Origin of the sequence: Maricaulis alexandrii (genome assembly GCF_005871165.1) — a bacterium.
Lineage (GTDB): Bacteria > Pseudomonadota > Alphaproteobacteria > Caulobacterales > Maricaulaceae > Maricaulis > Maricaulis alexandrii.
The window spans coordinates 280,208-392,812 of record NZ_SWKP01000003.1 but is presented as its reverse complement, the minus strand read 5'-3'; the positions used below and the strand labels follow the sequence as shown (position 1 = coordinate 392,812).

Annotated in this window: 107 protein-coding genes, 3 tRNA genes and 1 pseudogene (2 of these 111 only partly in view); 71 read left to right on the top strand and 40 right to left on the bottom strand. The window is 62.8% G+C overall.

Features of this window, described 5'->3' with window-relative positions:
- From dnaE to lpxB, 16 genes are all read left to right on the top strand, one after another.
- Window positions 1–1,228 carry the 3' end of a DNA polymerase III subunit alpha gene (gene dnaE, locus FCS99_RS02020; RefSeq protein ID WP_138510030.1) on the top strand. The gene continues 2,219 nt to the left of window position 1, outside the view, so only the last 1,228 of its 3,447 coding nucleotides appear in the window; its start codon lies beyond the left edge, outside the window; it ends in the stop codon at window positions 1,226–1,228.
- Window positions 1,229–1,453: 225 nt separating this feature from the next.
- On the top strand, window positions 1,454–2,287 hold the full coding sequence (rpsB, locus tag FCS99_RS02015; RefSeq protein ID WP_138510028.1) for a 30S ribosomal protein S2: 834 nt from the start codon (window positions 1,454–1,456) through the stop codon (window positions 2,285–2,287).
- A 35-nt stretch (window positions 2,288–2,322) separates the two neighbouring features.
- Window positions 2,323–3,258 (top strand): translation elongation factor Ts, encoded by a 936-nt coding sequence (gene tsf, locus FCS99_RS02010; protein WP_138510026.1) that lies wholly within the window; start codon window positions 2,323–2,325, stop codon window positions 3,256–3,258.
- Between the two features lie 57 nt (window positions 3,259–3,315).
- Window positions 3,316–4,098, top strand: coding sequence for a UMP kinase (gene pyrH / locus FCS99_RS02005; protein ID WP_138510024.1), 783 nt, complete (start codon window positions 3,316–3,318; stop codon window positions 4,096–4,098).
- Window positions 4,099–4,113: 15 nt separating this feature from the next.
- Window positions 4,114–4,680 (top strand): ribosome recycling factor, encoded by a 567-nt coding sequence (frr, locus tag FCS99_RS02000; protein WP_138510022.1) that lies wholly within the window; start codon window positions 4,114–4,116, stop codon window positions 4,678–4,680.
- 23 nt (window positions 4,681–4,703) lie between these two features.
- On the top strand, window positions 4,704–5,441 hold the full coding sequence (gene uppS / locus FCS99_RS01995) for a polyprenyl diphosphate synthase (protein WP_138510020.1): 738 nt from the start codon (window positions 4,704–4,706) through the stop codon (window positions 5,439–5,441).
- The gene (locus FCS99_RS01990) at window positions 5,425–6,231 is read left to right on the top strand and encodes a phosphatidate cytidylyltransferase (protein WP_138510018.1); all 807 of its coding nucleotides are present in this window, start codon (window positions 5,425–5,427) and stop codon (window positions 6,229–6,231) included. Before uppS ends, FCS99_RS01990 begins: the two co-directional genes overlap by 17 nt.
- Window positions 6,228–7,439 (top strand): 1-deoxy-D-xylulose-5-phosphate reductoisomerase, encoded by a 1,212-nt coding sequence (locus FCS99_RS01985; protein WP_138510016.1) that lies wholly within the window; start codon window positions 6,228–6,230, stop codon window positions 7,437–7,439. The genes FCS99_RS01990 and FCS99_RS01985 overlap by 4 nt, the downstream gene beginning before the upstream one ends.
- The gene (locus tag FCS99_RS01980; RefSeq protein ID WP_138510014.1) at window positions 7,436–8,614 is read left to right on the top strand and encodes a M50 family metallopeptidase; all 1,179 of its coding nucleotides are present in this window, start codon (window positions 7,436–7,438) and stop codon (window positions 8,612–8,614) included. The genes FCS99_RS01985 and FCS99_RS01980 overlap by 4 nt, the downstream gene beginning before the upstream one ends.
- Before the next feature lie 26 nt (window positions 8,615–8,640).
- Window positions 8,641–11,019 (top strand): outer membrane protein assembly factor BamA, encoded by a 2,379-nt coding sequence (bamA, locus tag FCS99_RS01975; protein WP_138510012.1) that lies wholly within the window; start codon window positions 8,641–8,643, stop codon window positions 11,017–11,019.
- A gap of 4 nt (window positions 11,020–11,023) precedes the next feature.
- Window positions 11,024–11,623, top strand: coding sequence for an OmpH family outer membrane protein (locus tag FCS99_RS01970; RefSeq protein ID WP_138510010.1), 600 nt, complete (start codon window positions 11,024–11,026; stop codon window positions 11,621–11,623).
- 9 nt (window positions 11,624–11,632) lie between these two features.
- On the top strand, window positions 11,633–12,664 hold the full coding sequence (gene lpxD / locus FCS99_RS01965; RefSeq protein ID WP_138510008.1) for a UDP-3-O-(3-hydroxymyristoyl)glucosamine N-acyltransferase: 1,032 nt from the start codon (window positions 11,633–11,635) through the stop codon (window positions 12,662–12,664).
- Window positions 12,661–13,116, top strand: coding sequence for a 3-hydroxyacyl-ACP dehydratase FabZ (gene fabZ, locus FCS99_RS01960; RefSeq protein ID WP_407658267.1), 456 nt, complete (start codon window positions 12,661–12,663; stop codon window positions 13,114–13,116). Before lpxD ends, fabZ begins: the two co-directional genes overlap by 4 nt.
- The gene (lpxA, locus tag FCS99_RS01955; protein WP_138510003.1) at window positions 13,113–13,907 is read left to right on the top strand and encodes an acyl-ACP--UDP-N-acetylglucosamine O-acyltransferase; all 795 of its coding nucleotides are present in this window, start codon (window positions 13,113–13,115) and stop codon (window positions 13,905–13,907) included. The genes fabZ and lpxA overlap by 4 nt, the downstream gene beginning before the upstream one ends.
- Window positions 13,900–14,772, top strand: a complete 873-nt coding sequence (locus FCS99_RS01950) for an LpxI family protein (protein ID WP_138510001.1) — start codon at window positions 13,900–13,902, stop codon at window positions 14,770–14,772. Before lpxA ends, FCS99_RS01950 begins: the two co-directional genes overlap by 8 nt.
- Window positions 14,765–15,919: a lipid-A-disaccharide synthase gene (lpxB, locus tag FCS99_RS01945; RefSeq protein ID WP_138509999.1), complete on the top strand. Its 1,155-nt coding sequence runs from the start codon at window positions 14,765–14,767 to the stop codon at window positions 15,917–15,919. Before FCS99_RS01950 ends, lpxB begins: the two co-directional genes overlap by 8 nt.
- Window positions 15,920–15,999: 80 nt before the next feature.
- Here lpxB and gltA read toward each other — a convergent pair whose 3' ends face one another.
- Window positions 16,000–17,304: a citrate synthase gene (gene gltA / locus FCS99_RS01940; protein WP_138509997.1), complete on the bottom strand. Its 1,305-nt coding sequence runs from the start codon at window positions 17,302–17,304 to the stop codon at window positions 16,000–16,002.
- A gap of 29 nt (window positions 17,305–17,333) precedes the next feature.
- Entirely contained in the window at window positions 17,334–18,764 is a 1,431-nt protein-coding gene (gltX, locus tag FCS99_RS01935; RefSeq protein WP_138509995.1) for a glutamate--tRNA ligase, read from the bottom strand.
- Between the two features lie 178 nt (window positions 18,765–18,942).
- On the opposite strand from gltX, the gene FCS99_RS01930 reads away from it, so the two are divergent.
- Window positions 18,943–20,973, top strand: a complete 2,031-nt coding sequence (locus FCS99_RS01930; protein WP_171036205.1) for a ComEC/Rec2 family competence protein — start codon at window positions 18,943–18,945, stop codon at window positions 20,971–20,973.
- A 114-nt stretch (window positions 20,974–21,087) separates the two neighbouring features.
- On the opposite strand, the gene lexA is transcribed toward FCS99_RS01930, so the two are convergent.
- The 4 genes from lexA to FCS99_RS01910 form a co-directional block, all read right to left on the bottom strand.
- Window positions 21,088–21,783 (bottom strand): transcriptional repressor LexA, encoded by a 696-nt coding sequence (gene lexA / locus FCS99_RS01925; RefSeq protein WP_138509991.1) that lies wholly within the window; start codon window positions 21,781–21,783, stop codon window positions 21,088–21,090.
- A 116-nt stretch (window positions 21,784–21,899) separates the two neighbouring features.
- Window positions 21,900–22,712, bottom strand: coding sequence for an indole-3-glycerol phosphate synthase TrpC (gene trpC, locus FCS99_RS01920; protein WP_138509989.1), 813 nt, complete (start codon window positions 22,710–22,712; stop codon window positions 21,900–21,902).
- 1 nt (window position 22,713) lies between these two features.
- A complete protein-coding gene (gene trpD / locus FCS99_RS01915; protein ID WP_138510547.1) occupies window positions 22,714–23,733 on the bottom strand; it encodes an anthranilate phosphoribosyltransferase in 1,020 nt (339 codons plus the stop codon).
- Between the two features lie 259 nt (window positions 23,734–23,992).
- On the bottom strand, window positions 23,993–24,583 hold the full coding sequence (locus tag FCS99_RS01910) for an anthranilate synthase component II (protein ID WP_138509987.1): 591 nt from the start codon (window positions 24,581–24,583) through the stop codon (window positions 23,993–23,995).
- Between the two features lie 357 nt (window positions 24,584–24,940).
- On the opposite strand from FCS99_RS01910, the gene FCS99_RS01905 reads away from it, so the two are divergent.
- Window positions 24,941–25,711 carry a divergent polysaccharide deacetylase family protein gene (locus FCS99_RS01905; RefSeq protein ID WP_171036204.1) on the top strand — a complete coding sequence of 257 codons (771 nt, stop codon included), beginning with the start codon at window positions 24,941–24,943 and terminating at the stop codon, window positions 25,709–25,711.
- A gap of 10 nt (window positions 25,712–25,721) precedes the next feature.
- Here FCS99_RS01905 and trpE read toward each other — a convergent pair whose 3' ends face one another.
- Both trpE and FCS99_RS01895 read right to left on the bottom strand, forming a co-directional pair.
- Entirely contained in the window at window positions 25,722–27,221 is a 1,500-nt protein-coding gene (gene trpE / locus FCS99_RS01900) for an anthranilate synthase component I (protein WP_138509983.1), read from the bottom strand.
- Window positions 27,221–29,161 (bottom strand): peptidylprolyl isomerase, encoded by a 1,941-nt coding sequence (locus tag FCS99_RS01895; RefSeq protein ID WP_138509981.1) that lies wholly within the window; start codon window positions 29,159–29,161, stop codon window positions 27,221–27,223. Before FCS99_RS01895 ends, trpE begins: the two co-directional genes overlap by 1 nt.
- Before the next feature lie 175 nt (window positions 29,162–29,336).
- Between FCS99_RS01895 and tpiA the strand changes: the two genes are divergently transcribed.
- From tpiA to FCS99_RS01865, 6 genes and pseudogenes are all read left to right on the top strand, one after another.
- Window positions 29,337–30,068: a triose-phosphate isomerase gene (tpiA, locus tag FCS99_RS01890; RefSeq protein ID WP_138509979.1), complete on the top strand. Its 732-nt coding sequence runs from the start codon at window positions 29,337–29,339 to the stop codon at window positions 30,066–30,068.
- An 88-nt stretch (window positions 30,069–30,156) separates the two neighbouring features.
- A complete protein-coding gene (locus FCS99_RS01885; RefSeq protein WP_138509977.1) occupies window positions 30,157–31,212 on the top strand; it encodes a response regulator in 1,056 nt (351 codons plus the stop codon).
- Window positions 31,213–31,288: 76 nt separating this feature from the next.
- On the top strand, window positions 31,289–31,615 hold the full coding sequence (gene secG, locus FCS99_RS01880) for a preprotein translocase subunit SecG (protein WP_138509975.1): 327 nt from the start codon (window positions 31,289–31,291) through the stop codon (window positions 31,613–31,615).
- A gap of 75 nt (window positions 31,616–31,690) precedes the next feature.
- Entirely contained in the window at window positions 31,691–33,322 is a 1,632-nt protein-coding gene (locus FCS99_RS01875; protein WP_138509973.1) for a CTP synthase, read from the top strand.
- Window positions 33,323–33,975: 653 nt separating this feature from the next.
- Window positions 33,976–34,104: pseudogene (locus tag FCS99_RS16370) on the top strand (glutamine amidotransferase-related protein); the annotation flags it as partial.
- Between the two features lie 54 nt (window positions 34,105–34,158).
- Window positions 34,159–34,803 (top strand): glutathione S-transferase family protein, encoded by a 645-nt coding sequence (locus FCS99_RS01865; RefSeq protein ID WP_138509971.1) that lies wholly within the window; start codon window positions 34,159–34,161, stop codon window positions 34,801–34,803.
- Here the strand turns inward: FCS99_RS01865 and FCS99_RS01860 are convergent.
- Both FCS99_RS01860 and FCS99_RS01855 read right to left on the bottom strand, forming a co-directional pair.
- Window positions 34,785–36,182: a pyridoxal phosphate-dependent decarboxylase family protein gene (locus tag FCS99_RS01860; protein WP_138509969.1), complete on the bottom strand. Its 1,398-nt coding sequence runs from the start codon at window positions 36,180–36,182 to the stop codon at window positions 34,785–34,787. The genes FCS99_RS01865 and FCS99_RS01860 overlap by 19 nt on opposite strands.
- Before the next feature lie 105 nt (window positions 36,183–36,287).
- Complete coding sequence (locus FCS99_RS01855) at window positions 36,288–38,153, bottom strand: cadherin repeat domain-containing protein (protein ID WP_138509967.1); 1,866 nt, start codon at window positions 38,151–38,153, stop codon at window positions 36,288–36,290.
- A 188-nt stretch (window positions 38,154–38,341) separates the two neighbouring features.
- Between FCS99_RS01855 and FCS99_RS01850 the strand changes: the two genes are divergently transcribed.
- Window positions 38,342–38,983: a head GIN domain-containing protein gene (locus tag FCS99_RS01850; protein ID WP_171036203.1), complete on the top strand. Its 642-nt coding sequence runs from the start codon at window positions 38,342–38,344 to the stop codon at window positions 38,981–38,983.
- A 133-nt stretch (window positions 38,984–39,116) separates the two neighbouring features.
- Window positions 39,117–39,299, top strand: coding sequence for a 50S ribosomal protein L32 (rpmF, locus tag FCS99_RS01845; protein ID WP_138509963.1), 183 nt, complete (start codon window positions 39,117–39,119; stop codon window positions 39,297–39,299).
- Between the two features lie 84 nt (window positions 39,300–39,383).
- Here the strand turns inward: rpmF and FCS99_RS01840 are convergent, their stop codons facing one another.
- Window positions 39,384–39,842 carry a hypothetical protein gene (locus FCS99_RS01840; RefSeq protein WP_138509961.1) on the bottom strand — a complete coding sequence of 153 codons (459 nt, stop codon included), beginning with the start codon at window positions 39,840–39,842 and terminating at the stop codon, window positions 39,384–39,386.
- A gap of 259 nt (window positions 39,843–40,101) precedes the next feature.
- On the opposite strand from FCS99_RS01840, the gene eno reads away from it, so the two are divergent.
- The 8 genes from eno to FCS99_RS01800 all read left to right on the top strand — a co-directional run bounded on the left by eno (window position 40,102) and on the right by FCS99_RS01800 (window position 47,523).
- Complete coding sequence (gene eno / locus FCS99_RS01835) at window positions 40,102–41,373, top strand: phosphopyruvate hydratase (protein WP_138509959.1); 1,272 nt, start codon at window positions 40,102–40,104, stop codon at window positions 41,371–41,373.
- Window positions 41,374–41,914: 541 nt separating this feature from the next.
- A complete protein-coding gene (locus tag FCS99_RS01830) occupies window positions 41,915–42,220 on the top strand; it encodes an FtsB family cell division protein (protein ID WP_171036202.1) in 306 nt (101 codons plus the stop codon).
- A gap of 138 nt (window positions 42,221–42,358) precedes the next feature.
- Entirely contained in the window at window positions 42,359–43,375 is a 1,017-nt protein-coding gene (pdhA, locus tag FCS99_RS01825) for a pyruvate dehydrogenase (acetyl-transferring) E1 component subunit alpha (protein WP_138509955.1), read from the top strand.
- Between the two features lie 95 nt (window positions 43,376–43,470).
- Window positions 43,471–43,881: a nuclear transport factor 2 family protein gene (locus FCS99_RS01820; RefSeq protein WP_138509953.1), complete on the top strand. Its 411-nt coding sequence runs from the start codon at window positions 43,471–43,473 to the stop codon at window positions 43,879–43,881.
- A 33-nt stretch (window positions 43,882–43,914) separates the two neighbouring features.
- Window positions 43,915–45,345 (top strand): pyruvate dehydrogenase complex E1 component subunit beta, encoded by a 1,431-nt coding sequence (locus tag FCS99_RS01815; protein ID WP_138509951.1) that lies wholly within the window; start codon window positions 43,915–43,917, stop codon window positions 45,343–45,345.
- Between the two features lie 3 nt (window positions 45,346–45,348).
- Window positions 45,349–45,756 (top strand): hypothetical protein, encoded by a 408-nt coding sequence (locus tag FCS99_RS01810; protein WP_138509949.1) that lies wholly within the window; start codon window positions 45,349–45,351, stop codon window positions 45,754–45,756.
- Complete coding sequence (locus tag FCS99_RS01805) at window positions 45,753–46,157, top strand: GFA family protein (RefSeq protein ID WP_138509947.1); 405 nt, start codon at window positions 45,753–45,755, stop codon at window positions 46,155–46,157. The genes FCS99_RS01810 and FCS99_RS01805 overlap by 4 nt, the downstream gene beginning before the upstream one ends.
- A gap of 22 nt (window positions 46,158–46,179) precedes the next feature.
- The gene (locus tag FCS99_RS01800) at window positions 46,180–47,523 is read left to right on the top strand and encodes a pyruvate dehydrogenase complex dihydrolipoamide acetyltransferase (protein WP_138509945.1); all 1,344 of its coding nucleotides are present in this window, start codon (window positions 46,180–46,182) and stop codon (window positions 47,521–47,523) included.
- Between the two features lie 172 nt (window positions 47,524–47,695).
- Here FCS99_RS01800 and FCS99_RS01795 read toward each other — a convergent pair whose 3' ends face one another.
- The gene (locus tag FCS99_RS01795; RefSeq protein WP_233352618.1) at window positions 47,696–48,376 is read right to left on the bottom strand and encodes a 2OG-Fe(II) oxygenase; all 681 of its coding nucleotides are present in this window, start codon (window positions 48,374–48,376) and stop codon (window positions 47,696–47,698) included.
- 36 nt (window positions 48,377–48,412) lie between these two features.
- A complete protein-coding gene (locus tag FCS99_RS01790; protein ID WP_138509943.1) occupies window positions 48,413–48,847 on the bottom strand; it encodes an ACT domain-containing protein in 435 nt (144 codons plus the stop codon).
- Window positions 48,848–48,912: 65 nt separating this feature from the next.
- Here FCS99_RS01790 and FCS99_RS01785 point away from each other — a divergent pair, with 65 nt between their 5' ends.
- Window positions 48,913–49,284 carry a cupin domain-containing protein gene (locus tag FCS99_RS01785; RefSeq protein ID WP_138509941.1) on the top strand — a complete coding sequence of 124 codons (372 nt, stop codon included), beginning with the start codon at window positions 48,913–48,915 and terminating at the stop codon, window positions 49,282–49,284.
- A gap of 56 nt (window positions 49,285–49,340) precedes the next feature.
- Entirely contained in the window at window positions 49,341–49,940 is a 600-nt protein-coding gene (locus FCS99_RS01780) for an HD domain-containing protein (protein ID WP_138509939.1), read from the top strand.
- Between the two features lie 29 nt (window positions 49,941–49,969).
- Here FCS99_RS01780 and FCS99_RS01775 read toward each other — a convergent pair whose 3' ends face one another.
- From FCS99_RS01775 to FCS99_RS01765, 3 genes are read right to left on the bottom strand one after another with little or no spacing between them, the layout of a single operon-like run.
- Window positions 49,970–50,569: a phage tail protein gene (locus FCS99_RS01775; protein ID WP_233352617.1), complete on the bottom strand. Its 600-nt coding sequence runs from the start codon at window positions 50,567–50,569 to the stop codon at window positions 49,970–49,972.
- Between the two features lie 14 nt (window positions 50,570–50,583).
- Window positions 50,584–51,189, bottom strand: a complete 606-nt coding sequence (locus tag FCS99_RS01770; protein ID WP_138509937.1) for a phage tail protein — start codon at window positions 51,187–51,189, stop codon at window positions 50,584–50,586.
- Window positions 51,190–51,223: 34 nt separating this feature from the next.
- Window positions 51,224–51,826: a phage tail protein gene (locus tag FCS99_RS01765; RefSeq protein WP_138509935.1), complete on the bottom strand. Its 603-nt coding sequence runs from the start codon at window positions 51,824–51,826 to the stop codon at window positions 51,224–51,226.
- Between the two features lie 221 nt (window positions 51,827–52,047).
- On the opposite strand from FCS99_RS01765, the gene lpdA reads away from it, so the two are divergent.
- Together lpdA and FCS99_RS01755 are read left to right on the top strand one after the other, a co-directional pair.
- Window positions 52,048–53,448, top strand: coding sequence for a dihydrolipoyl dehydrogenase (gene lpdA, locus FCS99_RS01760; RefSeq protein ID WP_138509933.1), 1,401 nt, complete (start codon window positions 52,048–52,050; stop codon window positions 53,446–53,448).
- Window positions 53,449–53,532: 84 nt separating this feature from the next.
- Window positions 53,533–54,192, top strand: a complete 660-nt coding sequence (locus tag FCS99_RS01755; RefSeq protein ID WP_138509931.1) for a hypothetical protein — start codon at window positions 53,533–53,535, stop codon at window positions 54,190–54,192.
- 130 nt (window positions 54,193–54,322) lie between these two features.
- Here FCS99_RS01755 and FCS99_RS01750 read toward each other — a convergent pair whose 3' ends face one another.
- Window positions 54,323–55,975, bottom strand: a complete 1,653-nt coding sequence (locus FCS99_RS01750) for an AMP-binding protein (protein WP_138509929.1) — start codon at window positions 55,973–55,975, stop codon at window positions 54,323–54,325.
- A gap of 267 nt (window positions 55,976–56,242) precedes the next feature.
- Here FCS99_RS01750 and FCS99_RS01745 point away from each other — a divergent pair, with 267 nt between their 5' ends.
- The 4 genes from FCS99_RS01745 (at window position 56,243) to FCS99_RS01730 (ending at window position 61,441) form a co-directional block, all read left to right on the top strand.
- On the top strand, window positions 56,243–57,016 hold the full coding sequence (locus FCS99_RS01745; RefSeq protein WP_138509927.1) for a DUF4097 family beta strand repeat-containing protein: 774 nt from the start codon (window positions 56,243–56,245) through the stop codon (window positions 57,014–57,016).
- Window positions 57,017–57,076: 60 nt separating this feature from the next.
- Window positions 57,077–58,399: a polymer-forming cytoskeletal protein gene (locus tag FCS99_RS01740; RefSeq protein ID WP_138509925.1), complete on the top strand. Its 1,323-nt coding sequence runs from the start codon at window positions 57,077–57,079 to the stop codon at window positions 58,397–58,399.
- 68 nt (window positions 58,400–58,467) lie between these two features.
- Entirely contained in the window at window positions 58,468–60,903 is a 2,436-nt protein-coding gene (locus tag FCS99_RS01735) for a M1 family metallopeptidase (protein WP_138509923.1), read from the top strand.
- 22 nt (window positions 60,904–60,925) lie between these two features.
- Complete coding sequence (locus tag FCS99_RS01730) at window positions 60,926–61,441, top strand: DUF6702 family protein (protein ID WP_138509921.1); 516 nt, start codon at window positions 60,926–60,928, stop codon at window positions 61,439–61,441.
- 34 nt (window positions 61,442–61,475) lie between these two features.
- On the opposite strand, the gene FCS99_RS01725 is transcribed toward FCS99_RS01730, so the two are convergent.
- Both FCS99_RS01725 and phaC read right to left on the bottom strand, forming a co-directional pair.
- Window positions 61,476–62,189: an SET domain-containing protein-lysine N-methyltransferase gene (locus FCS99_RS01725; protein WP_171036201.1), complete on the bottom strand. Its 714-nt coding sequence runs from the start codon at window positions 62,187–62,189 to the stop codon at window positions 61,476–61,478.
- A gap of 103 nt (window positions 62,190–62,292) precedes the next feature.
- Window positions 62,293–64,227: a class I poly(R)-hydroxyalkanoic acid synthase gene (gene phaC / locus FCS99_RS01720; protein WP_138509917.1), complete on the bottom strand. Its 1,935-nt coding sequence runs from the start codon at window positions 64,225–64,227 to the stop codon at window positions 62,293–62,295.
- 83 nt (window positions 64,228–64,310) lie between these two features.
- Between phaC and FCS99_RS01715 the strand changes: the two genes are divergently transcribed.
- The 4 genes from FCS99_RS01715 to FCS99_RS01700 all read left to right on the top strand — a co-directional run bounded on the left by FCS99_RS01715 (window position 64,311) and on the right by FCS99_RS01700 (window position 67,652).
- The gene (locus FCS99_RS01715) at window positions 64,311–64,649 is read left to right on the top strand and encodes a hypothetical protein (RefSeq protein WP_138509915.1); all 339 of its coding nucleotides are present in this window, start codon (window positions 64,311–64,313) and stop codon (window positions 64,647–64,649) included.
- Window positions 64,650–64,692: 43 nt separating this feature from the next.
- Complete coding sequence (gene glpX / locus FCS99_RS01710) at window positions 64,693–65,646, top strand: class II fructose-bisphosphatase (RefSeq protein WP_138509913.1); 954 nt, start codon at window positions 64,693–64,695, stop codon at window positions 65,644–65,646.
- A gap of 17 nt (window positions 65,647–65,663) precedes the next feature.
- The gene (gene recJ / locus FCS99_RS01705) at window positions 65,664–67,511 is read left to right on the top strand and encodes a single-stranded-DNA-specific exonuclease RecJ (protein WP_138509911.1); all 1,848 of its coding nucleotides are present in this window, start codon (window positions 65,664–65,666) and stop codon (window positions 67,509–67,511) included.
- Between the two features lie 66 nt (window positions 67,512–67,577).
- A tRNA-Glu gene (locus FCS99_RS01700) sits at window positions 67,578–67,652 on the top strand.
- 85 nt (window positions 67,653–67,737) lie between these two features.
- Here the strand turns inward: FCS99_RS01700 and FCS99_RS01695 are convergent.
- Window positions 67,738–69,552 carry a PI-PLC domain-containing protein gene (locus tag FCS99_RS01695; protein ID WP_138509909.1) on the bottom strand — a complete coding sequence of 605 codons (1,815 nt, stop codon included), beginning with the start codon at window positions 69,550–69,552 and terminating at the stop codon, window positions 67,738–67,740.
- A 193-nt stretch (window positions 69,553–69,745) separates the two neighbouring features.
- Here FCS99_RS01695 and FCS99_RS01690 point away from each other — a divergent pair, with 193 nt between their 5' ends.
- The 6 genes from FCS99_RS01690 (at window position 69,746) to FCS99_RS01665 (ending at window position 72,485) form a co-directional block, all read left to right on the top strand.
- Entirely contained in the window at window positions 69,746–70,249 is a 504-nt protein-coding gene (locus FCS99_RS01690; RefSeq protein WP_138509907.1) for a 6-pyruvoyl trahydropterin synthase family protein, read from the top strand.
- A gap of 371 nt (window positions 70,250–70,620) precedes the next feature.
- On the top strand, window positions 70,621–71,109 hold the full coding sequence (locus FCS99_RS01685) for a cold-shock protein (protein ID WP_171036200.1): 489 nt from the start codon (window positions 70,621–70,623) through the stop codon (window positions 71,107–71,109).
- A gap of 239 nt (window positions 71,110–71,348) precedes the next feature.
- Entirely contained in the window at window positions 71,349–71,903 is a 555-nt protein-coding gene (locus FCS99_RS01680; protein ID WP_138509903.1) for a DUF192 domain-containing protein, read from the top strand.
- Between the two features lie 39 nt (window positions 71,904–71,942).
- Window positions 71,943–72,019 (top strand) — tRNA-Pro (locus FCS99_RS01675).
- A 54-nt stretch (window positions 72,020–72,073) separates the two neighbouring features.
- A complete protein-coding gene (locus FCS99_RS01670; protein WP_138509901.1) occupies window positions 72,074–72,379 on the top strand; it encodes an ETC complex I subunit in 306 nt (101 codons plus the stop codon).
- Window positions 72,380–72,408: 29 nt separating this feature from the next.
- A tRNA-Arg gene (locus FCS99_RS01665) sits at window positions 72,409–72,485 on the top strand.
- A gap of 138 nt (window positions 72,486–72,623) precedes the next feature.
- Here the strand turns inward: FCS99_RS01665 and metC are convergent.
- From metC to FCS99_RS01650, 3 genes are read right to left on the bottom strand one after another with little or no spacing between them, the layout of a single operon-like run.
- Window positions 72,624–73,775, bottom strand: coding sequence for a cystathionine beta-lyase (gene metC, locus FCS99_RS01660; RefSeq protein WP_138509899.1), 1,152 nt, complete (start codon window positions 73,773–73,775; stop codon window positions 72,624–72,626).
- A 2-nt stretch (window positions 73,776–73,777) separates the two neighbouring features.
- Window positions 73,778–74,602, bottom strand: coding sequence for a sulfurtransferase (locus tag FCS99_RS01655; RefSeq protein WP_138509897.1), 825 nt, complete (start codon window positions 74,600–74,602; stop codon window positions 73,778–73,780).
- The gene (locus FCS99_RS01650) at window positions 74,599–75,603 is read right to left on the bottom strand and encodes a cysteine synthase A (protein WP_138509895.1); all 1,005 of its coding nucleotides are present in this window, start codon (window positions 75,601–75,603) and stop codon (window positions 74,599–74,601) included. Before FCS99_RS01650 ends, FCS99_RS01655 begins: the two co-directional genes overlap by 4 nt.
- Window positions 75,604–75,708: 105 nt before the next feature.
- On the opposite strand from FCS99_RS01650, the gene FCS99_RS01645 reads away from it, so the two are divergent.
- A complete protein-coding gene (locus FCS99_RS01645; RefSeq protein ID WP_138509893.1) occupies window positions 75,709–76,305 on the top strand; it encodes a DUF6134 family protein in 597 nt (198 codons plus the stop codon).
- On the opposite strand, the gene FCS99_RS01640 is transcribed toward FCS99_RS01645, so the two are convergent.
- Window positions 76,302–77,762 carry a cryptochrome/photolyase family protein gene (locus FCS99_RS01640; protein WP_138509891.1) on the bottom strand — a complete coding sequence of 487 codons (1,461 nt, stop codon included), beginning with the start codon at window positions 77,760–77,762 and terminating at the stop codon, window positions 76,302–76,304. The genes FCS99_RS01645 and FCS99_RS01640 overlap by 4 nt on opposite strands.
- 135 nt (window positions 77,763–77,897) lie before the next feature.
- Between FCS99_RS01640 and kdsA the strand changes: the two genes are divergently transcribed.
- Complete coding sequence (kdsA, locus tag FCS99_RS01635; RefSeq protein WP_138509889.1) at window positions 77,898–78,746, top strand: 3-deoxy-8-phosphooctulonate synthase; 849 nt, start codon at window positions 77,898–77,900, stop codon at window positions 78,744–78,746.
- A gap of 6 nt (window positions 78,747–78,752) precedes the next feature.
- On the opposite strand, the gene FCS99_RS01630 is transcribed toward kdsA, so the two are convergent.
- Window positions 78,753–79,955, bottom strand: coding sequence for a DUF3089 domain-containing protein (locus FCS99_RS01630; RefSeq protein WP_138509887.1), 1,203 nt, complete (start codon window positions 79,953–79,955; stop codon window positions 78,753–78,755).
- 140 nt (window positions 79,956–80,095) lie between these two features.
- Here FCS99_RS01630 and FCS99_RS01625 point away from each other — a divergent pair, with 140 nt between their 5' ends.
- Window positions 80,096–80,773 (top strand): DUF502 domain-containing protein, encoded by a 678-nt coding sequence (locus FCS99_RS01625; protein ID WP_138509885.1) that lies wholly within the window; start codon window positions 80,096–80,098, stop codon window positions 80,771–80,773.
- On the opposite strand, the gene recG is transcribed toward FCS99_RS01625, so the two are convergent.
- Window positions 80,765–82,849 (bottom strand): ATP-dependent DNA helicase RecG, encoded by a 2,085-nt coding sequence (recG, locus tag FCS99_RS01620; protein WP_138509883.1) that lies wholly within the window; start codon window positions 82,847–82,849, stop codon window positions 80,765–80,767. The genes FCS99_RS01625 and recG overlap by 9 nt on opposite strands.
- A 78-nt stretch (window positions 82,850–82,927) precedes the next feature.
- On the opposite strand from recG, the gene FCS99_RS01615 reads away from it, so the two are divergent.
- The 3 genes from FCS99_RS01615 (at window position 82,928) to FCS99_RS01605 (ending at window position 87,112) form a co-directional block, all read left to right on the top strand.
- A complete protein-coding gene (locus FCS99_RS01615) occupies window positions 82,928–83,221 on the top strand; it encodes an FAD assembly factor SdhE (protein WP_138509881.1) in 294 nt (97 codons plus the stop codon).
- Between the two features lie 19 nt (window positions 83,222–83,240).
- The gene (mfd, locus tag FCS99_RS01610) at window positions 83,241–86,741 is read left to right on the top strand and encodes a transcription-repair coupling factor (RefSeq protein WP_138509879.1); all 3,501 of its coding nucleotides are present in this window, start codon (window positions 83,241–83,243) and stop codon (window positions 86,739–86,741) included.
- A gap of 77 nt (window positions 86,742–86,818) precedes the next feature.
- Complete coding sequence (locus FCS99_RS01605; RefSeq protein WP_138509877.1) at window positions 86,819–87,112, top strand: hypothetical protein; 294 nt, start codon at window positions 86,819–86,821, stop codon at window positions 87,110–87,112.
- On the opposite strand, the gene FCS99_RS01600 is transcribed toward FCS99_RS01605, so the two are convergent.
- Window positions 87,113–88,429: a diguanylate cyclase domain-containing protein gene (locus FCS99_RS01600; protein ID WP_138509875.1), complete on the bottom strand. Its 1,317-nt coding sequence runs from the start codon at window positions 88,427–88,429 to the stop codon at window positions 87,113–87,115.
- Between the two features lie 93 nt (window positions 88,430–88,522).
- On the opposite strand from FCS99_RS01600, the gene FCS99_RS01595 reads away from it, so the two are divergent.
- Entirely contained in the window at window positions 88,523–89,611 is a 1,089-nt protein-coding gene (locus FCS99_RS01595; RefSeq protein ID WP_138509873.1) for a CaiB/BaiF CoA transferase family protein, read from the top strand.
- Here FCS99_RS01595 and FCS99_RS01590 read toward each other — a convergent pair.
- On the bottom strand, window positions 89,608–90,819 hold the full coding sequence (locus FCS99_RS01590; RefSeq protein ID WP_138509871.1) for a pentapeptide repeat-containing protein: 1,212 nt from the start codon (window positions 90,817–90,819) through the stop codon (window positions 89,608–89,610). The two genes, FCS99_RS01595 and FCS99_RS01590, sit on opposite strands and share 4 nt — an antisense overlap.
- A gap of 333 nt (window positions 90,820–91,152) precedes the next feature.
- On the opposite strand from FCS99_RS01590, the gene FCS99_RS01585 reads away from it, so the two are divergent.
- The 3 genes from FCS99_RS01585 (at window position 91,153) to FCS99_RS01575 (ending at window position 92,806) form a co-directional block, all read left to right on the top strand.
- A complete protein-coding gene (locus FCS99_RS01585; protein WP_138509869.1) occupies window positions 91,153–91,404 on the top strand; it encodes a hypothetical protein in 252 nt (83 codons plus the stop codon).
- 77 nt (window positions 91,405–91,481) lie between these two features.
- Complete coding sequence (locus tag FCS99_RS01580) at window positions 91,482–91,949, top strand: carboxymuconolactone decarboxylase family protein (RefSeq protein WP_138509867.1); 468 nt, start codon at window positions 91,482–91,484, stop codon at window positions 91,947–91,949.
- Window positions 91,949–92,806 (top strand): sigma-70 family RNA polymerase sigma factor, encoded by an 858-nt coding sequence (locus FCS99_RS01575; RefSeq protein WP_138509865.1) that lies wholly within the window; start codon window positions 91,949–91,951, stop codon window positions 92,804–92,806. The genes FCS99_RS01580 and FCS99_RS01575 overlap by 1 nt, the downstream gene beginning before the upstream one ends.
- A 13-nt stretch (window positions 92,807–92,819) precedes the next feature.
- Here the strand turns inward: FCS99_RS01575 and FCS99_RS01570 are convergent, their stop codons facing one another.
- Window positions 92,820–93,812 carry a helix-turn-helix transcriptional regulator gene (locus tag FCS99_RS01570; RefSeq protein WP_138509863.1) on the bottom strand — a complete coding sequence of 331 codons (993 nt, stop codon included), beginning with the start codon at window positions 93,810–93,812 and terminating at the stop codon, window positions 92,820–92,822.
- A gap of 116 nt (window positions 93,813–93,928) precedes the next feature.
- Between FCS99_RS01570 and FCS99_RS01565 the strand changes: the two genes are divergently transcribed.
- The 3 genes from FCS99_RS01565 to FCS99_RS01555 all read left to right on the top strand — a co-directional run bounded on the left by FCS99_RS01565 (window position 93,929) and on the right by FCS99_RS01555 (window position 96,268).
- Complete coding sequence (locus FCS99_RS01565; protein ID WP_138509861.1) at window positions 93,929–94,843, top strand: YihY/virulence factor BrkB family protein; 915 nt, start codon at window positions 93,929–93,931, stop codon at window positions 94,841–94,843.
- Between the two features lie 61 nt (window positions 94,844–94,904).
- The gene (locus FCS99_RS01560) at window positions 94,905–95,609 is read left to right on the top strand and encodes a CoA transferase subunit A (protein ID WP_138509859.1); all 705 of its coding nucleotides are present in this window, start codon (window positions 94,905–94,907) and stop codon (window positions 95,607–95,609) included.
- Window positions 95,609–96,268 carry a CoA transferase subunit B gene (locus FCS99_RS01555; protein ID WP_138509857.1) on the top strand — a complete coding sequence of 220 codons (660 nt, stop codon included), beginning with the start codon at window positions 95,609–95,611 and terminating at the stop codon, window positions 96,266–96,268. The genes FCS99_RS01560 and FCS99_RS01555 overlap by 1 nt, the downstream gene beginning before the upstream one ends.
- Before the next feature lie 104 nt (window positions 96,269–96,372).
- On the opposite strand, the gene FCS99_RS01550 is transcribed toward FCS99_RS01555, so the two are convergent.
- From FCS99_RS01550 to FCS99_RS01540, 3 genes are all read right to left on the bottom strand, one after another.
- Window positions 96,373–96,900, bottom strand: coding sequence for a hypothetical protein (locus tag FCS99_RS01550; protein WP_138509855.1), 528 nt, complete (start codon window positions 96,898–96,900; stop codon window positions 96,373–96,375).
- A gap of 125 nt (window positions 96,901–97,025) precedes the next feature.
- The gene (locus FCS99_RS01545) at window positions 97,026–98,411 is read right to left on the bottom strand and encodes an L-serine ammonia-lyase (RefSeq protein WP_138509853.1); all 1,386 of its coding nucleotides are present in this window, start codon (window positions 98,409–98,411) and stop codon (window positions 97,026–97,028) included.
- 101 nt (window positions 98,412–98,512) lie between these two features.
- Window positions 98,513–99,157: a TetR/AcrR family transcriptional regulator gene (locus FCS99_RS01540; protein WP_138509850.1), complete on the bottom strand. Its 645-nt coding sequence runs from the start codon at window positions 99,155–99,157 to the stop codon at window positions 98,513–98,515.
- 165 nt (window positions 99,158–99,322) lie between these two features.
- Between FCS99_RS01540 and FCS99_RS01535 the strand changes: the two genes are divergently transcribed.
- Window positions 99,323–100,315 (top strand): DUF2855 family protein, encoded by a 993-nt coding sequence (locus tag FCS99_RS01535; RefSeq protein ID WP_233352615.1) that lies wholly within the window; start codon window positions 99,323–99,325, stop codon window positions 100,313–100,315.
- An 18-nt stretch (window positions 100,316–100,333) separates the two neighbouring features.
- On the opposite strand, the gene kynU is transcribed toward FCS99_RS01535, so the two are convergent.
- Both kynU and kynA read right to left on the bottom strand, forming a co-directional pair.
- Entirely contained in the window at window positions 100,334–101,569 is a 1,236-nt protein-coding gene (gene kynU / locus FCS99_RS01530) for a kynureninase (protein ID WP_138509846.1), read from the bottom strand.
- Window positions 101,570–101,585: 16 nt separating this feature from the next.
- On the bottom strand, window positions 101,586–102,434 hold the full coding sequence (gene kynA, locus FCS99_RS01525; RefSeq protein WP_138509844.1) for a tryptophan 2,3-dioxygenase: 849 nt from the start codon (window positions 102,432–102,434) through the stop codon (window positions 101,586–101,588).
- Between the two features lie 151 nt (window positions 102,435–102,585).
- Between kynA and FCS99_RS01520 the strand changes: the two genes are divergently transcribed.
- Window positions 102,586–103,170: a HupE/UreJ family protein gene (locus FCS99_RS01520; protein ID WP_138509842.1), complete on the top strand. Its 585-nt coding sequence runs from the start codon at window positions 102,586–102,588 to the stop codon at window positions 103,168–103,170.
- Here the strand turns inward: FCS99_RS01520 and FCS99_RS01515 are convergent.
- Window positions 103,167–103,616, bottom strand: a complete 450-nt coding sequence (locus FCS99_RS01515) for a hypothetical protein (protein ID WP_138509840.1) — start codon at window positions 103,614–103,616, stop codon at window positions 103,167–103,169. The genes FCS99_RS01520 and FCS99_RS01515 overlap by 4 nt on opposite strands.
- Before the next feature lie 69 nt (window positions 103,617–103,685).
- The gene (locus FCS99_RS01510; protein WP_138509838.1) at window positions 103,686–105,551 is read right to left on the bottom strand and encodes a M2 family metallopeptidase; all 1,866 of its coding nucleotides are present in this window, start codon (window positions 105,549–105,551) and stop codon (window positions 103,686–103,688) included.
- A gap of 180 nt (window positions 105,552–105,731) precedes the next feature.
- Between FCS99_RS01510 and FCS99_RS01505 the strand changes: the two genes are divergently transcribed.
- On the top strand, window positions 105,732–106,457 hold the full coding sequence (locus FCS99_RS01505; protein ID WP_138509836.1) for a hypothetical protein: 726 nt from the start codon (window positions 105,732–105,734) through the stop codon (window positions 106,455–106,457).
- On the opposite strand, the gene FCS99_RS01500 is transcribed toward FCS99_RS01505, so the two are convergent.
- Both FCS99_RS01500 and FCS99_RS01495 read right to left on the bottom strand, forming a co-directional pair.
- The gene (locus FCS99_RS01500; RefSeq protein WP_138509834.1) at window positions 106,454–106,906 is read right to left on the bottom strand and encodes a YaiI/YqxD family protein; all 453 of its coding nucleotides are present in this window, start codon (window positions 106,904–106,906) and stop codon (window positions 106,454–106,456) included. The genes FCS99_RS01505 and FCS99_RS01500 overlap by 4 nt on opposite strands.
- Window positions 106,903–108,030, bottom strand: coding sequence for a M14 family metallopeptidase (locus FCS99_RS01495; protein WP_138510541.1), 1,128 nt, complete (start codon window positions 108,028–108,030; stop codon window positions 106,903–106,905). The genes FCS99_RS01500 and FCS99_RS01495 overlap by 4 nt, the downstream gene beginning before the upstream one ends.
- Window positions 108,031–108,148: 118 nt before the next feature.
- Between FCS99_RS01495 and FCS99_RS01490 the strand changes: the two genes are divergently transcribed.
- On the top strand, window positions 108,149–108,631 hold the full coding sequence (locus tag FCS99_RS01490) for a hypothetical protein (RefSeq protein ID WP_138509832.1): 483 nt from the start codon (window positions 108,149–108,151) through the stop codon (window positions 108,629–108,631).
- Here FCS99_RS01490 and FCS99_RS01485 read toward each other — a convergent pair.
- Both FCS99_RS01485 and msrP read right to left on the bottom strand, forming a co-directional pair.
- On the bottom strand, window positions 108,574–109,248 hold the full coding sequence (locus tag FCS99_RS01485) for a protein-methionine-sulfoxide reductase heme-binding subunit MsrQ (RefSeq protein ID WP_138509830.1): 675 nt from the start codon (window positions 109,246–109,248) through the stop codon (window positions 108,574–108,576). The two genes, FCS99_RS01490 and FCS99_RS01485, sit on opposite strands and share 58 nt — an antisense overlap.
- Before the next feature lie 2 nt (window positions 109,249–109,250).
- The gene (gene msrP, locus FCS99_RS01480) at window positions 109,251–110,261 is read right to left on the bottom strand and encodes a protein-methionine-sulfoxide reductase catalytic subunit MsrP (RefSeq protein WP_138509828.1); all 1,011 of its coding nucleotides are present in this window, start codon (window positions 110,259–110,261) and stop codon (window positions 109,251–109,253) included.
- A 228-nt stretch (window positions 110,262–110,489) separates the two neighbouring features.
- Here msrP and FCS99_RS01475 point away from each other — a divergent pair, with 228 nt between their 5' ends.
- Together FCS99_RS01475 and FCS99_RS01470 are read left to right on the top strand one after the other, a co-directional pair.
- A complete protein-coding gene (locus FCS99_RS01475; RefSeq protein ID WP_138509826.1) occupies window positions 110,490–111,965 on the top strand; it encodes a methyl-accepting chemotaxis protein in 1,476 nt (491 codons plus the stop codon).
- A gap of 101 nt (window positions 111,966–112,066) precedes the next feature.
- Window positions 112,067–112,605 carry the 5' portion of a bifunctional GNAT family N-acetyltransferase/carbon-nitrogen hydrolase family protein gene (locus FCS99_RS01470; protein ID WP_138509824.1) on the top strand. It continues 1,006 nt past the right edge of the window, so the window shows 539 of its 1,545 coding nt (coding positions 1–539); the start codon lies at window positions 112,067–112,069; its stop codon lies off the right edge, out of view.

The window sequence follows — 112,605 nt, the reverse complement described above, 5'->3', positions numbered from 1 at the left end:
GGCCGAATTTGCCGGCTACGGCTTCAACAAGTCCCACGCCGCCGCCTATGCCGCGATCGCCTATCGCACCGCCTATCTCAAGGCCAATTACCCGGTCGAGCTGATGGCGGCCCTGATGTCGCTCGATGCGGCGAATACGGACAAGCTGGCCGCTTTCCATCAGGAAATCCGGCGCATGGGCATCGAGGTGCGTCCGCCGGATGTCAACGCGTCCCAGGCGGATTTCTCGGTCGAGGAGGGGACGGTCCGCTTCGCCCTCGGCGCGATCCGCAATGTCGGTTTCTCCGCCATGGAACACATTGTCGCCGAACGCAATTCAAACGGTCCTTACAAGGACTTGTATGACTTTGCTGAACGTGTGGATCCAAAGCATATCAACAAGCGGACCTTCGAGAACCTGGCCCGCGCCGGTGCTTTCGACACGCTCGATCCGGACCGGGCCCGCGTGCTGGCCTCGGCGGAAACGCTGATATCCATGGCGCAACACGCCGCACAACAGCGTGACAGTGCCCAGGCCAGCCTGTTCGGCGGGGGCGGGGGTGAAGAGATCGCCCTGGCGCGGCCGCGCCTGCCCGAGCCCGATCCCTGGACCGCCACGGAACGGCTCGACAATGAGCTGTCGGCGATTGGCTTCTATCTGTCGGGCCACCCGCTGGACGACATGACCGAGCACCTCGCCGGCCGCGGCGTGGTGTTCCATGCCGAAGCGCCGGCCCGGGTCGCCGATGGCGCCACGGCGCTGCGCCTGTCCGGCATGGTCCGGCGCCGTCAGGAGCGCGTCTCCAACAAGTCCGGCGAGCGGTTTGCCTGGGTGACCCTGTCCGATCCGACCGGGGAGTTCGAGGTCTTCATCGCGCCGGAACTGCTCCGCACATCACGCGATTTGCTCGAAAGCGGGCAGGCCATCCTGGTCAATTGCCGGGTCGATGAGCGGGACGAGCAGATCTCCTTCTTTGCCGACCGGCTCGAACCGCTCGACATGAAGGTCTCTGCGGACCGGTTGCGGGTCCGGCTTGATGATGCCACGGCGCTGGAACGCATCCAGGCGCGCATGGAGCGGGCCGACCGGCGGGCCGATGCCTCGCTCAGTGCCATTGTCGACCTGCTCCTGCCCCTGTCCGATGGCGGTGAGGTCGAGCTGCGCCTGCCCGGACGCCACAGTGCCGACAGCGCCCTGCAGGCCGCCCTGAAAGGCGTGGATGGCGTCGCCTCGGTCGAGACGGTCTAGGCGCGGGCGGACGCTGCGGACACTGTCCCGAGGATAGCCGCCCGCATTCGCATGCCAGCACTGCATTCGGGCCGCTTCCCACGACTTGCCAAACCCGCTCTCCTGAGCCTATAAGCCGCCCCATCACGCACACGGGGCTACGTCCGGTTATCCACCAGACGCTCCGGTGTCGCCTGAAGGTCAGGCGGCTCCGCTCCGTGGAGGCCAACCGGAAAAGGAAAATCGATGGCTCTCCCTGAATTTAGCATGCGCCAGCTGCTCGAAGCCGGCTGCCATTTCGGCCACCAGACTCACCGCTGGAACCCGAAGATGAAGGATTTCATCTTTGGTGAGCGCTCCAATATCCACATTATCGACCTGTCCCAGACGGTCCCGCTGCTGCACCAGGCCCTGGTGAAAGTCCGCGAAACCGCTGCCAAGGGCGGCCGCGTCCTCTTCGTCGGCACCAAGCGCCAGGCCCAGGACCCGCTGTCCACCGCCGCATCGCGCTGCGCCCAATACTACATGAACCAGCGCTGGCTGGGTGGTACGCTGACCAACTGGCGCACCATCTCCAACTCCATCGCCCGTCTGCGCGAGCTGGAAACCATGTTCGAAGGTGAGAACGGCCTGGCCGGTCTGACCAAGAAAGAACAGCTCATGCTGACCCGCGAGCGCGAAAAGCTCGACCGTTCGCTGGGCGGTATCAAGGACATGGGCGGCACGCCGGACCTGATGTTCGTGATCGACACGAACAAGGAAGGCATCGCCATCCAGGAAGCCAAGAAGCTGGGCATTCCGGTCATCGCCGTGGTCGACACGAATTGCGATCCGGACCCGATCGACTTCCCGATCCCGGGCAATGACGACGCCTCCCGCGCGATCGCCCTGTACTGCGACCTGATCGCCGACGCCGTCCTGGACGGCATGGCGGACAGCCAGCTGGCCATGGGCGTGGACCTGGGCGAAAGCGAAGCTCCGGTGGAAACCCTGGTCGAGGAAACGGCTGCGGAAGAAACCGAAGCGGCCGCCGAGACTGCCACGGAAACGTCGTCCGAATCTGACAAGACCGAAGCGTAAGCTTCGATTTCGAACCGAGAATCCAGGAGATACCGATGGCTGCGATTACGGCTGCTCTCGTGAAGGAACTGCGCGAAAAGACCGGCGTAGGCATGATGGACTGCAAGAAGGCCCTGGCCGAAACGGATGGCGATTTTGAAGCCGCCGTTGACTGGCTGCGCAAGAAGGGTCTGTCCAAGGCTGCCAAGAAGGCCGACCGCGTTGCGGCTGAAGGCCTGGTCGCCGTGTCGACCGATGGCGGCAAGGGTGCCGTTGTCGAGGTCAACTCTGAAACCGACTTCGTGGCCCGCAACGAGAAGTTCCAGGCTGCAGTGACGGAAATCGCTGCCCTGGCTGTGGGCACGGACGGCAATGTTGACGGTCTCAAGGCCGCCAAGCTCGCCTCCGGTGAAAGCGTTGATGACAAGCTGACCAACCTGATCGCCACGATCGGCGAGAACATGGCCCTGCGCCGTGCTGCCGTTGTCGTGGCCGAGCCGGGCGTCGTGGCCAGCTATGTGCACAACCCGGCGGCTGACAATATGGGCGCCATCGGCGTTCTGGTCGGCCTGAAGTCGGAAGCCGATGCCGGCAAGCTGGCCGAGCTGGGCCGCAAGCTGGCCATGCACGTCGCCGCCGGTTCCCCGGCTGTGGCCGTGTCCGTGGACGTGGACGGTGTCGACAGCGCGATTGCCGACAAGGAACGCGAAGTCTTTGCGGACCAGGCCCGTCAGTCCGGCAAGCCGGAACAGATCATCGAGAAGATGGTCGAAGGCCGTATGCGCAAGTTCTTTGAGGAAGTCGTGCTGCTGAAGCAGGCTTTCGTGATGGACCCGGACCGCACGATCGAGCAGGTCCTGGCTGACGCGTCGAAGGAATTCGGCACGCCGGTCGAGATCTCCGGCTTTGTCCGCATGGCGCTGGGCGAAGGCGTGGAAAAGAAGGAAGAGGATTTTGCTGCCGAAGTCGCTGCTGCGACCGGCCAATCCTGATCTTGAACATTGCGGCGGCGCTTTAATGCGCCGCCGCTTTGTATATGCTGCAGCGCTGTGACCGATTCATCTTCATCCGGGCCTGAAAACGGCCAGTCGAACCCGCCGCAATTCCGGCGGGTTCTGCTCAAGGTCTCTGGTGAGGCCCTGATGGGCAATCAGAGCTATGGCATCGACCTCGAGACGGCGAACCGTATCGCCGGCGAGGTGGCCCAGGCCGTCCAGGCCGGCACGGAAATGTGCCTTGTGATCGGGGGCGGGAATATCTTCCGGGGCCTGTCCGGCGCTGCCAAGGGCATGGACCGGGCCGCCGCCGACTATATGGGCATGCTGGCCACGGTCATGAATGCTCTGGCCATGCAGACCGCTCTGGAACGCATCGGCGTCCAGACGCGCGTCCAGTCCGCCATCCCCATGACCACGGTGTGCGAGCCCTATATCCGCCGGCGTGCCACGCGGCACATGGAAAAGGGCCGGGTGGTGATCTTCGCCGCCGGTACCGGCAATCCCTTCTTCACGACCGATACGGCGGCCGCCCTGCGCGCTGCCGAGATGGGCTGCGATGCCTTGCTGAAGGGCACCCAGGTGGACGGTGTCTATTCCGATGACCCGCGGACCCATCCGGACGCCGAGCGCTATGAGCAGCTCGACTATCTGGATGTTCTCACACGTGATTTGCGGGTGATGGATGCCTCGGCGGTGACGCTGATGCGCGAAAATGCGATACCCATCGTGGTGTTCAATATTCATGACAAGGGCGGTCTGGCCCGGGTGCTCGCCGGGGAGGGTGTTTGCACCATGATCGGGAAGCCGAAAGACCGCGCGTCCACTGGCGAATAACAGGAAAGACAAGCCATGAGTGACGAGATTGATTACGACGAAGCCGACCTCAAGCGCCGCATGGACGGGGCTATCGAGGCGCTGCGCAAGGAATTCGGCGGTCTGCGGACCGGCCGTGCGTCGGCCAGCCTGCTCGATCCGATCAAGATTGATGCCTATGGCTCGCTGACCCCGATTAACCAGGTCGGCACGGTGTCGGTGCCGGAACCGCGCATGATCTCGGTGCAGATCTGGGACAAGACCATGGTTCCCGCCGCCGACAAGGCCATCCGCAATTCCGGCCTCGGCCTGAATCCGGTTGTCGAAGGCCAGTTGCTGCGCATTCCGATCCCGCCGCTCAATGAGGAGCGTCGTGCGGAAATCGCGAAACTGGCTGGCAATTATGCCGAACATGCCCGTGTGGCCGTGCGCAATGTGCGCCGTGACGGCATGGATGCGCTGAAGAAGATGGAAAAGGCCGGCGACCTCTCCGAGGACGAACTGAAGGCCTTCTCCGACGACGTCCAGAAGCTGACGGACGATGCCATCAAGCGCATTGATGAAAGCCTGAAGGCCAAGCAAGAAGAGATCATGCAGGTCTGATCACCCTCCAGCGGAGCGAAACCATGAGTGATGACGTCTCCGCTGACCGGCCGGCCCCGGCCCATATTGCCATCATCATGGATGGCAATGGGCGCTGGGCGCGTCGGCGTGGCCAGCCGCGGGCTTTCGGCCACCGCAAGGGTGTGGAGACGGTTCGCAGGATCGTCGAAGGCACCGGCGATCTGGGCGTCAAACACCTGACGCTGTTCTCTTTTTCGACAGAGAACTGGCGCCGTCCGGCGGATGAGATCGGCGCGCTGTTCGAACTCATGAAGCACTATATCGCGGCCGACCTGGACGGTCTGGCCCGTCGCGGTGTGAAAATCCGCATTCTGGGCAGCCGGGAGGGTTTGCGCGAGGATGTGTCCGACATGATCCGGCGCGCCGAGGCGCGGACGGCGGACAATACGGCGTTTCACCTCAATATCGCCTTCAATTACGGTGGCCGGGACGAGATCGTCCGGGCCAGCCGGGCGATCGCGGAAGCAGCACAGAAGGGCGAGCTGGATCCGGCCCGCTTGGACGAGGGCGCGTTTGGCACTTGGCTCGATACAGCTGAATCCCCGGATGTGGACCTGATGATCCGGACCAGTGGCGAACAGCGCATTTCCAATTTCCTGCTCTGGCAGGCGGCCTATGCCGAGCTGATGTTCGTGGACACGCTATGGCCGGACTTCACGATTGATCAGCTCGCTGACGCGATTGACGCCTACAAGACGCGGAGCCGCCGTTATGGGGGGCTGGATGCCGGGGCGGCGTGATCCTGCTTTCCAGCGGCGATTGATCTCGGCCGTCATCCTGGGACCGCTGGCTGTTCTGCTCCTCTGGCTCGGGGACATTTTTTTCACGGCCTGGGTGGCGGCCTTTGCGGCCGCGATGGCGTGGGAGTGGATCCAGATGTCGGATTCCAAGGCGCCGCCCGTGGCCTATGCCATTGCCTGCGCCACGGCGTCCGGTGCCGTCCTTCTGGCCGGCCAGACCAGTTTGCAGGATGCGGTGTTCTGGGGCGCGGCCGGCACGCTCGCCATCGGCGTGGAGCGCATTCGGCGGGGCTGGTCGATCGAAGTCATCGGCGTGCTCTATATCGCGTTGTCTTCGGGCTTGCTGGCGGCCATGCGGGCCGGTGCGGATCATGGCCTGGCCTCGGTGGTCCTGTTGTTCGCCATCGTCTGGGCGGCTGACAGTCTGGCCTATCTGGTCGGAACCTGGCTGGGCGGTCCGAAACTCATTCCCCAGGCCAGCCCCAACAAGACCTGGTCCGGTTTTCTCGCCGGCCTTCTGGCCGGAGTGGGCGCTGGTACGGGGATCGGTGTGGTGTTCGAGCTCGACCTGCCGAGGGTCGCCGTCTTCGCTTCGGTCGTGGCGATCGCCTCGGTCCTGGGTGATCTGGCCATGTCACTGTTCAAGCGCAGTTTCAAAGTGAAGGACACGGGCACGCTGATACCGGGGCATGGCGGTGTTCTGGACCGGGTGGACGCGCTCATGCTCGCCGTCATTGCGGCCGCGCTGTTCCAGAATATCCTGCCCCTGGGCTGGGGAGAGGCGGCATGACACCGCGACGCGTATCAATTCTGGGCGCCACCGGATCGGTCGGGCTGGCCACGCTGGACCTGATCGGCCGTGCCGAGCCAGGCACCTATGAAGTGGTGGCACTGACCGCGCGGTCGAATGCGGAGGAATTGGCGCGCCAGGCGGTGCGCCACAAGGCAGCGCACGTCGCTATTGCCGATCCGCAAGCGGGGATCGCGCTGAAGCAGGCCCTGAGCGATCATCCGGAAATCACGATCGGGATCGGTGAGCCGGCTGTCGTCGAGGCGGCGGCCATGCCCGCGGACTGGACCATGGCGGCCATTGTCGGGGCCGCAGGGCTGCGCCCCACGCTGGCGGCGCTTCAGCAGGGGCGGGCGCTCGCCTTCGCCAACAAGGAATGCCTGGTCTGTGCCGGCAGTCTGTTCATGACCGAGGCGGCCCGCTGCGGGGCCACGCTCCTGCCGGTCGACAGTGAGCACAATGCGGTCTTTCAGGTTTTTGATGGCGCTCAGCGTTCGGCGATCCGATCGATCACCCTGACCGCTTCGGGTGGTCCGTTCCGGACCTGGTCACGCGAACGGATGATGCAGGCGAGCCGGGCCGATGCCCTGGCGCATCCAACCTGGGACATGGGCGCCAAGATTACGATCGACAGCGCGTCGATGATGAATAAAGGCCTCGAGATCATTGAAGCCTGCTGGTTGTTCGATCTGCCCCCGGAACAGGTGGACGTGGTCGTCCATCCCCAATCCATCGTGCACGGCATGGTGGAGTATGCGGACGGGAGTCTCCTGGCCCAGTTGGGTTCCCCGGACATGCGGACGCCGATCGCCTCGGCGCTGGCCTGGCCGGAGCGCATGGCGGCGCCGGTGGAGCGCCTGCGTCTCGCCGAGATCGCCCGGCTGGATTTCGAGGCCCCGGATCTCGAACGTTTCCCGGCGATCCGGCTGGCGCGGGAGGCGATCAAGGCGGGCGGGATCGCGCCGGCCGTGCTCAATGCAGCCAATGAAATCGCCGTCGAGAGCTTCCTCGCAGACCGCATCCGCTTCCTTGACATCGCCGCATGCGTTGAGGAGGTTCTTTCCCGCAGTCACGGGGATGCAGACATGCCCCGTTCATTGTCGGCCTTTGATGATGTGTATGCGATCGATGCGCGGGCCCGTCAGCTGGCACGCGACTTGATAGCTGACCGCATCAGCGACCCACAATCACGGACCACCTCCTCATGAGCCTGATCGGCACCGGATTTCTCACCATTTTCTCCTTCGTGTTCCTGATCTCGATCGTCGTGGTCATTCACGAGCTGGGGCATTACTGGGCCGGTCGCCTGTGCGGCGTTCACGCTGAAGCCTTCTCGATGGGATTCGGGCCGACGATTGCCTCATGGCGGGACAAGCGCGGGACGGTGTGGCGCATCGCGGCCTTTCCCTTGGGTGGCTATGTGAAATTCCTCGGCGATGCCGGCGCGGCCAGTGAGCCGGATGCCGAGAAGCTCGAGGAAATGCGCCGGCGCATGGGGCCCGATGCGGAGCGCTGCTATCATTTCAAGCCGATCTGGCAGCGCGCTTTCGTGACCGCGGCAGGCCCGATCGCGAACTTCATCCTCGCCATCGCCATTTTTGCCGGCATTGCCCTGACCTTGGGCGGCCAGCCCTACCAGCCGCCGATCATCGGCGCGGTGGCAGAAGGCAGCCCGGCCGCCGAAGCCGGTTTCCAGGAAGGCGACCGGGTCCTTGCCATCAACAACAACCGGATTGATGCCTTCCAGGACATCATCACGGAAGTCGTGTGGCGTCCGGGTGAGATGCTGACCTTCACGGTGCAGCGTGGCGAGCGCGAAATGACGCTGCGGGCCGCGCCGGCGCCGACGGAGGTCGAAGACCAGTTTGGCGGGACCCGCACGCTCGGGCGTATCGGGCTGGGCTCGCTCTCCACGCCGCCGCTGCGCGACAGCTACAACCCGATCACGGCGATCGGCCACGGTATTGACCGGACCTGGTCGGCGGTGTCGATGACATCGCGCTATGTCATCCGGGTGATCACGGGGCGTGTCTCGCCGGAATTGCTCAACGGTCCGGTGGGAATCGCAACGGCTGCCGGTCAAACAGCTGTTTCCAGTGTGGAAGCTGGCAACAATGCCGGTGAAAGCACGCTATTGTTGCTGATAAACCTGATTAACCTCGCCGGTTTCCTGTCTGTCGGACTGGGTTTGGTGAATCTTCTACCGATACCCATCCTCGACGGCGGGCATCTGGTGTATTACGCCTATGAAGCGGTGGCTCGGCGTCCGCTGAGCATGAAGGCGCAAGCTCTCGGTTTCCGGGTAGGGCTTGCACTTGTGCTCGGTATGATGCTTGTAGCCACCTGGAATGACCTGAATTATTTGCTCGGGCAGATTTTCTGACCGGGCCCAGCAAGCGGCGATCTTCCATGGCAAGTGTTCTGCGTGTGCTCTTCGCAGCCCTGATGACTGTGAGTCTGTCGACCTTAGCGTCGGCCCAGCAAACGGGTGCTCCGAATGCAGCCGCCCAGACCCAGGTGGAAGGACCGCAGGTCATTCGCCAGATCCTGGTGGAAGGCAATCAGCGGGTCGAAGCCGATACGGTTCTGTCCTATCTGCTGATCCAGCCAGGCCAGGTTTACGATACCCGCCTGGTTAACCTGTCGATCCAGACCCTGATCGCGACCGGGCTGTTCTCAGACGTTCAATTCGAGGATCGTGGCCAGATCGTGGTGGTCCGGGTGCAGGAAAACCCGATCATCAACCGGGTGATTCTCGAGGGCAATAACGCCATCGATGATGAAAAGATCACCGACGAGATCGAAGCCCAGCCGCGCGCCATCTTCACGCGTCACCGGGTTCAGTCCGATGTACAGCGTATTATCGAGGTCTATCGCCGGTCCGGCCGTTTCGCCGCGACCGTGACGCCGCAGATTGTCGAACAGCCGCAAAACCGTGTCGATCTCATCTTCGAGATTTCCGAAGGTCCGGTGACCGGCGTTCGCCGGATCAACTTCATCGGCAATGACAGTTTCTCCGACCGTCGCCTGCGCCGAGAGCTGGTGACGCGTGAGTCGCGCTGGTGGCGCTTCTTCTCGTCGAACGACAATTACGACCCGGACCGTCTGGAATATGACCAGGAATTGCTGCGCCAGTTCTACATGAACCAGGGCTATGCCAACTTCCGGGTTCTGTCCGCCGTGGCCGAGCTAACGCCCGACCAGGAAAGCTTCTACATCACGTTGACCGTGGATGAGGGCGAGGTCTTCAATTTCGGCGATGTGTCGGTGTCCACCGAGATTCCGGACCTGAATGAAGAGTATCTCGCGCGGATCCTGCCGATGCAGGAGGGCGATCTCTATCAGGGCCAGATGATCGAGGACGGGATCGATACGCTGACCTTTGCGGCGGGCGCCTCCGGCTATGCCTTCGTCAATATCAGCCCGCGTACCACGCGGAACCGGGAAGACCGGACCGTGGACATCGAATTCGTCATCGATGAAGGCCCGCGCGTCTATATCGAGCGCATCGACATTGCCGGCAATACGCGGACGCTGGACCGGGTCATCCGTCGTGAGCTGGACATTGTGGAAGGCGACGCCTTCAACCAGGTCCTGATCGACCGCTCGCGCAACAATATCCGCCGCCTCGGCTTCTTCGAGGAAGTCGAGATTGCCGAAACGCCAGGCTCCGCGCCGGACCGGGCCCGTGTCAATGTGCAGGTGACCGAGCAGCCGACCGGCGAGCTGGCCTTCGGTGCCGGTTTCTCGTCCACGGATGCCTTCCTGGTCGACCTGTCGATCTCCGAACGCAATCTGCGCGGCCGGGGCCAGTTCCTGCGCTTCCGGATCTCGGCCAGTTCCAACCGGGAATCGATCGATATCCGTTTCACCGAACCGCGCTTCATGGACCGCAATCTGGCGGCCGGCTTCGACCTCTTCCGGGTGAATTCGGACTTCCTGTCGGAAGCCTCCTTCCAGACCGAGTCGACCGGTGCTTCGCTGCGCCTGGGCTTCCCGGTGACGGCGTCCACCAATCTCCAGCTGGGCTACACCTACCGGACCGACAATGTCCTGGTGTACTCCTCCGCCTCCTCGGCACTGCTGAACCAGGCGGGCAACCGGAATACCTCGGTCATCACCTATACGCTCAACTGGTCGCGTCTGAATGACCCGATCGAGCCGAGCAATGGCTATCGCCTGCAATTCTCGCAGGGCTTTGCCGGTATCGGGGGTGATGTCCGCTATATGCGCTCGGAAATCGAGGGCAGCATCTACCGGCCTGTCTTGCCGAGCATTTTCGGCAATGACGTTGTGGCCAGCTTCTCCATGAATAGTGGTTTCACGATGCCTTGGGGCGGCGACACCGTCCGCATCAATGACCGCTTCTTCAAGGGGGGGAACTCTTTCCGGGGCTTTGAGGTGGCTGGTATCGGTCCCCGCATTGTTTCCCGGGATGCGACGACAGGCGAACTGGTCCGGGGTGATGCCCTGGGTGGCCGCCTGTACGCGATCGGGGCGTTCGAAGTGTCCTTCCCGCTCGGCCTGCCGGAGCAATACGGCGTACGGGCCAGTCTGTTCACGGAGTTCGGCACCCTCGGGCTGCTCGACTCCTCTGACCAGATCGCAGAGGGCGCTGCCGGAACGGCGTTCACGGTTGACGACATGGCGCTTCGCGCGTCTGCCGGCCTGAGCGTGTTCTGGGATTCACCGTTCGGACCGGTGCGGTTCGACTTTGCGGAAGCTTTCATCCGCGAAGACTATGACCGTGCCGAGTTCTTCCGGTTCAGTACAAGAACAGGGTTCTAAAGTTATGAAATTTCTCAAATCCATCCTTCTTCTCCCGGTGATGATTGCCGGTCTGGCCGCGCCGGCCATGGCCCAGCAGCCCTCCATCGCCGTGTTCAACGAAGAACGCGTCCTGCGGGAAAGCGCTGTCGGTCAGCACATCGCCTCGCGGATCCAGGAAATCGCCACGGAAATCGACGCCGAGCTCAACGCGCTCGGTCAGCCGATCCAGCAGGAAACCGAGCGCCTGGGTGCGGAAACCGCCTCCATGACGCCGCAAGCCATCCAGGGCCGTCCGGACCTGATGCAGCGCATCGAAGCGCTCAACCAGAACGCCCAGCAGTTTGAACTGGCCCGTCGTGCGCGCCAGCAAGAGCTGGTGCAGACCGAACGTCAGGCCATGCAGCCGGTCTATCAGGCCCTGCAGCCGATCCTGCAGGCGGTCGTGGAAGAGCGTGGCATCGATATCCTGATCGATCGTGGCAATCTGGTCTTCGCGTCTCCGGACGTGGACATCACTCCGATCGTGATCGAGCGTCTGAACACGGCCCTGCCGACGGTGCAGGTCGCCCGTGTCCGCGTCTCCCAGGAAGCTGCTGCTGCCGCTGCGGCTCAACAGCAATAGGGACAGACCGTGGCCGATCCGCGTTTCTTCAACCGGCTGGGCCCACTGACTCTTACTGAGATCGCCGCGCTTTCGGGTGCGGCGATTTCTGATTCCGGAGCCGGTGACGCCACCATCGACATGCTGGCCCCGCTGGCGTCCGCTGAGCCGGGCGTTCTGGCCTATGCCGACAATCCCGCTGCCATTCGCGGCCTGCCCGACGACAAGCGGCTCGACGGCGTGTTTGTCCTGGCACCCGAACCCTTGATCCCGGACCTGGAAGGCCGCGGTGCGATCGTGCTGACGCACACGCACCCGCGTGGCGGTTTTGCCCGGGCGGCGGCGGCCTTGTTCGTGGTGAGGCCCATGCCTGTGGGTGAGGCCGTGTCAGCGACGGCGAAATTGGGCGCAGACGTGCGCATGTCGCCCGGTGTCGTGATCGGCGAGGATGCCGTGATCGGTGACGGCGTGGCCCTCGGGCCGGGAGCGGTCATCGGCGCCGGTTGCCATATCGGCGCGGGCAGCCGGATCGGTGCCCATGCTGTCATCCAGTGCTCGGATATCGGTCAGGACTGCAACATTTTTGCGGGAGCCGTGATTGGCGAGGCGGGCTTTGGCGTCGCAGTATCCGACCAAGGGCTGGCCGATGTTCCGCATCTGGGATCGGTGGAGATCGGGGATCGCGTCACGATTGGCGCAAATTCCTGTATCGACCGCGGTGTGTTCGGCCCGACGCGAATCGGAGAGGGGACCAAGATCGATAATCTCTGCCATATCGGGCACAACTGCCAGGTGGGGAAAAATGTCGTGATGGCCGCCTATGCCGGCGTTTCGGGCAGCTGCACGATCGGGGATGGCGTGATGTTCGGCGGACGTGTCGGTACGCATGACCATATCGAGATCGGGGCCGGGGCCCGGGTTGGCGGAAACTCGGCCGTTGGCCGCAATATACCGCCCGGACAAACCTGGCTCGGATCGCCGGCTCAACCCATCGAAGCGGAAATGAAGCAGATTGCCGCCCTGCGCCGTCTCTACCGGACGACCAAGAAGAAAAAGGACTGACGTCAGTGTCCGACCGGATTGAACACCAGGAGATCCTCACCCTCCTGCCACACCGCTATCCCTTCCTGCTGATCGACGCGGCGGAAGACTACAAGGCGGGCGAATCCATCGTCGGCCTCAAGGCTGTGACCGCCAATGAGCCGTTTTTCCCGGGGCATTTCCCGGGCAATCCGGTGATGCCGGGCGTCTTGATGATCGAGGCCATGGCCCAAGCGGGCGCGGTGCTGATGTACAAGACACTGGATGTGCGGCCGGATGCTGCCACCGTGTTCTTCATGGGCACGGACAAGGTCCGTTTCCGCTCGCCCGTACGCCCGGGCATGATGCTGCGCATGCCGGTGAGCGTGACGGCGGCTCGCCATGGCGTGTTCAAGTTCAAGGGTGAGGTCTTTGCCGACGGCGTCCGGGCCGTGCAGGCTGAATTCTCTGCCAAGGCGGTCGAAAACCTATGAGCCAGGCTGATATCCATCCCACCGCGATTATCGCAGACGGGGCCGAACTGGGCGACGGCGTCGAGATCGGGCCCTTCTGCATGGTCGGCCCTAATGTGAAACTGGGCGACCGGGTTCGCATGATTTCCCATGCGACAATCGCTGGCCACACCCAGTTGGGCGAGGATTGCGTCCTCTATCCGGGCGTCCATTTGGGTCATCCGCCCCAGGACTTCAAATACCAGGGCGAGGACACCAAGCTCATCATCGGTCAGCGCAATATCATGCGCGAAAATGTCACCATGCACCCGGGCACGACCTTCGCCCGGGGCCAGACCGTGGTCGGCGATGACGGGTATTTCATGGTCGGCGCCCATGTCGCCCATGATTGTATCGTGGGCAATCGGGTCGTGTTCGCGAACTGTGCGGCCATTGGCGGCGAAACCATCATCGCGGATCATGCCATCTTGGGCGGCTATGCGGGCATCCACCAGAAGAGCCGGATCGGCCGTCATGCCTTTGTCGGCGCCATGGCCATGGTAACCGCGGATGTCATCCCCTACGGGTCGGTGATCGGCAATCACGCCCACCTGGCCGGGCTCAACGTGGTCGGTCTGAAGCGTCGCGGCATGCCGCGCGAAACGCTGCGGGATTTGCGGGCCGCCTACCGGCTCCTGTTCGCCGAAGAGGGTACGTTCGACGAGCGCGTGGATGATGTGGCGCATCTCTACAAGGAGAATGCGCCGGTAATGGAAATCATCGCCTTCATCCGGGAAGACGCCAAACGATCGGTCTGCATGCCCCATGACTGACACGAAGGCGCAGACGGCGGATTGGTCGCGTCTGGGCATTCTGGCCGGTGGCGGGGATCTGCCGCTGGAACTGGCGCAGGCCCGAAAGGATGAGAACCCTTTCCTCGTCTTGCTGAAAGGCTTTGTCGACCGGGATTTTTCCGGGTTCGAAACCTGCACGCATGCGGTCGGGCAGATCGGCGCCATCATCAAATCATTGAAAGCGGCCGGATGCGACACGCTGTGTTTCGCCGGCTATGTGACGCGCCCGGATTTCTCTGCCTTGAAAATGGATGCCAAGGGCTTGGCGCTTCTGCCCAAAGCCCTGGCGGCCGGTCGAAAGGGTGATGACGCCCTGATCCGCGTTGTCGTGGAGGCCTTCGAGACTGCGGGCTTCCGGGTTGTCGGGGCTGATGCCGTGAAGACCGCGCTGACGCCGGCCGGCCGCGATGACGCCATGGGCGTGGACCCGTCCGCCCATGCTGACGATATCGCCAAGGCCGCCGGGATCGCGCGCCGCATGGGCGAGCTGGATATCGGCCAGGCTGCGGTCGTCGCCGATGGCCTGGTTCTGGCCGTCGAGGCACAGGAAGGCACACAGGCCATGCTGGAGCGGGTCGCCGGCCTGCCGGCAGAAGTGCGCGGCTCTGAGCAGGACCGGCGCGGTGTGCTCGCAAAAATGCCCAAGCCGATCCAGGAACGGCGCGTCGACTTGCCGACCGTCGGCCTCGATACCGTTGAGGCCTGTGCCCGGGCCGGGCTGGCCGGCATCGTGCTGGAAGCGGGCGGCGCCATCATCCTGGAGCGGGATGTATTGCAGGACGCGCTTCTGGAGCACGGTCTTTTCATCACGATTGTGGATCCGGCGGAGCCCGGACATGGGTGAGGCACGATCAGTCTATATCGTCGCGGCGGAACGCTCAGGCGACTTGTTGGGCGCCGGACTAATACGGGAACTCAAGGCGCAGACCGGGGATGACATCACCCTGGCGGGTGTGGGTGGCAAGGCGATGGCTGCGGAGGGTGTTGACAGTGCTGTCGATATCACCGGCCTGTCCATCCTCGGCTTCTTTGACGGGCTGAAATCCTTCGGCCTGCTCAAGGAACGCGTCGCCCAGACGGTCGCCGACATCATCAGGACGAAGCCGGACATGGTCGTCCTGATCGACAGTTGGGGATTCATGCTGCGCGTGGCCCAGGGCGTCCGGGAGCAGGACCCCGACATCCGTCTGGTGAAATATGTCGGCCCGCAGGTCTTCGCGACCCGTCCCGGCCGGGCCCGCACCCTGGCCGGTGCCGTCGATCATCTGATGACGATCCTGTCCTTTGATGCGCCGTATTATGAACCCCACGGCCTGCCGGTCACCTTTGTCGGCAATCCGACGCTGGACCGCATGCCGACAGGCGATGGGCCCGGCTTCCGGGCGCGTCACGGTCTGAAGCCGGACCGGGATGTGCTTCTGGTCCTTCTGGGCAGCCGAAGCTCGGAAGTCCGGCGGCTATGGCCGTCCTTCGAAGGGGCGGTCAAACGCCTCATGGAAGATCGCCCGGACCTGCAGCCGGTCTTTCTGGTCGCCGAACCGGTAGAGGATATCCTGGTGCCGCGGCTCGAGGCTGTTGGCTGGTTCCATGTCGGCGAGGACGAAAAGGCCGATGCCTTTGCCGCTGCTGATACAGCTCTGGCTTGTTCGGGCACGGTGGTGACGGAGCTCGCGACTGTCGGCGTGCCGACTGTGACCGGTTACCGGCTCGGCTGGCTGACCTGGGCGCTGATCCGGGCGCTCCGCGTCATGAAAGCGCCCTTCATCTCGCTGGTGAATATCGCAGCAGGCCGGATGCTGGTGCCGGAATTCGTGCAGACCCGGTGCACGCCGTCCCGCTTGTCCGGTGCCGTGGCGGAGTTTCTGGACGATCCGCAGCGGCGCTCAGCACTCGGGGACGAGCTGATGGCTGCCACGCGGGAGCTGCGCGGCGAGGGTGATGCCAGCCGGCGGGCGGCTGAAACGGTTCTGACCCTGCTGCAGGCCGATTGATCGCGTTTCCGGCATGATGCGATACAAAGAAAAAGGGCCGCCCGATGGGGCGGCCCTTCTTGTGTCGGTCTGTGTCTCGCTTAGCGCTTGGACAGGTCGACATAATCGCGCGGCGTGGCGCCGGTGAAGAGCTGGCGCGGACGGCCGATCTTCTGGGACGGATCCTCGACCATTTCGCTCCACTGGGCGATCCAGCCGACCGTACGGGCCAGGGCGAACAGCACGGTGAACATCTCGGTCGGGAAGCCCATCGCCTTCAGCGTGATGCCCGAATAGAAGTCGATGTTCGGGTACAGCTTCTTCTCGACGAAGTACTCGTCTTCCAGAGCGATCTTTTCCAGTTCCATGGCGACCTGCAGGAGCGGGTCGTTGCGCACGCCCAGTTCGTCGAGAACCTGGTGGCAGGTCTCGCGCATGACCTTGGCGCGCGGATCGTAGTTCTTGTAGACGCGGTGACCGAAGCCCATCAGGCGGAACGGATCGTCCTTGTCCTTGGCCTTGCGGACATATTCCGGGATCTTGTCCACGGAGCCGATCTCGTAAAGCATGTTCAGCGCGGCTTCATTGGCACCGCCATGGGCCGGACCCCACAGCGAGGCAATGCCCGAAGCGATACAGGCGAACGGGTTGGCACCCGACGAACCGGCCAGACGGACGGTCGAGGTCGAGGCGTTTTGCTCGTGATCGGCGTGCAGGATGAAGATCTTGTCCATCGCCTTGGCGAGCACGTCGGAACCCTTGTAGTCCTCGGCCGGAACGGCGAAGCACTGGCGCAGGAAGTTGGACGCATAGTCCAGCTCGTTGCGAGGGCTGATGAAGGGCTGGCCGATGGAGTATTTGTAGGCGCGGGCCGCGATCGTCGGCATCTTGGCGATCATGCGGTGCGACGCGATGGTGCGCGCTTCCGGATCATTGATGTCCGTGCTGTCATGGTAGAAAGCAGCCAGCGCGCCGACCGTGCCGACCATGATGGCCATCGGGTGGGCGTCGCGGCGGAAACCGCGGAAGAACTGGTCGAACTGGTCGTGCAGCATGGAGTGGCGGCGGATGGTCCAGTCGAAGTCCTCGAACTCGTTCGAGCTCGGCAGTTCACCGTGCAGCAGCAGGTAGCAGACTTCCATGAAGTTGGACTGGTCAGCCAGCTGATCGATCGGATAACCGCGATAGAGCAGGGTGCCTTCGCCGCCATCGATATAGGTGATCTGGCTTTCACAGCTCGCCGTCGAGGTGAAGCCCGGGTCAAAGGTGAACATACCCGTCTGTGCGTACAGCTTGCGGATATCGATCACGTCCGGACCGATCTCCCCGCTCATCACCGGCAGGTCAAAGCTTTGACCATTATAGGTGAGGGTGGCGGTTCCGTTCGGTTTCGCTTTGTTTTCCATCACGTCATCCCCTAGGTTCGCGGCTTCGCCTAAGCGTCCGCCGACATCTGGTCCTTGATACGGTCCAGCGCTTCCTCACGACCCAGGAAGGTCATGACTTGCGCCAGATCGGGAGCCGGAGCTCCACCGGTCAGCGCCGCACGCAGCGGTTGGCCAACCTTGCCGAAACCGATCTCTTCGGCTTCCGCGAAATTCTTGAGCTCTTCGGTAAGAGCCTTCTCCGTCCAGCCGTTCAAATCGGCCAAACGGGTGAAAAGCCGGTAAAGACGCTGCCGCGCTTCGTCGTTGAGCGGTTTAGCGGCTTTGCCCTCCAGGTGGAAGGGCCGGTTTTTGAGCAGAAAATAGCTCTGCTGTGCCAGCTCTGCCAGAGTGGCCGCCCGGGTCTTGAGCACTGGCATGGCGGCAAGCAGCCGCTGTTGGGTGATCTCGGCATCCGCGATGCGGTTTTCAAGCCCGTCCAGGAAGGGCACGACCAGCTCGGCGAGGCGGGTATCGTCCGCCTGGGCCAGGTGATGGCCATTGATGTGATTGAGCTTGCCCATGTCCATCCGGGCCGGCGCCTTGTTCAGGCCGGACAGGTCGAAGGCCGCGATCGCCTCGGCATCGGTGAAGATTTCCTGGTCACCATGGGACCAGCCCAGGCGCAGTAGATAATTGCGCAGGCCTTCGGGCAGATAACCCATGGCGCGATAGTCTTCCGCACCCAGAGCGCCATGGCGCTTCGACAGTTTCTTGCCGTCATCACCATGAATGAGCGGGATATGCGCGAAGACCGGACGCTCCCAGCCCAGCGCGTCATAGATCTGGCTCTGGCGTCCGCCATTCACCAGGTGATCATCGCCGCGCACGATATGGGTGATGCCCATATCGTGATCATCCACGACCACGGCCAGATTGTAGGTGGGCGTTCCGTCCGAGCGGAGCAGGATCAGATCGTCGAATTCCTTGGCGGCCCAGCGAACCTCTCCCTGGACGGCATCCTTGAGGGTCACATCGCTGTCCGGTGCCCGGAACCGCACGGTGAAAGGCGTGTCAGCCGGGGCATCGGCAGGGTCGCGGTCGCGCCAGGGTGAGCGCAGGGCGCGACCCTCGGCAAAGGCTTGGTCACGCAATTCCTGGACTTCATCCGGGCTGCAATAGCATTTGAACGCCTGGCCCTTGGCCAGCAATTCATGCGCGACTTCGACATGACGGTCGGCGCGGTCAAACTGGGAAATGGCATCGCCATCCCAGTCCAGACCCAGCCAGCTCAGCCCATCGAGAATCGCGTCGACGGCGGCCTGTGTGGAACGCGCGCGGTCGGTGTCTTCGATCCGCAGGAAGAATTGACCGCCATGGCGTTTTGCCAGCAGCCAGTTGAACAATGCGGTTCGCGCTCCGCCGATATGCAGAAAACCGGTCGGGGACGGCGCGAAGCGCGTTCGAATGGGGTTGTCAGTGTTTTGCACGTGCGAATTCATGTTGCGCTGCAAGAAGGGAAAGTCGTGTTAGCATGGATATCAGCTTTTGCGATAGACCGAAGGCTGCTTCGTGTTCCTCATCACCTCGCGCCCTCCGGCTTCATCATCGGACGGGCTGACAAAACCGCTGCTGAAATTTCGCGCTGCGGACGCTGAAAGTCCGGCAGTCATGCTCGCTATGGCTGTAATGCTGGGGTGCGCACTCTATTTTTCGGTGCCGGGCAGCAGCCGTCTTCTGCCCTGGATGGGGGCCGCGCTGGCGGGCGCCATGTCCGTCATCATTGTCCTGTCGAGACGGGGACAGCAGCCCGGCCGATTGGTGCCGGTGATCGGGGTGATCGCGTGCCTGCTGGCAGGCCTGGCCCTGGGGCTGGTGCGGAGTGAGGCGAGAACCGCGGCCTTCGAGGGCGCGCCGGTGATCGATACGGGGGAGCGGGCGGTGGCGGTGTCCGGCTGGCTGCAGGCCATCGACCGGAGCGGAAGCGGGCGGATGCGCCTGATGATTGCCGTGCCCGCCTCGGCCGACGCCCCGGAATACCGGGTGCGGGTCCTGGGAGATCCCGGACCGGTCACGCCGGGCGAGACAATCCGGGTGCGGGCGGTCCTGCAGCCGCCCAGAGAGGCCGTGATCCCGGGCGGCTATGATCTCGCTTTCCAGTCCTATTTCAGGCGCCTGGCGGGCACGGGATATGCCATCGCCCCGGCAGAACCTGGCCCCGAACTGAATGGCCGGGCGCCCCTTCGCTGGGCCCGGCGCAATCTGGCGCGATTGCGCTTCGCCATGGCGCAACGCATCCGCTCACACTTGCCGGAGCGAAGCGGAGCCCTGGCGGCAGCCCTTCTGACCGGGGACCGGTCCGGCATGGACCGGTCGGACATGGAGGCATTGCGCACGGCCGGCCTGGGTCATCTGCTTGCGATATCCGGCCTGCACATGGCCTTGCTCGCGGGCGGGCTTTTCTTCGGAGTAAGGGCCGGACTGGCTGCCATCACGCCCTGGGCCCGCCGGCATGACCCGGCGCGTCCTGCCGCCTGGCTGGCCCTGGTGGCGGCCGTGATCTACCTGCTCCTGTCCGGAGCGGCGATCCCGACCCAGAGGGCCTTCATCATGACGGCCGCCATGCTGGGCGCCTTGCTGGCGCGCCGGCGAGCGCTGTCATTCCACACGCTGGCCCTGGCGCTCATCCTTGTTCTCCTGCTGACCCCGGAGGCCGTGATCGCACCGGGTTTCCAGATGTCCTTCGCCGCGGTCACGGCCCTGATGGCGGTGGCCCAGGCCTGGCAGGGCCACCGTCCACCACCGGCGCCCCTGCAGCGGCCGGGCTGGTTCCGGCAATTCTTCGGCGGCATGGCGACGACCAGCCTGGTCGCCGGCCTGGCAACGGGCGGTTTCGCAGCCTTCCACTTTCATCGCATGGCGAGTTTCGGCCTGGCGGGCAATCTGATGGTCATGCCGGTCTTCTCCCTGCTGGTCATGCCGGCCGGGATTCTGGCGCTCTGTCTCATGCCGCTGGGTCTGGAAGCGGTTCCGCTCTGGGTGATGGGCTGGGGATTGGAGCGCGTCCTGGACATGGCACATTGGGTGTCGTCCTGGCCGGGCGCGCTGCAGCCGCTGCGCGGGGCTCCGGGCTGGGTCTTGCTGGTCTATGTCATGGGGTTTGCCGGTCTGCTCCTGGGGCGCGGGCCGTGGCGTCTGATCGGGGTGGGCGGAGTTCTCATCGCCGCTCTGGGCTGGGCGTTTTATACACCGCCGGATCTGTTCATTTCGCGACAGGGAGTGGTCGTGGCCCGGAGCGAAGATGGTGCGGACTGGCAGGTCAGCCATGGCCGGCGCGACCGGTTCGCCGTGCGGGTCTTCCTGGAGAGCCAGGGCGTGACGGCCCCGCCTGAACGGGCACCGCTTCACTGCGATGATTGGGGCTGCCGGCAGCCTATCGGAAACGAGGCGGCCGTCCTCATCCACCTCCGGAACCCGGATGATTGGCAAACCGATTGTCAGCGCGCCGATCTGATCCTGAGCGAAATGGACTGGCCGCAGCACCGGGTCCGGCAGTGTGCGGCGCGGGTGATAATGCCGGACAGTCTGGCGCGGCAGGGGAGTGCTCTGGTCTGGTTGCAGGAGGATGGGCGGATCCGGGTGCGCCATGTCCGGCCGGCTGATGACCAGCGGGCCTGGTTCCGGCGGCCTGTGCTTCGACTGCGCGATTGAGAGGCCGCCTCTCACCTCGTTCAGGAGCCGCTCGGTTCCATCGACCTCTGCTGCAAACAAGAACGGCGCCTCCGAAGGGGCGCCGTTCGCAGACTTGAATGCGGGTCCGGAAACTCAGTGATAGCGGCGCAGCAGGCCGACCAGCCGTCCCTGCACCTTCACCCGGTCCGGTCCGAAAATCCGGGTTTCATATTCCGGATTGGCCGCTTCCAGCGCGATGGAGCCGCCTTTCTTGCGCAGGCGTTTCAGCGTGGCTTCCTCATCATCGACCAGGGCCACGACGATATCGCCGGTATCGGCCGACTCGCAGCGGCGGATCAGGACGGTATCGCCGTCGAGAATGCCGGCCTCGATCATGGAATCGCCCTTGACCTCGAGCGCGAAATGCTCGCCCGCACCGATCATGTCGGCCGGGATGGGCAGGCGTTCGGTCTCGTGCTGGATCGCGGAAATCGGTACACCGGCGGCAATCCGGCCGAGCACCGGAATCTCGATCGAGTCCGACCGGTCTTCCTGTTCCGGCTTGGCGAAATTGCCCCGGACGACATTGGGACCCAGATCGCCCTTGGCGGCTGCGGGGTCGGCACTGGCGGCTGATTCCGGAAGCTTGAGCACTTCCAGGGCCCGGGCGCGATGCGCGAGACGGCGGATGAATCCGCGTTCCTCCAGCGCCGTGATGAGACGGTGAACGCCGGACTTGGAGGCCAGTTGCAGCGCTTCCTTCATCTCGTCGAAGGACGGCGACACCCCGGTCTCCTTGATCCGCTTGTGGATGAAGAGCAGAAGTTCGTTCTGTTTGCGCGTCAGCACGGCAACCCCCTGGGAACAGTCCTGAAACCGGGCAAGGGCAACAGGGAACAAATCAGGAATTCTCGGATTTGTTCTACAAGTGTTCCTGTGAGGGGTCAAGCCGGGCCGAAAGTCCCTCAGTCCCGGCCGAGCAGGGTCCGCGTCGCCTGGGTGACATCGGCTTGCCGCATCAGGCTTTCCCCGACCAGCAAGGCACCGGCACCGGCTGCCTGTAGCCGCGCGGCGTCGTCGGAGGTGAAAATACCGCTCTCGGCCACGAGGAAGGTCGAATCCGGGACCTGGGGCGCCAGCGATTCGAAGGTCTCCAGACGGGTTTCGAAGGTGCGCAGATTACGATTATTGATCCCGATCATGGGGACATCGAGGGCCAGGGCGCGCTCCATCTCGGGGGCGTCATGGACTTCGATCAGGCTGTCCATGCCCCATTGGTCAGCGGCCTCGATCAGGCGCCGGGCCGTATCGTCCTCGACAGCGGCCAGGATGACCAGAATGGCATCGGCGCCCAGCATGCGGGCTTCCGCGACCTGGTAGGGATCATACATGAAATCCTTGCGCAGCGCGGGCAGGGCGGTGGCCTCACGCGCGGCGGTCAGGAAGGCGTCCGCCCCCTGGAAGCTTGGCGTGTCGGTCAGAACGGAGAGGCAGGAGGCACCGCCATCCTCATAGGCGCGGGCCAGGACCGGCGGATTGAAATCCTCCCGGATGAGTCCTTTGGACGGGCTGGCCTTTTTCACTTCCGCAATCAGGCCCAGCCCGTGCGTGTCGGCATCGCGCTGCAGGGCTTTCAGGAAGCCGCGAACCGGGCTGGCGTCCCGCGCCCGGGCTTCGACATCGGCGAGCGGCAGGCGGGCCTTGCAAGCGGCGATGTGTTCCAGCTTGTAGGCGCCAATGCGGGCCAGTGTGTCGGGCGTGGAGGTCGTGTCGGACATGTCAGGCTGGGTCCTTGGAGATGGCAATCATGCGGGCGAGCGTGTCGTGCGCGCGTCCGTCATCAATGGCGGCCGCGGCGAGTTCGGCTCCGCTCGCGATGGTGTCGGCGAGCCCCGCTACGAGCAGGGCCGCGCCGGCGTTGAGCAGGACGATATCCCGGAATGCGCCGCTTTCACCGTCGAGCAGGCGGTGGATCGCCGCGGCGTTGTAGGCGGCGTCGCCCCCCTTGAGGTCGTCCTCCTGCACCCGTGATATCCCGGCTTCCTCCGGTTCGAAGGTGAAGGTGTGGATGCGGTCATCCTTCAGCTCCGCGATCTCGGTCGGTGCGGTGGTGGTGATCTCGTCCATCCCGTCCTGGCCACAGATGACGAGGGCCCGCTCGCAGCCGAGATCGCGCAGGGCCTGGGCCATCGGCACCAGCCAGCGCGTGTCATAGACACCCAGGAGCTGGCGCTTGACGCCAGCCGGGTTGGAGAGGGGGCCGAGCAGGTTGAAGACGGTCCGCACACCGAGCGCCTGGCGCGCCGGGCCGACATGGCGCACGGCGGAGTGATGGGCCGGAGCGAACAGGAAGCCGGCACCGGCTTCGCGGACCGAGCGTTCCACGTTGGCGACCGGGGCTTCCAGATTGAGCCCCAGGGCGGCCAGCACGTCGGACGAGCCGGACTTTGAAGAGGCGGCGCGATTGCCGTGCTTGGCGACCTTGGCCCCGGCACCGGCGGCGACGATCGCGGCAGCGGTGGAGATGTTGTAGGCGCCCTTGCCATCACCCCCTGTCCCGCAGGTGTCGATGGCCCCGTCAGGCGCCTGGATGGCGGTCATGCGGGCGCGCATCACACGGGCGCCGGCGGCAATATCCGACGGCGTTTCACCCAGCGCAGCCAGGCCCATCAGGAAGCCGGCAATGGCGGGATCGGAGGCCGTGCCATCCATCAATTCTTCGAAAGCGCCGGAAATGTCATCTGGTTGCGGGCGTTCGCTGCGGCTCAGGGCCTGCAGGCAGCGGGTCAGGCAAGTCATGCCGTAAATCTCGTTCTGGCTGTCGTGGATCGGGGGCGGGACGGTGTCAGCTGTGACGCCATATCCCGGTGGCAGCCGCAGCGTATCGAACGCGCGAACCGCAGACACAGGCTCCGCCAGCCGGGCGGACCGGCGCGCAGGCAGCATGATGTGTCAGACAGATCGGCATACGTAAGCGACCCCGTGTGTTGAACCCAGCGAACCCTTTGCGAATAGCCCGCGCCGCAGAGGAGATCAATTGCGCGCCTGTGCTTGCCGGTCAGGCGGCTTGCGCGCGGGGCTGACCGGTCAGCGCCAGGAAGTTGGCGAGCAGGTCGTGACCATGTTCCGAAGCGATGGATTCCGGGTGGAACTGGACGCCATGGACCGGCCGCTCCTTGTGCGCCAGGCCCATGATTTCGCCGTCCGGCGTGGTGGCCGTCACGTTCAGGCAATCGGGAATGCTTTCCGGTTCCACGGCCAGGGAATGATAGCGCGTCGCCGTGAAGGGCGAGGGCAGGCCATGGAAGAGACCGGTCCCGTCATGACTGACCTGACTGGTCTTGCCGTGCATGATTTCCTTGGCGGAGATCACCTTGCCGCCGAAAATCTGGCCGATCGACTGGTGCCCCAGGCAAACGCCGAGGATCGGCAGGTCCGACGGTGCCTTGGCAATCACGTCCAGGCAGATCCCGGCCCGGTCCGGGTCACACGGTCCCGGCGACAGCACAATCCCGTCGGGGTTGAGGGCGAGGGCCTCCTCTGCGGTCATCACATCATTGCGGATGACGCGGGTCTCAGCGCCGAGCTCCTGGAAATAGTGGACCAGGTTGAAGGTGAAGCTGTCATAATTGTCGATGATCAGAAGCATGCCGGTTCTCCTGCCCGCAAACCTAGGGGTAATAAGGTATCCCGCCAATCCCGGCACTGCTTAACTTGCGGTTAACGGCTCGGGTGCGTTGGTTAACGCATGACACGCCGTATTGCGCCTTCGATTCGTACACCGCATTCCGCTGTTCCGGCCTTGGCCGGAGCGATTGTGGCTTGTGCGTATCTCGTGGGAGCTGTTGTGTTTTCTGCAACGAGCCAGGCGGAAAATGCGGCGCCTGTAGCACCCGCGGCGCAAGCCGAGCGGTCCGCGCGCCAACCGGTTCGTGCGCAACGCCTTCATGATTACTCAGCCCTCACGGAGAGTGCTGCCCTTGAGGCCCCGGTCGAGATTGCGGATGTGCCCGCGATCTCTCTGGCCGAGGCCGCTCCCGACGTCGCATCTGCACCGGTCATCGGTGACCCGGTGCCGCGCATCGCCATCGTGATCGACGATGTCGGGCTGGACGTCGCGGCGGCGCGCCGGGCGCTGTCTCTGGATGTTCCGATGAGCCTGGCGGTCCTGCCCTATGCGGAGGCCGCTCCGGACCTGTCAGCCGAGATCGCCGCAAGTGGCCGCGATGTCCTGCTTCACATGCCGATGGAACCCGTCGGCCTGGCCGATCCCGGCCCCCATGCCTTGCGGCTGGGCCTGAGTGATCCGGATCTGGCGGCGCGGATGCGCTGGGCCTGGGCACGGGTGCCGGATGCGGTGGGTTTGAACAATCACATGGGCAGCCGGTTCACAGCGGATCCGCGGTCCATGCGGGTGGCCCTGTCGGCCATCGCCGAGCGCAATCCGTTGTTTCTCGACTCCCTGACCACGGGCGAAAGCCGCGGCCGTGCCGTGGCGGACGGTCTGGGCCTGCGGGCCCTGCAGCGGGACATCTTCCTGGATCATGTGATCGAGCCGGGCGCAATTGAAGCGCGTCTCGCCGAAGCCGAGGACCTGGCCCGCGAACGCGGCTGGGCTGTGGTCATCGGTCATCCGCATGACGAAACACTGGACGTGCTGAAAGCCTGGCTCGGCGAGGCACAGGACCGCGGCGTGAGCTTCGTGACCCTGACCACGCTGTCTGATCTGCTGCAGGTTCGTTCCCAGCCGACAGCACAGAACCTGTCAGCGCCCTGACCGATTGCGGTCAGTCCGCGTATCCCAGTGAATCCTCGGCGGCCCGGAACAGGGCAGCCGCCTTGTTGATCGTCTCGACGCGTTCGGATTCCGGATCACTGTCCAGCACCACGCCGGCACCCGCCTGCACGTGCAGCTGGCCGTCCTTGAACACGGCCGTGCGCAGGGCAATTGCCGTATCCATGCCGCCATTGGCGCTAAAATAGCCCACAGCCCCGCCATAGATTCCACGGCGATGCGGTTCCAGCTCGTCGATGATCTCCATCGCCCGAACCTTGGGCGCACCGGACACAGTCCCGGCCGGGAAGCCGGCGAACAGGGCAGAGACGACGTCCTCGCCTTCAGCCAGATCGCCCTCCACATTCGACACGATGTGCATGACGTGGCTGTAGCGTTCGACAATCTCGCGCGCCGTTATCCGGACTGATCCGGGCTTGGCGATGCGTCCGACATCATTGCGGCCCAGATCGAGCAGCATGAGGTGTTCGGCGCGTTCCTTGGGGTCGGCGAGGAGATCGGCTTCCAGCGCGTCATCCTCGGCCGGCGTCAGGCCGCGCGGGCGGGTGCCGGCGATCGGCCGGATGGTCACCACATCATCGCGCAGGCGGACCAGGATTTCCGGGCTGGACCCGATGATCTCGAACCCGTCAAAGCGGAAGAAAAAGAGGAAGGGTGAGGGGTTCAGCCGGCGCAGGGAGCGGTAGATCCAGAACGGGTCGGCGGGATAGTCCGCCGAGAAGCGTTGGCTGGGAACGACCTGGAAAGCATCACCGGCGCGGATGAAGTCGCGCACGGCATCCACGGCCCCGCGATACTCGTCCGGTGTCTGGTTGGAACTGCGCTCGCCCAATTCGCCATCCGGGCGTTCCAGGTCCGGCGTGGCACCGGCGAGAGCCCGCAAGGTCATGTCCATGCGCTCGACTGCGGCGTCATAGGCTTCGCGCGCCGTGTATTCGCCGGGCCGGACCGGACAATAGACCTGGATTTCCTGCTTCAGTGCATCGAACACGATCATGGTCTGGGGCCGGATCAGGCAGCTTTCCGGCACATCCAGCGGATCGGGCGCGGCGTGTTCGGGAAGCCGTTCCAGATAACGAACCATGTCATAGCCGACATAGCCGAACAGGCCGGAGGCGAGGGGCGGGGCGTCGTCCGGCAGCGGACAATGCGCATCCTCGATCACCCGGCGCAGACCGGTCATGGGCTCGATGTCGACATCCGTGAAAATCCGGTCGGCCAGATCCATGCCGCGGCATTCGGACACCTGGCCAGCCTTGCACTGCCAGATCAGGTCCGGATCAAGGCCAATCGCCGAATAACGACCGCGCCAGGCGCCGCCTTCGACGGATTCCAGCAGAAAGGTATCGCGCTTGTTCTGCGCGAGCTTCAGATAGGCCGCCACCGGCGTGAGGAGATCGTCCACCCGCCGGGCCGAAAGCACGGTCGTCTCACCGCGCTCGAAAGCGGCCGCGACCGTGTCGAAATCGGGCGTGACCGCGGGCTTTCGCATTATCGGCCCGCAGGATTCGTCTCGCCCAGGGCCTGTGCGACCAGGGCGCGGTCGATGGCACCGCTGTTCAGCTCGTATTCGGTTTCCAGGGCCAGTTGCAGGGAGGTGAAGACATCATTGGTGCCTTCCTGCGCGATGGTGGCCTGGAGTTCGGCCAGTTCGGTGTCCGTGAGCGCGGACATGTCCGCAGTGATGACATCATCCACGGTCAGGATGATGAAGCGTCCCGACGCGGCCTGGACACTTTCCCAGCTGCCTGGCGTCATGGAGAAAGCCCGGGAAATGACATTCTGCGAGAAGGTCTCGGCGCTCTGGCCACGGCGCGCCGTGGTGCTTTCCACGCGGCCGCCGGTCGTCAGGGCGACAATGTCGAGGCTTTCACCGTCCTCCAGCTGAGCCAGCGCTTCTTCGGCCCGGGCCGACAACTGGTCGTTCAGCTGCGAATCCCGCCAGCGGGCCTCGGCGACCAGACGGACATCCTCAAGGTCACGCAGGTGCGACGGAATGATTTCGTCGACGCGGACAACGTAGAAATCGGTCTCATTGTACTGGGTCAGATCGGTCGGATAGCCTTCCGGCGCCTCAAATACGCCCGGCAGGATTTCCTGGCCCAGCGTGGCATAGCGTTCAAAGTCGATTTCCAGGCTGGTGTCGCGGCCGTACTGGTCGAGCGGCTGGAAGATTTCCAGCGGCGAGCCCGAGGCGGCTGCGGCAGCTTCCAGGCTGCCGCCATTGGCACGGGCATCCTCGAACGCCGCGATCTGGTCATACAGCGCATTGGTCGCATCAGCCCGGGCCAGTTCGGCCTGGATCGTGTCGCGTTGCTCTTCATAGGTCGGGACGCTGGCATCCTCGGCCGCTGAGACGGAGACGGCATTCCAGCCGAAACGGCCCTGGATGGCCCCGGTTTCGCCTTCGCTCATGGCAAAGACGGCGTCGGCGACATCCGTGTCCGGGACTTCATAACTCTGGACCTCTTCCAGCACGACCGGCTCTCCGAGCCCCAGATCCGCGGCAATCGCTTCGGCCGGTTCGCCGGCTGCGAGGCGGTCGGCCGCAGCCTGGGCCGTGGCTTCGTCAGAGGCAGACAGCTGGACGAAACTGCGCAGCGCCGGCGTGCCGAGCGCGCCAGTTTCGACCTGGTAGTCATAAGTGTCGCGCAGGGTCTCTTCCGCGATATCGACATTGCGGATGAAGTCCTCCAGCTGGAAACGCACCAGGGTGAAGGCGCGCATGTCAGGCGCCGTGAAGACGGGCAGGCCGGTGCGCGGGTCGGGCAGGTTGGGATTGTCGGCGATGAAGGCTTGCAGATCTTCATCCGTCGGATCCGGGATTTCGTCCGCGGCCGTGGCATCCAGCACCAGCGCGGTGATCCGGCGCTGTTCCCGCGTCAGGTCGTAACGGTTGCGCGCCATCGTGTCGGGCATGCGCAGACCGCCGGCCAGGCTCATGAGAAGCTGCTGGCGTCGCAGCTCGCCTTCCACGCTGTCGCGATACTGTTCTTCCGTCATGTTGGCGCGAGCCAGGGCCTGCACCATGGTCTCGTAGTCGTAGCGGTCCGTCACCGGATTGCGGAAGGCCGGTTCGCGGGCGGCTTCGCGGGCCAGCGCCTCGCCGGAGATCGCCAGGCCCAGATCATCCGCTTTCGCTTCCAGCGCCGCTTCAATGGCGAGCTGTTGCAAAACCTGTTCGCCCAGCCCCATTTCGCGGGCATCCTGGGCGGTGAAGCCGGGCTGTTCCGCCTGCTGGCGCTGGATCGCGCGATTGTAGGCATTGGTCAGCTGGGTGATCGAGACCCGTTGTTGGCCAGCCACGACCACGGCCGTTCCGCTTCCGTTGAAAATGCTGCTGCCGCCGGTCACGATGAGACCGAGGGTGAGCAGGACAAGCAGGACAATCGCCCACGGCGATTTGGCGAAGGACCGGAAAGAGGAAAGCATGAGTCACGGAGCCTTGTGGATAATGGTGCGCGGGAAGGTAACGGCGGGGATTCATGGCCGCAAGCATCCGGCGCGGTGAGATTGCAATGACTCAGCCGGATTCTTGCCCGGCGGCGCGGTCGCGACTAATCCTTGCTGCGCGTTTGGGGATGTTTCGCGGCATCAAGGAGGGGAAATGCCACGCACTGCATTGATTGCCGGAAACTGGAAAATGAATGGCCTGGCAGGCGATCTCGGCTTTTTCGGGGAGGTTGCCAGGGCGGCGGCCGACTCACCGGCAGACATTCTGGTCTGTCCGCCGGCGACCCTGCTGGCCCTGGCTGCAAAAACCTGTTCGGGAACGGCGATTTCCGTCGGCGGTCAGGATTGTCATGCCCGGGAGAGCGGTGCGCACACCGGGGATATCTCCGCGGTCATGCTGCGGGATGCCGGCGCGGACTATGTCATCCTCGGCCATTCCGAGCGCCGGGCGGATCATGGCGAGAGTGATGCCATCGTCCGGTCAAAGGCCGAGGCGGCGCTCGCCGCCGGGCTGATCCCGATCATCTGTGTCGGCGAGACGCAAGCGGAACGGGAATCCGGCCAGGCCGAAACGGTCGTGGCCCGTCAGCTGGCGGGATCCCTGCCTGAAAATCCGCAAAAAATGGAATTGGTCATAGCTTATGAGCCGGTCTGGGCGATCGGCACCGGTCTGACCGCTTCCGAAGCGGATGTGGCCGAGATTCACGCGGCAATTCGAAAACGTCTCCCGGAGCCGCTAACTACCCGAATTCTTTATGGTGGTTCGGTCAAACCGGCCAATGCGGAATCCCTCCTTTCCCTGGCCGATGTTGATGGCGCACTGGTCGGTGGCGCATCCCTGAAAGCCAGTGATTTTACAAGCATAATCGGAGCGGTTGGTCGCTAAACCGAACTTTGCTGGTAAGCGGATTGAAACTTCTTTCAGGCAAGTTGGAACACTGACTGTCCAGGCAAGTTTCAAAGAGCGATCCCGCATGGCCGAAACCGATTACTCCCGCGCATCCGTCGTCCTGTTCGACCCGGTGCACGCGAACCAGCGTACGACCCGGTATGCGTTGCATGAAATCGGTTTTCGTCAGATTGAGTGTGTGACCTCGCTGACGGAATTGCGCTCCATGGTTGCCGATACCGGCCCGACCCTGATCGTGGCCGAGTCCAGCTCGACCGATGCCGATGTCTTCCGTCTCGTGCGTTCGGTCCGCAAGGGTGAGATCGGTGCCAATCCGTTTGCCGTCATCCTGCTGACGACCTGGAGCCGCGATACCTCGCATATCCGCCGCGCGATCGAATGCGGCGCCGACGATGTCATCGTCCGGCCCTTCTCCACGAATTTCGCCGAGGAGCGCGTGAAAACGCTGATCCATGGCCGCAAGCAATTCATCGTGACCAGTGATTATATCGGCCCGGATCGCCGCAAGGATGCAGACCGGAATTCCGACGCGCAGCCGGTCACTGTCCCCAATATCCTCAAGGCGACGGTCGAAAACGACTACCAGGCCCTCAGCGATGCTGCGAGCTGGATCCAGGAAGCCAAGGAAACGGTCCGCGCCGAACGCCTGCGCCGCCTGGCCATGCGGATCGTGGTGTCTGTCGAGCTGCATGCGTCCAAGACGGGCGAGGGGCCCAGCCTGCCGGTGAAACTGGATACGGCTGACCTGATGCGCACGGGGCGTGAGATGAAGGGTCAGCTGGTCAAGGCCGGTCGGGCCGAGTCCTCCGAGATCTGTGAGGCCATGCTGGACCAGATCACGGCCCTGGGTGATGGCAATCAGGCACCGGCTTCGACCCTGAAACTCATCAAGGAACTGGCCATGGGCGCCTATGCCGCCTTTGCCAATGGCGATACGCTGGAACGTTCCAAGGACGAAATCGGCCGCACCGTGACCAATCTGCGCAAACGCCTCAAGGCGAAGGCGGATCTGGCTGCCCAGCGACGGGCCCAGGAGGCCGCGGAACGGGCAGAACAGTCCGATACCGCAGACGATGCTGGCCAAGGCCAAGAGCCTGGTATAAAACGCGCCGCCATGTAGCCGGGCTTGGCATCGCCGCCGCGCGATCCTATCTGGGCTGCAGCCAGACCTGACGTCACAAACCACGGCGGTACCGATGAAAGAAGTCCTCCTTGTTGTCCAGCTCCTGATCGCGCTCGGACTCGTCGCTGTCATTCTCATGCAGCGTTCCGAAGGCGGTGCTCTGGGTATCGGCGGCGGTGGCGGCGGTGGCGGCATGATGTCGAGCCGCGGCGCAGCCAATGTGCTGACGCGGACGACGATGATTCTGGGGGCGGCTTTTATCCTCAATTGCATTGCGCTGGCGGTCTTTGCCGGTGTCGATGCCCAGGGTCGCAGCGTGTATGATCGCGAGATCGACAATCCCGCCATCGGCATTCTTGACGAGGAAGAGCAGGGCGCTCCGGTCCCCACTGACGGCTAACCGTCCACGCTTTTCACACCAAATCTTGCAATCGCGTCTTTTGGCGCGCTCGAATCTGGGATAATCAGACGGCCCATGCCGCGATATATCTTCATTACGGGCGGCGTGGTCTCCTCGCTTGGAAAAGGCCTCGCTTCAGCCGCCATTGGTGCTCTGCTTCAGGCACGGGGCTATAAAGTCCGCCTGCGCAAGCTTGATCCCTATCTCAATGTCGACCCGGGCACGATGTCGCCCTATCAGCATGGCGAGTGCTATGTGACGGATGACGGGGCGGAAACCGACCTCGATCTGGGTCACTATGAGCGCTTCACGGGCGTTCCCGCCAGCCAGGCCGACAACATCACCACAGGTCGCATCTATTCGCGCATCATCGAGCGCGAGCGCCGGGGTGATTATCTGGGCGCGACGGTGCAGGTGATTCCGCACGTCACCGACCAGATCAAGCAATTCGTCCTGTCCGACGCCGGCGATGTCGATTTCGTCCTGTGCGAGATCGGCGGCACGGTCGGCGATATCGAGGGCCTGCCTTTCTTCGAGGCGATCCGCCAGCTCGGCCAGGAACTGGGCGAGGGCAATGCCGTCTTCCTGCACGTCACCCTGCTGCCTTTCATCAAGGTGGCTGGCGAGATGAAGACCAAGCCGACCCAGCACTCGGTGAAGGAGCTGCGCTCGATCGGTATCCAGCCGGATATCCTTTTGTGCCGCTGCGAAATCCCGATCCCGGCCGGCGACAAGCGCAAGATCGCCCTGTTCTGTAATGTGCGCGAGAGCGCCGTCATTGAGGGGCGTGATGCGTCCTCGCTCTATGACGTGCCGCTGGAATACCACCGCCAGGGCCTGGATACGGAAATCCTGCGCTGTTTCGGCATTGCCGATGACGCACCGGCGCCGGACCTGACGCGCTGGGAAGGCATTTCCCACACGATCGCCAATCCGGACGGCGAAGTGACGATCGGCGTGGTGGGCAAGTATGTCGGCCTGCTGGACGCCTACAAATCCCTCATCGAAGCCCTCAATCATGGCGGTCTCGCCAATGGGGTGAAGGTGAAGCTCAAATGGCTCGACAGTGAGCAATTCGAGAAGGATGACCCGTTCGAACCGCTGGAGGACGTGCACGGTGTGCTGGTTCCGGGCGGCTTTGGGGAGCGTGGCGTCGAGGGCAAGATCGCTGCGGCGAAATTCGCCCGCGAGCGCAAGGTTCCTTTCTTCGGGATCTGCTACGGCATGCAGATGGCGGTGCTGGAAGCGGCCCGCAATCTGGCCGGCATTCCCAACGCCGTCTCCTCGGAATTCTCCGAAGAGGGCGAGCTGGTCATCGGTCTTCTGACCGAGTGGACCCGCGGCAATGAGGTGGAGACCCGTTCCGCCGATGGCGATATGGGCGGCACGATGCGCCTGGGCGCCTATCCGGCGGTTCTCAAGGCTGGCTCCAAGGTTCGTGAAATCTACGGCCAGGCCCATATCGAGGAGCGCCACCGTCACCGCTATGAGGTGAATGTGGGCTACAAGGAAAAGCTGGAATCCTGCGGCCTGACCTTCTCCGGCCTGTCACCGGATGGCGTCCTGCCGGAGATCGTCGAGATCGAGGATCATCCCTGGTTCGTTGGCGTGCAATTCCACCCGGAACTCAAATCCCGTCCCTTCGAACCGCACCCGCTGTTTGCCAGCTTCATTGCAGCAGCCCTGCATCAAAGCCGGATGGTCTAGGGTTTTCCTTCCCAACACGGTTGGGGAGGGGGACTGCGATGCGGTGGAGGGGTCTCAACCCCCGTCATCCTGACGAAGGTCAGGACCTAGATCGCAAAGTGGGGCCTGGCGGGCGTGGATCGTGACAGGCTCAACCCCCTCCTTCTCCCTGGGGGGAAGGTGCCGCGAAGCGGCGGATGAGGGGGGATGGCGGGGTCCTCGCGATTACCTGTAAACACCGGGATTTCCCCCTCTCCCGGCGCATGCGCGCCACCCTCTCCCCAAGGGAGAGGGAGTGCCGACCACGCCCCACTTATCCCCACCCCAAAAACCTGTGAGACACTTCTCCTGACTTCCGGGAAGAGAGGCGCGAGCTCAGTCCCTTGTGCCCGGAGGTGTGCGGAGCCTGTCCGCGCGAGGGGGTGACATCCCAAGCTCCGGCAGGGCCATCGCCCGGGCCACACGGCACAAGGTCACGACCGTGCTGGCACCCAGGCGGTTTCGGTGCGTCGCCCGCAAGGGAAGACGATCAAACCTCCGCGTGCGGGAGACCTGTCAGGTCACTCACACTCACTACAAAAACAGACCCGTCAGGTCTCCCGCACACCTCTCATACCGCCAGGCGGAAACGCCGTGGCGCCATCAGGCGTGAAGCTCCCGGACGGCTTTCACGCCGTCCAGAGCATCATCCCTGGTTCGTCGGCGTGCAATTCCACCCGGAACTGAAATCGCGCCCCTTCGAACCGCATCCCCTGTTCGCCAGCTTCATTGCGGCAGCCCTGCACCAGAGCCGGATGGTTTGATCCTTTCTCTTCGTCCCGGTTCCGGTTAGGGCTGGGGTAAATGAGGAGGGAAAATTGTCTGAGCTGGTGATAACGACGTATGATTGGGTCCCGGAATGGCCGCGAGGCTTTGTGCGGGACTTGAGGCTCCGCTGGGCCATGGAAGAGGCCGGTCTCGACTACCGTGTCGAAACAACGCCTTTCCATGACCGCGACGCGACGCATTTCGCCAAACATCCATTCGGGCAGACTCCTTGGCTGACGGATGGCGATCTCTGCCTGTTCGAGAGCGGCGCGATTCTGGTCTATCTCGGTGAGATGAGCGAGGTTTTGCTGCCGGCCGACAAGGCCGGGAAAGCCAAGACACTGCAATGGTTGATGGCGGCACTCAACTCCATCGAGATGGCCACTGTGGCCTGGACGATCTTCAAGTTTTCAGGCGATGAAGGCCCCTCCAAGGGGCGAGAAGCCCTTGAGGGGTTCGTGGATTCTCGCCTGACCAATTTGGAGCGCGTTCTGGCTGACCGGGAATGGATCGCGGCCGAGCGTTTCACCATCGCCGATATCGTGATGTCAGACGTTCTGAGGCTTGTGGACCGTTTCGATGCCCTGGCGGACTGCCCGGCCAGCAAGGCCTACATGGATCGCTGCATGGCGCGACCGGCATTCCGGAAGGCGCATGCAGACCAGCTCGCCCATTTTCAGGATGGGGAGGCCTGAACCAGGTCCCGGAGGGCCTTCACGCCGTCCAGCACATCCTGGCGGGTGCAATCGAACTGGCCGACCTGGAATCGGATGACGTAGCGGCCTTCGTGCTGGGTCTGGGTGAGATAGGTGCGGCCGTCGGCATTGATCCGGTGGAGCAGGGCCGCTGTGGCGGCATCGCCATCCGTGCAGGCGAAGGTGAAAAGGCTGAACGAGCAGGGGGTTACGATCTCCAGCCCGTCCGTCTCCCCGATCAGGCGTTCCGCTTCCCGGGCCCAGGCGATGTGATTGCGGATGCGTTGGCGTAGCCCATCCAGCCCGTAATAGCGGATCAGGAACCAGAGCTTGAGCGCGCGGAAACGGCGGCCCAGCGGAATGGTCCATTCGGAATAGTTGACGACATCGTCCAGGCCCGGGGTTTCCAGATAATCCGGCCTTAAAGTCAGGGTCTTGAGCTGGTCGGTCGGGTCCTTCAGGAACTGCACCGAACAATCGAACTGGGCGCCCAGCCATTTGTGCGGGTTGAACACGATGCTGTCGGCATTTTCCACGCCTTTCCAACGGGTTCTCTGTTCCGGGCAGATCATGGCCGAGCCCGCCCAGGCGGCGTCGACATGGGTGTAGAGGTCTTCCTCCGCGGCAATCTCCAGAATTGCCTCGACCGGGTCACAGGCACCGATGCCGGTGCCGCCAATACACAGAATGATTCCAGCTGGTTGCAGGCCGTTCTTGCGGTCTTCCCGGATGGCTGTCCGCAGGGCGTCCGGGTCCATGCCGAAATCGGAACGGGTGGGGATTTTGACGAGATTGTCCTGTCCGATCCCCGACACCCAGATCGCCTTGTCGATGGAGGAATGGGCCTGGGCGGAGGCGTAGATGCGCGGCGGCGGCTGACCGCTGAGACCGGTATGGATGCCTTTGAAATCAAGGGCCCGCTCGCGCATGGTCAGCACGGCGGACAGGGTCGCGGAAGAGGCACTGTCCTGGATCACGCCGCGCCAGCCCTCCGGCAGGTCCATGGCCTGGCGCAGCCAGTCTATCATCCGGGTCTCCAGCTCTGTCGCCGCCGGAGAGGTCTGCCAGAGCATGCACTGGGCTGCGAGCGTGGAGACAATCTGTTCGGCCAGGACGGAGGGCAGGGCGGCATTGGCGGGGAAATAGGCGAAGAAGCGGGGATGCTGCCAATGGGTCATGGCGTCGGGAATGTCCCGCTCAAACTCTGCGAATATTAATGAAAACGCGGCGCCAACTTCCGGAACCTGCTCGGGAATGCGGGCCAGCACCTCGCCGGGCTTCACATCGGGCCGCACGGGCCGGTCGCGCAAAGTGTCCCGATAGGCTGCCGACCATTCGGCAATCCGTTTTGACCAAAACTCAAATTCCGCGACGTCCATACTGGCCGACTCCGCCCGCCATCAATCCCGAGCGAGCGGTATCACGACCATCGAGAAAGCCGCAATGACCCCTCACCGGGGCGCCGTGCCGGTCGAACCGGCGTCCTAGAAGCGGATTGTGATGGTCCGGGACTGATCCTCAGCGCTGACCCGAATGGTGTCGACCACATTCGCTTCGGCGCCGGGAACATTCAGATTGCAGGTTCCCTGGCCGGTGATGGTGCAGGAGTTTGAGTCTGAATAGCCGTCTGTACCCGTAATCGACATGACGGTGATTGTGGGCTCTGTCGCACAGGAGAGTTCGGCTGATGCGGTGTAGTCTTCGTCCGGGTCCGGATCGATGGGGGAGGTGTAGAAACGGTCGATCTGGACGGTGTCACGGCCGGAAATCGACAGGTCGACGGTGGACCCGCCCGTACTGCGGTCCGTGGCCGATTGGTACCGGCCCGAATCGGGAATGATGGCCTCGGCACTGACGGTCACATCGTCGAAATCAGCGACGAAACCCCGTACAATCTCTGCGGCCGCGCAAAGTCCTTCGCTGGCAGTTGGGGCCCCGGGTGCCGGGCTGAGACCGAAGGTGTTGCAATATAGGAAGCCAGCCAGGACAGCCCCTTCACAGGCCGCTGTAGCCGGACCTGCCGCGGGGGCAGTAGCGCCTCCGGTCGCCAGAATCGCGCCAAGCTGGAGGCATCCCGTGGCATAGGCTGGCGCATTGGTGCCAACTTCGGTCCAGGTGCAGATATTATTGGGAATTTCGAAGATGGCATTGCAGGTATCCTCGACGCTGGATTCGGTCCGGGTAATCGGGAAGTTGACGCGGTATTCGCCCGCCCCGATCCGGTTTGCCCGCAGCCGCCGTGACCGATCAGAGCCCGTGGCGTTGGCGTCATCAACCTCGACAACAACAATCGCGTCATTCACAGGCAGGCCGCACTCTTCGATCCGGACATTGACCGTCTTTTGCTGTTCATTGTGAAGCGTCAACAGCTCATTGTAGAAGGCCGGGGTCCCTGCATCATGGCGCGTCACGGCGCTTGAAACGCTCGTCAATGCCTGGCGGCTCCGGCGCGGCTGGCGGTTCACGCCACCTGCCTGTGCGACCTCGGTCATGCGCTGGATGGACGCAATCAGGCTTTCCCGCCCGTGTTGTGCGTAAAGCGGGTTGGGCGAACTTGAAGCCGTGGATGTACCCGAAAAGAATTCTTCAATGCTCAGGATCGCTTCCCCGGTCCCATCCTCAAGTGCAAAACCGATTGTGACGGGGGTGCCGAATTCGTCATATCCAAAGGTGATCCGCCCCAAACCTTGGATCAGCATGGCACTGAGCGCTGTTGCGTCGGCATTCAATTGGTAGTCAACGGTCCACTCACCGTCGGGTGCTTCTTCGTCAGGGATCACAGCCGACAAGGATGTCAGAGCCTGCGGAAACCCGTCGCTGTCCTTGACCCCCTGGGCTGTGAACACAGCCCCGCTCTCCATGGTCGCGTAGTAAAAGACGGGGTCATTGGCATTGGTCTCGATTTCGAACCGCGAGACCCCCTCCGGCAATTCATCGACATCCAGAACTGAAATCGTCACCGCGAATTCAGTATTGTCGGTGCCATCTGAGACCGCGATCAGTAGCTCGTACGCGTTATCGGAATCGGCATCGAGAGGGATTTCGTAGTTGGGAGGGTCGATGAAGCCGATGAAATCCGGCGCACCCTCGATCACGAACAAGTCTTCGTCCGGACCGCCGGCAATGGAGTAGGACAGGCTGTCCCCGTCTGAATCCGTCGCCTCGATTGTATATCCATCAGTGGTGTTCTCGAAAACTTCAATCGAGGCTGCCGACACAACAACCGGTGCGTTATTCGTGGGCGCAGGCGGCGGACTGGAAGTATCAGATGGGCCTGACCCGCTGCAGCCGCTGAGCAAAAGTCCGAAAGACAGGAAGGCTAGCGCGGCCCTCTTAAAATTCACTCGCATGGCGTCCCCCTAACCAGTCTGGAAAGACGCACTGTACAGGCAGATAACGTTTGGGTGCAATTCCGCCAATAATAACTTTAAATTACATACCAAGCCTTTTTCGCCTGACCTGCATCTAAACAGGGTTTCACACGCATCTCACGGACAAACCCCTATGATGGCGTGGGGGCAAGTTGAGGGAGATGCGCATGAAACAGGTGGTTTTCGCGGGACTGGGTGCCGCTGTGATGCTGGCCGGACCGGCTCTGGCCCAGGACACTCAAACCGTTCCGGTCGATGCTTTCGACCGGATCGATGCCGGTGGCGGGTTCGAGCTGGAAGTCGTGACGGGGGACACGCCCGCGGTCCGCTTGATCGGGGATGCGGCTGATTTTGCAGATATCGAGATTGAGGTCCGCAATGGCCGGCTGGAGATCGACCAGGACAGCGGCTTCTTCTCGCGCCGCCGGTCGCTGGATGTCGTGGTGGAAGTGACCACGACCGGTTTGGACGAACTGGACTTCAATCGCGGGATCCGGGCCCGGGTCAGCGGACTGGACGCCGATGAGCTCGAGCTGGAAGTCTCCACCGGGGCCTCGGCCCGCGTCTCCGGCTCCTGTACGGAACTGGAGATTGATTCCTCCACGGGCGGGTATCTGGATGCGTCCGAACTGGTTTGCGAGGATGTCGATGCCAGTGCCTCCACCGGCGCGGACATTCGCACCCATGCGACGCAGAGTGTGTCAGCCCGGGCCTCGACGGGCGGTTCGGTTCGCGTGTATGGCAACCCGTCAGCCTATGAATTCCGCACCTCGATGGGCGGATCGGCACGCCTGCTCGGCGAAGGCTAGACGGGCGCACGCTGTTTTGCCTGCAATCAAAGCAGACAGGCGCTTGCGTGCCCCCCGAACTGCATGTATACCGCGCGGCTCGAACGGATGGCGCTGGCTGTCCGGAGCATGATTCAAGACTGTGGAGAGGCTGATGGCCGTCCCTAAAAGAAAAACCACGCCGAGCAAGCGCGGCATGCGCCGGGCCCACGACAAGCTGTCCGCTCCCGTCTACATCGAAGACAAGGACAGCGGTGAGCTGCGTCGCCCGCACCACGTTGATCTGAAGTCCGGCATGTATCGCGGCCGTCAGATCCTGGAGCCGAAGGACGACTGATCCGTCCGGATGCTTCACGGCACAGAAAAACGCCCGGTCGAGAGACCGGGCGTTTTTTCTTGCCTGATGGCCGGCGGGTGAGGGTCAGGCCCGGCGGCGATCCAGGGAATCGAGATCGAAGTAATTATCCGCCCCGCTCTCCGCAGCTTTCCCGTCCGTCTCACCCATGCCGGGAAACATCCAGTTGCGGGCCTCTTCCAGGGAATGCACATCGAGCACCTTGTTGCCGATGCGTCGATTGGCCTGCATCAGATAGCGCACGGTCTCCGGCTCTTTTCCCGTGTGCAACAGGGCGATGTGCATGCTGGGCAGAACCCGTGCAGCCTGGATGACATTGTCCACGATCGGTCCGAGCTGATCGGCGGGATAGGTGGTTTCGCGCAGATCGAAGACGAAATGGCGCTTGCCCTTGCCGGACAGCCAGTAGAGCAGTTTGCGCACCGGTGTGGCGAAGGCGAGGGTCTGCCGCCCGCGCAGACAGATCAGCACGGCCCGGTCCTCGAAAACGGACTCCACATTCACGATTTTGGGCCGGTGAGGCATGCAGGCTCTTGAGGGTTTGATCGGAAGGCCCGGTTGGTCCGGTGCCAGTCTTGTTGTGACCTTAGCCTGCCCGACAGGGTTTGCGATTCCTCTAATCCGGTTCTGAAAACTTGATCCATTTGCGGCCTTTCAGGACAAGGTCAGGACAGGATCGGGGATTGTTTTCGCTAACATGCGGATTCTGCTCTTCATGCCCTTGCACACAGGCTCCGTGCGGGTATGAAGCGGCAAGACTTTTAGAGTGTGCGAAAGGGCCGCCATGACCGCCATTATCGATATCGTCGCCCGGGAAATTCTCGACAGCCGCGGCAATCCCACTGTGGAAGTGGATGTGCTGCTGGAAGACGGGTCGTTTGGCCGCGCGGCGGTGCCGTCAGGCGCCTCGACGGGCGCCCACGAGGCGGTCGAGCTGCGTGACGGTGATGCACGCTATGGCGGCAAGGGCGTGATCAAGGCCGTCGAGAATGTCGAAGGCGAGATTTTCGAGGCCCTGGCCGGCATGGATGCCGAAGACCAGCGCCGCATCGACCAGATGATGATCGAGCTGGACGGCACCGAGAACAAGGCCCGCCTGGGCGCCAATGCGATGCTGGGCGTGTCCCTGGCCGTGGCCAAGGCGGCGGCCGACGTGCAGGGCGTGCCGCTCTATCGCTATGTCGGTGGCATGAATGCCCGCACCCTGCCGACCCCAATGATGAATGTGATCAATGGCGGCGCCCATGCCGACAATCCGATCGACTTCCAGGAATTCATGATCATGCCGGTCGGCGCGCCGAGCTTCTCCGAAGCCCTGCGCTGCGGGGCGGAGATCTTCCATTCGCTCAAATCCCGCCTCAAGGCCGATGGTCTGAACACGAATGTCGGCGATGAGGGCGGTTTCGCGCCGAACCTCAACTCCGCCGAACAGGCGCTGGACGTGCTGATGGCCGCCATTGAGAAGGCCGGCTACACGCCGGGCGAGGATGTTGCCCTGGCGCTGGACGTCGCCTCCACGGAATTCTTCAAGGACGGCAAATACGTCCTGGAAGGCGCTGGCGTGACGTACGACTCGGCCGGTTTCGCCCAATATCTGGAAGAACTGGTCGGCAAATACCCGATCGTCTCCATCGAGGACGGCATGGCCGAGGATGACTGGGATGGCTGGAAGGCGCTGACCGAGCGTGTTGGCGATCATTGCCAGCTGGTCGGTGACGACCTCTTCGTGACCAATCCGGACCGTTTGGCCCGTGGCATCGAAATGGGCGCTGCCAATGCCATCCTGGTGAAGGTCAACCAGATCGGCACCCTCTCGGAAACGCTGGACGCTGTCGACCTGGCCATGGGCTCCGGCTATGGCGCAGTCATGTCCCACCGGTCCGGTGAGACCGAGGACTCCACCATTGCCGACCTGGCCGTGGCAACCAATTGCGGTCAGATCAAGACCGGATCCCTGGCCCGTTCCGACCGGACCGCCAAGTACAACCAGCTCCTGCGCATCGAATCGCTGCTCGGCGAAACCGGCATCTATGCCGGGGATAGCGGCCTGGCTTGATGCATGGTGTCCGCTTTCGCGGACGCCCCCTCATCCGCCCCATTCGGGCCACCTTCTCCCGCAAGGGGAGAAGGAGGGCATAGCGCTCGATCCCACTCCCTCTCCCCTTGCGGGAGAGGGGGGCGCGCAGCGCCGGGTGAGGGGCGCGTGGCGCAGCCACGCCGAGGATAACCCCCGCCCAATCCCCACCCCGCTGCACCCACCCCATAATCCTCCCACGCTTCGCACGCATCTGTGCACGGGTCGGACGGGGCGGGTGGCGCCGGGACGGGTCTGGCCGGACTGTTCCTTAATCAGCTTCACCGGGTTGCGGGCGGTCCTTCAGGACATTCCAGACTATCCAAGAATACAGACCTTCCTGTGGGACCGCCTGTAATGCCTGGCAATCCGCCGTGTTCCGCACGGGCGGGTCTGCCCCAAGTCCGCCCTGAATCTTACCCGTTGCTGAATCCGGGATTCACCGTTTCTCAAGCGTGATCGTGTTGAATCACCCTCAACACAACGCGGCAGGGGAAGTCGCGGCTTACGAGGTGGTTTGGTTTTGGACGCAATCAAGCGATACGGTACAACTGTCTTTCTCGCAGTGGCGATTGCCTATTTCGGCTATCACGCGCTGACGGGCGAGCAGGGCGTGCTCAACTGGATTGTCGTCAAAAACGAGATTCGCATCGCCGAAGCCGAGCTTGAACTGGCCGTGGCGGAACGGGAACGGCTGGAAGATACAGCCTCGCGCCTGCGCTCTGACAGTCTGGACCTGGACTATGTCGAAGAGCGCTCCCGTGACATCCTGAATGTCGCGCACCCGCGGGAAATCATCGTCGAAATCGAACCGTCTCCGCAGCGCTGACCGCGCGCTTGAACGCGGGCATATCTCCCATCAAATGTGACTTTTTCGGGCCCGGCGCTTGCCGTTTGGGTCAATCGTCTGATATGGCGCTAACACAGTCAGATGGGAGCGCGGGCTGTTTGGTTCGCGTGCGAAATAATGGCCGCCAAGCGAAATACGAAGTCTTCCGCAGCCAAGGACGCCGGCAAGGGCGCCGGCAAGGACGAGCTGCTCAAATACTATCGCGACATGCTGATGATGCGCCGTTTCGAGGAAAAGGCGGGTCAGCTGTACGGGATGGGACTGATCGCCGGCTTCTGTCACCTCTATATCGGCCAGGAAGCCGTGGTGACGGGGATCCAGGCGGCGCTGGACGAGGGTGACCAGGTCATCACCGGTTATCGCGACCACGCCCACATGCTGGCCTGCGGCATGGACCCGAACGGCGTCATGGCCGAGCTGACCGGCCGTGAAGGCGGGTATTCGCGCGGCAAGGGCGGCTCCATGCACATGTTCTCCCGCGAGAAGCAATTCTATGGCGGTCACGGCATTGTCGGCGCCCAGGTCTCCCTGGGGACCGGTCTGGCCTTCGCCGACGCCTACAAGGAAAACAAGAAGGTCGCCGTAACCTATTTCGGCGATGGCGCGGCCAATCAGGGCCAAGTCTATGAAAGCTTCAACATGGCGAAGCTTTGGGATCTCCCGGTCATCTATGTGATCGAGAACAACCAGTACGCCATGGGTACGGCGGTCAAGCGGGCCTCCTCGGAAACCCATCTGCACAAGCGCGGCGCCTCTTTCGGCATTCCCGGCGAGGAAGTCGACGGCATGGATGTCGAGGCGGTGAAGCGCGCGGCCGAGAAAGCCGTGAAGCACGCCCGTGAGGGCAAGGGCCCCTATATCCTGGAGATGAAGACCTACCGCTATCGCGGCCACTCCATGTCCGACCCGGCCAAATACCGCACGCGTGAGGAAGTCGACGATATCCGCTCCCACCACGATCCGATCGACCTGATCAAGAAGCGTCTCATCGAGGGCAAGCATGCCAGCGAGGAGGAGCTCAAGGAGATCGACAAGGAGGTCAAGAAAATCGTCGCCGACGCGGCCCAGTTCGCCAAGGACAGCCCGGAACCGGATCCGAGCGAACTCTATACCGACGTACTCGTGGAGGCCTGAATTTGAGCGTCTCGAGCCCGAGCATACACTGCGCTCAGCCCTCGCTTTTCACGCGAGGCTGTGTGGGAGTGTTCGGGCAATAGGGGAGACGCACCATGACACCACAGGTGAAACATTTTCTGGAGACCTGGCACAAGGCCGTCGAGACGCGCGATGCCGAGATGATCAAATCGATCATGGCCGAGCATTGCGAACTGCATTCGCCGGTCGTGTGGAAGCCCTCCGCCGACACGCGCTACATCCTGCACATCCTGATGGGGGTGATCTCGATCGTCGAGGATTTCGCCTACCGCAAGGAATGGGTCGAGGGGAATGAGCTGATCCTGGAATTCACCGGAACGGTGGATGGCAAGGGTCTGGTCGGTTTCGACCGCATCACGATTGATGATGCGGGTAAAATGACGCGGATCGAGGTGCTGATGCGGCCCTTGAACACGCTGGTCGATTTCGCGGAACGCATGCGTGAGCACGCGCTTCGTTACAAACCCGAGGCAGCCAATGGCTGACCTCGCCTAACGAACAGGACACGGGAAGAAGCCATGTCGATCGAAGTTCTCATGCCGGCGCTTTCGCCCACGATGGAAGAAGGCACGCTGGCCAAATGGCTCATCAAGGAAGGTGACAGCGTCGAAAGTGGCGATGTCATTGCCGAGATCGAGACCGACAAGGCCACGATGGAAGTCGAGGCTGTTGAAGAGGGCGTGGTCGCCAAGCTTCTGGTCGCCGAGGGCACGGAAGGCGTGAAGGTGAATGCCGCCATCGCCATCCTGGCCGAGGAGGGCGAGGACCCGGACAATCTGGAGGCGCCGAAAGCGGCGTCTTCCTCTGACGACACGTCCGAGGACGAGTCGGGCGATGACAGCGCCGATGACGCAGCCGAAGCGGATACCGAGGCGTCGGACGACTCGTCGAACACGGGCGAGCCGGTCTTTGTCGATCATTCCGCGCCGGACGCGTCCGATCCGGAGATCCCGTCCGGTACGGAGATGAAGGAAACCACGGTCCGCGACGCACTGCGTGACGCCATGGCCGAGGAAATGCGCCGTGACGACACCGTCTTCGTCATGGGCGAGGAAGTGGCCGAGTATGAGGGCGCCTACAAGGTGACCCGCGGCCTGCTGGACGAGTTCGGCCCCAAGCGCGTCGTCGACACGCCGATCACCGAGCACGGCTTTGCCGGTCTGGGCGTGGGCGCGGCCTTCAACGGGCTGAAGCCGGTCGTGGAATTCATGACCTTCAACTTCGCCATGCAGGCCATTGACCAGATCATCAACTCCGCCGCCAAGACGCTCTACATGTCCGGTGGCCAGATGGGCTGTCCGATCGTGTTCCGCGGTCCCAATGGTGCGGCCTCCCGCGTCGGTGCCCAGCACTCCCAGGACTATTCCGCCTGGTATGCCAATGTGCCCGGCCTGAAAGTGATCGCGCCCTATGATGCCGCTGACGCCAAGGGCCTGCTGAAAGCTGCCATTCGCGACCCGAACCCGGTCGTCTTCCTCGAGCACGAACTCATCTATGGCGAGACCTTCGACGTGCCGGATGTGGAGGACTGGGTTCTGCCGATCGGCAAGGCCAAGGTGCGCCGCGAAGGCTCGGACGTGACCATCACCGCGCATTCCCGCATGGTCGGATTTGCCCTCCAGGCCGCCGAACAACTGGCGGAAGAGGGGATCGAGGCCGAAGTGATCGACCTGCGCACCCTGCGCCCGCTCGACACGGCGACGGTCGTTGAATCGGTCAAGAAGACCAATCGCATCGTTTGCGCCGAGGAAGGCTGGGGCCAGCATGGCGTCGGCGCGGAAATCGCCGCCGTCGTCACCGCCGAGGCCTTCGACTATCTCGACGCCCCGCCCGCCCGCGTCCACCAGGCCGATGTGCCGCTGCCCTATGCCGGCAATCTGGAAAAACTCTCCCTGCCGGGCGTCGAGGACATCGTGAAGGCGGCCAAGGCTGTCTGCTACGCGGAGTAGGGTGTGTTCGATTTCTCGAAATCGGAACTGAAAGCATGGACCCCGGCCATTCCGGCGGGGGAATACGAGTTTGTTTCCAGCAGGCTGGAGCTTGGGGAATTGGCTGTGAAACTGGTTCGGAGACATGAAAAGCCGGGCGAAGATTTCGCCTGTGAGCTGACATCCAAGCCGGTATGGCACTGCATCGTGAATGACGAAGAGTACCAGGATCAATTGGTGGCTCACGGACCGGGTGATATGTTCGAGGTCGCGAACTCGCCCGTCATAGCGGGCTTCTTGACCCATGAGTTTCTGTACCGGGAGCAGGGCGTGAAGGCCCGCCATTGGGTCATCATGACGATGCAGGAATGCGTACACATTGTCGCGGAAGACGAACCAGAATTTCGTACGATCTACGGTGAAGCGGCATGACCAACTCCCCCACCAAATCCTGGCGTCATGGCGAGTGTCACTGCGGTGAGGTCGGCTTTGCCGTGAACCTGCCGGACAGTGTCGTGGCCCTGTCGTGCAATTGTTCCATGTGCGCCAAGACCGGCTTCATCCACCTCATAGTGGACAAGGCCGATTTCAGGATCGAGCGCGGGGCGGAAAGCCTGACGACCTATCGCTTCGGCACGCAGACCGCCCGTCACACCTTCTGTTCCAAGTGCGGGGTGAAGGCCTTCTATGTGCCGCGCTCGCATCCTGACGGCTGGACGGTGAATTTGCGCTGCCTGGACGCCGACGCCAATCTCCAGCTCCGCTTCGAGGAATTCGACGGCGCGAACTGGGACGAGACCAACGCCCAAACCCATTCGGAGCGCGGCCAGTAGGCCGACCACGAGGACGAGACCCATGTCGATAGAAATCCTGATGCCCGCCCTGTCGCCCACCATGGAAGAGGGCACGCTGGCCAAATGGCACGTCAAGGAAGGCGATACCATTGAGAGCGGCATGGTGCTCGCGGAGATCGAGACCGACAAGGCGACGATGGAAGTCGAGGCCGTCGATGAAGGCGTGCTGGGCAAGATCCTGGTCGCCGACGGCAGTGAAGGCGTGAAGGTCAATGAGGTCATCGCCATCCTGCTGGAAGAAGGCGAGGACGAGAGCGCGCTCGACAAGGCCGGGTCTTCCAAGTCTGAGGGTGACAAGTCCGAAGGCGCCAAGTCGGATGAGGGCAATGGCGGCGGCACGGAAAAGCCGGCCCAATCAGACAGCGGCGGCACGGCGCGTCGGCTCGAATCCGCGCCGAAAGACAGCAAGGCCCCGGCCGCGCCGTCCAAGGATGGCGACCGCATCAAGGCGAGCCCGCTGGCGCGCCGGATCGCCGCCGAAAAGGGCCTGGACCTGACGAGCATAGACGGGTCGGGCCCCTATCGCCGCATCGTCAAGCGCGATGTCGAGAATGCCCAACCGTCCGAAGCCCCGTCCAAGGCCGCCGAAGCGCCGGCCAGTGCCGCGCCGGTCGACATGGACGATCCGCTCAAGGCCTTCGGCATTGCCCGCGACCGCTACGAGGTCGAGAAGGCCGACAATATCACCAAGATTTCCGCCAAACGCCTGTCGGAGAGCTTCCGCGACATCCCGCACTTCCCGCTCAATGTGGATTGCCGGATCGACGCCCTGCTGGACTTCCGCAAGCGCGTGAATGCCGCCGCCGAGAAGGATGGCGCCAAGGTCTCCGTCAATGACATCCTGATCAAGGCCTCCGCCCTGGCGTTGAAGAAGGTGCCGGCGGCAAATTCCTCCTGGATCGAGGGTGGCCATATCGCCCGCCACAAGCATGCCGACGTCTCCGTCGCCGTGGCCATTGAAGGCGGGCTGATCACGCCTATCGTCAAGGATGCCGATCTCAAGGGTCTCGTGGAGATTTCCCGCGAGATGAAGGATCTGGCGGCCCGCGCCCGCGACAAGAAGCTCAAGCCCGAGGAATTCCAGGGCGGCACCTTCTCCCTGTCCAATCTGGGCATGTTCGGCATCGACAGCTTTGCCTCCATCATCAACCCGCCCCAGGGCATGATCCTGTCGGTCGGCGCGGGCGAACAGCGCCCTGTGGTGAAGGATGGCGCGCTGGCGATTGCCACCGTGATGACCGTCACCCTGACCTGCGACCACCGCGTCGTCGACGGCGCCACCGGCGCCAAATGGCTCCAGGCCTTCAAGACCTTCGTCGAAGACCCGATGACGATGCTGATGTGATCGGGGCCTGGCTGGTCGTGGGTCCTCGCCCTTGATGGGCGAGGGGGACCGCGCGTATGCGCGGTGGAGTGGGTGACAGTCCGAAGACCAGAAAGCGCCTTGCGCTTTCACCCCTTCCGTCTCGCCACTGCGTGTCGATCCACCTTCCCCATCAAGGGGAAGGAGGGGCTTTTCAGGCCACCGGCAATCCCTTCACCTGCAGCGCCGGCACCAGGCCACGATCATTGCAGCGGTGCCAGCCGGCGATGGAGAAGCGGTCGCGGCGGGCCGGTGTGACTTCGTGCGGGATGTCTTCGGAGAGGAAGACGGCCAGCGTGCCGAACTCCGGTGACACTTCTGCCAGGACGGTGTCACTGTCCGGCGCATAGATGCGCAGCAGGCCGCCATCGGCGCGATCCCAATCCTCATTGAGATAGAGCACGCTGGACAGCACGCGGTTGCGGGCGCCACGGAAACTGTCGACATGGCGCTTGTAGAAGCCGCCGGGCTCGTAGACCGCGTAATGCGCTTCGAAGGCGAACAGGCCCAGCATGAGGCGGTAATTCACCTCGCGGCGCAGGGCTTCGGCGAAGGCCATATAGGCGGTCTGGGCCGGCGTGCTGCCATCCATCCAGTGGGTCAGGTCGCGGCGGATCTTGCGGACGACGTCATGATCGTCGGCGCGGCCAATCCCGGCGGGTGAGAGCGCATCGTTTTGCCACAAGGAGCGGGCTTCATCGCGCAGGGTTTCGAGCAGGATGGTGTCGGACAGGCGGCACAGGCTCCAGCCTTGCTGCGAGAGGTCTGCACACATGGTTTCTGCATCGAAGTCAGCAAGGCCGTTCGTGGGGTCGGCCAGCACCGTCTGGTTCAATAAGGTCTCAGCCCCGTCCAACAAGGATGCGCGCGTTTAGGGCCGGTCCGGCGCTGCGTCAATCGAATTCGAACGGCTCAGCGCCTTCAACACGTCCATGGCCTCACCGGCGCGGTCCTGAGGCACGAGGAGATGGTCGTGGTGGAAGCCGGCGACAACATTGCAACTGATGCCGTGGCGGGTGAGTTCGGTGGCGATGGCCGCAATGAAGCCGACCGCGTCGAGATCGGACTGGACGGTGAGAGTGATGCGGCGGCAGGGGAAGTCCGTGGCCAGACCCAGCCGGGCGGCCGTGTCCGGAGTGACGATGAGGGTCAGCCCTTCATCCTCCTGGCAGGTCATCAGGGCACTCACGTCCGGGGGCAGGGGCGTGCCTTCGGGCAGGCGGGCATAGACCCAGTCCTGCGGGTCCAGGACGGGCGCCATGCGGGCCAGCAGGGCGCCGGCCGTCTGGTCCGTGTTTCCGCTCATTCGCCCCTCTCCATAAATCGGCTAGAGTGCCGCAATACCGCCTGAACAGGCTCCAGGAGACGTGCATGACGGTCACAGCCATTTCCCTCGCCGATAAACACGCCCAGTTCAAGGACGTCTGGTCGCCCAAGCGTGTGGCAAAGCTCGACAATTACGAAATCAAGCTGGCCAAGGCACAAGGGTCGTTCGACTGGCATGCGCATACCGATGAAGACGAGTTCTTCATGGTGACACGGGGGATTCTGGAGATCGAGGTTGAGGGCCAGGACTCCGTGATTCTGGGGCCGGGTGAAATGTGCGTGATTCCCAAGGGCGTGCGTCACCGGCCGGTCGCCAAGACCGAGAAAGTCCATCTCATGCTGATCGAGAAGGCGGGCGTGGTGAATACAGGCGACAATCCCGACAGTGACCTGACCCAGACCATCGAAGACCTCTGACGCTTGCCAGCCCTGCTATTCCTCGTCACGGTATGGAAAAACACCGGGAGGATATCATGGCTGATGATGCCAATGCGCCGCGCGCCAAATTCCGCGCGATGACCGAAGGCACCCAGGAGGACTGGGGTGCCATTGCCGCCCAGTTCGGTCCCTTTGCGGCCAATCTGCCCGACCGCGTGCTGGACCATTTGCGTCTGCTCGACGGGGATTATGGCGGTTTTCCCATCGACCGTTTGCAGCATTCCCTGCAGACCGCGACGCGGGCGCATCGGGACGGGCGCGATGAGGAATATGTCGTTATGGCCTTGCTGCACGACATCGGGGACACGCTGGGCAGCTATAACCACCCGGATATTGCCGCCGCGATCCTGAAACCCTTCGTGTCGGAAGAGAACCACTGGATTGTTGCCCATCACGGGATTTTCCAAGGCTATTATTTCTTCCACCATCTGGGCATGGACCGGGACATGCGCGACCAGTTCAGCGATCACCCGCACTATGCGGCGTGCGCGCAATTCTGCCACCTCTACGACCAGGCGGCCTTCGATCCGGATTATGAGAGTGAGGATCTGGCCTTTTTCGAACCCATGGTCCGCCGGGTTCTGGCGAAGCCGCGCCAATCCATCTATGCCAGCGCGGCCGACGCCGCCGAATAGGCGGCGCCGGGCCGGCTGTCATACAGGCATCAATCGCGGCTCGGGAAGAGCCCTTGGGTGGCGATGCAATAGCGCAGCGTGGTCGTCGGTGCGCTGATCTGGATCGGCTGGCTGGCGCCAGTGACCGAGATCACACCGGGAGCCATGGGCTCATTGGGCGTGCTGGACGTGTAGATGTTGGCCCCGGACGGGTCGAAACTGCCCAGCGAGTTTCCGGTCGGCGTTTCCTCATTCGGCTGAGCCGTGGTGCCGAAAGCCGCATGGGTATGATTCGGCATACTGGTGATCAGCATCGTGGTGGTTTCCGAACCGAAACGGGCGCCCAGCTGGTAATCCGGAAGCCCGGGGGACTGGCCGGCACTGACCGGCACGCGACCGCGCAGGTCGGGCAGGGCGAATGTAGTCCGGCCATCCCCGCCATAAGCGGTGCCGAGGAGCGAGAAGAGCGCCTGGTGGGTGCTGATCGCCAGCAATTGGCCATCGGCATTCATGTAACCGTTCGGGCAGAAGTTGAAGCCCACGACAATGACATCACCCATGGTGGGCGTGGCGGCGGCCGGGGCGGTCAGGCTGGGCACAAGCATGGCTGCAGCGGCCAGACCGGCGGCAATATGTTTGCGTTTCATCATAATTCTCTCCTAAATCAGCCGCGGGACGGATAGATGCCGAACATCGCCACACACCAGTTCACAACGGTGTAGGGCTGTTGGACAGCCACCGGGTAGCTGGCGCCGGCCGTGCCGATCGTCCGATTGTTCAAGGGTTGGGTGAGCTGGTTGGCCTGAGCCACCGCATAGGCTTCCACGCTGGGCGGGAAGGTCGCAAGCGTTCCGCCTTGGACCGAGGTCTGGTCCGGCGAGGCGGACGAGCTGTACATGGCATGGTTGTGAGCGGCCAGTTGGCTGACGGTCAGGGTGACGTCGTCGGCGCCGTACATGCTGCCCTGTGTCCGTTCGGTCAGTCCGGGACCATGTCCGGTGTGGCCCGCCATGCGGCCGCGCAGGTCAGGCAGGCCGAACGTGGTGGTTCCATTGCCGCCATAAATCGTGCCGTAGAGCGAAAACAGGGCGTCATTCTGGGAAATGGCAATGATCTGGCCATTGGCGTTGACCCAGCCTCGCGGACAGAAGTCGCCCGCTGTTGCCATGAGCTGACCCACATAGGGTTCGGCCTGGGCCTCTGCTTCGGGCAGATGGCTCAGCGACAGGCCGGCCAAGCCGGCAGCCGCGCAAATCAGATGAAGTTTCATGATGTGTCCCTCGTTCCGGGATGTTGGGTCGGCGCTAGCCGCGCGACGGATAAATACCGTAAACGGCCACGCAATAGGTCAGTGTCGCCGTAGGCTGCACGATGTTCATCGGGATATTGCCGCCGGCATGGTTGAGCACATTCTGGTGCAACTGAGCCGAGCCGGGATCCTGGTCGGAATAGATTTCCGACGTCGTGGTCTGATAGGTCGGCATCGCGTTTTCCAGAGGCGAAGAGGCTGTCGGCGGCGCTGTGGAGGCCATCATGTTGTGATTGTGGGATGGCAATTGGTTGGAGGTCAGGGTCACCGTCGCCGCGCCGCCCGATTGTCCTCGCGTGTAGTAGGGAAGGCCGGGGCCCTGTCCGGTTCCGATCATGGCATGGCCGCGCAGGTCCGGCAGCGCGAACGTGGAGCGGCAGTCCCCGCCGTAGCTGCAGCCCAGAAGCGAAAACAGCGCCGAATAACTGCTGATCGGCAGGGTTTGGCCTGCGGCCGGCATGAAGTTCCGCGGGCAGAAATTCTCCCCAACGGCCTGGATCTGACCGATAAAGGGGTCAGATTGGGCGGATGCGGCTGCGGTCAGGCCAAGCGCCGCCGCTCCCGCCAGAAAAGCCGGGTGCGTCAACAATTTACGCATGTGTGATCTCCCTCAAGTTTTGGTGGCAACATGTTCTCCCAAAACTAGAAATTATCAACCCCCCGTCGTATGATTGGCGTAGATATCTCGTTGGGGGAGAATGCTGACCGGAGCCAATCCCGCGCCTGAACGCGCCAAGCATTGATCCGGACCGGGCGGACGGTTATACCGCGACACAGCAATTCGAACATTATTTCACATGCGAATTAATGAGGTCCGCCATGAGTTCCAATGCCTTCGACGTGATCGTGATCGGTGGCGGCCCCGGCGGCTATGTCGCGGCCATCCGGGCCGCCCAGCTGGGTTTCAAGACGGCCGTTGTGGAGCGGGACAATCTGGGCGGTATCTGCCTCAACTGGGGCTGCATCCCCACCAAGGCCCTGCTGCGCTCGGCTGAAGTCTATCATCTCATGCAGAATGCCGCGGATTTCGGCCTGAGTGCCGAGAAGGTCGGTTTCGATATCAAGGCCATCGTGAAACGCTCACGCCAGGTCTCCGGCCGGCTCACCGGCGGGATCGGCATGCTGATGAAGAAGCACAAGATCACGGTGATCGAAGGCACGGCCAAGCTTGAAAAGGGCGGTGATGCCCCGAAAGTCTTGGTCGGCAAGGACAGCTACACGGCCAAGCATGTGATTCTCGCAACCGGCGCGCGGGCCCGGACGATTCCCCAGGCTGGTCTGGAGCCGGATGGCGACAAGATCTGGACCTATCGCGAAGCCATGGTGCCGGACAGCATGCCCAAATCCCTGCTGGTCATCGGTTCCGGGGCGATCGGGATCGAGTTCGCCAGCTTCTACAAGACGATGGGCGCGGATGTGACCGTCGTGGAGATGATGGACCGTGTGCTGCCGGTCGAGGATGAGGAAATCTCCGCCTTCGCCGCCAAGAGCTTCAAGAAGCAGGGGCTCAACCTGGTGACGGGCGCGCAGGTCGAGAAACTCGACAAGTCGGGCAAGACGGTGAAGGTCCATGTGAAGACGTCCAAGGGCAAAACCGAGATCATCGAGGTCGAGAAAGTCATCCTGGCCGTCGGCATCGTCGCCAATATCGAGGATATGGGGCTGGAGAAACTGGGTGTGAAGATCGATCGCGGCCATGTCGTCAATGACGGGTTCGGCCGCACCAATGTGAAAGGCCTCTACGCCATCGGCGATGTCGCCGGCCCGCCCTGGCTCGCCCACAAGGCCAGCCATGAGGGTGTGGTTTGTGTCGAGAAGATCGCCGGCGAGGATGTCCATGCCTTCGAGACCGCCAATATCCCTGGCTGCACCTATTGCCATCCGCAAATCGCCTCGGTCGGTCTGACCGAAGCCAAGGCGAAGGAGGCCGGGCATGAGGTGAAGGTCGGACGCTTCCCCTTTGTCGGCAATGGCAAGGCAATCGCCCTGGGCGATGACCAGGGCCTGGTGAAGACCGTGTTCGATGCCAAGACCGGCGAGCTACTGGGCGCCCACATGGTGGGGCCGGAGGTCACCGAGATGATCCAGGGCTATGTCGTGGGCCGTCAGCTGGAAACCACCGAGGCCGAGCTGATGCACACCGTCTTCCCGCACCCGACCCTGTCGGAAATGATGCATGAAAGCGTGCTGGACGCGTACGGGCGGGCGCTGCACATCTAGCAGCGGATAAATCGGGCCGGGTCTGCATCCAAAGCGCGCATGAGGCGCATCCCAAGGGCAAACACCCTTGGAAAGGATACCCCGATGAAACACGTACTGGTTTGTGCCGCCGCCATGATGCTGCTGCCGGCTTGCACCTATTCCGTCTCCGGACATGGCGACAACCGGTCGGCCGAGAGCGCCGGCATGGTCGCCTCCCGTCATGTCGATGTACCCGGTGATGCGGAATTTTCCGGCATGATCGTCAATGCCCACGGCGATGTCGGCCGCGATCTGGAGCTGTCCGGGGCCAGCGTCCGCTCCAATGCCGATGTCGGCGGCAATCTAACCGCCGAAGGCGCCCGCGTCCGCTTCACCGGCTCGGTCGGTGGCAATGCGGACATCGCCGCCGGCACGGCTTATCTCGATGCGCGTATCCTCGGGAATACCGAGATCGCCGCAGGGCGGATTACCCTGGACGGGGATCTGGGTGGTCGGCTGGTCATGGATGCCGGCCATATGAATGTGCGCGGGATCGTGCGGGGGCCGGTAGAGATTCGCGGTCATGGCCGCAATGACGGCCATAATGGACGTGTTGAATTGTCCGGCCATCTGGCCCAGGGCGGTCTGATCTGCGCCGCCGAGGTGGAGATCGGGCGCTCAGCCCGGATCGAGGGCGACCTTCTGGTGATCTCCGACCACCGCCCGGCCGGTGACGGCTTCCGCTATGAAGCGCTCAACGGGCGTGATTGCGACCATTTGTAAGGTCACCGAGTTCGGGGTCCGGCGGGCAGGGTGCTTCCCCAGGCCAAGCCGGTCCATCTCCCTCACGAGACCGGCCATCCTGCTTCCGGATCCCGAAGCATGAAAAAGCCCGCCGGCTGGCGGGCTTTTTCTATTCCGCCGGTTCGGTCGCCGGGGCCGGGGTTTCGGCCATCAGGGATTCGACCGTTTTCTGGACGCTGCCGTAATCGGTCTTGCCCGTTCCGAGCACCGGGATGCTGTCGACATGGATGATCTTGCGCGGGATGGCGAGATCGGAAATGCCGTGATTGCGGGCAAAGGCGACGAGGTCGGCGCGGTCGGCCTTCTCGTAATCGGTCAGCAGGATGACCTGCTCGCCCTTGCGCTTGTCGGGAATGGCGGCGGCCGCGTGCATATTGTCCGGCCAGAGCGAGGTGGCGCAATTTTCCACCACGGCCAGGGAGACCATTTCGCCACCCAGCTTGGCAAAGCGCTTCACCCGGCCACGAATGCGCAGGAAACCGTCCTCGTCGATGGAGACGATATCGCCGGTATCATGCCAGCCGCCCTCGGGGGCTTCCAGGACGAGCGGATTGGTCGGGCGGATATAGCCCTTCATGATGTTCGGGCCCTTGATGTGAAGCTGGCCGCCATCATCAATGCCCTCGACCGGGACGAGTTTGGCCTGGCAGCCGGGCATGAGCTGGCCGACCGTGCCCGGGCGGTTGTTCTGGGGCTGGTTGACCGACAGGACCGGGGCGGCCTCGGTCAGGCCATAGCCTTCCACAATTTCCAGATTGAAGCGGCGGCGCAGGGCTGAGCGGGTCTCGTCCTTGACGCGCTCGGCACCGCAGACGGCAAAGCGCAGCGAGGAGAGGTCGCCCTCATCGGCGGCGCGCGCATACTGGTTCATGAAAGTGTCGGTGGCGAACAGGATGGTCGCCTTGGTCTCGGCAATCCGCTTCACGATCGTCTTGGCCTGCAGCGGTGTCGGATGACAGATCGCCGGCACACCCAGGCCGATGGGCACCAGGACGCCGCCGGTCAGACCGAAACAGTGGAAGGTCGGCAGCGGGTTGAACAGGATGTCCGTCGGCAGGATCTTGATGTGGTCGCGCACCTGCTCGACATTCGCCAGCAGATTGGCGTGGCTGAGCACGACGCCCTTGGGATCGCCTTCCGTGCCGGAGGTGAAGAGATAGACGGCGGGGCTGTCCGGATCCGGATGCGAGCGGACAAGGCCGGGCAGGACGGTTCCGACGGCGGCGGCGATCTTGTCCATCAGGGACAGGTTTTCGCGCACATCCTCCAGATAGATGAGCTCGTGATCCTGCTTCAGCTCGGCTTCCAGATCTTCCAGCTCGCCCAGTTCGATGAAGCGGTGGGCGGTGATGATCTTCTTGGCCTTGCAGGCCGTGCAAGCCGCTTTCAGGGCCCGTTCGCCGGCGGTGAAGTTCAGCATGGCCGGGACGCGGCCATAGGCGGTGAGGGCATAGAAGGAGATGATGGCGCCCACACCGGTCGGCAGGAGGACACCGATGGCTTCACCCGGTTCCGTGCCGGCTTTTAGGGCATGTCCCAGCGCAAAGGCGGCCTTGGTCAGGTCGTTGAAGCTCACTTCGCGGCCGTCGGCATCGATGGCGGCAATCCGCTTGCCGCCATAGCGCGACTTGGATTCCAGCATGGACGCAAAGACGGATTTGCGGATCCGCTTCAGATCGAAGGACGCGCCTTCGTAGATGTCACCTTCGGAAACAGGCGTTTCGGATGCCGGTGCCGTGCCGGCTGCTGATGTCTCAGCCATGTCATCCTCCCATGACGCCTCCCCCAGAAGGCGTTCGTCTTTGCCCTGATATTAGCTTCGCATGACGCATAGGGAAGGCTGGAGTGTAGCCGGGCCCGCTCCAGATACCGGGGACATCTCGCTTTTCATAAAGGATTTATCGAAAAACGGAAAAACTTCTTGATATCGTTTTTCGATAATGTATGCTTCGTATCAACGCTGGGGAGCGTAGGTCCGATCGATTTCACCGCCTGAACGGGCGGCGGGCCGGGAGTAACGGAGACTTAAATGGCCAAGTTCTGGCTTGCGGCAACGGCCCTGTCGGGCGCGCTTCTGACCTCGGGATGCGTCATCGTTGTCGGTGATGATGGTGACGGCAACAAGATGCTGGGCACCACGCGCGCATCGGACGGCTATATCGTCCTGGACCGCGAGGGCGATTACAGCCGCCTGAGTGGGGATCTCAATCTGCGCGGCCGCCTGGGCGGCGATCTCAGCCTCGTGTCCGGTGATGTCGATATCGACAATATGGACATTGGTGGCGAAGTGTCGATCGCGGCGGGTGACGTCAATTTCACCGGCACGGTCGCGGGTGAAGTCTCGATCGCCGGCGGCGATGTGAGTTTCCAAGGTCATGCCCGCGACGAGCTGAACCTCGCAGCCGGCGATCTGGATGTTCGCGGGCGCGCCGATGGCGAAGCCTCGCTGGCCGCCGGTGACATGGTTCTGGATGCAGACTTCCGTGACGGGCTGGTGGCTTCGGCCGGTACGCTGCGTCTGGACGGTGAGGTCCATGGCCGGCTGAGCCTGACCTCGATCAATGAAATGCGCCGTCACCGCGATTATGACGGTGAACATGGCCGGATCACCATGGCAGGCCGTGTCCATGATGGCGGCGAGGTCTGTGCGGTCTCGGTCGTCTTCGAACGCGGCGCCCGGATCGACGGACCGCTCGTGGTCTATGCCCAGAGCGAACCGGAAATCCGTGCCGGCGCACATGTATCCGGTCTGGACTATCGTCCGCGGAACCGGCGAGACTGCGAAGATCTCATTGACGGTTAGGGCCGATCGTCACCTTTCAACCGACGACCTGATTGCCGGGGGGCGCAGGGAGACACTGTTATGATTATCAAGCGTTTTGTGATGGCCTTGGGGCTGGCCATCGGGTTGGGGGCCACACCGGTCTCCGCCCAGATGATTGGCGGCGAAGTCGATATCGACGGACACCGTTCCGATGTTCACTTCTTTGGCGGCGAGCTCACGGTTCGCGGCGATGTGCAGGGCGATGTCGCTGCACTGGCCGGGGAGGGCGATATCGACGCCAATGTGACCGGTTCGGTCAATTTCATCGGCGGCGACATCTCGGTTCGCGGCACGGTCGGCGAGGATATCGAGATCGCCGGCGGTGATGTCGAAGTCAGCGCTGATGTTGCGGGCGATGTGTCCGTGGCCGGTGGCGATGTCCATGTCTCCGGCACGGTCGGCGGCTCGCTGTCGACCGCGGGTGGCAGTGTGGAAATCGACGCGATTGTCGAAGACCGGGCTCATCTCGCCGGTGGCGGCATTTATGTCTCGCCCACGGCCCAGTTCCGCCAGGGCGTGGAACTGGCTGGCGGCGAGGTCGAGCTGTTCGGCCTGATCGATGGCGATCTGGACGCGGAAGCCTCCGAGATTTCCATCGCGGGAACGATCACGGGCAATGTCGAGATCAAGGCCGAGGAAGTCTACATCCTCGAATCCGCCCGGATCGAAGGCACGCTGAACATCCGCAGTCCGGTGGAACCGGTCATTGCGAGCGGTGCCGAGATCGGCGAACTCAACTATGTCTATGAGAACTTCAATTTCGGCGCCAAGCACTGGGATGATGTCGATATCGACATTGATGGCCCGTGGGAGCTGATCGGAGCGCCCTTCGCCTTCTTCGGCTTTGCCATTCCCGGCTCGGCCCTCTTGCTGGGTTTCCTGGCGGTGGTGCTGGCGCCGAACGGGACGGGCCGGGTGGCGCGGACTTTCCGCAGCAAACCGCTGGTTTCCGGCTTTGTCGGCTTCCTGCTGTTCGCCTTCTCGCCGGTCCTGCTGGTGATCTTGACGGTTCTGCTGGCCATCACGGTCATCGGGGCGGTCCTGATCCCCTTCCTGTGGATCCTGTTCTGGCCCTTCCTGCTGCTGTGCCTGGGCATGGGGGCGCTGGCGGTCGGAGACCTGATCTTCAATCGCAATCCGGACGTCCCGCTGGGACTGGGCATGCGGCTTCTGTCCCTGCTTTTGGTGCTGGCGGCGTCGGTGGCGCTGGGTGTCATTCCGGGTCTGGGTGCGATCGTCGGATTGATCTTGGTTTTCATCGGCTTCGGGGCCTGGGTTCTGGCCCTGGGCGGCAATGGCCAGCCCGCTCCCATGGCCAGTGGTGGCTCCATGCATCATGACAATGCCGTAACACAGGGGTGACGCCCCTTCGACTGCGCGTTAATTCTTCCCCATACGGGGCTTCGGCCCTGGGCTAATTGGGGAACAAGATGCGTAGTTTGAACCTGATCGTTCTGGCTACGGCGGCTGCGACCTTGAATGTCGCGGCCGCTCAGCCGAACCAGCAGACCGTCAATGATTGGCGTGACGCCTTCCGCCAGCTCGAGGACGAGGACTGGCCGACACCGAACCGCGAGCGGCGCGCCACCGGGGCCCCCGGACCGGATTACTGGCAGCAGCAGGTCGATTACGACATCGATATCCGTCTCGATGAGGAGGAGAAACACCTCTACGGCGTCGAGACGATCACCTATACGAACAATGCGCCGGACACGCTGGACTTCCTCTGGTTCCAACTCGACCAGAACCGTTTCCGCCCCGATTCGATCGCGGTCATGACGGAAACCGTCGGCGGCGGCGGGCGCTCGTCCAGCCGCACTGGCGGATCCGATCCGGAAGGCATTTCCGCCTCGGCCGTGCGCCGTCGTCAGCAGATCGCCGAAAACGGCTATGGCCACAACATCACCGGCGTCACCGACGTGAATGGCGAGCCGATGGACTTCACCATTGTCGACACGCTGATGCGGATCGACCTGGATGAGGACCTGACCACGGGCGACAGCGTCACCTTCACCATTGAATGGGATTACCGCCTGGTGGAAACCCAGGTGATCGGTGGCCGCGCCGGCTGGGAATGCTTCGAGGAAACCGAGGATACGGGCGGCGACTGCATCTACCAGATTGCACAATGGTTCCCGCGCGCGGCGGCTTTCTCCGATTATGAGGGCTGGCACAACAAGGCCTTCCTGGGCCGCGGGGAATTCGGTCTGGAATTCGGCGATTACGACGTCTCCATCACCGTGCCGCAGGACTTCATCGTGGCGGCGACCGGCGAGCTTCAGAATGCCGATGAAGTGCTCAACCAGGTCCAGCGGGACCGTCTGGACGAAGCCCGCACGGCGGACGAGCCGGTCTTCATCGTGACCCCGGCCGAGGCCCGCGCCAATGAGCGCCGCGGCACGCGTTCGACCGAGACCTGGGAATTCCGCGCCGAGAATGTGCGCGACTTCGCCTGGGCCGGTTCGCGCAAATTCATCTGGGACGCGGTCGGCGTTGAACAGGACGGGCAGGGCGAGGCCCCGGATCTCGTCATGGCGATGTCCTTCTATCCCAATGAGAGCGAGCCGCTCTGGTCGACCTTCTCGACCCGGGCTGTCGAGCACACGATCGCCGTCTACAATGATTTCGCCTTCCCCTATCCCTATCCGACCGCGCAATCGATTGCCGGCCCGCAGGGCGGGATGGAGTATCCGATGATCACCTTCAATGGCGGTACCTATGGCCGTCCGGTGGCGGATGATGATGGCAATCTGACCTATTCACTGGGCTCCAAGCGTGGCCTGATCGGCGTGATCATCCACGAGATCGGCCACATCTATTTCCCGATGACGGTGAATTCCGATGAACGCCAGTGGACCTGGATGGATGAAGGCCTGAACTCCTTCCTGCAATTCCAGGCCGAGCGCCAGTGGGAAGAGGATTTCCCGGTCCGCCGCGGCGATCCGCACTCCATCACCTCCTACATGGTGTCCACCAACCAGATGCCGATCATGACCCAGTCGGACTCGATCGTGCAGTTTGGTCCGAACGCCTATTCCAAGCCGACCATCGCCCTGGTCGTCCTGCGCGAGACCGTGCTGGGCCGGGAATTGTTCGACGAGGCGTTCCGCACCTATGCCGAGCGCTGGCGCTTCCGCCGGCCGACGCCCTATGACTTCTTCCGCACGATGGAAGAGGTTTCCGGGGTCGATCTCGACTGGTTCTGGCGCGGCTGGTTCTACTCGACCGACCATGTCGACATCTCCATCGACCGGGTCTTCGAGGGAACGTTCAATACCGAGAATCCGGAAATCGAGAATGCACTGGATGCGGCCGAGGACGCGGCGGCGCCGGAAAGCCTGACCCAGGCCTCCAACCGCGAAGAAGGTCTGTCGACCTATGCCTCGCGCAATCCGGAAGTGCTCGACTTCTATTCCCGCACCGACGCCAACATCGTCACCAATCGCCAGCGCGAGGCCTATGAGCGCCTGCAGGGCGAGCTGGATGAATGGGAAGCCGACATCCTGAACTCCGACCAGCGGATCTATTATCTCGACTTCTCCAATCAGGGCGGAGTCGTGATGCCGATCATCCTGGAGTTCACCTATGCGGATGGCAGCACGGAAATGGTGCGCATTCCCGCCGAAGTCTGGCGCTATAATCCGGACAGTGTGACCTGGACCTTCATGACCGATCGCGAAGTGGTCAGCGTGGAGCTGGATCCGCTTTGGGAAACCGCCGATGCGGACCGTTCGGACAATTACTTCCCGCCGCGGATCGAGCCGACCCGCCTGGAAGTTTACCGATCCTCATCTTCGGGTTCGAATCTGATGGGTGACATGGATCAGCGGGTCAGCCGCGATTCCGTCCGCACCCGTCCGCAATAGTCCGCACGGACAAGGAGCGCGCATGCGCAAGCCCCGGCTTCGCACCTGGATACTGGCCCTGGCGGGGATGCTGTTTCTGGCAGCCCCCGCCAGCGCTCATCGCGTCCATGCCGGCGTGACTGAGATTTCGGTCAATCCGCGTACGGGCGAGATGGAGGTGATCCATCGCGTTTTCGGACATGATCTGCTCGAAGCCGTCGGCGAGGAAACGGAGCCGGCGCAGATCTGGCTGCAGACCGAAGAGGGTCTGGCCACAGTTGGCGATTATGTCCGTGAACGGTTCCGCATGGGCGATGGCGCGGGCAATCTGATCGAGCTCGATTATGTCGGCGCGGAAGCGGATGGCGAGTTCGCCTGGATCTATTTCTCCGCGCCAGCGCCGGAGGACCAAGCGGCCTTCATCGTCGACAATGACCTTCTGGCCGACCATTTCGACGACCAGGTCATGATGACCAATCTCCGCTTCAATTCGCTGGTGCGGACGGCCATGCAGGGGCCGGGACGTCGCTCGCCTGTCCGGGTGAGTTTCGAACGCTAGCCGGTCAACCCCCGGTGCGGGGGCTGGTGAAGGCTCAGACCTTGTGGATCTTGGCCGGACAGCGGCACTGGAAGCTGCCGGCCAGATCGCCTTCGGTCAGCGTGTAGTCGAAGGTGATCTCATCGCCCGGAACGAGGTCCCGATTGGCGACCAGGACCGGACGTCCATCAGGACGGTATTCGATCCGGCAGCTGGGTTCACAGGCATGATTGACGAAATGGCCATAGCCGGTCGGCTCGACATGGCGGCCATTATTTGTCCGGAAGGAATAGGGCGTCTGGAATTCGCTGACCGGTCCGGACACGACCACCACTGTCTGGTCGGCGGCGATCGCGCGCATGGCGATGGTGCCCCAGCCGTGTGTCGGGCTCGGATTCAGACCGATCGGCAGAACGGTTTCCACGACATAGGCCGATTGGGCATCGTCTTTCAGGCGGGTCAGGAGGGCTGGCTGGCCGGTCGTGTCATTGCCGGCATCGGTCTCGATGACCAGCGTTTCGGCCTCACCGGTTTCCTCACAGGTCAGGCTCAGATGCAGGCGGACCCCGTCCGGCTCACCCGTGATCTTGAAGCGCTGTCCCTGGGTCTCGGCAATCTTCAGGCGATGCATGTCTCCGGCAAATCCCGAAGCGATGGGGACCAGGCGGAACCGGTCATAGAAACGGCCGCCTTCCGGGCTGACATGGAAGCCAAGCAAGAATATCTCGGCGTTTCCGATATTTTTGGTATTGTCTTGCAACTCACTCACGCTTCTACTCGCCATTCAAGAAAACATTGAATGAAACCGTAGTGATGCGAGATGTCTGTGCAAGCCGTTGGGGCCGGATTGGCCTGATCCTTTGGGGAAAACTTCAACCCGATGGTGAATCGCCGGTTTTTGAGCCGGCAGGCTTGGACTGCAGCCGTTCATCGGAGCGCACGAGGACATTCTGGCCCGGTGCATCCCGCAGGGCCTTCAGGTCGCCTTCGCCAGGCTGGCGGGCGTCGACATCCGCGCCGGCCCGATCATACAGCCAGTTGCGCCAGTCTTCCCACCAGGAACCAGGATTTTCCTTGGCATGCTTCAGCCAAGTTTCGACCTTGGCCGGCAGTTTGTCATGGGTCCAGTGCTGGTACTTCTTCGCATCGGGGTGATTGATCACGCCGGCGATATGGCCGGACCCGGCCAGCAGGAAGCGGACCGGTCCGCCGAACAGTTTCGCCGCCCGGTAAACGGACGGGTAGGGCGCAATATGGTCTTCCCGCGAGGCCTGCATGTAGACCGGTGTGGTCACGCTGGACAGGTCGATCCTGTGGCCGGCCAATTCGAGCTCGCCCTTGGCCAGCTTGTTCTTGTTGTAGAGATTGTCCAGATACCAGAGGTGAAGCGCCTTGGGCATGCGCGTCTGGTCGGCATTCCAGAACAGCAGGTCGAAGGCCTGCGGCTGCCGGCCGAGCAGATAATTATTGACCACGAAGGACCAGATCAGGTCGTTCGAGCGCAGCAGGTTGAACGTGTCGGCCATGGACCGCCCGTCCAGAATGCCGCCCTGGCTGTCCATGATCTTCTCGATCTCGCCGAGCCAGTATTCGTCCACGAACAGGCACAAATCCCCGGCATCGGAAAAGTCGGTCTGCGCGGCAAAGAAGGTGGCGGAGGTGATCCGGTCCTCATGGCCATCAGCCTTGAGCCAGGCCATCGCCGTCGCCAGGAGTGTGCCGCCGATGCAATACCCCACCGCATTGACGCTCTTTTCGCCGGTGGCGGCCTCGACGGCATGCAGGGCGGCAAACAGGCCTTCATGCATGTAGTCGGCGAAGGTCTTGTCCTTCAGCTCCGGCCCCGGATTGACCCAGGAAATCAGGAAGACCGTGAAGCCCTGGCTGACCAGCCAGCGGATCATCGAGTTATTTTCCCGCAGATCCATGATGTAGAATTTATTGATCCAGGGCGGGACGATCAGGAGCGGTTTCTGCTTCACCGTCTCGGTTGTTGGCGAATACTGGATCAGTTCCATCAGCGCGTTCTGGAAGATCACCTTGCCCGGTGCGGTGGCGAGGTCCTTGCCAACCTCGAACCCGTCCATATCGGTCTGGGTGAGGGCGAGCCGGCCATGTCCGGCCTCCAGATCCCTCATCAAGTTCTGCAGGCCGCGGGTCAGGTTCTCACCCTTGGATTTCCAGGTCTCGCGCAGGACTTCCGGATTGGTCAGCGCAAAATTGGTGGGCGAGAGCGCATCCGTCATCTGCTTGGTGAGGAATTCCACCTTGCGGCGGGTGCGCTCATCAACGCCCGGTACGGATTTCACCAGACCCAGCATGAAATGCTGGTTGAGCAGGTAGGATTGCTTGATGGCGGAGAAGAGGGGATTCGCCGTCCAGTCCTCGTCGCGCCAGCGCTTGTCACCCTTTTCCGGTTCGATCACCGGATCGGCCTCGCCGGCCATCACCCGCTTGGTCGTGTTCGACCAGAGATCGATATAGCCCTTCATCAGATCGGCCTGGGCCCGCATCATCAGTTCGGGCTGGTTGGCGATCTTTGACCAGACTTCATTGAATTCGGGCGCCGCATGGAAGGGATCGGCATTGGGCAGGACGGGATCGCCCTCCATTGCCTTCTGCAGGACATCGCTCATCAGCTCCTGCGACATCAGCGAGGCCTGCATCAGATTGCGCGACATGTGGTCGAGCGTCTCCATCTCGGTCTCGGAGAAACCGGACCAGCTGTCCTGCGCGGTCTTGGCACCATCCTTCGTCTTGCCGGTCTCGGCTTTGGGCGGTGTGTCGGTGTCTGTCGGGTTCGCCATGGCGAATCCTTGTTCTTGGCGGGTGACTCAGGCACGCAACAGCGTATAGAAAGCGCTACGCGCGTCCAGCGCGAGGAGTTGCCATGCATCGCTTTGTCACGCTTGTGATCCTGACCGGCCTGGTGACCGGATGTGCGTCCACAGGACTGTCCACGCCGGATACCGAACGTCCGGACTGGGTCCAGGACCGTCTGGCTGACGGGGATAGACGGGATGCACCCACAGTGGTACCGGTAACATCGCTGTCGCGGCAAGATGCCGCCGCACTGGACCGTGAGGCACAACGCCTGATCCAGGCGCGCGAACAGCTGGATGCAGAGGCCGAGCGGCTGATCCGGGAACCGGACCAGTCCAGCGCCGATGACTTCGTCAACGAGGGGCAGGCTCGTACCACGCCCCCGGAGGACGGAACAGGATATTGAGAAGACGGCCGGTCGCTCGATCCGGCCCTACCGGAGACAGATGATGAGCGATACGCATGCCTTGAGCAGTCTGGCCTTGCAGGCCGTCCGAGCCGCCGAAGCCGCCGCCGTGGCCGCCTCGGCCTGGATCGGCAAGGGCGAAAAAGAGCTGGCTGACCAGGCCGCCGTGGACGCGCTGCGCACGGGCCTGAACGCCATGCCGATGAAAGGCCGTATCGTGATCGGTGAGGGCGAGCGTGATGAAGCGCCCATGCTCTATATCGGCGAGGAAGTGGGTACGGGCGAAGGCCCGGAAATCGACATTGCGCTGGATCCGCTGGAAGGCACGACCCTGACCGCGACCGGTCAGGCCAATGCGCTGGCCGTGGTCTCCTTCGCGCTGCGCGGTGGCCTGCTGCACGCACCGGACACCTATATGGACAAGATCGCCGTGGGGCCGGGCCTGCCGGCCGGTGTGGTCGATCTGGACGCCAGCCCGGAAGAGAACGTCAAGAATCTGGCCAAGGCCAAGGGCGTCGACGTTTCCGACATCACGGTCTGTGTCCTGGACCGGCCGCGGCACAAACCGATCATCGATGGTGTGAAAGCCGCCGGTGGCCGGGTACGCCTGATTCCCGATGGCGATGTCGCCGGTGCCATGGGCGCCGCGGGTCTGGGTGTCGGTGTCGACATGTATATCGGTCAGGGTGGTGCGCCCGAGGGTGTTCTGGCGGCCTCGGCCCTGCGCTGTATCGGTGGCCAGATGCAGGCCCGCCTGGTTTTCCGCAATGAGGACGAGAAAGCCCGCGCCACGCGCGTCGGCGTCACGGACTTCGATCGCAAGTATGACCTGGCCGAGCTGGCTGCCAGCCACTGCCTCTTTGTGGCGGCTGGCGTCACCGATGGTGACCTGGTCGATGGCGTCACCAAGTCCGGCGGTCTGGTGAATACGCATACGCTTCTGCTCGACTCAGCGGATCATTCGGTTCGCCGTATCCGGACTGCCCGTCCGGCCTGAGCCGATGCCGAGGGGATATGACCACCACGACTGACGACGTCCTGGATCCGACAGCGGCCGCTGAGGCCGCTGTCTCCTCTCAACCGACCGAAGCCCTTCTGGGGGTCGAAACCTCGCTCAGCGGGCGCAAATGGCGCCTGCGCGAGGCGGATGATGCGTCGGTCTCCGTCATTGCCCGCCAATTGCAGATTCCCGACGCGCTGGCGCGGGTCATCGCGGCCCGTGACATCGCCCCGGATGCAGCCGCCGGCTACATGCAGCCGCGCCTGCGCGACAGTTTCCCCGATCCCTCCAGCCTGGCCGACATGGATCTCGCCGCGTCCACCATCTGGGACGCGGTGGAGGCGGGCCGGCGCATGGCCCTCTTCGCCGACTATGATGTCGACGGGGCCACCTCTGCCGCACAGCTCTGGCGCTGGCTGAAGCATTTCGGCCTGGATGCGGAAATCTATATCCCCGACCGTGTGGAAGAGGGCTACGGCCCGTCAGCAGCGGCCTTCGAGACCTTGCGCGAGCGCGGGGCGGAGCTCGTGGTCACTCTGGATTGCGGCGCCGCCGCCCATGAAGCGCTCAAACATGGTGCCGGGATCGGTCTGGACATCGTGGTGATCGACCATCACCTGATGGATCATGACTTCCCGCCGGCCACGGCTCTGGTCAATCCCAACCGGCCGGATGACACATCCGGCTGCGGACACCTGGCGGCGGCGGGCGTGACCTTCGTCCTTCTCGCCGCGCTGAACCGGGAAGGCCGCCGCCGCGGCAAGATCACCGCTGACAATGAGCCGGACCTGCTGCAATGGATAGATCTGGCGGCGCTGGGCACGGTCTGTGACGTGGTGGCCCTGACCGGCCTCAATCGCGCCCTGGTCGCCCAGGGGCTCCGTGTCATGGGGCAGTGGAGCCAGACCGGGCTCAAGGCGCTGGCCGAGGCGGCCGGTGTCGAGGGCGAGGCCTCCACCTATCATGCCGGTTTCCTTCTGGGCCCCCGCATCAATGCCGGCGGCCGGGTCGGCAAGTCCGATCTCGGCGCGCGTCTCCTGACCACCGAAGACCCGGCCTTGGCGGCGAAACTCGCCGGCCAGCTCGATCGGTTGAATGCAGAACGCCGGGCCATCGAACAGGAGGTGCAGGAAGCCGCGCTGGCGCAATTGGAGGGGCAGGGGGGCGGCCGGGCCGTTCTGGTCGCCTCGGGTGAGGACTGGCACCCCGGTGTGATCGGCGTTGTGGCGGGCCGTCTCAAGGAACGTTTCTCCAAACCGGTCATCATCATCGGCATCGACCGCAAGTCCGGCGCCGGGATCGGCAAGGGCTCCGGGCGCTCCGTTCCGGGCGTCAATCTGGGCGGCGCGATCGCGGCTGCGCGGGAGGCCGGCATCCTGATGGCGGGCGGCGGGCACGCCATGGCCGGTGGTCTCACCGTCGACGCGGACCGGATCAATGAACTCGTCGCCTTCCTGGATGACCGCCTGGCGCCGGAATTGGCGGCGGCAGGGGACGCCATGGCCCTGCAGCTGGACGGCGTCCTGAGCGCGGCTGGCGTCTCTGTGGAGCTGGCTGAAATGCTGGAGCGCGCCGAACCCTATGGCCAGGCGAATCCGGAGCCCCGTTTCGTCCTGCCGCGCATGCGGGTCGGTTTCGCCAAGCGTGTCGGCAAGGACCATGTCCGATTCACGCTCAAGGACATGGCCGGAACCGCGGTCCAGGGCATCGCTTTCCGCTGCGCTGACGAGCCCGTGGGAGAGGCACTGCTGAAAGCGGGTGAGGGGCTCTATCATGCCGCCGGCCGCATAAAACTTGATACCTGGCAGGGCCGCCGCCGGGTGCAGCTGCAGTTGGAAGACCTGGCCACTGCACAAGAGTGACATTTTTCCGAAATTCCCGCTTGCCAGCCGTCTTCAGCTTTCTTATACGACGGCCCTCATCGCCGCGGGCCCTTCGTCTATCGGTTAGGACGCCAGGTTTTCAACCTGGAAAGAGGGGTTCGATTCCCCTAGGGCCTGCCAGCGGTGCTTCCCCCGATCCGAAAAAGAAGACGGCCCGAGCGATTGCCCGGGCCGAAGAGATTCATACTTACCCTGTGTTCTTGGATCAGGCGTCCATTTCGGCATCTTCCTTGAGTTCGGCCGCTGCAATCATGGCGTCGACATGTGGCCCATTGGCCAGCGTGTAGGAGACCGCAATCGCGACCGTTTCCGTCTGCTCATAGAAGTCGCTGTAGAGAAAGCCGATCTGGTTCAACTCCTGTGAGCGCATGGCCTGGAAGTTCTCGGTCGCCAGTTCGTACATCTGCCGGTTCACCTTCTGGGACAATTCCTCCAATGAGGAGAAACCGGGCGATTCCAGCTTGTATTTCCTCACCTGTTCCAGCGCGATGATGGAGATCGCCGCCGCGATCGGCCAGAGCGGAAGCTTGAAAGGCGAAGCCAGGGTAGCCGCAACCACTTTCTGGACCTTGCGGATCGCTTTGTTGCCGACAATGCCAACATACTGGTCGAAACTGGGGGTGAGGGTGAAGTACAAGGCATAGCCCTGGTCGGCCTTGGACGGACTGTTCTTGTAAGTATCGAACAGGGCTTTTTGACCGGCCAGCATCTCGTTGACATCGGGGGTTTCCGTGTAGTGGCCAATGATGCGATTGCTGCGCCCGTTTCCGTTATCGGCAGGGCTGTACGAGCGCGGCCAAAAGATGTCGGGATTGTAGGTTAGGTCCGATGAGGGTGAGGAGGGTATATTGCTCTCGCCATCGACCAGAATGATGGTCGAAGCGTTTTGTTGCCGCGCCTCGGCGGTGATCGCTTCATAGGTCTGTGAGAACAGGCTGGAATTGTTGCTGCCGGTCTTCTTGTAGGCGAGATCGCCCAACGATTCCGAAATCTGCTCGCGCAACAGCCGCATCACTTCGCCATCGGTGGATTCCGATTGGTTCTGAAGGTGTCCAAATGTGACGTAGAAAATCTCGCCCACATAGGCCCTCGCATAGCTGGACAGATCCGACAGGACCGTTTCCAGCGTTGGCCCGACCAGCCCGTGGAAGAGATAGAACTTGTCTTCGGTGTCGGACGCCGGCCCCTTTCCATAGAACACCCGAAGATCAAGGCAGCGAATTCCGTTGAGCAATTGATCATAGACCGTCCGGGTCGTCGTCGTGGACAAGTCGTCAATACTGGCCATGACGGTCGATCTGACCGAAGCCCAACTCAGGAGGCGCCCGATCCCGGCCTTGTCAAAGACGGATTCAATATCATCCAGTATTTCCATTGCCCGTGCGAGTTCCGCGCTTGGGTCGTCGGTCAGGACATCACTCAGCGCATAGGTCCCGGTATCGTGGGATGCGGGCAAGCAAATGGAATTGAGAGGCCGTGAGCGTTGAGCATCCGTATTGAGTCCCAACTCCATCCAGTTGACGTAAAACGCATCAACGGGGTGTTTCATCATCAGTCCCAGGCCGTTCAGCTCTTCACCACTGAAACCGAACAAGGCGCCCAGCTGCATGTCGGGCGTCACTTCCAGGACGCCGAGATACTCATTCTGGGTGGAGCCACATTCATGGACCGTTCCGTCATCCATCGTGATCACCATACGACCGAGCCGGGGAGGATCGCCTTTTGGATGGGCACCCCAGAACTCGATCCGAGCCAGTGAGTTGTTCACCAGATCGATCTCGATGGTTTTCTTGCCTCCGAATTTTCCGAGTCCGCCTAAGGACTTGTCGCCGTAGTGCAGAGACACGCCGTCAATCCGGTCTCCGTAATTGACCTTCATTAGCGTGGGGTCCTGTGGGGTCAATTGGTGGTGCTGGCCCAGAATGCCAATCATGTTGGGTCCTTCGGACCGTCCCCCCGCTGTCTGGTAGCCGAAATATTCACTCGCCTTGAGATCGAACCATTCGCTTCGATTAGCCATCTGCACCCCTTTCAAAAGCTGTTTTGTGAAGAAATGCTACTACAGGATGTGCGTCAGTGCCAATTCGGGACGGGATACACGGCGTCTCACGCGCAATCGCGGACCGGACCCGCTGCGCGGATATTTGATGTTCGCTCAATGCCGGTCTATAGCCGCTTTCACCTTTCAGACCGAGCGATCCGGAGTTGCGGGCATGGCCCATCTGTCCACGAAATCCTATGGCAATGAGCGCGGGCTCAGCTGTTGTTCTCGCCAGTGGGCGGCGGACAGTCATTGCAACCTCTTGCACGGCTATTCCTTCGGCTTCCACTTCGTGTTTGCGGCGGAGCAGTTGGACAAGCGCGGCTGGGTGCTGGATTTCGGCAAGGGCGGGTTTGGCCTGATCAAGGCCTGGCTCCACTCGATGTTCGATCACACCCTGCTCGTGGCGGAAGATGACCCGGAACGGCCCACGCTCGAGGCGCTGGGCGCCAAGGGGCTGGCGGATGTCCGCATCGTGCCGGGCACGAGTTGCGAGCGCATGGCGGAAATGGCCTTCAAGAAGGCCGATGAAATCGTCCGTGAGGCGACGCAGGGCCGGTGCTGGGTGGAATCCGTCGAGTGTTCAGAGCACGGTTCCAACAGCGCCATCTATCGCTCCAGTGAGGCCTTGGATCGGGCGGCAGAGAGCGACCGGTTGCGATCCCAACTGGATTGAGCCCGCTACGGCCCAAAGTTTTCCACAGATATCGCGTCGAGCGGCTCCGAAATTCGTCCGTTACAGGATGATTACGGTTTCATGAACTTGGTTCGACGCAAAAAATTCGCTTCTTAGGGGAAAATTCATACTTAATTCAGGTTACGAATATTCTCATCAGGTTGCGGGTAAAAAGCTTATTTGGCACAAGATATTGTGTTAACTGGCTTGAGAATGCCTCTCAACGCCTAGATTTCGAAGTCGCTAAACGCAACTGTTTGTCGGAATCGTCTTCTCTCGACCTCGATATTTGTTTATAAAAACTTCTCTTGAGGGTTGTCTAAGCGAGTGAAGTTATGGTTCTGGCTCACGAAGTTTTTGAAGACACACAAGTGCTTCAATTGGAGGGCCGCGTTAAATGGTACGATCCTGCACGCGGCTACGGATTCATCGACGCTGAGGACGGGCAGGGGGACATTCTCCTGCATGCCAGCTGTCTGAGGCGGTTCGGACAGGGACCGGCGCTCCCCAATGCCAAAATCGTCTGCAAGGCGGTCCAGGGCGACAAGGGCCGCCAGGCGGTCGAACTCATCGAAATGAGCGGCGGTGACACCGAAGCGGCCAGCCGGCCCCGGCGTTTCCACCCCTATGCCGTCTCCAACGCCCCCTTCGCGCAAGCTGTCGTCAAATGGTTCGACCCGCTGCGTGGCTATGGCTTCGTCAATTGTGCCGAGGTGGAAGGCGATGTCTTCCTCCACGCCGCGACGCTGCGCCGGGCCGGTCTGGAAGACGTCCAGCCGGGCGATCCGCTCGAGGTGCGGTGTGTCGAGGGGCCCAAAGGGGCTCTGGCGGCAGAAATTAAACCGGTTTCGGCGGGCTGATCCCTTCCCGCCACGTCCCGATCCCTCCGGGACATGTCCTGCCGCCCCGGCTTGGCCGGTGAGCGCAACGGCCCGGGCCGGATCGGCGGCCTGTGGCCGGGTCAACATCTACGGGTCTTTCCATTCGGGAAGACCCGTTTTTTTGTGCCGGTGTGACACTGGCGGAGCTCTCTGAAATCTTCCGCCGGACATTGCGTGAAAGCGTTGCGTGCCCGGCAGGCTGAGGCTAGCTTCGCGCCATGCGTACTCTGATTTTACCGCTTCTCGCTCTGGGCCTGGCCCAGCCGGTCTGGGCCCAGTCCGAAACGGGTGTCGATCCGACGGCCCGGGAGACCGTTGTCGAATTCGGCGCGCCGCAACCGGTCATCCTCCGGTCGGGTGAGGCCGAGCATACCATCATGGCCGAGCTGGCGACCACGCCGGAGCAGATGCAGCGCGGCATGATGTGGCGGGAAAGCGTGCCCGAAGGCACAGGCATGCTCTTCCACTACGTCCCGGCCCAGCGCGCCTCCATGTGGATGGAGAACACGCTGGTCGATCTGGACCTGCTCTTCATCGATGAAAACGGGACCGTGGTGAAAGTGATCGCCTACGCCCAGTCCGAGTCGCGCCGCAGCCTGCCGGCCAATGCCGAAGTCTCCGGCGTTCTCGAACTGGCAGCCGGCCAGGCGATCGAGATGGGGATTCGCCCCGGCGACAGCGTGCATCACGCGATTTTCGGCAATGCCGATCTGCCGGCCGATGCCGAAGATGCGGATGTGGCTGCAGAGGATGGGGCCGAGGATACGCCTTAGGCTTGCCTAAACCGGGACGCCCTTACATAAGGGCCAAGACGGAGCGTGGCGCAGCCTGGTAGCGCATCTGGTTTGGGACCAGAGGGTCGCAGGTTCGAATCCTGCCGCTCCGACCATTTCCGGTCGGGTTCGAAACAGACCCGCTAGTCGGGATTGAACGGGAGACACGCATGTTTGCGAAAATCTATCGTCCGGCACGCAATGCCATGCAGTCCGGCCGCGGCAAGATGAAGAACTGGGTGCTGGAATTCTCCCCGGAAATGGCCCGCAAGCCGGATCCGCTCATGGGCTGGACCTCCACGTCCGACATGCGCAGCCAGATAAAGCTGAAATTCGAAAGCCAGGACGAGGCGGTGGCCTATGCCAAGCGCCAGGGCATTCCCTTCCAGCTGGTCGAGCCGCACGAGCTCAAACGGTACGAGAAATCCTACGCCGACAATTTCTCCGCCGACCGCAAACAGCCCTGGTCGCACTAGACCTCACGGCCTGTCACCACACGGCTTCCGCCTCCGTAGCTCAACCGGATAGAGCGCCCGCCTTCTAAGCGGATGGTTGCAGGTTCGAGTCCTGCCGGGGGCGCCACTTTTCCCTTTGTTCCCGCTCCGCTCTACCCGTGTCCGTCGCCGATTTCGGCGTTGGGGTCGATGCTCACATGGAACACGCTCAAGGCTGTGGGCAGCGTGTCTGTTGCCTCGTGTGGCTGCGCAACGCCCTGGCCGCTCAGGCGCTGGCCGCTGCCAATCCTTTTTCCAGATCCGCAATCAGATCCTCGGGCGCTTCCATGCCGATGGAAAAGCGGATCAGGGCGCCGTCATGCTTCTGGGCGGTCTTCGTGCGTTTGAGCTGCGGGTCGCAATGGATGGCGAGGCTTTCATAGCCGCCCCAGGAGAAGCCCATTCCGAAAACCTCCAGCGCATCGAGGAAGCGCTCCGAGCGCGGAATATCCCAGCCGGGAAACTCAACCGAGAACAGGCCACAGCCGCCAGAAAAATCCCGTTTGAACAGGGCATTCTGGGGGTGATCTTCATGCGCCGGATGAAGAATGTGGCCGACTTCCGGACGGGATTTCAGCCAGTCGGCAATCGTCAGGGAAGACTGGAAACTGCGCTCCATGCGAACCGCCATGCTGCGCAGGCCGCGCAGGGCGAGATAGACGTCGTCCGGTCCGGTATGAAAGCCGAAGCTTCGCTCGGTCGACTGGAGGCGGTTGAACAGGGCCTCGTCGCGCGCCACGACGGCGCCGAGCAGAAGATCAGAATGACCGCCGACATATTTGGTCAGGGCCTGGGCGGCATAGTCGACGCCCAGCTGGAGCGGTTTCAGCGTCAGCCCGGCGCTCCACGTGTCGTCGATAATGGTGATGACACCCTTTTCCCGCGCCACCTTGGTGACGGCGGGAATGTCCTGGAGCTCCATGGTCAAACTGCCCGGGCTTTCCAGCAGGATGGCCTGGACGTCATCGGTGATCAGGTCGGCAATCTGGGCCCCCATGTCCGGGGCGAAGAATTCGGCCGTGACGCCATAGCGCGGCAGGACATTGGTCAGGAAGCTGCGGACCGGCCCGTAGATGCAGTCGGCGGCCAGGACGCGGCCGCCGGCTTCCACGGAAGCCAGGATGGAGAGCGTGTTCGCCATCAGGCCGGAGGAGGTCAGCGAGGTGCCGGCACCGCCCTGCAGCTCGGTCAGGGCACCGCGCAAGGCGTTGTGGGTTTCCAGTCCGACGCGGCCGTAATGGGTGCGGCCTTCGGGAAAATTGTAGAGCGTGTCCGCCGAGGCGGCGAGCATGGTCGAGCCGCGCGCCACGGACGGGTTCACCTGGCCGCGCTCATCATGCGGGCGGCCCAGGCGCGTGAGTCGGGTATCGTCTCTCATGATCAGCTCTTGTCCGTCTCGATCGGTGTGTCTTCACGGCGGCCCCATTCGGACCAGGAACCGTCATAGACGGTGGCGATACGGCCCTGACGCTCCAGGGCCAGGGCCAGGATGCAGGCGGTCACCCCCGATCCGCAAGTGGTGATCACTGCGTCATCGGCCGCCAGTCCGGCCTCGTCGAAAGGCGCGGTTTCGCCGGTCGGGTGCCAGTCAGCGTCCAGCAGACTCGGGAAGGGCAGGTTCAGCGCGCCCGGCATGTGGCCGCTGCGCATGCCCGGACGCGGTTCCGGTGTGGTACCGGCAAAGCGGGCGGCGGGCCGGGCATCGAGAATGCTGTGGGAGCCGGTCTCGATGGCGCTCAGAACGCCCTGGCGGTCGGTGACGCGATGCGGCTGGAAGGCTGCGGTGAAATCGCCTGATGCCCATTGGGTGCCCGGAACGTCGTCCACCGGACCGGCCTCAGCAATCCAGGCCCGCAGGCCACCGGACAGGACGCGAACTTCCTCATGGCCCATCGTGCGGAACATCCACCAGACCCGCGGGGCGGAGAAGAAGCCGATGCGGTCATAGATGATCAGCCGGCTGGTCCCGTTGATGCCCAGATCCCGCGCATGGTGCTCGAATACGTCCGGAGACGGGAGCATGTGTGGCAGATCACTGGTGGCGTCCTTCACCGTGTCGATGTCGAAGCACCGGGCCCCCGGGATGAAGCCTTCACTGCGAAAGCCGGGACCGCCCTGGAAGGTCCAGCTCGCATCCAGGAAGACGACATCCGCCTGGCCGAGCTTGTCCCGGGCCTCCGCGATCGTGATGAGGGGATCGTTCATTTCGCGAGCCAGGCCGGATAGGGCAGGCCCTTTTCCTTCAGGAAATCGACATTGAAGAGCTTGGACTGATAGCGCGAGCCATGGTCGCACAGGATCGTCACAATGGTGTGGCCGGGGCCCAAATCCCGCGCCAGGCGCTTGGCGCCGGCAATATTGACGCCGGAGGACGAGCCAAGGCACAGGCCTTCCTCGGTGATCAGGTCGAAAATGATCGGCAGGGCTTCCTCATCCGGGATGCGGTAGGCCTTGTCGACCTGCACATCCTTGATGTTCGCCGTGATGCGGCCTTGGCCGATGCCTTCGGTGATGGAGGAGCCTTCCGACTTCAGCTCGCCATGGGCAAAGAAACCGTAGAGCGCGGCACCGCCCGGATCGGCAATGCCGATCTGGACGTCCGGATTGTGGGCTTTGAGCGCGTCGGACACACCGCCCAGCGTGCCGCCGGAGCCGACTGCGCAGATGAAGCCGTCCAGCTTGCCGTCGGTTTGCTGCCAGATTTCCTGTGCCGTGGTCTGGGCGTGGAAGTGGCGGTTGGCGGTATTGTCGAACTGGTTGGCCCAGATGGCACCGTTCGGCTCGCTGGCATTCATCTCCTCGGCCAGTACGCCGGAATAGCGGGCGTAATGATTGGGGTTGGAATAGGGGACGGCATCGACCTCGATCAGCTCGGCGCCGAGCAGGCGGATCGCATCCTTCTTTTCCTGGGTCTGGGTGCGTGGCATCACGATGACCACGCGATAGCCCAGCGCGCGGCCCACCATGGCCAGGCCGATCCCGGTATTGCCGGCCGTGCCTTCCACGATCGTGCCGCCCGGTTTCAGCGTGCCATCCTTTTCCGCGGCGCGTATGATGCCCAGTGCGGCACGGTCCTTGATCGATCCGCCCGGATTGAGAAACTCTGCCTTGCCGAGGATTTCACACCCGGTCTCCTCGGACGCCTTGTTGAGGCGGACCAGGGGGGTGTTGCCGATGAGGTCGATGACAGAGGCCGCTGCAGACACGATTTTGCTCCCGGTTGCACTGGATTGAGTGTCTATGTCGTTCAGTGAACCTGAAAATTCAATGCAAGAGGCATCCATTTGCACAGGCGCGACGTAGGACATCGTATGAAACAGCTTCTCACCTCTCTCGCACTTCTTGCGCTGGTCCCGGTCGGCGTGGCCCTGGCTGACACGCCGGACGACATCCTGTTCGACGTCTATCGCAATGGCTCACCCTTCGGTGAGCATACGGTCCGTTTCCAGGAAACCGAGAACGGTGCGCTGCAGGTCGATGTCGATGTGGAATTGTGGGCCGGTCTCGGGCCGATCACCCTGTTCCGCTATCGCCATGACAGCCGAGAAGTCTGGGATGATGGCGAGCTGGTCAGCGTCACCGCCGACACTTTCAATGACGGCACGGAGATGGATTTCTCGCTGGAAGGCGATGCCATTCCGCCGCTGACCCTGTCCAGCCACTGGCGTGGCTATCAGGCCGGGCTGGACCAGGTCTTCAACACGGAAACCGGCGAGCCGATGGATGTGGTGATCGAGGATCTGGGCGAGGAAATGTTCGAAACGCCGGACGGTCCGGTGCCGGCCCGCCATCTTCGCATCATCGGCACGCTGACGGCGGACCTCTGGTATGATGAAAACGGTCGCTGGATCGGCTGCGCCTTCGAGGCGCGCGGCCAGGAAATCCGCTACGTGCTGCGCGACAGCTAGGCCGCCGCTTCCTTCATTTCCTGATAGGCTTCCAAGGCCCGTTCGCGGCCGGTCTTCAAGTCCACGACGGGCTTGGGATAGGTCTTGCCCAGCGTCACGCCGGCGCGGACCAGCTCGCCCTCGGAGGCCTCCCAGGGCGCGTGGATATGGCGGGTCGGCACATCCCGCAATTCTTCCACCCATTGCCGCACATACTTCCCGTCCGGATCGAATTTTTCGCCCTGGCTCGCCGGATTGAAGATGCGGAAATAGGGTGCGGCATCGGCGCCGGAACCGGCCACCCATTGCCAGCTGGCCGCATTCACCATCGGATCGGCATCAACCAGCGTATCCTCGAACCAGCGCATGCCTTCGCGCCAGTCACAGCCGATATGCTTGATGAGATAGGAGGCCGCGATCATGCGGGTGCGATTGTGCATCCAGCCAGTGACCCAGAGCTGGCGCATGGCGGCGTCGACCATGGGCACACCCGTCCGGCCTTCCTTCCAGGCCTGCAGACCTTCCGCATGATCACGCCAGGGGAAATGGTCGAAATCGCGGTTGAAATTGATCGTCCGCAAATCCTCGAAATGCCAGGCCAGATAATAGGCAAAGTCCCGCCAGCCAATTTCGGCGAGATATTTGTCGGCGGCCTTGAACTGGCCGCTACCTTCGGCCTGGAGTTTCACACGGTGCCAGACGGTGCGCGGTGAGATCTCGCCCCAGGCGAGGTGCGGCGACAAGCGCGAGGTCTCGTCCAGGTCCGGGCGGTCGCGATGGGTGGGGTAATCGGCCAGATCATCCTTCAGGAAGGCGTCGAGCTGTTTGCGAGCGGCCGCCTCACCGGGCGTCCAGCGTTCGGCAAATTCCTTCGCCCAGTTCGGCTTGGACGGCAGCAGTCCCCAGTCTTCCAGCGTGGCGCCGTCGCAGTCGGGGCCGTCGGGCAGACTGTCCGGAGCGGGCAGGGCATCCTTGGGCGCCAGCTCCTTGAGGGCGGCGCGCCAGAAAGCGGAGAAAACCTTGTAAGGCTTGCCGGAACCGTTGAGCAGTTCGGGCGGATGCACCAGGGTCACACCCCGAAAGCCGCGCGGCTTGATCCCGTCATCCTTCAGCGTGTCGGCGATGCGGCTGTCCCGCGCATTCTGGCAGGGCCAGCCGGTCTGGTTCCAGAACACCTCGGCAGCGCCCAGCTTCTGGGCGAGTTCCGGGATGGCGACTTCAGGATCGCCCTCGATCAGGGCAATCGGCTGCCCGCCGCGTTTTCGCAGGTCGGCGCTCAGGGAGGTCAGGGAGTGATGCAGCCACCAGTCGGAGGCCGAGCCGGGGGAATAGCGGTGACCCGATTCCCGGTCTCGAACGTAGACACACACGAGTGGTCGACCGGAGCGGACAGCCGCATGCAGGGCCGGATTGTCCGCCAGGCGGAGGTCGCGTCGGAACCAGAGGAGTGCAGGCGCGGTGGCCGGAGGAGTTGCCATTACTGTACTGTCGCTTGATAAGGGTCTTGTCTGTCTACGACCCCGATCCGATATCGGATCAGACCAGACTGCGATCCCCGAAACAGGGGGGCGGGGCCCAGAAATCCTGACGCGCAGTCTTGAAGGAGAAGTGAAGTGAGCCAGCCCAATTCGACCATTTCCGTCCCGCGCCCCGGCCGCGACCCGATCCAGATCGGCAATGACAAGAAGCTGACCCTGATTGCCGGTCCGTGTCAGTTGGAAAGCCGCGAGCATGGTCTGGAAGTCTCCGCCCGGCTGAAGGAAATCGCCGACCGGCTGGATATCGGGCTGATCTACAAGACCTCCTATGACAAGGCCAACCGCACCTCGATCTCGAGCGCGCGGGGCATGGGTCTGGAAGCGTCCCTGCCGGTCTTCAATGAAATCCGTGAAACCACCGGCCTGCCGGTGCTGACCGATGTGCACACCGCCGAACAGGCGACGATTGCCGCCGAGGCCGTCGATGTGATCCAGATTCCGGCCTTCCTGTGCCGCCAGACCGATCTGCTGATCGCGGCCGCCAAGACGGGCAAGGTGATCAATGTGAAAAAGGGCCAGTTCCTGGCGCCCTGGGACATGAAGAATGTCCTCGCCAAGGTCACCGAGGCTGGCAATCCCAATGTCATGGCCTGCGAACGCGGTGTCAGCTTCGGCTACAACACGCTGGTCTCCGACATGCGCTCTTTGCCAATCATGGCGAGCTTCGGCGCACCGGTCGTTTTCGATGCCACCCACTCGGTGCAGCAGCCGGGCGGTCAGGGGGCAACCTCAGGCGGTCAGCGCGAATTCGTACCGACCCTGGCACGCGCGGCAGTCGCAATCGGCGTGGCCGCTGTCTTCATGGAAACCCACCCGGATCCGGACAATGCACCGTCGGATGGTCCGAACATGGTGCCGCTGGACCAGTTCGAAGCCCTGGTCTCGCGCTTGCTGGAATTCGACCAGCTCGCCAAGGGCTACTGATCCGGATCAGTATTCGCGCTGGTCGGGGATCGGAACCACCGGCGAATCCTCCACCTCTTCCACCGTCTGCAGGGGCGGCGCCCAGCGTCGCTCTTCCTGCAATATGGTGATCAGGTTGAGACTGCGGCGCGCCGCATCCAGGCGTAAATCCTCATAGAAGAGATTGAAGGGCGGCACCCGATATTCCTCGGCCAACCGCCGACCGTGCTGCAAAGCCTGCGCGGTGGGCGGTTCTATGAAGAGCAGCCCGTCGGCACATTGCGCGCCGGTTTGCCCCGAGAGGGGCGCCGGCGTGGCATCCGGCGGCAGACCTTCCGCCGCGACCGCCCCGCGATGCAGGCGGGCGGACGCGTATTCATCCGTCCGCGCGCCCAGGATCGGGTTCACGCACAGCAGGCCGCGTCCGTCGACAAAACCCAGCGTTTCCGGCGCCGTCCAGGTCATCATGCGCTCGGTCAGAATGCGGATGCGCTGGTCATCGCTCGGCCGGACATAGGAATAGGCCATCACGCAACGTACATCGTCCTGGGTTTCGCACGGCGGGATGCTGGCGAGCGGGCCGGTGAACAGATCCAGCGGTACCGGGGTTTCCAGCACATAGGCGGCAATCAGACGCTCCCGAAGGTCTTCGGACACGGCCACCCGGTCCATCAACAGGCCCAGAACATGGAAACCGCCCTGGCCAATCCCGGAGAGCAGGATCGGACGGTCCTCGCCGATCTGCTCGAGAAAGGCATCAAAAGCCGCGAGCACATCGCGATAGGCGAACTCCCGGGCCAGCAGGCTGTCCTCGCGATTATTCATCAGCGTGTAGAGAGAGGCCTGGCGGTAGCGCGGCGCGAACAAAACTCCGGAATTGGCGAAGGGCGCGGCATAATTGGGCAGGGCGGACTGCTCCACCGCCTCGACCGCACTGGCCTTGTCCATCTCGCCCACCCAGTTGGAGCCGCCGGAATAGGTCGTGGGGTGCACGAAGAAGACGGCGGGCTCGTCCTCGGCCGTGAAGTCACCGCGTACATACCAGCCCGCGGCGCTCGCATAATCGGCGCCGGGTGGCGGCGTATAGGTCTGGAAAGGCTCACCGGGATCCTGGAAAGTCTGGAAAATCTGGTCCCGCAACAGCCAGCTCGCCACCAGGATCAGGCCCAGCAGAATGCCGGCGCCCGTCAGGATCATCCATCGGGCCAGGGTTACGGGACTCGCACGCATGAGAATCTCTCTCTTCCGGTCTTCGGCGTGATGGCAGACTTGCGCGCGATTGGCGGCACCGCAACCATCACGTATTGTGATCCCGCCTGGGGGGAATCAATCCGTTCGCGCTTTGCGCCTTGTTGTTGGATGGGAATGCCATGTTTCGCTGGCTTCGCAATAGTTTCCTGACCGGGATCGTGATCGTCACGCCGCTGGGCGTGACCTTCTATCTCATCGTGACATTCGTGAACTTCGTCGACAATGTCGTCAAACCGCTGATCCCGGCCCGCTACAATCCGGAAAACTACCTGCCGGGGGATTTCACCATCCCCGGTCTGGGCGTGTTGATCGCGGTCCTGCTCCTGACCTTGCTGGGTGCGCTGGCGGCGAATATTTTCGGGCGCAGCATTATCGGCCTGGGCGAGCGCATTCTCGCGGGTGTGCCACTGGTGCGGAACATCTATGGCGCCATCAAGCAGATCGTCGAGACCGTGTTCTCCGGCAAGAGCAATTCCTTCAAGGAAGTCGTGCTGATCGAATATCCCATGAAGGGCACCTGGGTGGTGGCCTTCGTCTCGGCGAACGGCAATGCGGAACTGCGCAAGAATATCTCCGAGGATGTGATCGGCCTCTTCGTGCCGACAACACCCAACCCGACCTCCGGCTTCCTGCTCTACACGCCGCGCTCCAACACGGTACCGATCGACATGTCGGTGGAAGAGGCGGCCAAGCTGATCATTTCCTTCGGCATGGTTTCTCCGGACAAGCTGCCGGAGGATGTGCAGGCGGATCTGCCGCCGCGCGTCACCGACCCCGATACCGGCCCGCTAACCTGATTTGAGCAGACGCACGCCCTGGTCCTGTTCAAACAGGTAGAGCAGGACCCGCAACGCTTCGCTGCGTTCACCGGTCAGTTCCGGATCCCGGTTCACGTCCAGACGGGCCTGGTCATTGGCAATGGCGATCAGGTCGCCATGGATTTCCATGTCCGCCAGCTTGAAGTCCGGCAGACCGCTCTGGCGCAGGCCGAGCGGATCCCCGGCGCCGCGCAGGCGCCAGTCCTCCTCGGCGATCCGGAACCCGTCATCAGTCTCCCGCATCATTTCCAGCCGCGCCCGGGCGGTCTCGCCGAGCGGCCCTTTGTAGAGCAGGAGGCAGGAAGAGGGCTTGTCGCCCCGGCCGACCCGTCCACGCAGCTGGTGAAGCTGGGCCAGGCCGAAGCGTTCGGCATGCTCGATGATCATCACCGTGGCATCCGGCGCATCCACACCGACCTCGATCACCGTGGTGGCGACCAGGACGTCCATCTTGCCGGCCCGGAAATCGGTCGCGACGGCTTCTTTCTCCGCCGGCTTCATGCGGCCGTGCAGCAGTCCGACCCGGTCCTCGCCCAGCTGGGCCTTGAGATGGCGCCAGCGATCCTCGGCGGCGGACAGTTCGGACATCTCCGATTCTTCCACCAGCGGGCAGACCCAATAGACCCGGTCACCCCGATCGATGGCCCGCCTTACCCCGTCCACGACTTCGTCGAGGCGCTCCATATTGATCAGCCGGGTTTCCGGCGGGATCCGTCCGGCCGGCTTTTCATCCAGGCGTGACACGTCCAGATCGCCATAGACGGAGAGGGAGAGGGTGCGGGGGATCGGCGTGGCCGTCATGACCAGCGTATCCGGACGCTTGCCCTTGGCCGTGAGGCGCATCCGGTCGGACACGCCAAAACGGTGCTGCTCGTCGATCACGACGAGGCCCAGACCGGCAAACTCGATCCCCTCCTGGAAGAGGGCGTGGGTGCCGCAGATCACATCCACGGTGCCGCCCGCCATGCGCTCGAGGAGATCAGCGCGGGCCTTCCCCTTGTCCCGGCCCGTCAGGGCGATGACGGATAAACCTGCCGGTTCCAGCAGTTGCGTCAGGGTCTTGGCGTGTTGCCTCGCCAGGATTTCCGTCGGCGCCATGATCGCGGTCTGCATGCCCGCCTCGGCGGCCTGCGCCGCGGCAAGGGCGGCGACAAAGGTTTTACCCGCCCCGACATCCCCGTGCAGGAGCCGGGTCATGTGGGTCGGGGCTTCCATGTCTGACTTGATCGCGTCGAAGGCGCGCAGCTGGGCCCCGGTCGGCGCGAAGGGGGCGGCCTCCAGCAGCGCTTTCACCTTCGATCCGTCACCCTTGAGCGGATAGCCGGCCTGGGCCTTGCGCCGGGAGCGCACCAGCTGCAGGGCCAGCTGACGGGCATAGACTTCATCAAAGGCCAGGCGTTCGCGCGCCGGCGTTTCCGGATCCAGATCGGCCGCCGATTCCGGCGCATGCAGCTGCCGGATCGCGGTCCGGAAGTCCGGCCATTCGCCACGCGCCCGGATATCTTCCGGCAACCATTCCGGCAGGGGCGGGCACAGGCTCACCGCGCCCTGGACAGCCTTGCGCATCGTCTTGGGCACAATCCCGGCCGTCAGCGGATAGACCGGTTCCAGAAGCGGGGTTTCCGCCGCTTCGTCCTCGGTCATCACGAGATCGGGATGCAGGATCTGGATTTCCGAGCCGTAGCGATCGCATTTTCCGGACACGATACGGACCTCGCCGACCGGCAATTGCTTCTTCAGATAGTCGGGCCGGCCATGGAAATAGACCAGGTGGAGAAAGCCGGTCCCGTCATACATGCGCACCTTGTAGGGCTGGCCCTGTCGACGGCCGGGAATGTGCTCCTCGACCTGGGCCTTCAGCGTGACGATCTCGTTCTCAGGCGCTTCCTCGACTGTGGTCCGGCGGGTCCGGTCGACCAGGCTGGTCGGCTTGTGGAACAGGACATCCTTCACCCGCGGACCGGTCAGCTTGGCCAGCAGAGTGGCCAGGCGCGGACCGATCCCGGGCAGGGCGGTCACATCCTGGAAAAGGGGAAAGAGAATCTCGGGACGCATCGTGAACGCACCTTAGCGACAAGTTCAGCCGCTGCCACCGGTCGACGGCGGGCCTCTGGCAGACTATATGCCCCGGTCATGAGTGAAAGCCCCGATATCCTCCGCAAAAAACTTCGCATCCGCGCCTGGCGTCGCGGCTTCAAGGAAGCCGATCTGATCCTGGGCCGGTTCTGCGATGACAATATTGACGGCATGTCCGCCGAGGAACTGACCCAGTTCGAGCAATTGCTCGATCAGCAGGACCAGGACCTCTATGGCTGGATCATCGGCCGTGAACCCACGCCGGAAGAATTTGACACCCCGATCATGGACCGGGTGAAAGCCTATCGCCCGCACCGGGACGCCGCCTACGGCGACGGGCCGAAGGGCTGAATGACGAGAGCAGGGCAGGATGGTCGATATTGAAATGATCGCCCGGGCCAAGGGGGCGGCTACGGTTTGTGGCGCTCCGGAAGGCCTGGATGCCCTGATCTTTGCCGACACGGCCCGCGCCCATGGCGGGCTCAATGTCTTCATCGCGCGGGATGATTCCCGGGCCGCGGCCTTCGTGTCCGCGCTGGAATTCTTCGCCGCCGACATTGAGGTCCTTCGTCTGCCGGCCTGGGACTGCCAGCCCTATGACCGGATTTCGCCGTCGCCGCGCGTGGCGGCCCGCCGGGCTGCGACCCTGGCCTGCCTGGCCTCGGGCGATGTGGCCTCGCCCTCCATCCTGGTCACGACCGTCAATGCGATGGCCCAGCGCTGTCCGCCGCAATCCGTACTGGCGCATGCCGGGATCTCGGTGCGTCCCGGCGCGACCGTGGATGTGGAAGCGCTGAAGCAGCATTTCTCGGTCAATGGTTATGCCCGTACCGCCACGGTCATGGAGCCGGGGGATTACGCGGTCCGCGGCGGTGTCGTCGATGTCTTCCCGCCGGGCGCGCCGGAACCGGTCCGCCTCGACTTCTTCGGGGACACGCTGGAATCCATTCGCGGTTTTGATCCGGAAACCCAGCGTTCCACCAAGCAGATGGACGGGATTGCCTTCACCCCGGTCAGCGAAGTCCTGCTGGACGAGGCGAGCGTGTCGCGCTTCCGCTCCGGCTTTGTGAAGGCCTTTGGCGCGGTTCATGACGACCCGATCTACGAACAGGTCAGCGCCGGGGCCCGTCCGGCCGGGGTGGAGCATTGGCTGCCGCTCTTCCACGACACGCTGGCCACACCCTTCGACTTCCTGCCGGCCGACGCCATGGTCGCGCTGGATCATCTCAGCGAGGACGCGCTGGATGAGCGGATCAGCCAGGTCACCGACTATTACGACTCGCGTATCGCCGCCGGCGAAGCCAAGCATGACAACGCCCTGTCGGCGCCGACCTATCGCGCCCTGAAGCCGGACGCGCTCTATTTCACGGAGACCGACTGGCAGGACGCGCTCAAGGAGCGTGTGGTCCGCCGTTATACGGCTTTCCAGGAACCCGGCCCGCAAACCATTGATGCCGGCGGCAAGCAGGGCAAGACCTTCTCCGCCGAGCGCGCCGCCCAGGATACGAATGTCTTCGATGCGGCAGCGTCCCATGTCCGTGCCCTGTCCAAGGACGGCAAGCGGGTCGTGCTGGCCTCCTGGTCCGGCGGGGCGTCGGAGCGCCTGGCGGCCGTCCTGGGCGATCACGGGATCAGCGGGATTGTCGCCTGCGAACACTGGCAGCAGGTCGCCGGTCTCAAGGCGGGGCAGGTGGCCCGGGTCATCCTGCCGCTGGAGCGTGGTTTCGAGACTGCCGACATGGCGGTCCTGTCGGAACAGGACATTCTCGGCGACCGTCTGGCGCGTCCGCGCCGCCGCCGGAAATCCGCGGATATCATTGTCGAGGCCGGCTCACTTTCCCCGGGTGATCTCGTCATCCATGCGGATCACGGCCTCGGCCGTTTCATCGGGCTGAAGACCCTGCCGGTCAGTGAAGCGCCGCACGACTGTATCGAGCTGGAATATGCCGGCGAGGCCAAGCTCTACCTGCCGGTGGAGAATATCGAGCTGTTGTCGCGCTATGGCGCGGAATCGGAAACGGCGCAGCTGGACAAGCTGGGCGGTGTGGCCTGGCAGGCGCGCAAGGCCAAGGCCAAGAAACGCCTGCGCGACATGGCCGACCAGCTCATCAAGATTGCGGCGGAGCGTCTGGCCCGCAAGGCCGATCCGATCGAACCCCAAAGCGGGATTTTCGACGAATTCTGCGCCGCCTTCCCCTATGCGGAAACCGATGACCAGCTGAATGCGGTCGAGGATGTGTTCGGGGACCTCGCCAAGGGCCGGCCGATGGACCGCCTGATCTGTGGCGATGTCGGGTTCGGCAAGACCGAAGTGGCACTGCGGGCGGCGTTTGTCGTGGCCATGAGCGGCCAGCAGGTCGCCGTGGTGGCCCCGACCACGCTGCTCGCCCGCCAGCACTTCAAGACCTTCCAGGAGCGTTTCCGCAACTGGCCGGTCAAGGTGCGCCAGCTCTCCCGCCTTGTCAGTTCCAAGGAAGCCAAGCTGACCCGGGACGAGCTCGCCGAGGGCAAAGCCGAGATTGTCATAGGAACCCACGCCCTGCTGGCCAAGACGGTGAAGTTCTCCGATCTCGGCCTGCTCATCGTCGATGAGGAGCAGCATTTCGGCGTGAAGCACAAGGAGCGGCTCAAGGAGATGCGCTCCGACGTGCACGTGCTGACGCTGACGGCGACGCCGATCCCGCGGACCCTGCAATTGTCCCTGACCGGTATCCGAGACCTCTCCATCATCGCGACGCCGCCGGTCGACCGACTGGCCGTGCGCACCTATGTGGCGCCCTTTGATCCGGTCTCGATCCGCGAAGCCCTGTTGCGCGAGAAATACCGGGGCGGACAGGCCTTCTTTGTGGTGCCGCGCATCTCCGATCTGGAGGACACGGCCGCCTTCCTGCGTGACAATGTTCCCGAGGTCAGCGTCATCGCCGCTCATGGCCAGATGGCACCGAGCCAGTTGGAAGACATCATGACCGCCTTCTATGAGGGCCGGTATGACGTGCTTCTGTCCACGACCATCGTGGAATCGGGGATCGATATTCCCACGGCCAATACGATTGTGGTTCATCGGGCCGACCGGTTCGGCCTGTCCCAGCTCTACCAGCTGCGCGGCCGGGTGGGGCGGTCCAAGACGCGCGCCTATGCCTATTTGACCACGCCCATGCGCCAGAAGATCACCGACAGCGCCGAAAAGCGCCTGAAAGTGATGCAATCACTCGACAGCCTGGGCGCCGGCTTCACGCTGGCCTCGCACGATCTGGACCTGCGCGGCGGCGGCAATCTGCTGGGCGAGGAACAATCCGGCCACATCAAGGATGTCGGTGTCGAGCTCTACCAGTCCATGCTGGAGGAGGCCGTGGCCTCCCTGCGCGGCGGGGGCGAGGAAGAGAGTGACGGGGATTGGTCGCCGCAGATCAATGCCGGCGGTGCCGTTCTCATTCCGGATCACTATGTCCCGGATCTCGATGTCCGCCTGCAGCTCTACCGCCGCCTGTCCTCACTGGACACGAAGACCGAGCGCGAAGCCTTTGCCGCCGAGCTGATCGACCGGTTCGGTCCGCTGCCGCAGGAAGTGGAAACCCTGATGCGCGTTGTCGCCGTGAAAGCGCTCTGCAAGCATGCCGGGGTCGAGAAAGTGGATGCCGGACCGAAGGGGGCCGTCATCAGTTTCCGCGGCGACAAATTCATCGACCCGCCGGGTCTGGTGGGCCATCTGCAGAAAAATCCGGCGCTCTGGAAAATCCGTCCCGACCACAAGATCGTGCTGCGTGCCGAATGGGATGCGCCGGAAGATCGCCTGCGTGCGGTCGAGCGGGCACTGTCCCCGCTGGCCGATATCGCCGTTCGGGCCCGCAAGGCGAATGAAGCCGAGGCCTGAGAACTCCCCGGTTCGGGGGATCGCGAGCCAACGCTGCCGCGACTAGCGTGATCCTCCATGACAAGGGGAGTGTCGTCGTGAAGGATTATCTGGAACCCGTCTTCATGCTGATGACCGGGCTGGGCTTCATGGTGTTTCTGTTCGCCATGCTGCAGGTCAGAGCCCATCTGAGCGGTCTGTCGGGCCTGTGCCTGAAGGCGGCCAGCCTGTGTCTTCCCGCCGCTCTCCTGGTGTTCAGCTGGGCGGGCAAGGAAAACACGCTCAACAAGGCCACCCCCTTCATCCTCGGCGGTGGCGGTGTCGTGTTTGCCGGACTGGTCCTGCTGTCGGCCGGGCTGGTGCTCATGGTCCGTGAGCGCCGCTCAGCCTGATCAGGCCTGGGCGGTGTAGAGGTTCGGACGGTCCAGGCCGCGAAGCGCGCGCTCGACCAAGGCTTCTGCGGTCTCACCCGGCCGCGGCTGGACCGGCGCAGCGCGCACGGTCAGGCGGAAGGGTTGCAGCGGGTCATCGCTCTCAAAGGCCGTGCACTCGGCGATCGCCGCCACACGGGCTGCGACACAGTCGATGCCGGGCGTGTCCGTATAAGGCAGGACGGCCAGGAAAGTGTCCTCGGAGAAGCGCGCGGCCGCATCTTCGGTGCGCAGGAGATGGCGCAGCATGGCGGCAAACTGGCGGCGGGCCTTCTCGGCTGAGACGGAATCCGGGGTCGCACGGCCTTCCGGCAGCATGACCTGGAGCGCAATCATCGCGAAATAGAGCTCGTCCCGGGCCGCGCCATTGAGCAGGTCCTGGATATGGGAGGTCAGGAAACCGGAATTGAACAGTCCGGTCTCGATCTCCAGCGAGCGCGGATCACGGCAGGCTTCCAGCGCATTCTTGGCGGCCCGGCGGCGGCGGCGTTCCTGGGTCAGCGTCAGGACCCGGTCGCGCAGCTCGGCATCATCCACCTTGGGCGGCAGGATGTCGGAGACCCCGCGTGCGAAGGCTTCCTCGATGGCCTGATTGTCCATCGCATCGGCCAGGAGAATGACCGGCGTATGGTAGAGGCGGGCATTGCGGCGCATGGCCGAGGAAATCGTAAAGGCGATATCCCGCTTGCCGACCGCGTTCAGCACAACCGCATCGAAGGGGCGCTCGTGCAGATAGTCGAAGGCCGAATAGGAGGAAAAGGCCGCCACGACTTCGGCATCCACACTGTCAAGTGCGTGCTTGAGCCCCATGAAGCGCGGCGTCGCTTCACCGACATAGAGAATGGCGGTGCTGGTATCGTTGCGCTCAACCATTTCACCGCGCTGACCGTAGAGCTTGGTGACCTCGGTGCGGCGCACGGCGACGTTTTCCATCACGCAAAGACGGAAGAGGGCGCGAATGCGGGCCGCGATCTGCACGGCCGGGGCCGGGTCACGCAGCCAGGCATCGACATGAGGATGCTCGACCAGGCCGGGCGGTCCGACCACGAGCACGGGATAATCTTCACCGGCAAAACGGGAAAAGGCGGCCAGACCGTCGCGAACATCATTGTCGCAATCGGCCAGCAAAATGGCGCCCGCCCAAGGGCGGTTGCGGCGGGACGGCGGTGTATCCGCCCGCACAATTCGGCAATTAAGCGCCAGGCGACCCAGTTGGTCCGCCAGACCGTCAACCCGTTCGGACAAGCCGAAAACGAGGACATCCAGCGTGCGTCCCATGCGTCCCCCTGCAGACTTGATTGCTGATGCCGTATTTCGCGAGTTTGTCACAAGTGCCACGCTTCTGGAACAGACGAATCAAAGGTTGGCGATATGAAACCCCAAGGTCCTCTAAAAGGCGTTAAAGTGCTGGAGTTTGTCGGATTGGGTCCGGCCCCCTTCTGCGCCATGATGCTGTCCGACATGGGCGCAGACGTGGTGCGGATTGATCGTCCGGGCGCCCATGGCGGCGGTTCCGGCGATATCATGGGCCGCGGACGACGCTCGATCGCCCTCAATCTGAAAGACGAGGACGAGTTGGCCCTGTGCCGCCAGCTGATCGCCAAGTCCGACATTCTGCTGGAAGGCTATCGCCCCGGCGTGATGGAACGTCTGGGCCTGGGGCCGGAGGTGGCGCTGAAGGAAAACCCCGCCCTGGTCTATGGGCGCATGACAGGTTGGGGCCAGTATGGCCCGCTCGCCCATGCGGCCGGGCATGATCTCAACTATATCTCGATCACCGGCGCGCTGGGCGCGATCGGCCCGAAAGAAAAACCGGCCATCCCGCTTAACCTGGTCGGCGATTTCGGCGGTGGCGCGATGTATCTGGGCTTTGGTGTACTCGCCGCCCTGACCCATGCCCGAACCACCGGTGAAGGCCAGGTGGTGGATGCTGCCATCGTCGATGGTGCGGTTTCCCTGATGGCCTCCCAGCACCAGCTCATCGCGGCCGGTCTGTGGAAGCCGGAACGCGAGGCCAATCTGCTCGACGGCGGCTGCCACTTCTATTCCGTCTATGAATGCGCGGACGGTGAACACATCTCCCTGGGTCCGCTGGAACTGGAATTCTACGCCCTGCTGTGCGAGAAAATCGGTGTCGATATGGGTGAGTACCCCAATGACTGGACGGGCAAGGGCTGGGAGGCCGGACAGGAACACTTTGCGGCCATCTTCAAGCAAAAGACCCGCGATGAATGGTGCGAGCTGCTGGAAGGCACGGATGCTTGTTTCGCGCCGGTCCTGACCTATGAGGAGAGCGCCGCCCATCCGCACATGGTCGAGCGCGGGACCTATCAGGACATGGACGGGTTCCGCCATCCCGCGCCGGCCCCGCGCTTTTCGCGCACTCCGGGCGCCATCCAGGGCCCGGCCCCCGTACCCGGTTCGGACCGCGACGAGATCCTGAAAAGCTGGGAGATCTAGCCGGTGAGGGCGGTGCGGGCCTGGTCGTCGGGCAGGTCCAATCCTGCCAGCCGGTCCGCCTCGATGCGGACATAACCCATTTGGCAGGCCTCGCGCCTTGCCGCTTCGATATTGCTCTGGCGCAGATCGGCAAAACGCAGATTGGCGCCGGTCAGATTGACCGGCAGGACCCGGTCGCCGGGCAGCGTCAGTGGTCCCAGATTGGCGCCGCGCAGATCACAATGCGTCATCAGCGTGTTGGACAGGTCGGAACCGCGCAGGTCTGCCTGGCGCAGGATGCAGCCACGCAGATCACTGCCGGAAAGGCGCGCCCCCTGAAGCTGGGCCCCCGTCAGGTCCAGTCCGGACAAATCCGACCCGGAGGCGCGCAAGGCCGTGAGGGCCATGCCCGCGGCTTGGCCGGCGCCCGTTAGGTCGAGGCCGGACAGGTCCACATCCGCGTCGCTGCGCCCGGCGACGCGTTTTTCGTGAGCGGCAAACAGGGCGTCTGCCGAGGGATCGGGGGGACGGGTTTCAGGCGGCGGCCGGCGTTCCGGGTCGGGGCCCGTCTGCCAGTCCCTCGTTTCCGCCATGTCGAGCCGGGCGCGGCTTTCATCCGATCCGCGCAGATCGGCCCCTTTCAGATTGGCGCTCGCCAGATCAGCTCCGGCCAGGCGGCATCCGCGAAGGCTGGCCGAAGACAGATCACTCCGATTGAAACGCGCGCCGGCCAGATTGGCATCGTCGAACACAGCCGCGCGGGCCTCGACCCCGGCGAGGCGGGCCCCTGACAAGGAGGCGCCTGCGAAATCAGCACCGTGCAGGTTCGTGGTTCGGCAGATCAATTGTCCGTCCGGTCCCGGCAGGGTCTGTTCGCGGAAGTCGGCGCCCTCGGCCCGACAGGCGATTGCCCGGCAAGCTTCCAGGTCGGCGCCGCGCAGGTCCGCACGCTCCAGCCCGCATCCGATCAGGGAGGCCCGGTTGAGTCTCGCACCAGTCAGACGGGCGCCGGCCAGATTGGCGCCGTCCAACCGGCAGGCGGAGAGATCGCAGCCCGTGAAATCGGCATCGCGCCAGTCTTGCCCGTTCAGATCCAGTCCGGACAAGTTGGCGCCAGCGAGTCTGGCGCGCTGCCCTCCGGCCTGACCGGCCAGAAAACGCACATGGCCCAGCTGGACCTGGTCCAGCCGGTCTTGCGTCCAGGGGCTAAGCGTCTGTGCGTTTGTCATTTACCTGCCGGAACCTATCCGATGTCAGCGATAGCCAAGCCGATTTGTCCTGACAAGCAAGCGCATCAAGCGGTAAAAATTTTCGCTCAGTTTTCTGTTCATGTCGGGTTCAGCGCGGGCCGCCTAGGGTCAATCCCGAGATCAGCGAACACCCTGTAGTCCCTCGCTCGTTGGCTGGTCTCGATATCGAATAGATAGCCCTGAGACGCCGGTCGCCCCCAACGACCGGCGTTTCTTATTGCGTGCGGCATTGGCCGATATGGGGGTGACAGGTTTTGTCCTGACCCTCTGGCATTCTCCCATCATCGAGACACACACGAGATGGAGAGCCCGATGGCGATCGCAATCAACGCATATGTCGAAGGGGCCGGTGGCGCCCTGCGCAACATGGTCCCGCACCGTTTCCGCGACGGTTTCTTCCGCATGCAACGTCCCGGCGACGTAATCGACTGCATCCATGTCGAGGATGAGCGCTCGATCTGCCGCTATCTGGCCAAGGGTTACCAGCTCGCCATGAGTGCCGCCGACGGCCACTCCATGCCGTCCTGGCAAAACTCCGACCAGGTCCGCATCGCCGTCCGCTGATCTTTTTCAGCGCACATGTCACAAAGGGGCCGGCTGTCGCGTCATGACTAGCGTCACATTGAAAAAGGACGACGTTCATGACTGCCAAACTCGATCCCTTCGCCTCGGAAGGTGAACTGATGCGAAGCTGGACCCGCCTGTCCTTGCAGGTGTCCGAAAGCCTGGGCTCACCGCTCGCCGAGCTCGTCGAGATCCGGGCTTCCCAGCTCAATGGTTGCGCCAATTGCCTGAACATGCACACCGCCGCGGCCCGCGCCAAGGGTGAGACAGAACAGCGCATCAACCTGGTCTCGGCCTGGTGGGATGCGCCGTGCTACACCGAACGCGAGCAGGCAGCCTTGGCCTGGACAGATGCGATGACGCGGCTTTCCCACCATCCCGAGCATGATACGGCCTATGCCCGACTGAAGGCGCATTATTCCGAAGCCGAGCGCGTGCAACTCACCTTGATGATCAACATGATCAATGGCTGGAACCGGATCGCTGTCGGCTTCGGCATCTTCATGGAGGATCCCACGAGCGTGCCGGCGGATGCGGTCGCCTGATGGCACGGCCTGTCGACAGCGACGCAGCGGCGGCTTTCGAGCCGCTGCGTCCGGGCCTGACTCGGGTGGCCTATCGCATGCTGGGTTCGGTCGCGGATGCCGAAGACATCATCCAGGACGCCTTCCTGCGCTGGCTGCGCACCGACCGGGATTCCGTACGCGAGCCCGCAGCCTTTCTGCGACGCACGGTCACGCGGCTCTGCCTGGACCAGCTCAAATCGGCCCGCCGCAGACGCGAGACCTATATCGGTCCCTGGCTGCCCGAGCCGGTGTTCGATCCGGAACCGGTTGACGATGTCACCCTGCCGCTGATGCTGGCGCTGGAGCGGCTGTCTCCGCTCGAACGCGCGGCCTTCCTGCTGCATGACGTGTTTGGCCAGGATTATGACGAGATTGCGCGCACGCTGGATCGCGAGGCTACTGCCTGCCGGCAGTTGGCCGCCCGAGCCCGGCGCCATGTACGTGAGGCCCGGCCGCGCTATCAGCTCGATCAGGAGCAGGGCATGGCGCTCGCCGATGCCTTCTTCCAGGCCTCCCGCCAGGGGGATCTGACCGCTTTGGGCCGGCTCCTTGCCGACGATGTCAGTGTGCATTCCGATGGCGGCGGCAAACGGCCGGCCGCCTTGCGCGTCATCGCGGGCGTCAACGCCGTGATGGATCTGTTCCAAAGGCTCTTGGCGCGTCACGGGCCGCAAGCGTCTCAGCGTCTGCTGTCGGGCTATATCAACGGGTTGCCCGGCTTTGTGACGCAAGAGCCGGATGGCGAACTGCAGACCACCGCGCTCGACATCGAAAACGGGCGCATCACCGCCATCTATGTCATGCGCAATCCGGACAAGCTGCGGCATTTGCATTGAAGTTGGCCCGTGATCAGGGCAGGCCGGGAAAGTCGCTGCGACGATGATCCCGGACCATGTCCGCCAGGGCCGGTGGAGCGATCACCTCAACCTGGTCGCCCCAAGCATACAGGTGCCAGCACATTTCCAGCAAGCCCGATGCCATGAAACGCACGATCAGGGATCCGTCCTCCTGGACGTCACTGGTCTGGTTGGGATGGAAGCGGAAGCGGGCGGCATGCACGGCCGCCTTCGGAGTGAACTTCCAGACCACCTCGCCGAACTCGGCCTCGTTCTGGAAGACACCGAAGGACCGGTTGGCATAGGCATCCAGGTCGAAGTCCGCGTCGCGTGCGAACCAGTCCTCCGTGACCTCCGCCCCGGCGATATCCTCGACCCGGTAGTGACGCATCACGCCGTCGCCCCGTACCCGGTCACGCCCCACCAGATAGCGCCGCGCGCCCAGTAGCAGGCCGTAGGGCTCCACCTCCCGCACATTGGCTTCCTGGTCCTGGCGGCCGCGATAGCGGATGTTCAGCACGAACGGACCCTTCAGGGCTTCGGCAATGGCGCCATCGATGCGCGGATCCGAGACCGGCTGCGGACCAGGACGGGCGGCATGCCCCATGGCTTCCAGCAGGGCTTCCTCATCGGCTTCAAGACCGGGCCGGCGCTTGTCGGGCAGAAGCATGTTGATGGTCTCGCGCAGGGAACGCAGCTGCGCCGCTTCCGGGCCCAACCCCTGCCGCTCCAGTGTCGTGCCCGCCAGTTCCAGAGCCGCCACTTCGTCGGCGGTGGGCGCAAAGAACTCCGCCACCTTGCGGCGGGGCACCCGCCAGCGCTTATGACCCTCGGGATCAACATAATCCTCGGTATCGGGAAACACGCGGACGAGGGCGTCCGTCATGCGCTGCGCCGTACGCCGCACGCAGTCGAACTCCGCCTCGATCTCGCCCAGCGAGACTCCGGCATAATTGGACGCCATGCGCGCCAGTTGCAGCAGCTCCACTGCCTTGGAAAAGGACATCGGCCTATCCTGATGCAGCAAACGGGACCGTCCCGCTTGCACCGGTCGCCATAATCACCGATTCCCGTCAGGATGAAGGCCCCGGTCATGCGGGGCAGGGGGCAGAGACGACGAATATGATCAAGAAACTGGATCTGGACCGGGTGCGTTCGCATCCCCTTTTCAGGGCTGCCAGTGTGGTGGTGGCGGCGGTGAGCCGTTCCATGGCGCGCGATGTGATGCTGTTTGCGGGCGGCGCCTCCTATTTCGGCATGCTGGCCCTGTTTCCCGCCATGGCCCTGGCCATGTCCATCTACGGACTGACCAACTCCATTGAGGATGCCGAAGCGCAACTGGCCCGAATTGCGGAAATCATGCCACCGGGGGCTCAGGATTTCGTTCTGGCCCAGTTGGGACGGCTCGCCGATGCGCCAATCTCCGCCCTGTCCGTGAATGGCGCCATCGCCCTGGCCATTGCCTTGTTCGCGGCGTCTCGCGGGGCCAAGGCGATCATTGCCGGGTTGAACCACCTCGCAGAGGACCAGGACATCCGCAATGTGATCCACTTCAACATCCTGGCCATGAGTTCGGTCCTGATCGGCGGAGCCTTGCTGACCTTCGCCAATCTGGCCGTTCTGGCCATCCCGGTCGTACTGCGCCAGGTGTTCGAATTCATGGGTCTCGATCCGCTGGACATCCGCGGCCTGTTCAATGAATGGACCACGGCGGCGCTGGTCATGTTTATCGCCCTGGAACTCCTTTACCGGATGACGATGCGCCGCCGGACCGAAGCGGTGATGTGGCGGGCCTCCACAATTGCGGCCTTGGTCTCGACCACGCTCTGGCTTCTTTTGTCCAAGGGGTTTTCACTCTATGTCGCCCGCATGGTGGACTTCTCCGTCTACGGCTCCCTGGGAGCCCTTGTGGTCTTCCTGCTGTGGATTTATTGGTCCGCCTATGCGGTGTTTTTCGGTGGTGCACTGGCCATCGAGATCGACGCCCGTGTACGCGCGGACCGGGAGGGGAACGCGGGTTCTACACCGGCGGACTAGCATTTTGCGGCGGTCACGATATAAAACATGAACCGAATATCAACTTTGCACAGAGGTCTGCATGAACAAGGTATATCCGGACGCCAAGACCGCGCTCGACGGGCTGGTGTTTGACGGGATGACGCTGATGGCCGGCGGGTTCGGCCTGTGTGGCATTCCGGAGAATTCCATTGCCGCCCTTCACGCTGCCGGCGTGAAAGACCTGACGGTCGTGTCCAATAATTGCGGGGTCGACGGTTTCGGTCTCGGCATCCTGCTCGACGCCAAGCAGATCAAGAAAATGGTCTCCTCCTATGTCGGCGAAAACAAGGAGTTCGAGCGCCAATTCCTGTCCGGCGAGCTGGAGCTGGAATTCAATCCGCAGGGCACGCTGGCCGAGCGTATCCGCGCCGGCGGGGCGGGTATTCCGGGCTTCTTCACGAAGACCGGTGTCGGCACGCTGATCGCGGAAGGCAAGGAACACCGTGAGTTTGACGGCGAGACCTACATCATGGAAACCGGGCTGAAGGCCGATGTCTCCATCGTGAAGGCTTGGAAGGCGGACCCGCAGGGCAATCTGGTCTTCCGCAAGACCGCCCGCAATTTCAATCCGATGATGGCGACGGCCGGCAAGGTCACCGTGGCCGAGGTCGAGGAAATCGTCGAACTGGGCGAACTGGATCCGGACGAGATCCACACGCCGGGCATTTTCGTCCAGCGCGTCTTCAAGGGTGAGTTTGAAAAGCGCATCGAACAGCGCACGGTTCGTGAAAGGGAGACAGCATAATGGCCTGGACCCGCGACGACATGGCGGCACGCGCCGCGCAAGAACTGGAAGACGGTTTCTACGTCAATCTCGGCATCGGCATTCCCACCCTGGTGGCGAACCATATTGCCGAGGATATCGACGTCACCCTGCAGTCGGAGAACGGCATGCTGGGCATGGGGCCGTTTCCCTATGATGACGAGGTCGATCCCGACCTGATCAATGCCGGCAAGCAGACCATCACCGAGTTGCGCCGCACCTCCTATTTCTCCTCCGCCGACAGTTTCGGCATGATCCGGGGCGGACATATCGACCTGTCCATCCTGGGCGCCATGGAGATTTCGGAAACCGGCGATATCGCCAACTGGATGATCCCGGGCAAGCTCGTGAAGGGCATGGGCGGCGCCATGGACCTGGTCGCTGGCGTCAAGCGCGTCGTCGTGATCATGGACCATGCGAACAAGGCCGGTGAACCGAAACTGCTCAAGGAATGCACCCTGCCGCTGACCGGCAAGGCCTGCGTCCACCGCATCATCACCACGCTGGGCGTGTTCGATGTGAAGGGCGATCATCTGGAACTGATCGAGATCGCCCCGGGCGCCACGCTCGAGGAAATCGCCGAGAAGACCGAGGCCAAGTACACCGTGGCGGAAAACCTGGTCCAGCACGAAGCGGCCTGACTGGTTTTTGACAGACAATCATGGAAAAGGCGGCTCCAATGGGAGCCGCCTTTTTGGTGTCCGCTGCGAGAGTCATGCAGGGAGGGCGCAGCGGAGGGGGTGTCTCAGCTGGCGCCGGCGAGGCTCTTGGCCGCCTTGGCGCTGGCGGCCAGGGTTTCGAACTCGATCTTCGAGGTCGAGCCTGACATGCGCAGGATCTGGATGGGCCGATCATTGGAAATCAGGACCAGGTCCGGCTTGCCGTCATTGACGACATTCTGGCCGCCGATCCACCAGTTGTTGTGGCTGGAATAGTGGCCCTGGGCCAAGTAGAGCGTAACCGGCGTGGCGTTCTTGAACGTCACCGTCAGGCCGAACATGAAGTTCAGCTCGTCCGGCGTTCCGCCGCCACCCTTGGGCGCATACTCATGATATTCGCCGCCGCACAGGGAATCGAATTTATCCGCGACTTCGGACGTCTTGTGACGGCCGCAATTCACCGTGATTTCCCAGACGCCCTTGCCCTGGTTCTTCGGCGTGGGGCCGGATTCATAGGGCTGACCGGACGAGATCACGAAGCTGCCTTCGATATATTCGACCGACTCGATCAGCTCGGATTCCAGGATCACGCTATTGCTGTGGGATGAGGTCATTTCGTTCGCCTTTATTGACTGTGGATTGAATTCACAACGCACTGCGAACTACGCACCTGAGACTGTCAGGCGTCGTTATACTACTCTAACTTGTTTCATCCGACAAATGGGGCGGGGCGAGCGTTTCAGCAGGCCACCACATTCACCGCGAGACCGCCTTGGCTGGTCTCCTTGTACTTCTCCTGCATGTCGACACCGGTCTGGCGCATGGTCTCGATGACCTGGTCGAGGGAGACCTTCATGTCCGCGGAGGTGGCCTTGAGGGCGAGGCGGGCCGCATCGATCGCCTTGATGGCGCCGATGGCATTGCGCTCGATACAGGGGATCTGGACCAGACCGCCGACCGGATCGCAGGTCAGGCCGAGATTGTGTTCCATACCGATCTCGGCGGCATCCTCGATCTGGTGGTTGTTGGCGCCCATGGCGGCGGCGAGGGCCGCTGCGGCCATGGAACAGGCCACGCCCACTTCGCCCTGGCAACCGGCTTCCGCGCCGGAGATGGAGGCGTTCTTCTTGTAGAGAGAACCGATGGCGGCCGCAGTCAGGAAGAAGCGCTGCAGGGCTTCCTCGTCATCCGGGTCACGATGGTATTTGTCGAAATAGCGCGCCACGGCCGGGATGATGCCGGCGGCGCCATTGGTCGGCGCCGTGACGACGCGGCCGCCGGCGGCATTTTCCTCATTCACGGCCATGGCCCAGAGATTGATCCAGTCCATCGGGGCGAGGGGGTCCTTGGCCGGGTCGACCGGGTTTTCCTTCAGGTCGCGATAGAGTTTCGGCGCACGCCGCTTCACATTCAGCCCGCCGGGCAGGACGCCGTCCTGGGTCAGACCGCGATCAATGCAGTCTTCCATCGCGCGCCACAACCCCTCCACGCCGGCCCGGATCGTGTCCTCGGGCAGGAAGGTGCGTTCATTGGCCAGCATGATGCGGTGGATGGACAGGCCCTCACGCTCCCCGATTTCCAGGAGTTCGGCGGCGGAGTTGAAGGGGAAGGGTTCGCCTTCCTTCACATCGGCCGCGGAATTCTTGCCCGCCTCGGTCTCGTCGATGACGAAGCCGCCGCCGATGGAATACCAGATCTCCTCGCGGAGGATCTCCTCGCCTTCGCCATAGGCGATGAATTTCACCGCATTGGAGTGGAAGGGCAGGCGAACATCGCCACGAAAATCGAGATCGCGCTTCTCGTCGAAGCCGATCTCGTCACCATTGGTGAGCTTGAGCGTCTTTTCCGTGCGGATCCGGTCCAGGCGGTGCGGGATGGTGTCCGGATTGATGCGGGCCGGGTCCTGGCCCTCAAGACCCAGAAGGACCGCCGTATCGGTACCGTGCCCGAGTCCGGTCAGCGCCAGGGAGCCATAGAGTTCCGATTCCAGACGCGAGATCTTGCGGTCACCGGCATCGGCGATGGCACGTTCCACGAAGATCTTGGCCGCCTTCATTGGTCCCACCGTATGGGAGCTGGACGGACCGACACCGATCTTGAACAGGTCAAAGACACCGAAATGCATGTCGCGTTATCTCCTTGATACGCAATTGCGTTCGCCCGGGTGGACCGCTGGAAGCTAGAGGGTGAGCTGCTGCGACAAAACCCCGTTTCGCCACTGCCGCATCATTCGGGCGTGTGGCCCGACAGGGTGCACTCACAGATTTCCAGAATCTCGTCTCTCCAGTGTTCCGGTGACTGCTGCAGCGGTGCAACCAGAATACGATAGCGCACCGCGCTCCAGACCATGAAGACCAACATGCGGACGCGCTCGGGCGCCGGGGGCGGTGTGAGGTCGGCCCAACTGCACACGGCGTCCCACCAGACATTCGCCAGAGCGTCAAAGGAGCGCTGGTGGTCGTCCTGTGACGCGATACCGGATTCCAGATCATGCATCGCGCGATCAAAATAGGCGGCGTCCGGGTCACCGCCGCACGTAATGCTCACCAGCAATGCCAGACGCGTACGCCAAGAGCCTTCGCCCTGTTCAACCACCTGCTCGCGAATCCGCTCGCGCAGACTGTCCATGACATGGCGGATATAGCCGGAGTGCAGGGCGGGCTTGTTGGGGAAGTATTCGTAGATGGTGCCGATCGCAAAACCGGACTCGTCGGCCAGCGCCCGCATGGTGACAGCGTCTGCTCCACCGCGACGCCAAATCCGAACATAGGCATCGTAAATCGCCTGCACGGTGAAACGCGAACGATCCTGGACCGGCCGTTTGCGCGGGCGGGGCAGGGAAGTCTGGCGGGGCGGGGTGGAGGCACTCAAATCCGAACCCTTTGGCGTGTCGAACTGGTATCAATCTATGACGATTCCAGTTTTCCAGTCAGGACCGTCATGACCGCCTACAGCCACCTTCTCACGGATAAATCAGATCTCGGACACACCCGTATCGAAACCGGGGAAACACCGCAGGCCGGCCCCGGGGAAATCATGGTCAAGCTGGATCGTTTTTCCCTGACAACCAACAACATCACCTACGCCGCCTTCGGGGATGCCATGCAATACTGGTATTTCTTCCCAACGGGCCAGGACGGCTGGGGGCACATGCCGGTCTGGGGATTTGCCGACATCGTGGCATCGGACATTGCCGGTCTCGAGGTCGGAGAGCGTTTCTATGGTTATTTTCCGATCGCCAGCCATTTCGTGATGCGCCCGGAGCGGATCACGCAGCGGGGCTTTTATGACGGGGCAGAACATCGCCGCGGTCTCGTCTCGGCCTACAACCAGTATACGCGCTGCAGCGAAGACGCCGTCTACCAGCCCGACCGGGAAGCCTTTCAGGCGCTCTATCGTCCGCTTTTCATCACATCCTTCATGCTGGCAGACTTTCTGGAAGACAATGGCTGTTTCGGTGCCCGACAACTCATCGTGTCGAGTGCTTCCAGCAAGACGGCCTACGGAACGGCCTTCTGCCTGAGTGAGGACCGCATTCCCTCTATCGCCCTGACATCACGCCGAAACACCGATTATGTCGCCGGCCTGGGCTGTTATGATTCTGTGGCCGATTACGGGGATGTTGAATCCCTCGATGCTGGCATTCCCGCCATTTATGTCGATTTCTCCGGCGACAATGCGCTTCGCGCCCGGATTCACGAGCACTTCGGGGACAATTTGCTCCACGATTGTTTTGCCGGTTCCGCTGCGACCACGGACTATATTTCCAAACAGGATATTCCCGGTCCGAAACCCGTGGCCTATTTCGCGCCCAACCAGATCAAGAAGCGCAATGCTGACTGGGGCGGCGCTGAAGTCACGCGTCGCTATAATGCGGCTGAATCCGCCTTCTTCAGCCATCTGGAAACGGCCGAGCCGTCTTGGATGACCCTGGATGTCCAGCGGGGCTTTGACGCCGCACAGGCCGTCATCAAGGATCTGGCGACCAATGGCGGGGACCCGGCGACGGGACACATTATCGAGCTGTGAGACCTTCCGGCCTGTCCGTCAGGTCACGGCTGACCGGACACTGAACCGCGGTTCCCGCCAGACTCCGCTTTCCATGATGTCCTGCAGGATTTCCGCCGCCCGCCAGACATCCTCATGGGAGGTATAGAGCGGGGTGAAGCCGAAGCGCAGAATGTCCGGATCCCGGAAATCGCCGATCACACCCCGGTCGATCAGTGCCTGCATGATCGGATAGCCGTTCTCATGATGGAAGGAGACCTGGCTGCCGCGGATCGATGGATCGCGCGGACTGGCCAGTTCGAACCCCTGACCGGCCAGACGGGTTTCCACCTGTTCGATGAATAATTCGGTCAGGGCGATCGATTTCTTGCGCACCTCCGCCATGTCCGCTTCGGCCGCGATCTCGAGACCGCATTCCAGCACCGACATGCCCAGAATGGAGGGGGAGGAGCATTTGAACCGGTCAATTCCCGGGGCCGGCTCGTACTGGTCGGAAAAGTCGAACGGGCGGGCATGACCCAGCCAACCCGACAGGACCGGCATCACTTTCTCCTGGTGACGTTCAGCGACAAAGATGAAGGCGGGCGCGCCCGGTCCGCCATTGAGATATTTATAGCCACAGCCTACCGCCATGTCGGCATGGCAGGCATTGAGGTCGACGGGCAGGGCGCCGGCGGAATGGCACAGATCCCAGATCACGATGATGCCCTTCTCCTGGGCCGCCTTCGTGATGGCCTGCATGTCGTGCAGATAACCTGTCTTGTAGTGCGCTTGGGTGATCAGGAGTGCCGCCACGTCATCATTGAAGTGCGCTTCCAGGTCGTTTGTGGGTACCATTTGATGCCGGACTGAACCCCCGCTGTTCGCGCTGAGCCCCTGCATCATGTAGACATTGGTCGGGAAATTGCCGGTTTCCGACAGGATGACAGAGCGCTCGGGGTTGAGTTGAAGTGCCGCGCTCAACGTCTTGAAAATGTTGATAGAGGTCGAATCGGCGACCACCACTTCCTCCGGATTGGCACCGACCAGTCCGGCAATGATCGCGCCGAGACGACGCGGCAGGCCGATCCAGTCATGCCGGTTCCAAGAGGTAATCAGATGCTGACCCCATTCGGTCTCCACCACGGTCTTCATCCGCTCCGGCGCACTCTTGGGCATGACGCCTAGGGAGTTGCCGTCCAGATAGATCAGGCCGTCGGGAAGTTCGAACCGGTCCCGGAAATGAGCGAGGGAGTCAGCAGCATCAAGCTGCCGGATTGTTTCAAGGTTTTTCATGTCGGGGCCTGCGGGTTCAAAGCGTGGTACGGACGGTCCAGATTTCCGGGAAGAAGCGAAGATCCAGCGCTTTCACGAGGTAGGAAACACCGGACGTGCCCCCCGTGCCGCGCCGGAAACCGATGATGCGTTCCACGGTTTTCATGTGGTTGAAGCGCCATTGCTGGAATTTGTGTTCCAGGTCGACCAGCTTCTCGCCCAGCTCATAGGCCTCCCAATGGGTCTCGCTGTCATGATAGATATCGCGCCAGATATCCTCGACTTTCCCGGAGGGTTTATAGGGCTGGGTCCAGTCACGATCCACAGCCTCCGCCGGAATGTCATACCCCTTGCGCGCCAGCAAACGCAGGGTCTCATCCCACAGGCTCGGAAGCTCCAGCGCGCGTGTAACCATCTGATGCGCCGGAGGATTATCCGCATGAACCCGCGCCATGGCGGCGTTCTTATTCCCGAGGCGGAATTCCAGCGTACGATACTGGAAGGATTGGAAACCGGAGCTTTGTCCCAACGCATCCCGAAAGGCGAGATAATCCGCAGGTGTCATCGTCGCCAGGACATCCCAGGCCTGGATCAGCTGTTCCTGGGTACGGGAGACACGGGCGAACATTTTCAGGGCCGGACCGATTTCGTCATCGCGGAGATGCGCAATCCCGCCCTCAACCTCATGGATGAGGAGTTTCATCCACAACTCGCCGACCTGGTGAATGATGATGAAGAGCATCTCATCATGCTCATCGGTCAGGCATTTCTGGGCCGTCAGGAGCCGGTCGAGGCCCAGATATCCGCCATAGGACATGGCGTCCTTGAAATCCCAATGGATGTCCTCGCCGGAGACATCGACACTGGTTTTGAACTGATCGCTCATGATCACTCCCTGCCGACCGGGCTTGGACCCCGGCTCGTTGAGATTCGCTCTGTGATCCGAGGTGTAACCCGCCTGCCGCCGAACCGCGAGCCGTGCTTGAAGCCGTAACGACCCCCGCCTAGCTTGCGGACGGTTTCAAACGGGGGTGGCCATGCTGGTGGCGCAGGAACAGACGGTCTTTGACGTCATCGGGCTTTATTTGCAGCTGGGCTATACGCACATCCTGCCCAAGGGACTGGATCACATCCTCTTCGTCCTGGCGCTCTTCTTCGCCTCCACACGCCTGAAACCCCTGATCTGGCAGGTTTCGGCTTTCACCCTGGCCCACACGCTGACCCTGGCCCTGGCCACGCTCGGACTGGTCAGCCTGCCGGCTTCCATCGTCGAGCCGATCATCGCCCTGTCCATCGCCTTCGTCGCGATCGAGAATCTGGTCTTCAAGGACATGACGCGCTGGCGGCCGGCCATCGTTTTCGGTTTCGGCCTGTTCCACGGGCTGGGCTTTGCCGGCGTGCTCTCGGAGCTGGGCCTGCCGCAGGGGCAGCTTGTCCCGGCCTTGCTGAGCTTCAATGTCGGTGTGGAACTGGGCCAGCTGACCATTGTTCTGGGGTGCTGGCTCGCCCTGCACTGGTTCCGGGAAGCCGCCTGGTATCCCTGGCTGGTCCGGATCGTGTCCGTGGCGATTGCCGCCATGGCGCTCTGGTGGACTTTCGAGCGGGTCTTCCTGGGCGGCTAGCGGGTTTTCCAGTCCCGCCAGAAGCAGAAACCGGCGGACAGCCAGAGCAGGCTGAAGATGAAGCTGGTCGCGAGGATATCGTCGGGCCAGCGCTGGGAGTCCTGACCCAAACCTGCCAGGACGGCTATGAGGCCGATGGCCAGCTGGGCGATACCCAGCCCGCCCAGCAAGAGGGCCAGCCCCGAAGCCTTGAAGCGGACCACTACACTGCCAATCAGACCGAGGGTCAGCATCGCGGGATAGGCCATATTGGCGTCATGCGCGGCGCCGCCGATGAGACCCACAGCGCCGGCGACCCAGAACAGCAAGGCCCCCGTAACCAGGCTGAGCGCCAAGCCCAGCCTGTAGAGCCAGGACCAACGCCGGACGAAGATCAATCCGATCGCACCAAACAGAAGCACGAGCAGCAGGGCCGCCACCAGGAAATCGAACACACTCCAGTCCATCGAGCTATTCCCCCGTCAAAGAAAAACGGCCCCGCCGGGTGACGGGGCCGCGTTCATTCATCGCTCAGATTACCAGCCGCAGGACTGGCCCTCATTCTCGGCTTCCAGATGGTCCATCAAGGGCTGGAAGTAGGCGATGATGGCCGAGCCATCCATTTCGCGGGTGCCGGTAAAGGCTTCCAGCGCGTCCGGCCAGGGTTGCGAGGCGCCCATTTCCATCATCGCGTTGAAGCGCGCGCCAACTTCCTCGTTTCCATAGATGGAGCAACGGTGCAGCGGGCCTTCCCAACCGGCCATTTCGCAGGCGGCCTGGTGGAACTGGAACTGCAGGATATGGCTCAGGAAATAGCGCAAATACGGGACATTGTTGGCAATGTGGTATTTAGAGCCCGGATCGAAGGCGTCGGCCGGACGGTCCACCGGCGGCACAATGCCCTGATAGCTCTCACGCAATTCCCACCAGGCGGAATTATAGTCTTCTGGCTGGATTTCGCCGCGAAGCACACGCCAGCGCCACTGGTCCATCATCACTGCAAAGGGCAGGAAGGCGATCTTGTCGAGCGCCGTATCCATGAGCAGCGACAGGTCGGCATCCGCACCCGGCATGTCGGCTTCGTCGAGCAGACCGATCTGCACCAGGTATTCCGGCGTCACGGAGAGGGCGATGAAGTCGCCGATGGCTTCGTGGAATCCGTCATTGGCGCCGCCCTGCAGCAGGAATTCCTGATCATTGTAGGCACGCTGGTAGAAATTGTGGCCCAGCTCGTGGTGGACGGTCACGAAGTCCGTGCCATTGACCAGGGTACACATCTTGATCCGCAGGTCTTCTTCACTGTCGAGGTTCCAGGCGGAAGCGTGACACGCAACCTGGCGGTCGCGCGGCTGGGTGATCAGGGAGCGTTCCCAGAACGTGTCCGGCAATTCTTCCATGCCCAGCGAGGTGAAGAAGGTCTCGGCCGTCTCCACCATGCGCAGCGGCGTGTAGTCGGCTTCGACGAGCAGATCATCGAGGCTGTACGCGGCTTCAGCGCTGCCAACGCCAGCGACATCCGACAGGGAGCCCCAGCCCTGGGCCCACATATTGCCCAGAAGGTCAGCCCGGATCGGGCCGTCGGCTGCCTGGACGTCATCGCCGTAGAGATCGTTCAGATTGGTCCGGACATGGCAGTGGAGCTGCTCATAGAAGGGGGCAACCTGACCCCAGAGGCGCTCCACCTCGGCTTCCATCTCGTCCGCCGGCATGTCGTAGTTGGACAGCCACATCTGGGCGAGATTGTCGAAGCCCAGATCGCGGGCGCCCTGGTTGGCAATCTCGACCATTTCCGCATAGTCGGTGGCCATCTGGGCCGGATCGTAGGCCTCACGCCAGCCATTCCAGACATAGGACAGGAATTCCGGGTCACGGCTGGTCCGCATGATGTTTTCCAGCTCGTTGTGATCGACCATCTCGCCGTCGATTTCCATCAGACCGGCGGAATAGGACGAGCCCATGCGCGTGGTCAGTTCGGACAGGCGGGCTGCCGCGGCCGGGTCGTTCGGCGCCGGCAGGGTAATTCCATTGCGCAGGGCATTGATCTGGCGTTCCAGATTCTGCGGCAGGTCCAGATCCGCATACTGGCCGGCCTCGGTCGCCATGCGGACGGACATTTCGGTGCCCTGGGCGCCCATGCGCTGCAGCAGCCAGTTGGTGTCGTAGGTGATGAAATTGTTCTGCACCCAGGCTGTCCGGGCCCCGAACTCGCTGAATTCGCGCAGTTCAGCCGTCGATTCCTCAAGGAAAGCCGCCGCATCGGCGACAGTCACTTCAGCGCTTTCTGAAGTCGTGCCCGTGTCCTCAGCCGAACTCGGCGCAGCGGTATCGCCCGCCGTGTAATAAAACACGCCGGCACCCGCGATGATGGCGCCGATCGCGACGCCGCCCAATAGTGATTTCATGATCATTCTCCCCGGCCCGAACAGGCCTCCTTACCGTCGCCTATCCTGTTGATCGGCGCTGTCGGGTCAAGTCGGGGACGGCCGATCTGCCGTGCGTGTCCGGGCTTGCGCAGACTGGGAACGAGGGGTGGACACCCCCGGCAGACACATGAATTATCCGTAATATCACGGGGGTGAGGCATGTATGATCGACTGAAACAGCTGGAAACGCTGCGCGCGAGCTTTGAACAACAGGGCTGGGCCTATGCCCACCAGATGTTCCCGCCAGAGGTCGCGATGGCCACGCTGCGCATGTTCGAGACCGAGCTGGGCAATTCGCGGGAAGCCTATGAGGGCATTTGGGGGAAGGGGCCTTTCACCGAAAACTTCTGTTTCGAGAACTATGCCTACCGGTCACCCTTCCACGCCACGATCCTGTGGACGCTGACGCCCTATATGCAAGCCATGACCGGCAAGGAACTCCTGCCCACGACGTCCTATTTCCGGGTCTACCGGAAAGGGGATGTCTGCAAGCTCCATGTCGATCGGGCGGCGGCCGAGTACGCGATCAGCCTGACCCTGGCCTACTCGGACAACATCGCCTGGCCGCTCTGGCTGTCGGAGGGCAATTTCGAGAGCGAGAATTCCAATCATTCGGCCGCCGCCGACATTCCCGAGGGCACGCAATTGCCCATGCTGAAAGTGCCCATGCTGCCGGGGGATGCGGTGATCTATGACGGGGTGCGCAAACTGCACGGTCGGGCCGAGCCCAATCCCAATGAATGGTCCGCCCATCTCTTCTTCGATTTCGTGGACCGGCACGGCCCCTATGCCGAGCATGCCTTTGATCGGCGGGGCGATATCTTCGTCCAGCCCAGCTCGTTCGAGTTTCCCGATGTGGACGGCCCCAAGGAAAAGGCCAGCTAGCGCGCCGCCTGACGCATGACGCGTTCGAGGCCGTCCAGGAAGGATGAGCGATCCTTCAGCGAGAAGGGTTTGGCGCCGCCGCGCGGGCCATCAATCGGGGAGGCGGATCGCAGATCCGTCATCAGATCCCGCATCGCCAGGGCCGAGCCGATATTGTCCGGCGTCCAGACCTGGCCCCGATGATCGATCGCGAGGCCGCCGGCCTTGATGCAGCGATCGGCGAGCGGAATGTCGCCCGTGACGCAGACATCTCCCGGTCCGATCCGCTCGGCAATCCAGTCATCGGCCGCATCCGCGCCCTGCTCGACGATGACGAGCTTGGCCCATTGTGAATTCGGACGGCGCAGTCCGCCATCGCACACAAAGATGATTTCGGTACGGTGGCGCTCGCCGACCCGGATCGCCTCATCCTTCACCGGACAGGCATCGGCATCGATGTAGAGGGTCACCGCAACTGGTCCACGAGCGCGAGCATGGCATCCAGATTGGCCGCGCCCAGCTTGCGGCACCGCTCCGGCGACCAGCCAAAATCCTCATCTGGCAGGTCCGCATTGTCCTTGAAGGGCATTTCCAGGGTCATCGCCAGGCAGCGGAATTCATTGGCGAGATAATTGGTGCAGATCGACAGGTCGGCCGTGCCGGGGGCATCGACGTCATAACCATGTTCGGTCTGGAAGTCGGGGCTGGCCGTGCACAGGGCCGTTTTGTATCCGTCGAGCAGGGCCTGGCCCTTGGCATCAAAATTGGGTGCGCCTTCACCACCGGCGATGAAATTGTAGGGCAGGGCCTCGTCGCCATGGACATCGAGGGCGAGGTCAATCCCGGTCTCCCGCATGCGATTGAGAACATGGAAAACCTCCGGGGAGTTTTCCGGTGTTGCCTTGTCCCACTCGCGGTTGAGATTGACGCCCTTGGCATTGGTGCGCAGGTGCCCGCGTTTACTGCCATCGGGATTCATGTTCGGCACAATGTGGAAAACCGCCTTGTCGCGCAGGACGCGGGCGACCGGATCCTGATCGTCCAGAAGACGGCCGAGAAAGCCTTCCATCCACCATTCCGCCATGGTTTCACCGGGGTGCTGGCGCGCCGTGACCCAGATTGTCCGCTTGCCGTCGCCCGGGTCACCGACCGTCAGCAGGTCCATGGACTGGCCGTCCAGCGTGTCCCCCAGGATTTCCAGACGCACCGCTTCATGGCCCTGCGCCCAGGCGATCAGGTCGAGATGGCGTTCCATGGAATAGGGCGCGAAATAGGCGAACCAAACCGTGTCGGCCTGCGGCGTGTGATGCAGGGTCAGAACGCCGTTCTCGAAGCTCGTGTCGATGCGGAACCAGGTTTCCCGGTCATAGGAGGCGCAGGCGCGATAGCCCGGCCAGCCTTCCAGATAGGCGGCCCCGCCGGCATTCTCGATCGCCATGGTCAGGGGCGTTCCGGCTGCACCCGTCACCCGGAAATGGAACCATTGATAGAAATCCGACCCGTTATCCTTGCGGATTTCCAGGCGGATCCGGTCTGGCTGGGCCGCGTCGAGGACGTCGATATTGCCACTGTCAAAGGCGTCGGTGATGTGCAGGCTCATCGGATCGGGCTCCAGGCTCGCGAAAGGGTGACTGGTTCGTGACGCTGATAACGCATATTGGCGAAAGCGAACATGGGGCGCCTGCAAGCCCCGTCAGCGAGGGAGTTTAGTCATGCGTGTCTGGATCAGCCGGATCATCCATATCGGCCTGCCGCTTTTCATCTGCGCGATTTTCCTGGATTCGCTGCGCTACAAATTCACTGACGCGCCCGAAACCCAGGTCATTTTCGGCTTGCTGGACGCCTGGGCAGCCAGCTGGGGCGCGGCCGGCCTGTTCGGACCGACCGGCCTGTTCAGCCAGTATGTGATCGGCTCTGCGGAACTGGTGGCGTCGGCGCTGTTCCTGTTGGGCTTCATTCCATCCCTGAAACGCCTCCAGGTCCTGGCCAGTGCACTGGGCCTGGCGATCATGACCGGGGCTGTGAATTTCCACCTGTTCACGCCGTTGGGCATCGACCCCAACCAGGATGGCGGCGGCCTGTTCGTGGCCGCCTGCCTGGTCTGGCTGTCTTGTTTGACGCTTCTGATCCTGAAGCGTCAGGACGCCATGGCCTTGGCCTGTGATCTTTTGCGCAGCGTCCGGACCAGCCGGTAGCCCAGCAGCAGGGCCAGAATACCGCCATGCACCCAGGGCATGATCTGGTTCCCCTTGGCCATGAAGCCGTGGTGAAGCACAGCGATGATGGCGAGCGGATAGACCAGCCAGTGCAATTGCTGCCAAGGTCGCGGACCCATTAACCGGATCATCGCGTTGAAGCTGGTCACGGCGAGGGGGATCAACAGGATGAAGGCGATCATGCCCAGCGTGATATAGATACGCTCGGCGACGTCTTCCCACAGTCCGGCCAGAGCGCCGGACACACTCATCCCGGCCGCGATGAACAGGTCCAATCCCAGATAGGCCAGGACATGCGCCAGCGCATACCAGAAGGCGGCCAGGCCGATGCGGCGCCGGACCTTCATGATGGGCAGCCAGCGGGTGAGGTCCCTGAACGGCGTGATGGCGAGGGTGATCAGCAGGATCCGGATCGCCGTGTCGCCGAGAAATCGGTGTGTCGTCTCGATCGGGTTGAAGCCCAGCGCATGCGGCATGCCGGTGAGCAGCAGCACCCATTGCCAGAGCAGCCAGAGGCCCGGCAGGGCGAGCAGCCAGAAGGTAAGGGGTTTCAGCCAGTGCTGGCCGACCACCCGCAGGAATGCATTGCGCGCCATGGTCAGTGGTTCTCGATCAGGTCCATGCCGGCGTAAAGGTCAGCGACCTGTTCGCCATAGCCGTTGAACATTTCGGTATCGCGGCGGGAAAAGAGACTGCCGCCGATCACGCGTTCACTCGCTTGGCTCCAGCGCGGATGAGCCCGGTTCGGATTCACGTTGGAGTAGAAGCCATACTCATTCGGAGCCGCGATGTTCCAGGAGGTCGGCGGCTGTTCAGACACGAAGCGGATTTTCGTGATCGATTTGATGGACTTGTAGCCGTATTTCCAGGGTACAACCAGCCGGACGGGCGCCCCGTTCTGGTTGGGCAGAAGATCGCCATAAAGACCGACCGCCAGGAAGGCGAGCTCATTCATGGCCTCGTCCATGCGCAGGCCTTCCACATAGGGCCAGTCCAGCACCGGGAATCGCGTGCCACGCATTTCGGACCGGTTGAGATAGGTCTCGAAGGCCACGTAGCGGGCATCGGAGGTGGGTTCGAAGCGGCGCAGGACATCGGCCAGGGGCACGCCGATCCAGGGGATCACCATGGACCAGGCCTCGACGCAACGCAGGCGATAGATCCGTTCTTCCAGCGCGTTATAGTCGATCACGTCTTCCAGATCGAAAGTGCCGGTCCGGGCAGCATGGCCCTCCACTTCGATCGACCAGGGCGTGACACTCATTCGGTGGGCATAGCGGGCCGGATCATCCTTGCTGGTGCCGAACTCATAGAAATTGTTGTAACCGGTGACCGCGTCATACGGGGTTTGCGGATCGCTGACCTGATAGGCCGTCTCCCGGTATTGCAGGCCGGAAGCGGAGCTCTCCGGCTGGGTCGTGGAATTCGCCAGGGTCGTATTGCTGGCAGCCGTGTTCTCGGCCTGGCTTTCCGAACTGCCACAACCGACCAGACCCGTGAGCGCCAGGGCGCCACCGGCCTGCATGATCCGGCGGCGGTCCAGATACAGATTGTGCGGTGTGACATCCGCTTCTCGGCCCTGCCAGGACCGGGATCGTTTGATGAACATGGGTAAAGGCCTTCCATCGCTTGACCCCTTACATCTTAGGGCGTTTTCGCCATGTGTCTGTAGGGCCGACGGTTTTGTGATGGCCCGTCAGAGTGCCGAGAGCGGGCGTTATTATATTTTATAAGGCCACCATTCCGGAAGGCTGGTGTTAACCATAATTAGATACCTTGAGGTTGCATTGATGACTGCCCCGTCCTAGCCGGGTGACGACTGAAGCAGGAGATTTACATGCTTCCCAACTTCCGGACTTCCAATCCTCGTTTGGAGGCCATTGACCGGGCCTATGCCGTGATCGAGTTTGATCCCACCGGATACATCCTCTCGGCCAACCAGAATTTTCTCGAGGCCATGGGTTATTCCGCCGAAGAAGTGATCGGCCAGCACCACAAGATGTTCCTGACCGACCGTTATGCGGCCAGTCCGGAATACCGGAAATTCTGGGAAGACCTCCGCAAGGGAGATCTGCAGGCGGCTGAGTTCCGACGCTTTGGCAAGAACGGTCGGGAAGTCTGGATCGAAGCGACCTACTCCCCGATTTTCAAAGCGAACGGCAAGGTCGAGCGCGTCATGAAGCTGGCCACGGATGTCACGGAGAAGCGGCTTCAGCGCTTTGACTATGAGAGCCAGGTCACAGCGATCAACGCCTCCCAGTGCGTGATCGAATTCGACCTCAAGGGCAATGTCCTGAAGGCCAACCAGAATTTCCTGGATTTCATGGGGTATCGCAAGGACGAGGCCGTGGGCGAGCACCATTCCCGTTTCTGCGATCCGGACTACGCCAAGTCCCAAGAGTACAAGGACTTCTGGGCCAAGCTGGGCGCCGGCGAATTCCAGGCAGGCGAGTTCCAGCGCTTTACCCGGTCCGGCGAAGAAGTCTGGCTCCAAGCCAGCTATAATCCGGTCTTCGACCTGAACGGAAAACCCGTGAAGGTCGTGAAGGTTGCGACGGATATCACGGCCATCGCGAAACGCCGCAAAGCCCGTGAAAGTGCGCAGACAGAAATCTATTCCGGACTCCAGAACGTGTCGGCTGCCGTCATCCAGTCCAACAGCCAGGCCTCAGCCGCGGTCGAGGATGCCAACGGGACGGCGACGAATGTCCAGTCCGTTGCTGCGGGCGCGGAAGAATTGGCGGCCTCCTTTGCCGAGATCTCCCGCAGTGCCAGTGAAGCGCTGACCATCGCGCGTGAAGCCGTGACGGAATCCGAGCGCACCTCGCAGATCATGTCGGGCCTGTCCGAAGCGACCCTCGCGATCGGCCATATTGTCGAATTGATCAATTCCATTGCCGACCAGACCAATCTTCTGGCGCTCAATGCCACGATCGAGGCCTCCCGGGCCGGCGAGGCCGGCAAAGGGTTTGCGGTCGTGGCCAATGAAGTGAAGGGACTGGCCAGCCAGACCTCCAAGGCGATCGAGGACATTTCCAAACAGATCCAGAATGTCCAGGGAACTTCCAGCGAAGCGGTGGACGCGATCAGCCTGATCACCGGCGTGATCGGAAAGATTGATTCCATTGCAGCCTCCATTGCATCAGCGGTGGAGGAGCAGACCGCCGTGACCAAGGATATCAGCCACAACATGCAGGATGCGGCGGAGAATGTGTCCAAGATCACCTTGGCCATCGAGGATATTGCCCAGGCGACGCGGACGGCCGAGGATTCGACCCGGCAGGTCACCGAGGCGGCCAACGCGATCCGCTAGCTGCCGACCGGATAATCCGATGCGCGTCGTACGGGGCAAATCCCTTGACGTTAAAGGTGATATGACCATCTGCTGACTGGTACAGCGGAATGGATCCTGACATGCCTCGCCAAGCTTCTCGCCCTGCCTTGCACGTCCGCCAGGCAGAACTCGCCGACATACCGGGAATCGTCGCCCTGAGCGGCAAGGTCTACCTGGAAATGGGGGCCTATTCCGAAAGCATGATCCAGGGCCAGATCATCAATTTTCCCGATGGTCAGGTCGTGGTCGAGTATGAGGACGAGATCGTTGGCTATGCGGCCTCTTTCCTGATCGACGAAGCGGATGCCCTCAGCCCCCACACCTGGAGCGAGATCACCGGCAATGGTTATGCGTCGCGGCATAATCCGCGGGGCGAGTGGCTTTACGGCATGGAGATCTGCGTCGATCCCGATCGCCGTCGTCTGCGGATCGGACAGCGTCTCTATGATGCGCGCAAGGAGTTGGCGGAGCGCTATGAGCTGAAGGGCATCGTGTTCGGTGGTCGGATGCCGAACTGGCGCCGCCGCCGCAAGCAATATGCGAGTCCACAAGCTTATCTCGAAGCCGTGATGGCCCAGGAAGTCAGTGATCCTGTCATTCGCTTCCAGACTCGGATGGG

Excerpts from the sequence above, each read along its gene's own strand:
- FCS99_RS01510 (WP_138509838.1), bottom strand. The coding sequence starts at position 105,551 with ATGAAATCACTATTGGGCGGCGTCGCGATCGGCGCCATCATCGCGGGT.
- trpC (WP_138509989.1), bottom strand. The coding sequence starts at position 22,712 with ATGTCCGACACGACCTCCACGCCCGACACACTGGCCCGCATTGGCGCC.
- FCS99_RS01745 (WP_138509927.1), top strand. The coding sequence starts at position 56,243 with ATGGCCAAGTTCTGGCTTGCGGCAACGGCCCTGTCGGGCGCGCTTCTG.
- FCS99_RS01585 (WP_138509869.1), top strand. The coding sequence starts at position 91,153 with ATGGCGATCGCAATCAACGCATATGTCGAAGGGGCCGGTGGCGCCCTG.
- FCS99_RS01560 (WP_138509859.1), top strand. The coding sequence starts at position 94,905 with ATGAACAAGGTATATCCGGACGCCAAGACCGCGCTCGACGGGCTGGTG.
- FCS99_RS01790 (WP_138509943.1), bottom strand. The coding sequence starts at position 48,847 with ATGAGCGGAAACACGGACCAGACGGCCGGCGCCCTGCTGGCCCGCATG.
- FCS99_RS01875 (WP_138509973.1), top strand. The coding sequence starts at position 31,691 with ATGCCGCGATATATCTTCATTACGGGCGGCGTGGTCTCCTCGCTTGGA.
- FCS99_RS01770 (WP_138509937.1), bottom strand. The coding sequence starts at position 51,189 with ATGAAACTTCATCTGATTTGCGCGGCTGCCGGCTTGGCCGGCCTGTCG.
- secG (WP_138509975.1), top strand. The coding sequence starts at position 31,289 with ATGAAAGAAGTCCTCCTTGTTGTCCAGCTCCTGATCGCGCTCGGACTC.
- FCS99_RS01695 (WP_138509909.1), bottom strand. The coding sequence starts at position 69,552 with ATGGCTAATCGAAGCGAATGGTTCGATCTCAAGGCGAGTGAATATTTC.
- FCS99_RS01615 (WP_138509881.1), top strand. The coding sequence starts at position 82,928 with ATGAGTGAAAGCCCCGATATCCTCCGCAAAAAACTTCGCATCCGCGCC.
- FCS99_RS01625 (WP_138509885.1), top strand. The coding sequence starts at position 80,096 with ATGTTTCGCTGGCTTCGCAATAGTTTCCTGACCGGGATCGTGATCGTC.
- FCS99_RS01690 (WP_138509907.1), top strand. The coding sequence starts at position 69,746 with ATGGCCCATCTGTCCACGAAATCCTATGGCAATGAGCGCGGGCTCAGC.
- FCS99_RS01815 (WP_138509951.1), top strand. The coding sequence starts at position 43,915 with ATGTCGATCGAAGTTCTCATGCCGGCGCTTTCGCCCACGATGGAAGAA.
- FCS99_RS01840 (WP_138509961.1), bottom strand. The coding sequence starts at position 39,842 with ATGCCTCACCGGCCCAAAATCGTGAATGTGGAGTCCGTTTTCGAGGAC.
- FCS99_RS01630 (WP_138509887.1), bottom strand. The coding sequence starts at position 79,955 with ATGCGTGCGAGTCCCGTAACCCTGGCCCGATGGATGATCCTGACGGGC.
- FCS99_RS01490 (WP_138509832.1), top strand. The coding sequence starts at position 108,149 with ATGCGTGTCTGGATCAGCCGGATCATCCATATCGGCCTGCCGCTTTTC.
- FCS99_RS01750 (WP_138509929.1), bottom strand. The coding sequence starts at position 55,975 with ATGGCTGAGACATCAGCAGCCGGCACGGCACCGGCATCCGAAACGCCT.
- FCS99_RS01740 (WP_138509925.1), top strand. The coding sequence starts at position 57,077 with ATGATTATCAAGCGTTTTGTGATGGCCTTGGGGCTGGCCATCGGGTTG.
- FCS99_RS01990 (WP_138510018.1), top strand. The coding sequence starts at position 5,425 with ATGCCGGGGCGGCGTGATCCTGCTTTCCAGCGGCGATTGATCTCGGCC.
- FCS99_RS01590 (WP_138509871.1), bottom strand. The coding sequence starts at position 90,819 with ATGACAAACGCACAGACGCTTAGCCCCTGGACGCAAGACCGGCTGGAC.
- recJ (WP_138509911.1), top strand. The coding sequence starts at position 65,664 with ATGACCACCACGACTGACGACGTCCTGGATCCGACAGCGGCCGCTGAG.
- FCS99_RS01910 (WP_138509987.1), bottom strand. The coding sequence starts at position 24,583 with ATGCTTCTGATCATCGACAATTATGACAGCTTCACCTTCAACCTGGTC.
- metC (WP_138509899.1), bottom strand. The coding sequence starts at position 73,775 with ATGAGAGACGATACCCGACTCACGCGCCTGGGCCGCCCGCATGATGAG.
- FCS99_RS01575 (WP_138509865.1), top strand. The coding sequence starts at position 91,949 with ATGGCACGGCCTGTCGACAGCGACGCAGCGGCGGCTTTCGAGCCGCTG.
- FCS99_RS01550 (WP_138509855.1), bottom strand. The coding sequence starts at position 96,900 with ATGACCTCATCCCACAGCAATAGCGTGATCCTGGAATCCGAGCTGATC.
- FCS99_RS01855 (WP_138509967.1), bottom strand. The coding sequence starts at position 38,153 with ATGCGAGTGAATTTTAAGAGGGCCGCGCTAGCCTTCCTGTCTTTCGGA.
- FCS99_RS01545 (WP_138509853.1), bottom strand. The coding sequence starts at position 98,411 with ATGCATTTCGGTGTCTTTGACCTGTTCAAGATCGGTGTCGGTCCGTCC.
- FCS99_RS01755 (WP_138509931.1), top strand. The coding sequence starts at position 53,533 with ATGAAACACGTACTGGTTTGTGCCGCCGCCATGATGCTGCTGCCGGCT.
- glpX (WP_138509913.1), top strand. The coding sequence starts at position 64,693 with ATGAGCGATACGCATGCCTTGAGCAGTCTGGCCTTGCAGGCCGTCCGA.
- FCS99_RS01570 (WP_138509863.1), bottom strand. The coding sequence starts at position 93,812 with ATGTCCTTTTCCAAGGCAGTGGAGCTGCTGCAACTGGCGCGCATGGCG.
- FCS99_RS01520 (WP_138509842.1), top strand. The coding sequence starts at position 102,586 with ATGCTGGTGGCGCAGGAACAGACGGTCTTTGACGTCATCGGGCTTTAT.
- FCS99_RS01595 (WP_138509873.1), top strand. The coding sequence starts at position 88,523 with ATGAAACCCCAAGGTCCTCTAAAAGGCGTTAAAGTGCTGGAGTTTGTC.
- FCS99_RS01515 (WP_138509840.1), bottom strand. The coding sequence starts at position 103,616 with ATGGACTGGAGTGTGTTCGATTTCCTGGTGGCGGCCCTGCTGCTCGTG.
- FCS99_RS01930 (WP_171036205.1), top strand. The coding sequence starts at position 18,943 with ATGGCTGTAATGCTGGGGTGCGCACTCTATTTTTCGGTGCCGGGCAGC.
- msrP (WP_138509828.1), bottom strand. The coding sequence starts at position 110,261 with ATGTTCATCAAACGATCCCGGTCCTGGCAGGGCCGAGAAGCGGATGTC.
- FCS99_RS01565 (WP_138509861.1), top strand. The coding sequence starts at position 93,929 with ATGATCAAGAAACTGGATCTGGACCGGGTGCGTTCGCATCCCCTTTTC.
- trpE (WP_138509983.1), bottom strand. The coding sequence starts at position 27,221 with ATGCGAAAGCCCGCGGTCACGCCCGATTTCGACACGGTCGCGGCCGCT.
- pdhA (WP_138509955.1), top strand. The coding sequence starts at position 42,359 with ATGGCCGCCAAGCGAAATACGAAGTCTTCCGCAGCCAAGGACGCCGGC.
- FCS99_RS01780 (WP_138509939.1), top strand. The coding sequence starts at position 49,341 with ATGGCTGATGATGCCAATGCGCCGCGCGCCAAATTCCGCGCGATGACC.
- gltX (WP_138509995.1), bottom strand. The coding sequence starts at position 18,764 with ATGAATTCGCACGTGCAAAACACTGACAACCCCATTCGAACGCGCTTC.
- rpsB (WP_138510028.1), top strand. The coding sequence starts at position 1,454 with ATGGCTCTCCCTGAATTTAGCATGCGCCAGCTGCTCGAAGCCGGCTGC.
- FCS99_RS01735 (WP_138509923.1), top strand. The coding sequence starts at position 58,468 with ATGCGTAGTTTGAACCTGATCGTTCTGGCTACGGCGGCTGCGACCTTG.
- FCS99_RS01670 (WP_138509901.1), top strand. The coding sequence starts at position 72,074 with ATGTTTGCGAAAATCTATCGTCCGGCACGCAATGCCATGCAGTCCGGC.
- FCS99_RS01785 (WP_138509941.1), top strand. The coding sequence starts at position 48,913 with ATGACGGTCACAGCCATTTCCCTCGCCGATAAACACGCCCAGTTCAAG.
- FCS99_RS01680 (WP_138509903.1), top strand. The coding sequence starts at position 71,349 with ATGCGTACTCTGATTTTACCGCTTCTCGCTCTGGGCCTGGCCCAGCCG.
- FCS99_RS01505 (WP_138509836.1), top strand. The coding sequence starts at position 105,732 with ATGTATGATCGACTGAAACAGCTGGAAACGCTGCGCGCGAGCTTTGAA.
- tsf (WP_138510026.1), top strand. The coding sequence starts at position 2,323 with ATGGCTGCGATTACGGCTGCTCTCGTGAAGGAACTGCGCGAAAAGACC.
- FCS99_RS01775 (WP_233352617.1), bottom strand. The coding sequence starts at position 50,569 with ATGATGAAACGCAAACATATTGCCGCCGGTCTGGCCGCTGCAGCCATG.
- FCS99_RS01580 (WP_138509867.1), top strand. The coding sequence starts at position 91,482 with ATGACTGCCAAACTCGATCCCTTCGCCTCGGAAGGTGAACTGATGCGA.
- kynA (WP_138509844.1), bottom strand. The coding sequence starts at position 102,434 with ATGAGCGATCAGTTCAAAACCAGTGTCGATGTCTCCGGCGAGGACATC.
- lpxA (WP_138510003.1), top strand. The coding sequence starts at position 13,113 with ATGAGCCAGGCTGATATCCATCCCACCGCGATTATCGCAGACGGGGCC.
- FCS99_RS01600 (WP_138509875.1), bottom strand. The coding sequence starts at position 88,429 with ATGGGACGCACGCTGGATGTCCTCGTTTTCGGCTTGTCCGAACGGGTT.
- FCS99_RS01765 (WP_138509935.1), bottom strand. The coding sequence starts at position 51,826 with ATGCGTAAATTGTTGACGCACCCGGCTTTTCTGGCGGGAGCGGCGGCG.
- lpxB (WP_138509999.1), top strand. The coding sequence starts at position 14,765 with ATGGGTGAGGCACGATCAGTCTATATCGTCGCGGCGGAACGCTCAGGC.
- FCS99_RS01850 (WP_171036203.1), top strand. The coding sequence starts at position 38,342 with ATGAAACAGGTGGTTTTCGCGGGACTGGGTGCCGCTGTGATGCTGGCC.
- FCS99_RS01820 (WP_138509953.1), top strand. The coding sequence starts at position 43,471 with ATGACACCACAGGTGAAACATTTTCTGGAGACCTGGCACAAGGCCGTC.
- trpD (WP_138510547.1), bottom strand. The coding sequence starts at position 23,733 with ATGACTTGCCTGACCCGCTGCCTGCAGGCCCTGAGCCGCAGCGAACGC.
- lpdA (WP_138509933.1), top strand. The coding sequence starts at position 52,048 with ATGAGTTCCAATGCCTTCGACGTGATCGTGATCGGTGGCGGCCCCGGC.
- phaC (WP_138509917.1), bottom strand. The coding sequence starts at position 64,227 with ATGGCGAACCCGACAGACACCGACACACCGCCCAAAGCCGAGACCGGC.
- uppS (WP_138510020.1), top strand. The coding sequence starts at position 4,704 with ATGAGTGATGACGTCTCCGCTGACCGGCCGGCCCCGGCCCATATTGCC.
- FCS99_RS01970 (WP_138510010.1), top strand. The coding sequence starts at position 11,024 with ATGAAATTTCTCAAATCCATCCTTCTTCTCCCGGTGATGATTGCCGGT.
- kynU (WP_138509846.1), bottom strand. The coding sequence starts at position 101,569 with ATGAAAAACCTTGAAACAATCCGGCAGCTTGATGCTGCTGACTCCCTC.
- mfd (WP_138509879.1), top strand. The coding sequence starts at position 83,241 with ATGGTCGATATTGAAATGATCGCCCGGGCCAAGGGGGCGGCTACGGTT.
- eno (WP_138509959.1), top strand. The coding sequence starts at position 40,102 with ATGACCGCCATTATCGATATCGTCGCCCGGGAAATTCTCGACAGCCGC.
- FCS99_RS01715 (WP_138509915.1), top strand. The coding sequence starts at position 64,311 with ATGCATCGCTTTGTCACGCTTGTGATCCTGACCGGCCTGGTGACCGGA.
- FCS99_RS01860 (WP_138509969.1), bottom strand. The coding sequence starts at position 36,182 with ATGGACGTCGCGGAATTTGAGTTTTGGTCAAAACGGATTGCCGAATGG.
- tpiA (WP_138509979.1), top strand. The coding sequence starts at position 29,337 with ATGCCACGCACTGCATTGATTGCCGGAAACTGGAAAATGAATGGCCTG.
- FCS99_RS01730 (WP_138509921.1), top strand. The coding sequence starts at position 60,926 with ATGCGCAAGCCCCGGCTTCGCACCTGGATACTGGCCCTGGCGGGGATG.
- FCS99_RS01980 (WP_138510014.1), top strand. The coding sequence starts at position 7,436 with ATGAGCCTGATCGGCACCGGATTTCTCACCATTTTCTCCTTCGTGTTC.
- FCS99_RS01485 (WP_138509830.1), bottom strand. The coding sequence starts at position 109,248 with ATGGCGCGCAATGCATTCCTGCGGGTGGTCGGCCAGCACTGGCTGAAA.
- gltA (WP_138509997.1), bottom strand. The coding sequence starts at position 17,304 with ATGGAAAACAAAGCGAAACCGAACGGAACCGCCACCCTCACCTATAAT.
- recG (WP_138509883.1), bottom strand. The coding sequence starts at position 82,849 with ATGCGTCCCGAGATTCTCTTTCCCCTTTTCCAGGATGTGACCGCCCTG.
- FCS99_RS01645 (WP_138509893.1), top strand. The coding sequence starts at position 75,709 with ATGAAACAGCTTCTCACCTCTCTCGCACTTCTTGCGCTGGTCCCGGTC.
- FCS99_RS01885 (WP_138509977.1), top strand. The coding sequence starts at position 30,157 with ATGGCCGAAACCGATTACTCCCGCGCATCCGTCGTCCTGTTCGACCCG.
- frr (WP_138510022.1), top strand. The coding sequence starts at position 4,114 with ATGAGTGACGAGATTGATTACGACGAAGCCGACCTCAAGCGCCGCATG.
- FCS99_RS01555 (WP_138509857.1), top strand. The coding sequence starts at position 95,609 with ATGGCCTGGACCCGCGACGACATGGCGGCACGCGCCGCGCAAGAACTG.
- FCS99_RS01640 (WP_138509891.1), bottom strand. The coding sequence starts at position 77,762 with ATGGCAACTCCTCCGGCCACCGCGCCTGCACTCCTCTGGTTCCGACGC.
- FCS99_RS01805 (WP_138509947.1), top strand. The coding sequence starts at position 45,753 with ATGACCAACTCCCCCACCAAATCCTGGCGTCATGGCGAGTGTCACTGC.
- FCS99_RS01895 (WP_138509981.1), bottom strand. The coding sequence starts at position 29,161 with ATGCTTTCCTCTTTCCGGTCCTTCGCCAAATCGCCGTGGGCGATTGTC.
- FCS99_RS01985 (WP_138510016.1), top strand. The coding sequence starts at position 6,228 with ATGACACCGCGACGCGTATCAATTCTGGGCGCCACCGGATCGGTCGGG.
- FCS99_RS01475 (WP_138509826.1), top strand. The coding sequence starts at position 110,490 with ATGCTTCCCAACTTCCGGACTTCCAATCCTCGTTTGGAGGCCATTGAC.
- bamA (WP_138510012.1), top strand. The coding sequence starts at position 8,641 with ATGGCAAGTGTTCTGCGTGTGCTCTTCGCAGCCCTGATGACTGTGAGT.
- FCS99_RS01655 (WP_138509897.1), bottom strand. The coding sequence starts at position 74,602 with ATGAACGATCCCCTCATCACGATCGCGGAGGCCCGGGACAAGCTCGGC.
- FCS99_RS01800 (WP_138509945.1), top strand. The coding sequence starts at position 46,180 with ATGTCGATAGAAATCCTGATGCCCGCCCTGTCGCCCACCATGGAAGAG.
- FCS99_RS01535 (WP_233352615.1), top strand. The coding sequence starts at position 99,323 with ATGGTCAAGCTGGATCGTTTTTCCCTGACAACCAACAACATCACCTAC.
- rpmF (WP_138509963.1), top strand. The coding sequence starts at position 39,117 with ATGGCCGTCCCTAAAAGAAAAACCACGCCGAGCAAGCGCGGCATGCGC.
- FCS99_RS01950 (WP_138510001.1), top strand. The coding sequence starts at position 13,900 with ATGACTGACACGAAGGCGCAGACGGCGGATTGGTCGCGTCTGGGCATT.